The 115,343-nt window shown below is 47.4% G+C and carries 108 protein-coding genes and 1 pseudogene (1 of these 109 running past the window's edge); 48 read left to right on the forward strand and 61 right to left on the reverse strand.

The features are described 5' to 3' along the window. Positions 1-81 precede the first annotated feature (81 nt). On the reverse strand, positions 82-561 hold the full coding sequence (locus tag ABD744_RS22005; RefSeq protein WP_095500538.1) for a PIN domain-containing protein: 480 nt from the start codon (positions 559-561) through the stop codon (positions 82-84). Then, entirely contained in the window at positions 562-1,614 is a 1,053-nt protein-coding gene (locus ABD744_RS22010; protein ID WP_036188605.1) for a helix-turn-helix domain-containing protein, read from the reverse strand. It abuts the gene before it with no gap. A 555-nt stretch (positions 1,615-2,169) separates the two neighbouring features. On the opposite strand from ABD744_RS22010, the gene ABD744_RS22015 reads away from it, so the two are divergent. From ABD744_RS22015 to ABD744_RS22055, 9 genes are all read left to right on the forward strand, one after another. Beyond that, positions 2,170-2,856 (forward strand): hypothetical protein, encoded by a 687-nt coding sequence (locus ABD744_RS22015; RefSeq protein WP_344800769.1) that lies wholly within the window; start codon positions 2,170-2,172, stop codon positions 2,854-2,856. A 467-nt stretch (positions 2,857-3,323) separates the two neighbouring features. Then, on the forward strand, positions 3,324-3,902 hold the full coding sequence (locus ABD744_RS22020) for a restriction endonuclease subunit S (protein ID WP_344800770.1): 579 nt from the start codon (positions 3,324-3,326) through the stop codon (positions 3,900-3,902). A 94-nt stretch (positions 3,903-3,996) separates the two neighbouring features. Continuing rightward, complete coding sequence (locus ABD744_RS22025) at positions 3,997-4,242, forward strand: DUF2188 domain-containing protein (protein WP_005085359.1); 246 nt, start codon at positions 3,997-3,999, stop codon at positions 4,240-4,242. 8 nt (positions 4,243-4,250) lie between these two features. Next, entirely contained in the window at positions 4,251-4,481 is a 231-nt protein-coding gene (locus ABD744_RS22030; protein ID WP_005085357.1) for a hypothetical protein, read from the forward strand. Positions 4,482-4,561: 80 nt separating this feature from the next. After that, on the forward strand, positions 4,562-6,196 hold the full coding sequence (locus ABD744_RS22035; protein WP_344800771.1) for a type I restriction-modification system subunit M: 1,635 nt from the start codon (positions 4,562-4,564) through the stop codon (positions 6,194-6,196). 109 nt (positions 6,197-6,305) lie between these two features. Next, positions 6,306-7,148: a DNA damage-inducible protein D gene (gene dinD / locus ABD744_RS22040; RefSeq protein WP_344800772.1), complete on the forward strand. Its 843-nt coding sequence runs from the start codon at positions 6,306-6,308 to the stop codon at positions 7,146-7,148. Continuing rightward, complete coding sequence (locus ABD744_RS22045; RefSeq protein ID WP_344800773.1) at positions 7,145-8,365, forward strand: restriction endonuclease subunit S; 1,221 nt, start codon at positions 7,145-7,147, stop codon at positions 8,363-8,365. The genes dinD and ABD744_RS22045 overlap by 4 nt, the downstream gene beginning before the upstream one ends. Next, positions 8,362-11,625 carry a type I restriction endonuclease subunit R gene (locus ABD744_RS22050; protein WP_344800774.1) on the forward strand — a complete coding sequence of 1,088 codons (3,264 nt, stop codon included), beginning with the start codon at positions 8,362-8,364 and terminating at the stop codon, positions 11,623-11,625. Before ABD744_RS22045 ends, ABD744_RS22050 begins: the two co-directional genes overlap by 4 nt. Continuing rightward, the gene (locus ABD744_RS22055; protein WP_276415035.1) at positions 11,625-12,371 is read left to right on the forward strand and encodes a M48 family metallopeptidase; all 747 of its coding nucleotides are present in this window, start codon (positions 11,625-11,627) and stop codon (positions 12,369-12,371) included. Before ABD744_RS22050 ends, ABD744_RS22055 begins: the two co-directional genes overlap by 1 nt. Positions 12,372-12,513: 142 nt before the next feature. On the opposite strand, the gene ABD744_RS22060 is transcribed toward ABD744_RS22055, so the two are convergent. Further along, on the reverse strand, positions 12,514-14,256 hold the full coding sequence (locus ABD744_RS22060; RefSeq protein WP_344800775.1) for a DUF927 domain-containing protein: 1,743 nt from the start codon (positions 14,254-14,256) through the stop codon (positions 12,514-12,516). Further along, entirely contained in the window at positions 14,243-14,485 is a 243-nt protein-coding gene (locus ABD744_RS22065; protein ID WP_017043889.1) for a helix-turn-helix transcriptional regulator, read from the reverse strand. The genes ABD744_RS22060 and ABD744_RS22065 overlap by 14 nt, the downstream gene beginning before the upstream one ends. Before the next feature lie 393 nt (positions 14,486-14,878). On the opposite strand from ABD744_RS22065, the gene ABD744_RS22070 reads away from it, so the two are divergent. Then, a complete protein-coding gene (locus ABD744_RS22070) occupies positions 14,879-16,192 on the forward strand; it encodes an ATP-binding protein (protein WP_344800776.1) in 1,314 nt (437 codons plus the stop codon). A 798-nt stretch (positions 16,193-16,990) separates the two neighbouring features. Here the strand turns inward: ABD744_RS22070 and ABD744_RS22075 are convergent. The 4 genes from ABD744_RS22075 to ABD744_RS22090 form a co-directional block, all read right to left on the reverse strand. Beyond that, positions 16,991-19,528 (reverse strand): S8 family peptidase, encoded by a 2,538-nt coding sequence (locus tag ABD744_RS22075; RefSeq protein WP_344800778.1) that lies wholly within the window; start codon positions 19,526-19,528, stop codon positions 16,991-16,993. A 9-nt stretch (positions 19,529-19,537) separates the two neighbouring features. Further along, positions 19,538-20,518, reverse strand: coding sequence for an AAA family ATPase (locus tag ABD744_RS22080; protein WP_344800779.1), 981 nt, complete (start codon positions 20,516-20,518; stop codon positions 19,538-19,540). Positions 20,519-20,666: 148 nt separating this feature from the next. Beyond that, positions 20,667-20,915: a DUF927 domain-containing protein gene (locus tag ABD744_RS22085; protein WP_344800780.1), complete on the reverse strand. Its 249-nt coding sequence runs from the start codon at positions 20,913-20,915 to the stop codon at positions 20,667-20,669. Between the two features lie 15 nt (positions 20,916-20,930). Beyond that, positions 20,931-21,095, reverse strand: a complete 165-nt coding sequence (locus tag ABD744_RS22090; protein ID WP_344800781.1) for an AlpA family phage regulatory protein — start codon at positions 21,093-21,095, stop codon at positions 20,931-20,933. 354 nt (positions 21,096-21,449) lie between these two features. Here ABD744_RS22090 and ABD744_RS22095 point away from each other — a divergent pair. Next, positions 21,450-22,778, forward strand: a pseudogene (locus ABD744_RS22095) (ATP-binding protein). A 71-nt stretch (positions 22,779-22,849) separates the two neighbouring features. On the opposite strand, the gene ABD744_RS22100 reads toward ABD744_RS22095, so the two are convergent. From ABD744_RS22100 to ABD744_RS22115, 4 genes are all read right to left on the reverse strand, one after another. After that, positions 22,850-23,089, reverse strand: coding sequence for a hypothetical protein (locus tag ABD744_RS22100; RefSeq protein ID WP_344800782.1), 240 nt, complete (start codon positions 23,087-23,089; stop codon positions 22,850-22,852). Between the two features lie 146 nt (positions 23,090-23,235). Then, positions 23,236-23,418, reverse strand: a complete 183-nt coding sequence (locus ABD744_RS22105; RefSeq protein WP_344800783.1) for a hypothetical protein — start codon at positions 23,416-23,418, stop codon at positions 23,236-23,238. A gap of 1 nt (position 23,419) precedes the next feature. Beyond that, entirely contained in the window at positions 23,420-23,734 is a 315-nt protein-coding gene (locus ABD744_RS22110; RefSeq protein WP_344800784.1) for a Fic/DOC family N-terminal domain-containing protein, read from the reverse strand. A gap of 320 nt (positions 23,735-24,054) precedes the next feature. Beyond that, a complete protein-coding gene (locus ABD744_RS22115; RefSeq protein WP_344800785.1) occupies positions 24,055-25,053 on the reverse strand; it encodes a YecA family protein in 999 nt (332 codons plus the stop codon). Between the two features lie 233 nt (positions 25,054-25,286). Between ABD744_RS22115 and gmk the strand changes: the two genes are divergently transcribed. The 6 genes from gmk (at position 25,287) to rrtA (ending at position 30,962) form a co-directional block, all read left to right on the forward strand. Continuing rightward, on the forward strand, positions 25,287-25,904 hold the full coding sequence (gene gmk / locus ABD744_RS22120; protein WP_425562201.1) for a guanylate kinase: 618 nt from the start codon (positions 25,287-25,289) through the stop codon (positions 25,902-25,904). Between the two features lie 99 nt (positions 25,905-26,003). After that, entirely contained in the window at positions 26,004-26,222 is a 219-nt protein-coding gene (gene rpoZ / locus ABD744_RS22125; RefSeq protein ID WP_344800786.1) for a DNA-directed RNA polymerase subunit omega, read from the forward strand. 149 nt (positions 26,223-26,371) lie between these two features. Further along, a complete protein-coding gene (gene spoT / locus ABD744_RS22130; protein ID WP_344800787.1) occupies positions 26,372-28,513 on the forward strand; it encodes a bifunctional GTP diphosphokinase/guanosine-3',5'-bis pyrophosphate 3'-pyrophosphohydrolase in 2,142 nt (713 codons plus the stop codon). Between the two features lie 65 nt (positions 28,514-28,578). Further along, complete coding sequence (locus ABD744_RS22135; protein WP_344800788.1) at positions 28,579-28,992, forward strand: RidA family protein; 414 nt, start codon at positions 28,579-28,581, stop codon at positions 28,990-28,992. 224 nt (positions 28,993-29,216) lie between these two features. Next, positions 29,217-30,272, forward strand: a complete 1,056-nt coding sequence (locus ABD744_RS22140) for a PLP-dependent cysteine synthase family protein (protein WP_344800789.1) — start codon at positions 29,217-29,219, stop codon at positions 30,270-30,272. Positions 30,273-30,332: 60 nt separating this feature from the next. Beyond that, entirely contained in the window at positions 30,333-30,962 is a 630-nt protein-coding gene (gene rrtA / locus ABD744_RS22145) for a rhombosortase (protein ID WP_344800790.1), read from the forward strand. A 58-nt stretch (positions 30,963-31,020) separates the two neighbouring features. Here rrtA and ABD744_RS22150 read toward each other — a convergent pair whose 3' ends face one another. Beyond that, positions 31,021-31,905 carry an SDR family oxidoreductase gene (locus ABD744_RS22150; protein ID WP_344800791.1) on the reverse strand — a complete coding sequence of 295 codons (885 nt, stop codon included), beginning with the start codon at positions 31,903-31,905 and terminating at the stop codon, positions 31,021-31,023. Positions 31,906-32,164: 259 nt separating this feature from the next. Between ABD744_RS22150 and ABD744_RS22155 the strand changes: the two genes are divergently transcribed. From ABD744_RS22155 to ABD744_RS22165, 3 genes are all read left to right on the forward strand, one after another. Continuing rightward, positions 32,165-33,070 (forward strand): hydrogen peroxide-inducible genes activator, encoded by a 906-nt coding sequence (locus ABD744_RS22155; protein WP_344800792.1) that lies wholly within the window; start codon positions 32,165-32,167, stop codon positions 33,068-33,070. A 28-nt stretch (positions 33,071-33,098) separates the two neighbouring features. Then, the gene (recG, locus tag ABD744_RS22160; RefSeq protein WP_344800793.1) at positions 33,099-35,195 is read left to right on the forward strand and encodes an ATP-dependent DNA helicase RecG; all 2,097 of its coding nucleotides are present in this window, start codon (positions 33,099-33,101) and stop codon (positions 35,193-35,195) included. Positions 35,196-35,270: 75 nt separating this feature from the next. Next, a complete protein-coding gene (locus ABD744_RS22165) occupies positions 35,271-35,771 on the forward strand; it encodes a hypothetical protein (protein WP_344800794.1) in 501 nt (166 codons plus the stop codon). Positions 35,772-35,846: 75 nt separating this feature from the next. On the opposite strand, the gene ABD744_RS22170 is transcribed toward ABD744_RS22165, so the two are convergent. Further along, the gene (locus tag ABD744_RS22170) at positions 35,847-37,148 is read right to left on the reverse strand and encodes an NAD(P)/FAD-dependent oxidoreductase (protein ID WP_344800795.1); all 1,302 of its coding nucleotides are present in this window, start codon (positions 37,146-37,148) and stop codon (positions 35,847-35,849) included. Between the two features lie 146 nt (positions 37,149-37,294). On the opposite strand from ABD744_RS22170, the gene ABD744_RS22175 reads away from it, so the two are divergent. Continuing rightward, complete coding sequence (locus tag ABD744_RS22175) at positions 37,295-38,257, forward strand: 2Fe-2S iron-sulfur cluster-binding protein (RefSeq protein ID WP_344800796.1); 963 nt, start codon at positions 37,295-37,297, stop codon at positions 38,255-38,257. 23 nt (positions 38,258-38,280) lie between these two features. Here ABD744_RS22175 and ABD744_RS22180 read toward each other — a convergent pair whose 3' ends face one another. Continuing rightward, positions 38,281-38,547: a hypothetical protein gene (locus tag ABD744_RS22180; RefSeq protein WP_344800797.1), complete on the reverse strand. Its 267-nt coding sequence runs from the start codon at positions 38,545-38,547 to the stop codon at positions 38,281-38,283. A 179-nt stretch (positions 38,548-38,726) separates the two neighbouring features. Then, on the reverse strand, positions 38,727-39,527 hold the full coding sequence (locus tag ABD744_RS22185) for an exodeoxyribonuclease III (protein ID WP_344800798.1): 801 nt from the start codon (positions 39,525-39,527) through the stop codon (positions 38,727-38,729). A gap of 178 nt (positions 39,528-39,705) precedes the next feature. On the opposite strand from ABD744_RS22185, the gene pyrE reads away from it, so the two are divergent. After that, a complete protein-coding gene (gene pyrE / locus ABD744_RS22190; RefSeq protein ID WP_344800799.1) occupies positions 39,706-40,347 on the forward strand; it encodes an orotate phosphoribosyltransferase in 642 nt (213 codons plus the stop codon). A 104-nt stretch (positions 40,348-40,451) separates the two neighbouring features. Here the strand turns inward: pyrE and ABD744_RS22195 are convergent, their stop codons facing one another. Beyond that, positions 40,452-41,222 carry a sulfite exporter TauE/SafE family protein gene (locus ABD744_RS22195; protein WP_344800801.1) on the reverse strand — a complete coding sequence of 257 codons (771 nt, stop codon included), beginning with the start codon at positions 41,220-41,222 and terminating at the stop codon, positions 40,452-40,454. Positions 41,223-41,314: 92 nt separating this feature from the next. Here ABD744_RS22195 and ABD744_RS22200 point away from each other — a divergent pair, with 92 nt between their 5' ends. Next, on the forward strand, positions 41,315-41,965 hold the full coding sequence (locus tag ABD744_RS22200; protein ID WP_344800802.1) for an ABC transporter ATPase: 651 nt from the start codon (positions 41,315-41,317) through the stop codon (positions 41,963-41,965). Between the two features lie 51 nt (positions 41,966-42,016). Here ABD744_RS22200 and slmA read toward each other — a convergent pair whose 3' ends face one another. The 5 genes from slmA to coaBC all read right to left on the reverse strand — a co-directional run bounded on the left by slmA (position 42,017) and on the right by coaBC (position 48,129). Continuing rightward, positions 42,017-42,619, reverse strand: a complete 603-nt coding sequence (gene slmA / locus ABD744_RS22205) for a nucleoid occlusion factor SlmA (protein ID WP_344800803.1) — start codon at positions 42,617-42,619, stop codon at positions 42,017-42,019. 26 nt (positions 42,620-42,645) lie between these two features. After that, on the reverse strand, positions 42,646-43,551 hold the full coding sequence (gene argB / locus ABD744_RS22210) for an acetylglutamate kinase (RefSeq protein ID WP_344800804.1): 906 nt from the start codon (positions 43,549-43,551) through the stop codon (positions 42,646-42,648). A gap of 57 nt (positions 43,552-43,608) precedes the next feature. Beyond that, positions 43,609-46,164 carry a phosphomannomutase/phosphoglucomutase gene (locus tag ABD744_RS22215; protein WP_344800805.1) on the reverse strand — a complete coding sequence of 852 codons (2,556 nt, stop codon included), beginning with the start codon at positions 46,162-46,164 and terminating at the stop codon, positions 43,609-43,611. A 153-nt stretch (positions 46,165-46,317) separates the two neighbouring features. Beyond that, positions 46,318-46,776 (reverse strand): dUTP diphosphatase, encoded by a 459-nt coding sequence (gene dut / locus ABD744_RS22220; RefSeq protein WP_344800806.1) that lies wholly within the window; start codon positions 46,774-46,776, stop codon positions 46,318-46,320. A gap of 108 nt (positions 46,777-46,884) precedes the next feature. Then, positions 46,885-48,129: a bifunctional phosphopantothenoylcysteine decarboxylase/phosphopantothenate--cysteine ligase CoaBC gene (coaBC, locus tag ABD744_RS22225; protein WP_344800992.1), complete on the reverse strand. Its 1,245-nt coding sequence runs from the start codon at positions 48,127-48,129 to the stop codon at positions 46,885-46,887. 167 nt (positions 48,130-48,296) lie between these two features. On the opposite strand from coaBC, the gene radC reads away from it, so the two are divergent. The 4 genes from radC to ABD744_RS22245 all read left to right on the forward strand — a co-directional run bounded on the left by radC (position 48,297) and on the right by ABD744_RS22245 (position 50,292). Beyond that, positions 48,297-48,971, forward strand: coding sequence for a RadC family protein (gene radC, locus ABD744_RS22230; RefSeq protein ID WP_344800807.1), 675 nt, complete (start codon positions 48,297-48,299; stop codon positions 48,969-48,971). A 224-nt stretch (positions 48,972-49,195) separates the two neighbouring features. Continuing rightward, on the forward strand, positions 49,196-49,432 hold the full coding sequence (gene rpmB / locus ABD744_RS22235; RefSeq protein WP_344800808.1) for a 50S ribosomal protein L28: 237 nt from the start codon (positions 49,196-49,198) through the stop codon (positions 49,430-49,432). A 12-nt stretch (positions 49,433-49,444) separates the two neighbouring features. Beyond that, positions 49,445-49,600: a 50S ribosomal protein L33 gene (gene rpmG, locus ABD744_RS22240; RefSeq protein WP_344800809.1), complete on the forward strand. Its 156-nt coding sequence runs from the start codon at positions 49,445-49,447 to the stop codon at positions 49,598-49,600. Positions 49,601-49,701: 101 nt separating this feature from the next. Next, positions 49,702-50,292, forward strand: a complete 591-nt coding sequence (locus tag ABD744_RS22245) for a YhgN family NAAT transporter (protein WP_344800810.1) — start codon at positions 49,702-49,704, stop codon at positions 50,290-50,292. A 24-nt stretch (positions 50,293-50,316) separates the two neighbouring features. Here the strand turns inward: ABD744_RS22245 and ABD744_RS22250 are convergent, their stop codons facing one another. The 4 genes from ABD744_RS22250 to ABD744_RS22265 form a co-directional block, all read right to left on the reverse strand. Next, on the reverse strand, positions 50,317-50,928 hold the full coding sequence (locus ABD744_RS22250) for a trimeric intracellular cation channel family protein (protein ID WP_344800811.1): 612 nt from the start codon (positions 50,926-50,928) through the stop codon (positions 50,317-50,319). Between the two features lie 6 nt (positions 50,929-50,934). Then, the gene (locus tag ABD744_RS22255) at positions 50,935-52,920 is read right to left on the reverse strand and encodes a hydantoinase/oxoprolinase family protein (protein ID WP_344800812.1); all 1,986 of its coding nucleotides are present in this window, start codon (positions 52,918-52,920) and stop codon (positions 50,935-50,937) included. A 127-nt stretch (positions 52,921-53,047) separates the two neighbouring features. Beyond that, positions 53,048-54,025: an HDOD domain-containing protein gene (locus tag ABD744_RS22260; RefSeq protein ID WP_344800813.1), complete on the reverse strand. Its 978-nt coding sequence runs from the start codon at positions 54,023-54,025 to the stop codon at positions 53,048-53,050. Positions 54,026-54,151: 126 nt separating this feature from the next. Further along, on the reverse strand, positions 54,152-55,096 hold the full coding sequence (locus ABD744_RS22265) for an HDOD domain-containing protein (RefSeq protein ID WP_344800814.1): 945 nt from the start codon (positions 55,094-55,096) through the stop codon (positions 54,152-54,154). Between the two features lie 267 nt (positions 55,097-55,363). On the opposite strand from ABD744_RS22265, the gene ung reads away from it, so the two are divergent. From ung to ABD744_RS22285, 4 genes are all read left to right on the forward strand, one after another. After that, positions 55,364-56,098 carry a uracil-DNA glycosylase gene (gene ung, locus ABD744_RS22270; protein WP_344800815.1) on the forward strand — a complete coding sequence of 245 codons (735 nt, stop codon included), beginning with the start codon at positions 55,364-55,366 and terminating at the stop codon, positions 56,096-56,098. A 19-nt stretch (positions 56,099-56,117) separates the two neighbouring features. Beyond that, positions 56,118-56,945 (forward strand): bifunctional DNA-formamidopyrimidine glycosylase/DNA-(apurinic or apyrimidinic site) lyase, encoded by an 828-nt coding sequence (gene mutM / locus ABD744_RS22275; RefSeq protein ID WP_344800816.1) that lies wholly within the window; start codon positions 56,118-56,120, stop codon positions 56,943-56,945. A 77-nt stretch (positions 56,946-57,022) separates the two neighbouring features. After that, positions 57,023-57,382: a hypothetical protein gene (locus ABD744_RS22280; RefSeq protein WP_344800817.1), complete on the forward strand. Its 360-nt coding sequence runs from the start codon at positions 57,023-57,025 to the stop codon at positions 57,380-57,382. Positions 57,383-57,474: 92 nt separating this feature from the next. Further along, positions 57,475-58,143 carry an outer membrane beta-barrel protein gene (locus ABD744_RS22285; protein WP_344800818.1) on the forward strand — a complete coding sequence of 223 codons (669 nt, stop codon included), beginning with the start codon at positions 57,475-57,477 and terminating at the stop codon, positions 58,141-58,143. Positions 58,144-58,197: 54 nt separating this feature from the next. Here ABD744_RS22285 and ABD744_RS22290 read toward each other — a convergent pair whose 3' ends face one another. The 3 genes from ABD744_RS22290 to ABD744_RS22300 all read right to left on the reverse strand — a co-directional run bounded on the left by ABD744_RS22290 (position 58,198) and on the right by ABD744_RS22300 (position 60,667). Beyond that, a complete protein-coding gene (locus ABD744_RS22290; RefSeq protein WP_344800819.1) occupies positions 58,198-58,446 on the reverse strand; it encodes a YfhL family 4Fe-4S dicluster ferredoxin in 249 nt (82 codons plus the stop codon). Positions 58,447-58,470: 24 nt separating this feature from the next. Then, the gene (gene coaD, locus ABD744_RS22295; protein ID WP_344800820.1) at positions 58,471-58,959 is read right to left on the reverse strand and encodes a pantetheine-phosphate adenylyltransferase; all 489 of its coding nucleotides are present in this window, start codon (positions 58,957-58,959) and stop codon (positions 58,471-58,473) included. Between the two features lie 214 nt (positions 58,960-59,173). Continuing rightward, positions 59,174-60,667, reverse strand: a complete 1,494-nt coding sequence (locus tag ABD744_RS22300; protein ID WP_344800821.1) for a coniferyl aldehyde dehydrogenase — start codon at positions 60,665-60,667, stop codon at positions 59,174-59,176. A 160-nt stretch (positions 60,668-60,827) separates the two neighbouring features. Here ABD744_RS22300 and ABD744_RS22305 point away from each other — a divergent pair, with 160 nt between their 5' ends. From ABD744_RS22305 to ABD744_RS22320, 4 genes are all read left to right on the forward strand, one after another. Continuing rightward, positions 60,828-61,469, forward strand: a complete 642-nt coding sequence (locus ABD744_RS22305; protein ID WP_344800822.1) for a TetR/AcrR family transcriptional regulator — start codon at positions 60,828-60,830, stop codon at positions 61,467-61,469. Between the two features lie 257 nt (positions 61,470-61,726). Then, positions 61,727-62,317 (forward strand): chalcone isomerase family protein, encoded by a 591-nt coding sequence (locus tag ABD744_RS22310; RefSeq protein WP_344800823.1) that lies wholly within the window; start codon positions 61,727-61,729, stop codon positions 62,315-62,317. 118 nt (positions 62,318-62,435) lie between these two features. After that, entirely contained in the window at positions 62,436-62,642 is a 207-nt protein-coding gene (locus ABD744_RS22315) for a hypothetical protein (RefSeq protein WP_344800824.1), read from the forward strand. A 40-nt stretch (positions 62,643-62,682) separates the two neighbouring features. Then, positions 62,683-63,744 (forward strand): lipase secretion chaperone, encoded by a 1,062-nt coding sequence (locus ABD744_RS22320; protein WP_344800825.1) that lies wholly within the window; start codon positions 62,683-62,685, stop codon positions 63,742-63,744. A 10-nt stretch (positions 63,745-63,754) separates the two neighbouring features. Here ABD744_RS22320 and ABD744_RS22325 read toward each other — a convergent pair whose 3' ends face one another. The 10 genes from ABD744_RS22325 to argH form a co-directional block, all read right to left on the reverse strand. Next, positions 63,755-64,459: an HAD family hydrolase gene (locus ABD744_RS22325; RefSeq protein ID WP_344800826.1), complete on the reverse strand. Its 705-nt coding sequence runs from the start codon at positions 64,457-64,459 to the stop codon at positions 63,755-63,757. A 16-nt stretch (positions 64,460-64,475) separates the two neighbouring features. Beyond that, entirely contained in the window at positions 64,476-65,381 is a 906-nt protein-coding gene (gene xerC / locus ABD744_RS22330) for a tyrosine recombinase XerC (protein ID WP_344800827.1), read from the reverse strand. Continuing rightward, positions 65,378-66,088: a DUF484 family protein gene (locus ABD744_RS22335; protein WP_344800828.1), complete on the reverse strand. Its 711-nt coding sequence runs from the start codon at positions 66,086-66,088 to the stop codon at positions 65,378-65,380. The genes xerC and ABD744_RS22335 overlap by 4 nt, the downstream gene beginning before the upstream one ends. A 140-nt stretch (positions 66,089-66,228) precedes the next feature. Continuing rightward, complete coding sequence (gene dapF / locus ABD744_RS22340; protein WP_344800829.1) at positions 66,229-67,059, reverse strand: diaminopimelate epimerase; 831 nt, start codon at positions 67,057-67,059, stop codon at positions 66,229-66,231. 42 nt (positions 67,060-67,101) lie between these two features. Further along, positions 67,102-68,361: a diaminopimelate decarboxylase gene (gene lysA, locus ABD744_RS22345; protein ID WP_344800830.1), complete on the reverse strand. Its 1,260-nt coding sequence runs from the start codon at positions 68,359-68,361 to the stop codon at positions 67,102-67,104. A gap of 84 nt (positions 68,362-68,445) precedes the next feature. After that, complete coding sequence (gene lptM, locus ABD744_RS23205; protein ID WP_425562202.1) at positions 68,446-68,595, reverse strand: LPS translocon maturation chaperone LptM; 150 nt, start codon at positions 68,593-68,595, stop codon at positions 68,446-68,448. Between the two features lie 92 nt (positions 68,596-68,687). After that, positions 68,688-69,455: a glutathione S-transferase family protein gene (locus ABD744_RS22350; protein WP_344800831.1), complete on the reverse strand. Its 768-nt coding sequence runs from the start codon at positions 69,453-69,455 to the stop codon at positions 68,688-68,690. Between the two features lie 203 nt (positions 69,456-69,658). Next, positions 69,659-70,657, reverse strand: coding sequence for a 3-oxoacyl-ACP synthase III family protein (locus ABD744_RS22355; RefSeq protein WP_344800832.1), 999 nt, complete (start codon positions 70,655-70,657; stop codon positions 69,659-69,661). 170 nt (positions 70,658-70,827) lie between these two features. Beyond that, positions 70,828-73,650: a class I adenylate cyclase domain-containing protein gene (locus ABD744_RS22360; RefSeq protein ID WP_344800833.1), complete on the reverse strand. Its 2,823-nt coding sequence runs from the start codon at positions 73,648-73,650 to the stop codon at positions 70,828-70,830. Positions 73,651-74,056: 406 nt separating this feature from the next. Continuing rightward, positions 74,057-75,463: an argininosuccinate lyase gene (gene argH / locus ABD744_RS22365; protein ID WP_344800834.1), complete on the reverse strand. Its 1,407-nt coding sequence runs from the start codon at positions 75,461-75,463 to the stop codon at positions 74,057-74,059. Between the two features lie 113 nt (positions 75,464-75,576). On the opposite strand from argH, the gene ABD744_RS22370 reads away from it, so the two are divergent. After that, positions 75,577-75,855: a TMEM165/GDT1 family protein gene (locus ABD744_RS22370; RefSeq protein WP_344800836.1), complete on the forward strand. Its 279-nt coding sequence runs from the start codon at positions 75,577-75,579 to the stop codon at positions 75,853-75,855. A gap of 45 nt (positions 75,856-75,900) precedes the next feature. Here the strand turns inward: ABD744_RS22370 and ABD744_RS22375 are convergent, their stop codons facing one another. Then, the gene (locus ABD744_RS22375; protein ID WP_344800837.1) at positions 75,901-76,899 is read right to left on the reverse strand and encodes a M15 family metallopeptidase; all 999 of its coding nucleotides are present in this window, start codon (positions 76,897-76,899) and stop codon (positions 75,901-75,903) included. 211 nt (positions 76,900-77,110) lie between these two features. Then, positions 77,111-77,920 (reverse strand): substrate-binding periplasmic protein, encoded by an 810-nt coding sequence (locus ABD744_RS22380; RefSeq protein WP_344800838.1) that lies wholly within the window; start codon positions 77,918-77,920, stop codon positions 77,111-77,113. Positions 77,921-78,130: 210 nt separating this feature from the next. On the opposite strand from ABD744_RS22380, the gene ABD744_RS22385 reads away from it, so the two are divergent. From ABD744_RS22385 to ABD744_RS22410, 6 genes are all read left to right on the forward strand, one after another. Beyond that, on the forward strand, positions 78,131-79,144 hold the full coding sequence (locus ABD744_RS22385; RefSeq protein WP_344800839.1) for a sensor histidine kinase: 1,014 nt from the start codon (positions 78,131-78,133) through the stop codon (positions 79,142-79,144). A gap of 242 nt (positions 79,145-79,386) precedes the next feature. Beyond that, on the forward strand, positions 79,387-80,130 hold the full coding sequence (locus ABD744_RS22390; protein WP_344800840.1) for a LytR/AlgR family response regulator transcription factor: 744 nt from the start codon (positions 79,387-79,389) through the stop codon (positions 80,128-80,130). A gap of 81 nt (positions 80,131-80,211) precedes the next feature. Beyond that, positions 80,212-81,144 (forward strand): hydroxymethylbilane synthase, encoded by a 933-nt coding sequence (gene hemC / locus ABD744_RS22395; RefSeq protein ID WP_344800841.1) that lies wholly within the window; start codon positions 80,212-80,214, stop codon positions 81,142-81,144. Positions 81,145-81,153: 9 nt separating this feature from the next. Next, positions 81,154-81,930, forward strand: a complete 777-nt coding sequence (locus ABD744_RS22400; RefSeq protein ID WP_344800842.1) for a uroporphyrinogen-III synthase — start codon at positions 81,154-81,156, stop codon at positions 81,928-81,930. A 126-nt stretch (positions 81,931-82,056) separates the two neighbouring features. Next, positions 82,057-83,496 carry a uroporphyrinogen-III C-methyltransferase gene (locus ABD744_RS22405; protein WP_344800844.1) on the forward strand — a complete coding sequence of 480 codons (1,440 nt, stop codon included), beginning with the start codon at positions 82,057-82,059 and terminating at the stop codon, positions 83,494-83,496. After that, a complete protein-coding gene (locus ABD744_RS22410; protein WP_344800846.1) occupies positions 83,496-84,773 on the forward strand; it encodes a heme biosynthesis HemY N-terminal domain-containing protein in 1,278 nt (425 codons plus the stop codon). The genes ABD744_RS22405 and ABD744_RS22410 overlap by 1 nt, the downstream gene beginning before the upstream one ends. Positions 84,774-84,929: 156 nt before the next feature. Here the strand turns inward: ABD744_RS22410 and ABD744_RS22415 are convergent, their stop codons facing one another. The 12 genes from ABD744_RS22415 to trxA form a co-directional block, all read right to left on the reverse strand. Continuing rightward, entirely contained in the window at positions 84,930-86,513 is a 1,584-nt protein-coding gene (locus ABD744_RS22415) for an inorganic phosphate transporter (RefSeq protein ID WP_344800847.1), read from the reverse strand. A 236-nt stretch (positions 86,514-86,749) separates the two neighbouring features. Further along, positions 86,750-87,769 (reverse strand): 2Fe-2S iron-sulfur cluster-binding protein, encoded by a 1,020-nt coding sequence (locus ABD744_RS22420; RefSeq protein ID WP_344800848.1) that lies wholly within the window; start codon positions 87,767-87,769, stop codon positions 86,750-86,752. 2 nt (positions 87,770-87,771) lie between these two features. Further along, complete coding sequence (gene ubiD / locus ABD744_RS22425; protein ID WP_344800849.1) at positions 87,772-89,259, reverse strand: 4-hydroxy-3-polyprenylbenzoate decarboxylase; 1,488 nt, start codon at positions 89,257-89,259, stop codon at positions 87,772-87,774. A gap of 142 nt (positions 89,260-89,401) precedes the next feature. Continuing rightward, complete coding sequence (locus ABD744_RS22430; protein ID WP_344800850.1) at positions 89,402-90,457, reverse strand: hypothetical protein; 1,056 nt, start codon at positions 90,455-90,457, stop codon at positions 89,402-89,404. An 84-nt stretch (positions 90,458-90,541) separates the two neighbouring features. After that, positions 90,542-91,600 carry a hypothetical protein gene (locus ABD744_RS22435; RefSeq protein ID WP_344800851.1) on the reverse strand — a complete coding sequence of 353 codons (1,059 nt, stop codon included), beginning with the start codon at positions 91,598-91,600 and terminating at the stop codon, positions 90,542-90,544. Between the two features lie 23 nt (positions 91,601-91,623). Next, positions 91,624-92,088, reverse strand: a complete 465-nt coding sequence (locus ABD744_RS22440) for a hypothetical protein (protein WP_344800852.1) — start codon at positions 92,086-92,088, stop codon at positions 91,624-91,626. 225 nt (positions 92,089-92,313) lie between these two features. Continuing rightward, on the reverse strand, positions 92,314-92,670 hold the full coding sequence (gene csgH / locus ABD744_RS22445) for a curli-like amyloid fiber formation chaperone CsgH (protein WP_344800853.1): 357 nt from the start codon (positions 92,668-92,670) through the stop codon (positions 92,314-92,316). A gap of 147 nt (positions 92,671-92,817) precedes the next feature. Next, positions 92,818-93,663, reverse strand: a complete 846-nt coding sequence (locus ABD744_RS22450; RefSeq protein ID WP_344800854.1) for a CsgG/HfaB family protein — start codon at positions 93,661-93,663, stop codon at positions 92,818-92,820. 16 nt (positions 93,664-93,679) lie between these two features. Further along, positions 93,680-94,102 carry a curli assembly protein CsgF gene (locus ABD744_RS22455; RefSeq protein WP_344800855.1) on the reverse strand — a complete coding sequence of 141 codons (423 nt, stop codon included), beginning with the start codon at positions 94,100-94,102 and terminating at the stop codon, positions 93,680-93,682. A gap of 52 nt (positions 94,103-94,154) precedes the next feature. Next, positions 94,155-94,565, reverse strand: coding sequence for a CsgE family curli-type amyloid fiber assembly protein (locus tag ABD744_RS22460; protein ID WP_344800856.1), 411 nt, complete (start codon positions 94,563-94,565; stop codon positions 94,155-94,157). A gap of 260 nt (positions 94,566-94,825) precedes the next feature. Beyond that, complete coding sequence (rho, locus tag ABD744_RS22465) at positions 94,826-96,085, reverse strand: transcription termination factor Rho (protein WP_344800857.1); 1,260 nt, start codon at positions 96,083-96,085, stop codon at positions 94,826-94,828. A gap of 253 nt (positions 96,086-96,338) precedes the next feature. After that, on the reverse strand, positions 96,339-96,665 hold the full coding sequence (gene trxA, locus ABD744_RS22470) for a thioredoxin TrxA (RefSeq protein ID WP_344800858.1): 327 nt from the start codon (positions 96,663-96,665) through the stop codon (positions 96,339-96,341). 228 nt (positions 96,666-96,893) lie between these two features. Between trxA and ppx the strand changes: the two genes are divergently transcribed. Continuing rightward, positions 96,894-98,390 carry an exopolyphosphatase gene (gene ppx, locus ABD744_RS22475; protein ID WP_344800859.1) on the forward strand — a complete coding sequence of 499 codons (1,497 nt, stop codon included), beginning with the start codon at positions 96,894-96,896 and terminating at the stop codon, positions 98,388-98,390. Positions 98,391-98,580: 190 nt separating this feature from the next. Here ppx and ppk1 read toward each other — a convergent pair whose 3' ends face one another. Together ppk1 and hemB are read right to left on the reverse strand one after the other, a co-directional pair. After that, on the reverse strand, positions 98,581-100,704 hold the full coding sequence (gene ppk1 / locus ABD744_RS22480; RefSeq protein WP_344800860.1) for a polyphosphate kinase 1: 2,124 nt from the start codon (positions 100,702-100,704) through the stop codon (positions 98,581-98,583). A gap of 71 nt (positions 100,705-100,775) precedes the next feature. Continuing rightward, entirely contained in the window at positions 100,776-101,783 is a 1,008-nt protein-coding gene (gene hemB, locus ABD744_RS22485) for a porphobilinogen synthase (protein ID WP_344800861.1), read from the reverse strand. Between the two features lie 257 nt (positions 101,784-102,040). Between hemB and elbB the strand changes: the two genes are divergently transcribed. Next, the gene (gene elbB, locus ABD744_RS22490) at positions 102,041-102,700 is read left to right on the forward strand and encodes an isoprenoid biosynthesis glyoxalase ElbB (protein WP_344800862.1); all 660 of its coding nucleotides are present in this window, start codon (positions 102,041-102,043) and stop codon (positions 102,698-102,700) included. A gap of 48 nt (positions 102,701-102,748) precedes the next feature. On the opposite strand, the gene ABD744_RS22495 is transcribed toward elbB, so the two are convergent. Together ABD744_RS22495 and abc-f are read right to left on the reverse strand one after the other, a co-directional pair. After that, on the reverse strand, positions 102,749-103,159 hold the full coding sequence (locus tag ABD744_RS22495) for a hypothetical protein (RefSeq protein WP_344800863.1): 411 nt from the start codon (positions 103,157-103,159) through the stop codon (positions 102,749-102,751). 143 nt (positions 103,160-103,302) lie between these two features. Beyond that, a complete protein-coding gene (gene abc-f, locus ABD744_RS22500) occupies positions 103,303-105,225 on the reverse strand; it encodes a ribosomal protection-like ABC-F family protein (RefSeq protein WP_344800864.1) in 1,923 nt (640 codons plus the stop codon). Positions 105,226-106,556: 1,331 nt separating this feature from the next. Here abc-f and ABD744_RS22505 point away from each other — a divergent pair. Together ABD744_RS22505 and ABD744_RS22510 are read left to right on the forward strand one after the other, a co-directional pair. After that, on the forward strand, positions 106,557-108,494 hold the full coding sequence (locus tag ABD744_RS22505; protein ID WP_344800865.1) for a putative bifunctional diguanylate cyclase/phosphodiesterase: 1,938 nt from the start codon (positions 106,557-106,559) through the stop codon (positions 108,492-108,494). A gap of 40 nt (positions 108,495-108,534) precedes the next feature. Next, positions 108,535-109,317 carry an ElyC/SanA/YdcF family protein gene (locus tag ABD744_RS22510; RefSeq protein ID WP_344800866.1) on the forward strand — a complete coding sequence of 261 codons (783 nt, stop codon included), beginning with the start codon at positions 108,535-108,537 and terminating at the stop codon, positions 109,315-109,317. A 444-nt stretch (positions 109,318-109,761) separates the two neighbouring features. On the opposite strand, the gene ABD744_RS22515 is transcribed toward ABD744_RS22510, so the two are convergent. The 4 genes from ABD744_RS22515 to ABD744_RS22530 form a co-directional block, all read right to left on the reverse strand. Next, positions 109,762-110,187, reverse strand: coding sequence for a hypothetical protein (locus ABD744_RS22515; RefSeq protein WP_344800867.1), 426 nt, complete (start codon positions 110,185-110,187; stop codon positions 109,762-109,764). A gap of 9 nt (positions 110,188-110,196) precedes the next feature. Next, positions 110,197-110,733 carry a hypothetical protein gene (locus tag ABD744_RS22520; RefSeq protein WP_344800868.1) on the reverse strand — a complete coding sequence of 179 codons (537 nt, stop codon included), beginning with the start codon at positions 110,731-110,733 and terminating at the stop codon, positions 110,197-110,199. A 444-nt stretch (positions 110,734-111,177) separates the two neighbouring features. Further along, entirely contained in the window at positions 111,178-112,401 is a 1,224-nt protein-coding gene (locus ABD744_RS22525) for an alanine racemase (protein WP_344800869.1), read from the reverse strand. Next, a complete protein-coding gene (locus tag ABD744_RS22530) occupies positions 112,398-113,732 on the reverse strand; it encodes a D-arabinono-1,4-lactone oxidase (RefSeq protein ID WP_344800870.1) in 1,335 nt (444 codons plus the stop codon). The genes ABD744_RS22525 and ABD744_RS22530 overlap by 4 nt, the downstream gene beginning before the upstream one ends. A gap of 641 nt (positions 113,733-114,373) precedes the next feature. Between ABD744_RS22530 and ABD744_RS22535 the strand changes: the two genes are divergently transcribed. After that, entirely contained in the window at positions 114,374-114,967 is a 594-nt protein-coding gene (locus ABD744_RS22535; RefSeq protein WP_344800871.1) for a TetR/AcrR family transcriptional regulator, read from the forward strand. A gap of 97 nt (positions 114,968-115,064) precedes the next feature. Beyond that, positions 115,065-115,343, forward strand: partial view of an NADH:flavin oxidoreductase/NADH oxidase family protein gene (locus tag ABD744_RS22540; protein WP_344800872.1) — the beginning only. Its footprint extends 948 nt past the window's final position; 279 of the gene's 1,227 nt are visible here — the first part of the coding sequence; it begins with the start codon at positions 115,065-115,067; its stop codon lies off the right edge, out of view.

Consider the following 115,343-nt stretch of genomic DNA (forward strand, 5'->3'; position numbering starts at 1 on the left):
TTGATATGCCGAGCTTTAGAGGGTGAATAAGAGGAAATTAAACTGCCCCAAGGAGTGGGGCAATCGGGGGCTATGCAAAGTTTATAATTGGGTTAAACGCTGCTTTGCAAGCGCCCAAGGTAAGCGACGACCAGCTTTTGCCATTTTATCGTAGGCAGCTTGAGCTTCTTCAACTGACAATACACCATGGGTGACGAGCTGCTCAACAACCCATAGCGTACCTTGAACTAATATCGCTTCTTTTTCAGCCGCCTTCCTAAGCGCCATATCCCCAGTTAGCAATGGACACTGTTCTTGTTTCGCCAACGCAAGTGCAAAGCAATCGTTCATGCTAGGGCCAGCATACTTTTGCCTCAGTTCAAATGAGTACATCATAGACTCAGGGCTTAACTCCCCCAACAACAACCCTAACTCGAGTAAATAGCCATGTTGATCGCTTAACTCCTCGTGGAATAACACATCTGGAACTTTGAACTGGTAAGGCAAATTGAAAAAGACGCCTAATAATTGGCCTTCTTCGAGATCAATGAGGATATTGGCATCACTGATCAACAAATACATTTAAACAGCCTCAGCCAACATTTGGCGCTGCTTATGCAATGCCATCACTGACATCTGTAACAGCTCAGCGGCTTTCGATTCACTAACAATTCCCTCTGCCAATGCACGATAAACCAACTGCTCAAACAATAATGTTTGTTCTTGTGGATAAGGGTTCCCAGGCTCTTGCTTTCGCCAACCGTTTTTTGAGAACTGTATAAATATTTGGCGTTTTTTCTCTTCGGTGATCACACCAAGGTCGGCACTGCGATACAAACAAGCTGCCATGCTTAAGCCATATTCGTGTTTCAGGAAATATAGCTCTTTGGGGTCTACGTTCGAACGTCGCTCTCCTAGATGCTGAAAAAGGCCAACTTCGGGCAGTAAAAACGCAGAAGCAAAGCGGTTGCAGGCCATCTCTTCGTCAAGGGATTCATCGAGTAAGCCATGTAAAACAAGGTGGCCAAGCTCATGCGCCAATGTGAACCGCTGGCGGCAACCAGGCCAATGAGAAGACACAACAACAATTGGCTGCCCTGATATTTTGGCTTGTAACCCATCAAATTTATCGGCTTGGGGTACGTTACTGACAATCACCAGAATACCTTTAGACTCAAGCAAGTCGATTAAGTCTGGCAATGGATTCATACCTAACTGCCAATCAGTACGGACTTTGGCGGCAACCTGCTCTACTGCGTCTAAAGTGCTTACAACAGGAACGTCGGGCTGGTAGTTAAAACTCGCTATCGGGAAGTTTGGCCATACATTTTTAAGTGATAACCAGCGTTCGGCTTGGTCAACCACATCAGACTCAATCTTCTTTAGCAACTTAGCTGAAGCTGAGGCTTTTTTACGATACTCCACCTCCCCCAAAGTCACCTGTGCTGGGCGAAAGAAGTATTCAGTACGAACCGACAAAGCCGTCGCCAATTTAAGTAAGACCCCCGACGAAGGCATACTCTGGTCGTGCTCGTATTTCTTAACCATGTTGGCACTAATACCAACTTGCTCACCCAAGGCCTGCATCGACAGGCCAGCGGCTGCACGGGCTCGTTTTATGCGCTCTCCAATCATACAGACCTCTGGTTTATAAAAACTAAAATTATTTTAAAAATATAAACCAAGTTGGCGTTTTTGTCGATTGGTTTTACAGAGCAATCATTCGCGTGTTCGCGCACACACTTCCCCATGCCTTTACCCCCATACGCCAAAACCACTATCCGTTTGGCTTTTGGATCGAAACGCCAAACAGGGAAATTAGCCCATTTACTGTTTGGCTTCTCGATTGAAATCCAACGCTGCTAAGCCTTGCCTGTACTGGCTCAAAGCAAGATTTGGCACTTTTTTCCCCCTAAACCAACCTCGGCATCAAAGTACAAACCGTTTGATTTTTTAAACCCAGAATGCAAACGATCGTTTGGCGTCTCGATTTTTTTGCACTAGTTGAATGCCGCCAAACAGAGCCGCATTGGACGATATATTTCAATCAGTTAGCCGCGCACAGGTCATCATAAAAAACCGATTTGACAGGTGAGTTTGATGGCCATTTCTTTCATCTAATTCACCACCGCGTCTGCACCCGACGACTGAAAATAGACGGCATGACGAACCAACAAGGTGATAAGTGACGTGTTATGGGCAAGTGCTAACGATTTGGATAGAGAATGGATACAGCAGGTGGTCGCTTTACTGGTTGGGCATGGCGCGTTTACCCTCTACCCCGCATTAAGCCAGTGCGAGAATGCTGCCGAACGCTTAACCCGTTGGTTGACCTATCAGTTACCGCGCATTAAAAAAGCGCATCCAGGCTGCCCCATTCACCAATGGCTGAACAGCATTGGCGCGCAAGAGATCGTAGAAAAATGGCAGCACCCCGAACAATGGCCAAACCTGTATTGGCTACCTTTACCTGAGGTTGAAGGCCACGCGCAAGGCGGGTTGGTTGTGTTACCGGCACATTTGTTACCTACATATAGTGATGGCACGATTCAAACCAACACATTGCACGCAAACACACCGGCCAACGCCCGTATTTTTTGGTGCATTACGCCTTTATCTAAAACAGGAAAGCGCGCTACCTTGCACCCCAAACAGCAAAACCGCGCCTTTTGCCTGCCCAGTACGCCAGAACAAATAGGAAAATCGTGCACGGGGTTATTAGTGAGCGGTTTAAGAAAAGAAAGCCAAAAACAAAACTGCAACGTGATCAGTCACCAGTTAAACTTAGCGCTGCTGCACCACCTTTGTGGGCCGGAGAATGATGTGTGGATGAAAGCGAGTTTGGGTACCGTAACTCATTACGGTACCAAAAATTAGAAGCCTGAAAAAAGAGTAACCCCTCACAGGGCGCTGATCTAAAGGGTAGCGGGAGGGGTGTTGTTGGTGCGATTTTAAGATCAAAAGTATCAAATAGCTCGATGTTTTTGGCTAGAGCGTTCTCTGTTAGGTTTTTACTTGGGCTTCACCTTTAAATTATTCGGAATTTCCAGATGGTTGCGTTTTGTACAGCTCTACCAGCTTGATTATATGTCTCTTAATATTTAACTCTTTTTTATCAGCAAGATACCTGGTGCCGACATAAATGTCGGTACCAGACAACGACCACTCTTCCCTCTCAATACAGCCAGGTATCTGGTCAATTCAAGCATTTCCAAACGCCACTCAAAAAACGTAAATTTACAGTAACGACGTTTTTGCAAAATATATAGTTGACAGCTTATGAATCTCAGCTTAAGCTTATTCACAAGTTGCAGAAACGCCATTACAACGCATTTGAGGTGACAATGAAAGTTAATTTGAAAAAAATTGCCTCTGTACAGATGGGACACTCTTTTAGGTCAAAGCTTGAGCCTGACGCTAATGGAAATATCTCTGTTATTCAGATGAAGGATCTTACTGAAGATAACCGAGTTAATGCCCAAGAGCTAGTGCAGATTGCAATGCAGGACTTAAAGGATCATCACAGAGTTAAACATAACGACTTAGCATTTCGCTCTAGAGGTCAAACTAATACGGCAGCATTGATTGACCAAGAGTTGAGCGATGCTGTTATCGCTGCGCCACTGTTGCGAATTCGGGTTGAAAGTGATTCGGTTATGCCAGCGTATCTATGCTGGTTTATTAATCAACCTACTTCACAAGCAGTATTGCAAAGTAAGGCAACAGGCACGGCGGTAAGAATGATTGGTAAACCTGCACTTGAGGATCTGGAGATAGTAGTCCCTAGTCTCGATGTGCAGAAAAAGATCATTGAGATTTACCAATTATCCATTAACGAACAGAAGCTAATGAATGCATTAGCAAAGAAAAAGGAGGTGTTAACTGACGCAATATTAATGAATTTAGCAATGAATACCCAGTAATGACAGTTACTGGGTTTAGACAAGCCGAAAGTGTGACAGCACTTTTAGCAAAACTTTAATCCACGTTTCATTTCAAAAAACAGGAGCCGAAATTATGGCAAAGAATACATCATCAAGCAAGGGCAATACCCGACATGTCGTACCACATCCTGATGGATGGGCAAACAAAAAAGGCGGTGCCGAACGCGCTTCAAGTGTACACAGCACCAAACGAGAGGCCGAGGCTGCGGCGCGCGAGCAAAGTAAGCGCGAAGGTTCTGAGCTTGTTGTACATGGCAAAGACGGCCAGATACAACGCAAAGATAGCCACGGTAACGACCCAAAAGACATTAAAGGATAGGAGCCCTTATGAGTGATGAATACAAAAAGAAAATAGGTGTACCCGAGTCGCATACCCTCAACATCGTAAGTAGTCAGTGGTCGCAACGAAAAGGCCAAGACACTGATACCTATGAATGTGAAGAGCTAAACGAGCAAGGTGAAGTCATTGCACGGTACACCATAAAGGACAGTACATCGATTTACCCTCCATTTGGGCGGTCGATTACCTGGACTCAATCAGCCGTACTCGATTCTTAACCTTTTAACTTACAGCTAGCGGGGCGCTATCGGTATAGCCTGCCCCGCTTTATGACACTGACCAGATTTGAGGAATTTATATGACTAAAGATATGAACGACAAGATTCAACAAAAAGACATCAACAATGCAGCATGGGCTGCATGCGATACTTTCCGTGGCGCGGTAGACCCTGCGCAATACAAAGACTACATCCTAGTAATGCTGTTCGTAAAATACATCTCCGATGTATGGAATGACCACTACGCAGAATATAAAAAGCAGTACGGTGACGACGACGTCCGTATCAGACGTAAGCTTGAGCGCGAGCGTTTTGTACTGCCAATAGTAGAACTCACAGAAGAAGTAGAAGACAAAGCAACCAAAGAGAAGAAAACCGTTGTTACCGACACTTTTTTGGCCAACTACTATTCATTGTTAGAGCGTAAAAACGAACCCAACATTGGCGAGCTGATCAACATTGTTTTAGAGCATATTGAAACCGCGAACAAAGCCAAGTTAGAAGGCGTATTCCGTAACATCGACTTCAACAGCGAAGCCAACTTGGGCAAAACCAAAGACCGCAACCGCCGCCTAAAAACCTTGCTGGATGACTTCAACAAGCCCGCACTCGACATGAGCCCGTCGCGCGTGTCTGAAGATGTGATTGGTAATACCTACATCTACCTTATTGAGCGCTTTGGCTCCGATGCAGGTAAAAAAGCCGGTGAATTCTATACCCCTCATAAAGTCTCTGAGCTGGTTGCGCGTCTGTCTGCACCAAAATCGGGGGCGCGTATTTGTGACCCTGCCTGTGGTTCAGCCGGTTTATTGATTGAAGCTGCGCGCCAAGTGGGCGACCGCAATTACTCACTCTATGGCATGGAAGTCAACGGCAGTACTTGGGCGCTGGCGCGTATGAATATGTTCTTGCACGGCTCTGACTCTGCCCGTATCGAATGGTGTAACACTCTCACCTCTCCAGCGTTGGTCGAAAATGACAGACTGATGAAGTTTGATAACGTGGTTGCCAACCCACCGTTTTCACTCGACAAATGGGGTTCAGAAGACGTTGAATCTGACAGATACAACCGCTACTGGCGCGGGCTACCACCTAAATCAAAGGCCGACTTTGCCTTTATCAGCCACATGGTTGAAGCCGCCGTTGAAAAAGAAGGTCGTATTGCCGTAGTAGTCCCTCATGGCGTGCTGTTTAGAGGCGCAGCCGAAGGTCGTATTCGTCAACAACTGATTGAAGAAAACCTACTGGATGCCGTCATCGGTTTACCAGGTAACTTGTTCCCAAGTACCGGCATTCCCGTGGCAATCCTGATATTTGACCGCTCCCGTGAAAAAGGCGGTGCCAATGAAAACCGCAAAGACGTGCTGTTTGTTGATGCCAGCGGTAAAGATCATTACCAAGCAGGGAAAAACCAAAACATCCTGCTGGATGAACACCTAGACAAAATTGTTGCAGCGGTAACGGCCCGTGAAGAGGTAGAAAAATACGCCCATTTAGCCACCTTTGACGAGATCAAAGAGAACGACTTTAACCTGAATATCCCGCGCTACGTCGACACCTTCGAAGAGGAAGTTGAGGTCGATATTGTCGCCGTGCAAGCTGAGATCACCACCCTTGAAAGCGAACTTGCTGATGTTCGCAGCAAAATGGCAGCACTGTTAAAGGATATCGTGCCTAACGAGGCGCAAAGCAACACAACGGAGGTGGCTGAATGAGTATGACAAACAACAACCATTTTGTTGACGCCAACAAAATGGTGTCTAAGTGTGAGTACGGCACTACAGACCAATTGCGTGACGTCACGAAAATGGTGGGAGGTGTGCGATGAGTGACAAGCAGCTTACCCAACCAGAACACACCAGCTTTGAAAGCTTAAAGCATGAATCTGAAGGTAACGAGTTCTGGTATGCCAGAGAGTTACAGACTGTTCTTGACTACAGCACTTGGGACAAGTTTGAGCGTGTTATCAAAAAAGCGATCATCGCTTGTGAGGGCTCCGGCCAGTCGAGTGAAGACCATTTTTCCCAGGTGGGAAAAATGGTCGATATTGGCTCGGGGGCTAAGCGAACTACCCGTGATTATCAGCTTTCCCGTTACGCCTGTTACCTCATTGTGCAAAACGGTGATGCCAGCAAGCCGGTGATCGCCAATGGGCAGACCTATTTTGCCATTCAGACTCGTCGCCAAGAGCTACAAGATGACACTGGCTTTCAGCAGTTAAATGAAGACCAAAAACGCCTAATGCTGCGCAATGAATTGGCCGACCACAACAAGCAACTGGCTGCGGCGGCCCGTGATGCAGGTGTTGAATCGGGTTTGGACTACGCCATTTTCCAAAACCATGGCTACAAAGGCTTGTATGGTGGGTTAGACAACAAAGCCATTCACCGGCACAAAGGCTTAAAAAAGAGCCAAAAAATCCTCGACCATATGGGCAGTACCGAGCTTGCCGCTAACCTGTTCCGCGCCACGCAAACGGAAGAGAAACTAAAGCGCGATCAGGTCAGCAATAAAGCCCATGCTAACCAAACTCATTTTGAGGTAGGTGCCAAAGTGCGTGCCACCATTGAAGAACTGGGCGGCACCATGCCTGAGGATTTGCCAACGCCCGAAAAAGGCATTCCCCAGTTGGCACGTGCGCAGAAAAAGTTGGAGGGTGATCAATGAGTAAATTAGATAAGTCCACTATCGCCTGGAAGAAAAAACGATTCGATGAAGTAGCGGTTATTGCAAATGGTCAAGTAGATCCAAGAATAGAGCCATATTGCCGAGAAATACACATTGGCCCAGAAAACATCGAAAGTCATACAGGAAGAATTATTAATCTACAGAAAGCAGAGGAACTGGGGCTCATTTCTGGAAAATACGTATTTGATGAAAATTCTATTATTTACTCAAAAATTAGGCCCAACCTGAATAAATTATGCCAACCGAGCTTTCGTGGCATTTGCAGTGCGGATATGTACCCAATATGGGCTAAAGAAGAGATTAATAAGAGTTATCTTTATTATTTTATGCAAAGCCCTGCATTTTACAATCAGGCTATTAAATCTTCGATGCGAACAGGTATCCCTAAGATTAATAGACAAGACTTAAATCGCATAAAAATAACTTATCCTGTTGATCATGCAGTTCAAAACAGAATTGTAAACACTATATCAGTATGGGACAACGCCATCGAAAAAACGGAAGCGTTAATTTCGGCCAAGGAAAAGCAGTTTGAGTGGTTAACCTCTAACTTGATCAACCGAGCTGGTCATAAACGTACGGCAGCTTCAGGTTTGATGATAGAGGTTTCTAAACGCAATAAAAACAGCACGATTGAACGTGTTTTAAGCGTAACAAATCACAGTGGCTTTGTGTTGCCAGAAGAGCAATTTGAGCGACGCGTTGCCAGCGCAAACGTGTCGAACTACAAAGTTGTTGAACAAGGCCAATACGCTTATAACCCGTCTCGAATCAATGTGGGCTCTATTGCTCGTCTTGATGACTGGGAAAATGGCATTTTAAGCCCAATGTACGTCGTGTTTAAACTAGATACAAAAAAGGTATGTAGCGACTACTTTTTGCACTGGCTCAATTCAAGTGAAGCACGCCAACGTATTAAGAACAGCGCTCAGGGTAGCGTGCGTGAGACAGTCAGTTTTAAAGATCTTGGCGCAATTGATATCCCATTGCCAGCAATGGACGTGCAAAAAGACGTAACCTACAAGCTCAACCTTGCTCAAAAGGAAATCAGATTACTCAAAAAGACCTTAGAACAATACCGCAGCCAAAAACGCGGTCTGATGCAAAAACTGCTTACTGGTGAGTGGCAAGTTGGTAGTTCTCAGCACCTCTCTGAGGAGACTTGTCAGGAGCTTTCTAGGGAGGGCGTCGCATGAGCACACCGCCAGTCAATTACGCAGCAAACTCGGAGCCTTCGGGCTTTGAGTTTAACGAAAAGTACTTGTCGCAAATTCCTGCCCTGCAACAGTTAATCAATTTGGGTTATCAGTACCTCACCCCAGAGCAGGCCTTGGCCGAACGGGGTGGGCGCAGTGCAAATGTGATTTTGGAAGGGGTGCTACGTCAGCAGCTAAAAAAGATTAACCGCATTAACTATAAAGGTGGCGAGTATCTGTTTAGCGAAGAGAACATTCAAACTGCGATCCAAAAGCTTAAAAATATTAAGTTTGATGGCCTGCAAAAAACCAATGAGTCGATTTACGATTTAATCACCTTAGGCTCAGCCATGGAGCAAACCATTGAGGGGGACTCAAAAAGCTTTACCCTCAATTACATTGATTGGAAAAATCCAAGCAACAATAGCTTTCATGTAGTCGCTGAGTTCTCGGTTGAGCGTGCACGCAGCACCGATACCGTGCGCCCCGATATCGTCCTGTTTGTCAATGGTATTCCCTTTAGCGTGATTGAATGTAAATCACCCAAAGTGGATGTAGAGCAAGCCGTATCGCAAAATATTCGTAACCAGGGTGATGACTATATTCCGCGCCTGTTTACTTATGTGCAGCAAGTGTTGGCGGTGAATAAAAACGCCGCCCAATACGCCACAGCTGGCACACCTAAGAAGTTTTGGGGCGTGTGGAAGGAGCAGGAAGATAAGCCCGCCGATGTCGATAAAGGCGTAAATACCGTTTTAGACGAAGACACTAAAGCACAGCTATTCAGTGGCGAGTTTGCCGCCGCACGGCCATTTTTTGATGCACTAGAGGCGGAAGGTAAACGCTTGGTGACGGAACAAGACAATGCCATTCACAGCCTGTGCCGCCCAGAGCGTTTATTAGATTTGGTGTATCGCTTTACTCTGTTTGATGGTGGCATTAAGAAAGTAGCCCGCTATCAACAATATTTTGTGATTAAAGCGACTATCGCCCGAATTAAGCGTTTGACCAATAAAGGCAATGGTGCAAAAGAAAACCGCCAAGGTGGTGTTATTTGGCATACCCAAGGTTCGGGTAAATCGCTCACCATGGTGATGCTCACCCGCGCTATGGCTCTAGAGCCGCAGCTTATCAACCCCAGGATCATTTTGGTTACCGACCGGGATGATCTTGATAAACAACTAGGTAATACCTTTGCGGCCTGTGGTTTAAGCCGCGAACGTGCCACGTCTGGCCGAAACTTAGTTAAGCACCTGAAAAACAAAGTGGGTTTGATCACCACACTGATCCACAAATTTGATAAAGGCTGGGTGGCCGAGAAGTTTGTGGATGAATCGCACGATATTTTTGTATTGGTCGATGAAAGTCACCGCACCAACTTTGGCTCATTGGCAGCCCGAATGCGCCAAATGTTGCCCAATGCCTGTTTTCTTGGCTTTACTGGCACACCGCTACTGAAAAAAGAAAAGAATAACTTTGCCAAGTTTGGTGGCCTGATTGAGCCGCACTATACCATTAAACAAGCGGTTACCGACGAAGCAGTATTGCCATTGCTGTACGAAGGCCGACATATTGAGATGGAGCAGAATCAGTCGGCTATCGACCTCTGGTTTGAGCGCCACACCGCCGATTTAAGCAAAGAGCAAAAGGCCGACCTTAAAAAGAAATACGCCCGCGCTGAAATGCTAAACAAAGCCGATCAGGTGATATATATGCGCGCCTTTGATATCAGCGAGCATTTTCGTGCGAACTGGCAAGGCACCGGCTTTAAGGCTCAGCTGGTTGCCCCAGGTAAACAGGCCGCATTAAAGTACCAGCAGTTTTTGCATGAAATTGGCACCGTCACCACTGAAGTAGTGATTTCTGGCCCTGATACCCGCGAAGGCCACGACGAAGTGGACGAAGGACCAACCGATGAGGTAGGTAAATTCTGGGACAAAATGATGAAGCGCTTTGGCTCTGAAGAAGAGTACACCAAGCAAATCATCAATCAGTTTAAATACGGTGATGACCCTGAAATACTCATTGTGGTAGATAAGCTATTAACCGGTTTTGATGCACCGCGTAACACCGTGCTGTATCTATGCCGAACCCTGCGAGAGCACACGCTATTACAGGCCATCGCTCGGGTTAACCGCCTGTACGAAGGCAAAGAGTTTGGCTATATCATCGACTATGCCAGCGTATTGGGCGAGCTGGATAAAGCCCTAACCATGTACGAAGCCTTTGAAGGGTTTGACGAAGATGACTTAGCAGGCACGCTCACCTCCATCAACGAAGAAGTGTTTAAACTGCCACAGCGTTACTCTGACTTATGGGATTTGTTTAAAGCCGTTAAAAACTCAAAAGACGAAGAAGCCTATGAGGTGTTGTTGGCCGATGACGAGTTGCGTGAAGAGTTTTACGAATGTTTATCGGCATACAGTAAATCTTTAGCCATCGCTTTATCGTCTGAGCAGTTCATCATGAGCTCTGATGAGAAGAAGCTACAAACCTATAAAAACGATTTAAAGCGTTTTCAGAACTTAAAGGCGGCGGTTAAGTTGCGTTACGCCGAGGCGATTGATTATCGCGACTACGAGCCGAAAATTAAAAAGCTGCTGGATACCCATATTCAGGCTAATGAGGTGACTCAGCTTAACGAGCCCGTGAATATTTTTGATGAAAAAATGTTTACCGCCGTGAAAGAAGAGCAAGGGGTTTATCAAACCAAAACCACGGCATCAAAAGCGGACACCATCGCCCACGCCACGAAGCGCAGCATTTCGGAGAATATGGATGAAGACCCTGCGTTTTATGAGAAGTTTTCGAAGCTGATCCAAGCCGCCATTGATGACTTTAAGGCTAAGCGTATCTCAGACTTAGAATATCTCAACCGAGTGATTGATATTCGTAACAAAGTGGCCACTAAGCAGCATGATGATATGCCTGATTGCATTCGTGAGAACGACGAAGCGTGTGCCTACTTTGGTTTGATTAAGCCGCAGTTTCAGCAAGTGGCAACACTCAACGAGTTAGATGATGCTCAGCTTGATGCTATTGCGGCACAAACATCGTTAGCAATACAAAAGATCATTGATGATCATTGGAAAGTTGATTTTTGGGACGATACTGACGTTCAAAAAACGGCGATGAATGATATTGACGATTTTCTTTATGACGAAGTCAAAGAGCAGTACGGCGTGACGCTGAGCTTAGAGCAAATGGACGAAATCATTGAGAAAACTATGCAAGTTGCGAAGTACCGGAGGCACTCTTGATGTCGTCAACCATCAAGCAGGCTGAGATACCAACGGCAAGCGCTGAAAGACTAGCGGTTGTATACGGAGGGGGAGAAATCCCCTTCCAGCTGGTTTTTTCTAAACGTAAGTCGCTGGAAATATCAGTTCATCCTGATAAATCAGTTTTTGTGAAAGCACCTGAAGGCACCGATCGTGAGGCCATTGAAGCCAAGGTGAAAAAGCGCGCTCGGTGGATCAAACGTCAAATTCGCTACTTTGACCAGTTTGACCCAAGAACCCCTTCTCGCAAATATGTATGTGGTGAAAGCCATTTGTATCTAGGCAAGAAGTATCGGCTAAAAATTGAAGTAGGCACTGACAACGGTGTGGCGCTGAAAGCGGGCTTTTTTTGGGTAAAGTCTGCCAATGGTAAACCAGACCATGTGGAGTCGCTACTCAGTGATTGGTATCGAGAAAAGGCTGATTTCCATTTAAATAAAGTATTTTCGGATTGTTGGAAGAAATTCAAACATTCAGATGCTAACAAGCCAACCATTAAAATCATGCAACTCAAAAAGCGCTGGGGTAGTCTATCAAAAAGCGGAACGCTGACCTTAAACCGTGATCTGATTAAGGCACCGAAAGAATGTATTGAGTATGTGATCGTTCATGAACTGTGTCACCTAGAGCACCACAACCACGGCCCAGAGTTTTATCGCTTACTCGAACGCTCTTTACCAGATTGGGTGAAGCGCAAACATAAACTGGAAATGGCACTGATATAGTCAGCACGCTGTATCGAATAGCTAAGTACACAACCAGTACACTAGCGGTATTGTCCGCGTTAGACTTTGAACCTCGCCCAGCCCTTGTGTTGACTGGCGGTTTACTGCAAGGCGACAAGCCTACACAGGATTCATCGCCTTTTTAGTCATCCAAGATACTGCCTTTAACACAATACATGCGCGGGCGGGTGTTGTCAGGTAGGCTGACTTTGCGCTGTGGTCGGTTGCCATCGGGGATTAGGTAACCTGCGGCCATCAGTGCTTTGGCGGCACGTTCTGGGCTTAGGCCTTCGGTGGCTTCACGCCAGCCGGTTGGGTAAAACAGGTAGAGGGTTTGTGGGCCGCTGGTGTCTATCCAACCGGCGCGTTGGCGTACTTGGCTGCTGTAACCGTTTTGTTTGGGCGTAAAGCGGCTTTCGCCATGTTGCTCAATAAAGCTGCGCACTTGGCGAATGGCTTGTTGGTCTTCATTGGCGGCCACACCACCGCGGGCGAGTATCCATTGGTTAAGCTGATTTAAGCAGGCGGCTTCGACACTTTGGGCTGACCAATCGAGTACTTTGGCTTGAATGGCTAACAACCCAGCACTAGCCAGTAAGGCAAACTTTTCGGCGACCCGGCGCACTTGGCCGTCAGCCTCGATTGGTAAGCTAGCTAAAAAACGTTGGCGTACGTTTTGGAAAACGGGTCGCACCTGCGCGCTGTGCTGCGTTAAATACCGTAACCAGTCCAAAGCCAAGCAGCCGTAGTGTTGGCGACTTTGCTGTTTTAGATGATCGGCTAAATCGGCGGCGTTCATACCATGACTCTGGTTAAACACGCCCATTTGCGCTCCGGCATCGGCACTGAGATCAATCACGCGCACTTGCTGGCCGGCTTTTACGCGTTTGCCGATACTGGCAAGATGGCTTTCGAGCGTCACTTCGCCAGTAGATAAAAACACCAAACGCCAACGGGCGGGTAAGCGCATTTCACCGTATTTGCCTGCTCGTGTTTTACCCTGACCATTGGCAAGCATATAAGCGACATCGCCCGCCTCTTTTGGGTCAACTTCGCCCATTTCATCGAGCGCCAACAAGGCATCGTTATGCGCTAATGCTGTACCTTCTAAACCGTTAGCCGTGGCACGCCAACTGTGGCGCAGCTGATTAGGCTCGCCCCACACCGATAATGCCGGATACAGCGCCGCGGTTTTACCTGTACTGCTGGCACCGTAGAGGTGTAAACCAAAACCATCCACCCCACACAAGTGCAACAATGGCGCAGCCAGTGCAGCGCAGACACCAACAATCAATAGCGGGTTATCCAGACAATAACGGCCAACGTGCTGCCGCCAACTGTCACTACTACCTTGTTGAATAAAGCCTTCTATCGGGTGCATGGTTTGCAGCACCATGCGCGGGTTATTGCTGTGTTCGCTTGGGTAAAAGGTGAGGCGCGGATGTACATAAGCGTGGCGATGCCAGCCAATGCAGTTCACGCTGATGGCCTTTTGCGTGGCCAGTTCGCCCATTTGTTGAATAAACAGCGAGAGCAACTGCCGCGCTTTGACACTGTTACTTAGCCGCATGCCTCGGCTGAGTAATATCCGGCGGTACTCGCTGCCGTCTCCGGCCAATAGTTCTGCTGGCATGGCCCAATAGCGATGGCGATTGTCATCGTCTAACCAGTGCAATAAATAGCCGTAGTTGTCCCCTTGCGGATCGCGGGTGCGGGCAGCCACTTGCAACCAAGAGCAGATTTTAACTGGGCTATCTTGCCCCGTTGGTTGCATCACCAGCCAGTTTTGCGCGTTATAAGCAAAACCAGCTGGTAATTTTGGCTCGTTGCTAGGCATATCAATGGCAGATAATTGGTTTAATGCTGATGGTTTATCCACGGCCATAAGCAGCACCGATACGGCGGGTTTCAATCCACTGGTCGATATCGCTTTCTAACCAGCCCACAGCACGCGCACCAATACGAATGGATCGCGGAAATTCACCATTGGCCATTAGGGCATAAATGGTACTGCGGCCAAAGCCTGTTTTTGCCTTTACCTCGGGCAAGCGCAAAATCCGCTGCTGACGCGCTGGGTGTACTGAGTTTGTGGGTGATTGTGTAGTTGGGTTCATCGTTTGCTTCCTCACTGATCTGTTAAGTTCAGTTAGGAGTTTGCCAGCACTAAACGGACGCAGTAGGCAGATAAATGCTCAGATCGTGCAGCTTTCTGAGGGTGCAGGTAGCTAGCTGCCCCAGTATTTACATAATGCCCACAATAATAATTGTTCTGTGGGCAGGGTTGGTGTGTAGCTAAATGGCGTGAATTAAGGCTTTGCCCAAACTGCCCCAAAAGCCCAAGGGATGAGTGCCAAAAGCTTTCTCAAAAAGGGAAAGTCTTGCTCAATTAGAACGCCACAACACTTTTACGCGCATAAAAATGTAAAATTCCGCACTTTTCTGCGCGTAAAAGTGTAGACTGAGTTATACTACAGGCAGTTAACAGTCTTAATTGGCGGGAAATGACAATGCAGCGCAACTTACTCAACGCCCTAATAGCATGGAAAAGTCAACCTGTGCGCAAGCCATTATTGATCGATGGCGCAAGACAAACAGGTAAAACCTATCTACTGCAAGAGTTGTTTGGGAATACCTTTGCCAACATCCTTCGTATCGACTTCCTTGAAAACCCAGCTTACAAAGAAGCGTTCGATGGCTCGTTGTCACCTGACGAGCTAGTAATGAACATTGAGTTGTTAACCAACCAAGCGTTCAATCCAGACACCGACTTGCTGATATTAGATGAAATTGGCGAATGTGAACGAGCCGTAACTTCGCTGAAGTATTTTGCCGAAAAAGCACCGTCCTATTTTGTCGCAGCCAGCGGTTCAAATATTGGTTTGCTCAACACCTTCCCTGTGGGCAAGGTAGAACAATACAATTTACGACCACTGACCTTCCAAGAATTTATTTACGCATCCAACGAGCAAGCACTGATCAAAGCATTTGATAGTCAAGCAAGCACACCGGCGGTGCACACTAAATTGATGGATAAACTAACCGACTATTTTTTTACCGGTGGTATGCCGGAAGCCGTTTCTGCTTGGTATCAGTTTAAGGATTCAAGCATTCTAGAGCGTGTTGAAAAAGTCACAAAAATTCATGCCGATTTAGTTGAAGGTTATCGCCGCGATTTCGGTAAGTACGCGGGCAAGGTCGATGCCACACTGATTGAATCGGTGTTTAATAGCATTCCAGCCCAGCTATCACTTGTCAGCGATGAGTCAGTTAAACGCTTTAAATTTAAGCATGTGCATGAGCGTAAATCTCGTTATAGCGATTTTGAAACCGCGATCCATTGGCTTAACTGCTGCCGCTTAGCTTTGCCAAACTACCCTATTGAAGGATTACCTAAATCTCCGTTGGCGGCCTATAAAAAAGACAATATGGTTAAACTATTTCTGTTTGATGTGGGCCTGCTCAATCACATGCTGGGCAGCAGTTATAAAGAGATTAAGCAACAAAACTATGAATACAAAGGCTATGTGGCTGAAAACTTTGTGCAACAAGAGCTCACAGCTATTGGCGTTGACCCAAGCTATTCATGGAATGACGCCCGCGCCGAAATCGAATTTATTTTGGCGACCGATAAAGGCGATATCATCCCTGTGGAAGTCAAAAGTGGTAAACGTACAAGAGCAAAATCGTTGGCATCCTACGTTGAAAAATGTACTCCAAATAAAACCTTTAAGTTAACGGGTACACAAGGCTCTTCAGCGTTAGAACAAACCAATATCGTGATGCCTTTGTATTTCACGCAGTATTTACCAGAGAGATGGTAAAGGCACGTTGCCTAGCCCCGAAGGTCTACACAAAGTTACCTTAGGGATAACAATTTGTAGACCTGATGCTTACCATTCGACACTCAGTCTTATCTCTCTTGGATACCATATTATCCATATTGAGCTTATTTCTATTAAAATGGACACCATAATGCCCATTTCAGGCTAAGTGAGCTTTCTGCTGACTCATTACTATCGTGTAGAACCAGTGAAAAAATGGCAAAGCTATGTTGACGGAAATCATGCTCGATAAAGCCCTTCAAAACTGCTATGTTTTAGCTCTAACAGCAGCATAAAAACGGCACTGTTTTTCCATTGCTAACCACTAAGATTTAGTAAAAGCCATAGGCAAGTGGTGGGCAGTTTGGTGGGCAAACAGGCATTTTTGAACGATTTCTTTTCGGTAAATCATTGAGTTTGTTAGGTTCTAGGCCGCTACTCAATGAGCAGATTCAGAATATTGAGTGATATTTTAATTTCATCAACAATTAGCTGAAGTAAGGTTAGAAAGAAGATGCAGCCTAAAGAGGGCTTTGCACCTCGACCAACGCTTACATGGACTCCGAGGCCTTTAATTGAGCTATCACTAAACTGTCTAGGCATAAAGCTGGAAGGAAAAAACAGTCACCTAACAAGGCGGATGATATAGAGAACTTGGCAGTTCATGATATTCTTCGTACTTACCGAACCTTACTTGCGGCACAAAGAACGCAGTGCTTGGAGCATTACAAAGCCTGATTGAGTAAAGTGCTTTAGCCCTATGGAGTGATCCACATAGAATGTTGCTGTGGATAGCTCTTAAACCTCAACGACGGATTGTGCAGTGACGTTAGTATCGATCTTAGTTTTCACTTCGCTGTATAAATCAACTTCAACTTCTGGAACTGATAGCGAAGCAATTAATGCGTATCTAGCTTTAGAGTTGAAACGCTCATGTGCTGTTCTAGTTTTCCACCAGCCGTTGGATGGATAAATGGCAATTTGTCCTTTTGCTGCAAGATCTGCTGCACTACCTCGCCATACATCTTTATGAATTGATCCTCTATGGCGCTGCTGTGTACCAAGAAGCCAATTGCTACTATTGTCTAAAGAATCAGACTTTTCGCCCTCTGCTTTGGCATTGATGCGTTTCATAAATTCTTTGTCTGATTCCCCGTGATGCTTAACATCAAATCTCAGTTGATGGCTGGCATAGGTGTATTTATTTAACGTGTTTTTGCTAGAAGGATTTGGTTCAACAAAATACGACAGGGTTATTGTTAACTCAACATCAGCCTCTCCGATTTTCAATAGCTCTTCAATAGGCCAAGGAAGATCATGTAAATGCATATCTTTGGTTATAATTCTCCCCCCTTGAGCCTTTAGGTAAGGCTGCATCTCATCCTGAATTACAAGTGAAAGCGAATTATTTGCACTATTTAAAGCCTTTTCCAAGTTCGGCACACCAAAGCCGACTTTGCGAACTAGCTTAGCCATATCAGACTTCTTAATATTATCGTCATTATGAGAGGCAGAAATAAGAGAATACATTTCATCAGTCCAATTAGCTGAATGAACTGTTAATGCTCTTACTGTTTCTGGCCATAACTCAGGATATTTGGACTTTATTTGAGCAGTAAACCTAGCTGCTAATGCTGTGGCTGCGCTTGTTGCATGTGAGCACTGAAAATACCGTTGAGAGAACTCATGGTTGGTTGTGAGTAGATGAAGGTCAGGCATACCAAACCAACCAACGTGATCTTGCCCTACATTTCCTCCTTCAAATACCACTTCTGGTTTGATAGGAGCATTTTTTCTGTCCCATTCAAGAGAAGTTGTTGAGTAGGGAGAAATTCCTCCTCTTGGTGCTACGGACTGGTAATCACACTCTTCTGTAATTACATCTTTTTCCGTATATGCTCCAACGGTAAGTACATTCCAAGCTTGAGCAGGGTCATGAACATCGCTTGAGTAATTTATTTCAGGGTATGGAACATCGCCTACAGGGGATGTATTACCAGCACAAACTGTAAATAGTCTTGGATATTCCCCTTCGCCTAGAAAATCTACAGCAAGTATATCCAAGGCACTCGACCAAGATGACGGTCTTCCTCTGTCAGTGCCTTTACCAGATGAAAGTGACATTGAGTAAACTCTAGACCGCTCAGGTTTATAGTTTTCAATTTCAGATATTGCGTATTCAGTAACCAAACCTAAAGGTTTTCCTTGGTTATCACCGTCAAACCTTAATGTCTTCACTGATTCTAAGCTATGTGTGACGGTTGTTATATCTGTTGAACTTAAAGAATCAGTTAAATCTCCCCACATTGCTAGTCCAGCCATCTCTGTACCATGCCCCATTGTGTCTGTAGGGTCGTTATCTTCGGTAATGGTTCTCTGGTCGCTTAAGCTAGCAAATGGCGCAAGTAATGGGTGTTCAACATTAACCCCGGAATCAATAATGCACACATACGGTGAATTTTCTGAGATAGAGTGATTTAGCCGTTGAAGTAATTCATCTGACCACTCTATTTGTTCTTTAGGCTCCATAGCATCAAAGAATTCAGCAGTAACTTTTGGAAAGCGAATTTCAGAGACACGGAAAAGTAAATCGGTGTTTTCTTCAAGTTGCTTTTGACTCGCTTTTACCTGTATGACTGTATGCTCAGGGAATCGTAGCTTGTGATCTGATACTTCTATCTCTGCAATCTGAGCTAATTGCTTAAAATCTGAAATGATCTCATTGTAGTAATTGTGGGTCTGTCGGCTTTTTCTCGGAGTGGCTATCCATACTTCCCACCAAATTTTAGATTCTTTATCTTTAGGAAGGTAGGTGTCGTCATCTGCCCAAATGGCATAAAAGGTTGCACTGCGAATTGAAGTAATAGAGTCTATCAGTTTCCTGTGATCAGCAGCATCGCCATTGGGCTTCCTCTTAAAATTTAAGTAGTCAGTTAACTTATTTTGATAAAAGTTCAATTTTTCATCTGGAACAAAGGCTGTCGCAATTGTTGCTTGCTGCCCATCTTTATCAACAGTTTTTATATTGTGCAATATGATCCCTTGAGGATCATTTGCAAGGCTTTGTGCTGCCATTTCAACATCAGGAAAGCTTTCAAATTCAACTTGAATTCCAGTGCCCATTTTAAGGTCTTTTGAATGAACACGTTGTTTTAGGGAGGCTAAATGGCCTGCAACGCGCTGGATGTCTTGGCGGAGTTTATTGCTGTGTGTGGCTCTGTCTCTTGCTGGAACTTCTGTAGGAGTACCACCACCTCCGTTAGGTGATGTGAATTCATGGGCGCTGGCGTATGAGTTGAAGAAGAAATGGGGTTTGTTGTATTTATTTTCAGCCATTCAGAATATTTACTCCGTAAAATGTTGGCTAATGTCTTTTCTTTCTTCAATAGCCTGCTGAAGCATCCCGATAGTGATTGACCTGCGATCGTGTATTAGCATCTCTTTAATTGAGTCATTGGCCGCTAGTGTGATTTCAGCGTTGCTGAGCCCTTTAGCTATACTCGGAAGCTTTTTCCATGAAAAATTCTTTGCTACATAAGGATGCAGTCGAGTTCTAAAGAGTCGAATAATTTCGTCTTCAGAAGGAAGCTGATACCTAATTACGTCATCAAAACGTCTGAATAAGGCATGATCGAGAGCTTCTATATGGTTGGTAGCACAAACTATAACGCTATTAGAATCGTCTTGCTCTATCATTTGTAAAAAGCTATTCAGGATACGTCTAGCTTCGCCTACATCATTACTAGATCCTCTATGCGAACCAAGGGCATCAAACTCATCGAAGAAGTAGACTCCTCTAACTTCCCGGATGGTATCAAATATCTGTCGTAGCTTCGCTGAAGATTCGCCAAGATATTTGGTAATTACCGCATCAAGTCTTACTTCAAATAATGGAAAATTAAGTTCGCCTGCTAAGACTGAAGCTGTAAAGGTTTTCCCTGTTCCCGGTTTCCCTGCCAGTAATAGTTTCCTGCGAGGTGATAACCCGTGATTTTTTAAGGTGGTAAGGTGTTTCTGTTCTTTAACTAAGCGTTCAAGCTGTTCTATCACAGCTGGAGCAACAATCAAGTCAGTGAATCTTAATTTGGGATGGCTTGTACTTAACAAGCCTGAAGAGTCTTTTACGCTATTAGCAATCGAAACAGGTAGATTATTTGTACTATTTTTCTTGGCTTTTTCTACTAGCTTTTTTAGTTCTTGAGCTAGTTTTCCATGACCATTTCTGGCTTCATGAGCTGCAACCTGAAGGGCAACAGATAAAAACCTATCGTCATCCTTGTCGATATGAGATTGCATAAGTGCTTTGATATGGGTAGAGCTAGCCATGACTATATTCACTAGAAGTTGATAATAAAAGAATACATGAGATAGCTTTTTAATTCTATCTGCCAAAGTGATGGGTGCAACTGGTTTAAATCTCTATAAATGGGTTTAAACCCATTTAATCTTTTCATATTTCCTTTTGTCTCTTTTTCTAAAACGCAGCGCAGACGCCCACCATTTGCAGCGGGTTATTTAGACAATAACGGCCAATTTGCTCTCGCCAACTGTCGCTGCTGTCTTGTTGGGTAAGCCCTTCGAAGAGGTGCTTGGTTTGTAGCACCATGCGCGGGCTATTTGGGTCAAAGGTGGTACGCGGATGTACATAGGCGCTGTGGTGCCAGCCGATGCCGTTCACGCTAAAAGCTTTTTGAGTGGCCAGCTCGCTCATTTGTTGAATCAATAGCGAGAGTAACTGCTACGCTTTGATGTTGTTGGAGCTCGGAAATTCACCGTTAGCCATCAAGGCATAAATGTTACTGAGACTAAAGCCTGTTTTCACTTTAACTTCGGGCAAACGCAAAATGCGCTGCTGACGAGCTGGGTTTGTTGGTGTTGCGGGTGATTGTTTGGTTGGGTTCATCGTTTGTTTCCTCACTAATCTGTTAAGTTCAGTTAGGAGTTTGCCAGTACTAAACGGACACAGTAGGCAGATACATGCCCATATCTTGCAGCTTTCTGAGGGTATCAGTAATCACCTGCCCCAAATACCCAAGGGGTAAGTGTCAAAAGCCACCTAAAAATGGGAAAGCCTTGTCCAACAAGCAGGTATCCGCAAAGAAGAAAGAGAGTTGTTGAGGGACTGTTTTATACTCGATCAGAACGTCATTACACTTTTATGCGCATAAAAATGTAAAATCATACACTTTTCTGCGCGTAAAAGTGTAAAGTTGGTTGTAGTATAGGCCGTTAACAATCTTAATTGCGGGAAATGACAATGCAGCGCAACTTACTCAACGCCCTAATTGCATGGAAAAACCAACCTGTGCGCTAGCCATTATTGATTGATGGTGCAAGGCAAACGGGTAAAACCTATCTGCTGCAGGAGTTGTTTGGTAAAACCTTTGCCAATATCCTTCGTATCGACTTTCTTGAAAATCCCGCCTACAAAGAAGCATTCGATGGCGCACTGTCACCCGACGAACTATTAATGAACATTGAGCTTTTGACCAATCAGGCGTTCAACCCAGAAACCGATCTGCTGATATTAGATGAAATTGGCGAATGTGAACGTGCCGTGACTTCGCTTAAGTATTTTGCCGAAAAAGCAGCGTCCTATTTTGTCGCGGCCAGCGGTTCGAATATTGGTTTACTCAACACCTTCCCTGTGGGCAAGGTAGAACAATACAATTTACGACCTCTGTCCTTTCAAGAATTTATTTACGCATCAAACGAGCAAGCACTGATCAAAGCATTTGATAGTCAGGCAAGCACACCGGCAGTGCACACTAAATTGATGGATAAACTAACAGACTACTTTTTTACCGGTGGTATGCCGGAAGCCGTTTCTGCTTGGTATCAGTTCAAAGATTCAAGCATTTTAGAGCGTGTTGAAAGAGTCACTAAAATTCATGCTGATTTAGTTGAAGGTTATCGCCGCGACTTTGGCAAGTACGCAGGCAAGGTCGATGCAACACTGATTGAGTCGGTGTTTAATAGCATTCCAGCACAGCTATCACTTGTCAGCGATGAGTCCGTTAAACGCTTTAAATTTAAACATGTGCATGAGCGTAAATCTCGTTATAGCGATTTTGAGACCGCTATCCATTGGCTTAACTGTTGCCGCTTAGCCTTGCCAAACTACCCTATTAAAGGGATGCCGAAATCGCCTCTGGCGGCCAATAAAAAAGATAACATGGTTAAGCTGTTTATGTTTGATGTGGGCCTGCTCAATCATATGCTAGGCAGTAGTTATAAAGAGATTAAGCAACAAAACTATGATCTATCTGTTTATAACTACAAAGGCTATGTGGCAGAAAACTTTGTGCAGCAAGAACTCACCGCCATTGGCGTTGACCCAAGTTATTCGTGGAATGACGCACGGGCCGAAATCGAATTTATTTTGGCAACAGATGAAGGAAATATCGTTCCTGTTGAAGTCAAAAGTGGCAAGCGTACAAGAGCAAAATCGCTGGCATCCTACGTTGAAAAATGTGCCCCAAGTAAAACCTTTAAGTTAACTGGCACACAAGGCTCATCAGCGTTAGAACAAACCAATATCGTGATGCCTTTGTATTTCACTCGGTATTTGCCTTCAAAGTGGTAGCCAGCGCTTTCAGAAAAAGCGTTCGAGCCGATAGTGCTGAGTGAGCAGATGAGTGATAACTTAACCTATCTCTACAAATCAGAATTTACAGCAGAGCTGGCAGCCAACGCCGTGTGGTCATATTCCCCCATGGCGTTTTTCAATAGTTGAAAAGATGTCTGAATCTCAGATAACCGGGTTGCTATGTTCATTCGGTAGAAGTTTTCGTTAGGTTCCCCAAACCAGGTGCCAGGCGTAAGCCCCACTTTTGCCTGATCAACCAGTAACGTTTTCAGGTTGTCTTGTGATAGCTCCGGTTCTGTGAAATCCACCCAGACCTGATTGGTATCTTCGGGTTTATACGCTTTACTTTGCGGGATGCTTTCTTCGAGGAACTCGATGATCCAGGGCCATGGAGCTGACGGTTGCTTTGATTGGGTTGAATGATTCGTTGTTAACCTGTTTCATTCTAATGAGCTTAGTCGTTGGTAATCAGCAGCTTGCATAATGGTTCGTTAATGTAATAGTTGGCTCGTCCCACTTTTTGTTTCGCTAAAAAACCATTTTCGACCAGTTGTTCTAAATACTTAGTAGCAGTAATGCGCGTCACACCTAATTCTTCCACTAAGAAGTCAATTTTGGTGTAGGGATGGTTAAACAAGTTATTGAGTAAATCCTTGCTTTAAAGCAAACGCGTAATTTTGTACTTCTTTGGTGGCTGGGTTGGTTATGGCTTCTTCAAATGAGCTGGCTCTGTAGAGTTCATCGTGCGTGGTGACAATGTTTTCAACTTCTGAACTGTCTTTTGCTTCTTGTAATGCCAGCGTATTGATTAAAATCGCCTCGTTGGGAATACTCGCAGCTACACCTTTGAGTTCGGCTAAATAACGATGCGCTTCGGCGGTTTTTTTTAGTACCGATCGGGTTTCCCACTGTTCAATATTGGGAAGAGGAAGTGGTGCAAGAGAGTCTGGCATAGATAGATTTCACTCTTTTTTATACTTATGGGGTTTTATATGTATAAATTATTCGAAAAACTATACATGTTCCAGAGGGGATGTATAGTTTTTCCGTTTTTCTATATATTAAGCCTTTAAGCTACCCACAATTTTTAGACTTACAGCTTCAGTGTGCTCAGATTTCAACAGTTGTGACTCTTGGAGAAGCACTAGTAGCAGACGTGAAGGAGCAGGAAAGAGCCCCTTCTAAGGTTCCAATTATTTCATTTCGGCTTTAAAAACCGACTTTCGGGATACACTAATATCCAGAGGTCGGGCTTCTTAGGCGTGTTTACGCATTAATTTTCGAACTGAAAGGTCTGTGTCAGTAACGGCTGTATGTCTGCCTTTGCCGGTAGACGTTCTTTGTTGAAAATACGTTTAGGATTAACAGTAACGAAACCCCAGAATTGCAAAAATCGCTCAACAAAGCGGGATCTAATAAGCGTTTTGAGCGTCTCCTGTGGTGTGAAGTAGTCATTTATGTCAAGTTGGCCAATGAGATCAGGGAAGGCAATGTTGACTTCCTCTGCTAACTGATCAATAGAGCTATGGCTTTGCAGGCGCCAGAGCATAAACAGCCAGAAAGTTCGCAGGTCAACATTGTCATCCATACTGTCCAGGTAGCTCCAGTTGTATCTGGAAACTGCCGCCTCAAGCATGGGTAAGAAGAAGGCTTTTAAACCATGGGTTTGGTATTGCTTCTGAGCGGCCTTTTTCACGTGAAAACGCCCGCTTTTGTGGTAAATAATACCGGCTATTTCAGCCAGGATTCGTGTGTAGTGCAGTGCGTTAAATTTATCTTCATTACTGCCGGCAAACTCGTTGAAACCGATGTGGATGCAGTATTGGCTCACGGCAAATTCAGAGAGCAGATCACTGGCTTGTCTTACTACTTTAGTCGGAAGGTTACCTTTCGCGGTGGCTTTGAAAGAACCTTCTTGTTCTATGGCTTCATCAAGAATGATCGCCAGGTAGCGCATTACCGGGCTGGCGGATAAGTCCTCTGGTGTACTAATACTTACGTGGTTTAATTCTTGGAACGGAGCATACAACCAATTGGCCATTTGCGTAGGCGAAAGGCCAAAAAAATCCGGGTTAGGCCGGTCATTACGTTCACGCATCCGTTGTTCAGCCACCACATTGAGTTCATCAAGGGTCAGGTTGGGGTTCATGGCCACCGTTTGCTCAATGTCATCGAAGATTTCTGCATGTTGTTTTGATATTGAATCCATGCAACAGCGTTTGTACTTTTTACCGCTGCCGCATGGGCACGGATCATTTCGACCTGGTTTCATTCTGAGCTGCCCAGCCATATTTGAGAATTGTTCTGAACGATATTATATTTTTCAGGTTGTTTGTGCCAAAGTTTTGGTGTCTTGCTTGCTGGATTGAATATGGGCGCGAAGTCCGCTTCAAACTTATCCACAACCTGTTTTTTCTGTATCATGTCGCCCTTCAATAAAGTCTCAGCAAAGCCTGGGGCTGTCATCTATGCTTTTGTAAAACGATTTTAGAGAGTCTGATAGTTATGAGTCAGGGTTCATTGTTTATTATTTCGGCTCCGTCCGGTGCGGGTAAAACCAGTTTGGTTGGTAAGCTGGTGGCCCAGCGCGCGCAGTTGGAGGTGTCTGTTTCCCATACCACTCGACCGATGCGTAATGGCGAGGAAAACGGGGTGCATTATCACTTTGTGTCGAAAGAGATGTTTGAAGCAGAGATAGGCGAGGCCAATTTTCTTGAGCACGCGGAAGTGTTCGGGAACTACTACGGTACGTCGCAGAAGGTCGTGGAAGATAAGTTGGCGGAAGGCATTGATATTATTCTTGAGATTGACTGGCAAGGTGCGGAGCAGGTCCGAAAGTTAGTACCGGCTGCCATCAGTATTTTCATTGTACCGCCGTCACTGGGGGAATTGCGCAATCGCTTGACCGGACGAGGTCAGGATTCGGAAGAGGTGATTGCTCGTCGCTTGTCTGAAGCGCAATTAGAAATGAGCCACTATTGTGAGTTCGATTATCTGGTGGTGAACGACGACTTCGATACGGCGTTAAGCCAGTTGGACGCCATTTTTGAGGCCAATCGCCTGAAGATTGATTATCAAAAAGAAGCCCAGCAAACGTTGTTGACGGATTTATTGAATAAATAATCGCCAGATCCGGCGTTAAACGCTGGTATTCAGTAATCTGGTTAGCTAAAATGTCCGGTCATTTTTTGTATTTTGCTTATTGTTGGAGATTAACACGACATGGCTCGAGTAACTGTTGAAGATTGTTTGGATCACGTAGATAACCGTTTTGAATTGGTCATGGTGGCGTCCAAGCGTGCTCGCCAGATTTCAACGGGCGGTAAAGAAGCTACTGTGCCTTGGGATAACGATAAGCCAACGGTTGTTGCTTTGCGTGAAATTGCTGAAGGAACAATGACGCCGGCGATGATCGAAGCGTCTGGCATGCGTTCAGAATAATTTCGTTAAAAACGCCGACTCATTGAGTCGGCGTTTTTTTATGCGTTCATCTTCTCTTTTGGTTGACGTGCTCAGTTAATCCAAGCATTCTCTTACTCTAGGAAACAACTCAATACGTTAACGAATCATATCGCTTAAAGGTCTTAAGATTGCTTACAATAGATGTGCTTGCTGAACAATTAGCCAGTTATTTGCCTTCAGAAAAAATTGATCTGGTACGCAGAGCATATTATTACGCCGAACAAGCCCACGAAGGTCAAAAGCGCCGCAGTGGCGAACCTTACGTTATTCACCCTCTTGAAGTTGCTCAAATCCTGTCTGAAATCCGAATGGACCATCAAAGCCTGATGGCGGCCATGCTTCATGATGTGATTGAAGATACCGAAGTCCCTAAAGTGGCACTGCTGGAACAGTTTGGTGAAGAAGTCACTGAAATTGTGGACGGCGTTTCTAAGCTGACTCAGATCCATTTTGAGAGTAAGGAACAGGCTCAGGCCGAGAACTTCCAGAAGATGGCGCTGGCCATGTCCCGCGATATTCGGGTTATTTTGGTCAAGCTGGCGGACCGAATGCATAACATGCGGACGCTGGGTGCGCTTCGGCCGGATAAACGCCGCCGTATTGCCCGTGAAACGCTGGATATTTATTCGCCCATTGCCCACCGCCTGGGCATTAATGATTTCCGGATTGAACTGGAAGACCTTTGCTTTCAGGCCATGTACCCGATGCGTGCCCGGATGATTCAAAAGGCGGTGAATAAGATTTCCGGACACCGCAAGGAAATCGTCGAAGACATAAAACACGACATCGAAGAGCGCTTGTCTCATGAAGGCTTGACTGGCCGTGTGGAAGGCCGCCAGAAGCATTTGTTCAGTATTTATCAGAAGATGGATCGTCACGAAAAGTCCTTCCATGAAATCATGGATGTGTTTGCATTCCGGATCGTGACTGACACCGTCGACAGTTGTTATCGAATTTTAGGGGTGGTGCATAACTTATTTAAACCGGTTCCTGACCGTTTTAAAGATTATGTGGCCATTCCCAAGGCCAATGGTTATCAATCGTTACACACTACTCTGTTTGGGGTTTATCGTATTCCGATTGAAGTTCAGATTCGTACTGAAGAAATGGACGCAGTGGCCAACATGGGGATTGCTTCTCATTGGCTGTATAAGAACGACGCCGAACAGGATGAGTCCAACAGCCTGCTCCATAACCATCATGCCCGTGCCCGCCAATGGGTGAAAGGTTTGCTGGAGATCCAGAAGAACGCCGGTAACCCGCTTGAGTTCATTGAAAATGTGAAGCTGGATTTGTTCCCGGACGAAGTTTACGTGTTTACTCCAAAAGGCGATATTTTAGAAATGCCGAACGGGGTGACGGCCGTCGACTTTGCTTATAACGTGCACACTGACATCGGCAACAGCTGCGTGGCGTGCCGAATTGACCGCCACTTGGCGCCGTTGAGTCAGCCGCTGCAGAGTGGCCAGACGGTTGAAATCATTACCTCGCCGGGGGCTCAACCGAATCCGGCGTGGCTGGATTTTGTGGTAACGGCCAAGGCGCGCAGTGCCATTCGTCACTTCCTGAAGAATCAGAAACGTTCTGAGTCGGTGGAGTTGGGTCGACGATTACTGAACAAGTCATTGTACAACTTTGAGCTGAATCTGGATGAACTGAGTACCTCAGTGACTGACCGCTGGCTTGAACAAGCGGGTCTGAAAGTGCTGGATGATTTGCTGGAAGAGATTGGTCTTGGCAATCGTATGGCGTACTTGGTCGCGCGTCAGTTGATGGAATTAAGTGAAACCGAACTGAGCGAGTCTTCGGGCGAGTCGGACGATGCGATGCCGCTTCAGATTACCGGCACCGAAGGGCTGATCATCAAGTTTGCCAAGTGCTGTCGTCCGATTCCGGGTGACCCGATTGTGGGTCATATGAGTTCCGGCCGGGGCTTGGTGATTCATAATGACGGTTGTCGGAATCTCAATGAATTCCGAGGCCACTCCGAGAAGTTGGTGACGCTTACCTGGCAGAAGAAGCTGGAGCAGGAGTTCTCCGTTGAACTGAAGGTCGGAGTTGAGAACGTTCGTGGCGTGGTTGCCAGCATTGCAACGTCCGTGACGGAAGCCGATGCCAACATTGAATCCATCTCAATGGAAGATCATGATGCGCGTATTCGGGTGATTGCGCTGGTGATCAATGTTCAGGGCCGTGAACACCTGGCTCGCGTCATGAAGCGACTCAAAGTGAATAAGTCGGTGGTCAGTATTTCGCGTGAACGCGCTTAAACAAACAACAATCAAGCCTGTTAAAGGTTTGGAAAGAGTGGCCGGATATATTTTAAGGGACAGTTATGACAAACAAAGCAATCATTAGTACAGACAAAGCACCGAAGGCGATTGGAACCTATTCGCAAGCGGTAAAGGTTGGCACCACCTTGTATTTGTCCGGTCAGATTCCTCTGATTCCTGAAACCATGGAGTTGGTGGATACGGGCATAGAAGATCAGATTGAACAGGTATTTTCGAACCTGAAAGCCGTGATTGATGAAGCGGGTGGCACCATTCAGGATATGGTGAAACTGAACATCTTCTTGACCAATTTGGATAACTTCGCGTTGGTGAATGAAGTGATGGCGCGTCATTTCGTCGAGCCTTACCCGGCGCGTGCTGCCATTGGTGTGGCGGCACTGCCGAAAGGTGCTGAAGTCGAAATGGACGGCATTCTGGAAGTGGGCAGTTCTTCTTCGGATCATTACTCCCTGTAATGATTTCTGACAGCGCTCGGTGCCCTTTTGGTGTGCTGAGTGCTTTTGCTTGTGTTGATGAGCCACTTCTTTGGGGCGCACTTCTCTGTTCAAATTTATTTACCTTGATGCTTGTCTATACTCGGTACGAAGGTACTCGGTATCGTACGAAGGTATTCGGTACTAAGTACTCGTTATACGCCAACCAATACTCAATTTGACCGGTAAACCGCCAGAGGCTTGTTATGGATTTATGGACGAATAATGCCATTCGCGCTATTAATGCCGATTTTAATCGTTCTGCTGATACCCATCTGATTAAGCTCGACCTCCCCGCCTTGACCAATGTTGATCTGTACCTGAAAGATGAGTCGACGCACCCGACCGGCAGCCTGAAGCATCGCCTGGCGCGCTCGTTGTTCTTGTACGGTTTGTGCAATGGCTGGATTCGGTCAGACACCACCATCATTGAGTCGTCATCTGGCAGTACCGCTGTCTCCGAAGCTTACTTTGCCCGGCTTTTGAATTTGCCGTTCATTGCGGTCATTCCGAAAACGACCTCGAAAGAAAAAATCGACAGCATTAAGTTTTACGGTGGTCGATGCCATCTGGTGGAAGCGAAAGACATTTACACCGAATCTCATCGTTTGGCCAAAGAGCTGAACGGCCACTACATGGATCAGTTCACTTATGCAGAGCGGGCAACGGATTGGCGAGGGAACAATAATATTGCTCAGTCGATCTTCAGCCAGATGCAGGAAGAACCCCATCCGGTGCCTGAATGGGTGGTGATGAGCGCAGGTACGGGGGGAACCACAGCCACCATCGGGCGCTACATCCGTTATGGATGTCTGAATACCCGGTTGTGTTTGGCAGATCCGGAAAATTCGGTCTTTCTTGATCACCTTCATTCCGGAGATGATCAATTAACTCTGGAAAGCTGCTCCCGGATCGAGGGTATTGGCCGGCCGAGGGTTGAGCCTTCTTTTATACCTTCGGTGATTGACCGGGGTCTTAGGGTTCAGGATGTGGACAGTCTGGCCACCATTCGGGTGCTGGAAAAAATGATCAACCGAAAGTGTGGTGGTTCCACCGGCACGAATTTGTATGCTACGTTTCAATTGGTCGCAGAGATGGTTCAACGAGAAGAAGCCGGCAGTGTGGTGACCTTGATTTGTGATTCGGGTGAGCGTTATCTTGATACTTACTACAATGACGATTGGCTTGCACAACAGGGGTTGGATTTGTCTGACAGCATGACCAAGGTAGAGCACTTTGTGAACACGGGCCAATGGCCCTGAGCATGGTCGTGGTTCTGAATATTTTCCACAATAAGAAACGGATTTCGAGGTAAAAGCAACATGGCTGTGGCCCCCAGAGCGTTAACCGAACACACCAAAAACTGGCTGATGGTGGTGCCGTTGGTGGTGTTGGTTAATTTATTGATTATGGTTGGATCTTCGTCGAACTGGTGGGATATTTCCTGGTATCGTGCGGATATCATGCAAGGTCAGGTTTGGCGTGTGATGACCGGCCATTTTCAGCATCTGGGCTGGAATCACTGGTTGATGAATCAGTTGGGGTTCGCGTTGATTCTGTGGTTATTACCGATGTTGGTGCTGAAGTTCCGCTGGCTGCTGGCGTGTGCTGTGGGTGCGGTGTCGATCGGCAGTGCTCTATTGCTGACGGACATTGAAGGGTATGTCGGTTTGTCGGGCATCCTTTATTTGTTGCTGTGTTATGGCACCCTGATCGATAAAACCATTCCGATCAAAATTAAAACGCTGTTGTTGTCGGTTGTATTACTGAAAGTGGCGGTAGAGCAATTCTGGCCAGAGCTGAACAGCTCAACTGAAGCGTATATTGGTGGCTTTGTGGCGATTGATGCCCACTTATTTGGCAGTTTTATCGGGATTGGAATGGCATTGGCTGAGCGAGGGTTGTCACGGCTTCGTTCGAAAGGCTTGCCTGCGGAAGAAGGGCTCTCGTAGCCACTTCATCAGCTCTTTATAGCCCAGGCACTTCATTCAAAGTGCCTTAGCGGTTTTTTTAATGGTTCAGTGCTGCATCCAGTTGTGCAGGCATTCCCTGTTGGTAACTGGGATACAATAACTGAAAGCCAGTGGCTTTCATCCTTTGGTTACTGATTCGTTTGCTGCCCGTGCGGCCTGCTGGAACCAGCTCCTTAACCTCGATCCTCATGTAGTTGGCCATCCAGCTTTGAACTTCGTGCATGGTCACGGGTTCATCGTCGCAGGCCAAATACAAATCACTTAATGCCACGCCTTGAAGGTCTTGTTCTATCAGATAAGCGTAAAATCTGGCCAGATCGTCGGCGTGAATGCGGTTACTGTAATGGACCGGCTGCTCACTGGACACTTTGCCTTGCAGGACTTGCTGAATCATTCGGCTGCGACCCGGCCCATAAATGCCTGTGGCCCGAACAATGGTGACCGGGCAAAGTGTGGTGTTGGCGACCAATTCTTCGGCTTCGAGCATTTTTACGCCAGTGAACCGGGTGGGTTGGGTGAGGCTGGTTTCGTTCACCCATTCGTGGTCGGTTTGACCATAAACGCTGGAACTGGAACAAAAGAAATAGCGTTTGATGGGGGTGGGTTGTTGGCTTAACGCCGTCAGCAGGTTTTGTTGTGCGTCCAGATAAGTCGTTTGATAACCGGCTTCGCTGTGGTCATCAGCGGAGGCACAAAATACGACGTAATCAAAAGCAGGCAACGGCTGGTTAAACGGCTGGCTCATGTCCCAGTGAATGGCGGTGACGGTCTGCTGAAACGGGTCTGGCAGAGGTGAACGCTTAATGGCTGATATGTCAAAGGGAGTGGCTGAGTGTTGTGGCATGTTCAGCAGTTGTTCCGCGATGCGTTGGCCAACATCGCCAAAACCCGCAATTAAAACCTTGGTGCTTGCTGTGTTCATTGATCTGTCCGTTGGTGATGGGTTGCGCTGAACATATCTTAGCTTAAAGGTTTAGACAAGCGTCCTTGTGCGGCTCAGATGGGTTACTATAGGTTTGCAGTTATCAATACTTAAAAACTGATAGACTTTATTTATTAAAAAAGATTGCTGATTGCATTAAAACTGGTTATATATACAGTTTTAGTGGATCTGTTTATTTATTTTACCAAGACTTTATGGCTGCATTGCAGCTTCATAAGGTGTACCAAAGGCGCCAGTAATGACTCTGACAGAATTTAAGTATTTAGTGACCTTGGCTCAAGAGCTGCACTTCGGCAAAGCCGCCAGTAAGTGTTTTGTCAGCCAGCCCACGTTAAGTGTCGCCATTAAAAAGCTGGAAGATGAATTGGGCGTGGCTTTGTTTGAGCGCAGTTCCGGTTCGATACGATTGACTGAGGTGGGCAATAAAGTGGTGAGTCAGGCCGAAAAGGTACTGGCGGAAACCCAGCGCGTGCAGGAATTGGCCCACGCCGGTAAAGATCAGCTCAGCGGTGCACTCCGGGTCGGGGCCATTTATACGGTCGGCCCTTATTTATTTCCGCACTTGGTCCCGGAAGTCCGCCGGGCGGCACCGAATATGCCTTTGTACATTGAAGAAAACTACACCGCAGTTCTGCGGGAAAAACTACGTCGTGGCGAGTTGGATGCGATTTTCATTGCGTTGCCGTTTCATGAACCTGAGGTGGTCACCCAAACGTTATACGATGAACCTTTTGAGGTACTGATGCCTTCCCAGCATAAACTGGCCAAGAAGAAGTCGTTGAACATTCAGGATCTGACCAGTGAAGATGTCATGTTGTTGGGTGAAGGCCACTGTATGCGGGATCAGATTCTGGAATTTTGCCCGAAACTGATTGAACGAAACCGGGATACCAATACCCGCATTGCCGAAGGCAGTTCGATTGAAACGTTACGTCATATGGTGGCGTCCGGCATTGGCATTACCCTGCTGCCTTATACCGCAACCGGTATTAATAGTTATTCGGATGACGTGGTCACAACCCGGCCTTTGTCGAATCCCCAACCGTTTCGTACCATAGCCCTTGCTTGGCGAGTGAGCTTTGCCAGACCGAAAGCCATTGATGTATTAACTCAGGCCACGCGGTTGTGTCAGGTGGTTTCTTAAGATCATAAGGAATGTGAGCAGCTAAACTATGAGCCAGCCATTATCTTCCATGCCGGTTAGCCAGTTAAAAGGTGTTGGGCCTCAGTTGGCTCAGAAGCTGTCGGATTATGGTTTATCCAATTATGAGGATCTGCTGTTTCACTTGCCACTGAGGTATCAGGATCGTACGCGGATTCACCCGATTGGCAGCTTGTCACCGGGGATGGACGTGGTGATTGAAGCGGAAGTGGTGTTGGCGGATGTGGTGATGCGTCGCCGTCGCAGTTTGTTGTGTAAAGTGCGTGATGGTTCGGGGTTTATGACGCTCCGCTTCTTTCATTTTTCTGGTGCTCAAAAAAATCAAATGACGCCCGGTGCCAAATTGCGCTGTTATGGCAGTGTTCGGCCCGGACCGAACGGTTTGGAGATGGTGCACCCGGAATATCAGGTGGTTAAGTCGGATCAGACGACCGAAACAGAGCAGCACCTAACCCCCATTTACCCTCTGACGGAAGGCATTCAGCAACCGCGAATGCGCAGCTTTTGTGAGCAAGCGCTGAAGCGGCTCAACCCCTACTCTATTTTGGATTACTTACCGCCGGAGCTGCTTGAGCACTGGGGGCTGCCGACGCTGCACGACAGCCTTCGTTTGCTGCATGCGCCTTTGCCGGATGTGGATCAAACCGCAATTCAGGAAGGCATGCACCCCAGTCAACGACGGTTGGCCTTTGAAGAGCTGCTGGCTCAGCATTTAAGCTTATTGCGACTTCGTCATAAAACCCAGCAAGACCGGGCGCAGCTGTTAACCATTAATCCGGAACTGCAGAGTCAATTCATGACGCAGTTGGGATTTCAGCTGACCCATGCCCAAGCTCGGGTGATTTCAGAAGTGGCGGCCGATTTGTCCAAAGGTCATCCTATGTTGCGTTTGGTGCAGGGGGATGTGGGCAGTGGTAAAACGGCCGTGGCGGCCTTGGCGATGCTGTATGCCATCAGCTCGGGCCAGCAAGCGGCGATTATGGCGCCGACCGAAATTTTGGCGGAGCAGCATTACCAGCAGTTTTGTCAGTGGTTTGAGCCGTTGGGTCTGAAGGTCGGCTGGCTGGCCGGCAAGGTCAAGGGCAAGAAGCGGGATAAGATCCTGGAGTCTCTGCTGGCGGGTGACATTGATATCATGGTGGGCACCCATGCTTTGTTTCAGCCGGATGTGATTTTTGATCGCTTGGCGCTGGTGGTGATTGACGAACAACACCGGTTTGGTGTCGATCAGCGCATGGCATTGCGGGACAAAGGCATGGTGGAAGGTTCTGAACAGGCCACTTTACGACCGCATCAATTAGTGATGACGGCGACGCCGATTCCAAGAACGTTGGCAATGGCCGCTTACGCTGACCTGGATGTGTCTGTGATTGATGAGTTACCGCCGGGCAGGACGCCGGTGGAAACGGTGGCCATTTCGGATCAACGACGGGATCAGGTGATTGAGCGCTTACGGCAAAGCTGCCGGGAAGGACGGCAGGCTTATTGGGTGTGTACCTTGATTGAAGAGAACGAAGAGATGGACGCTCAGGCCGCTCAGGATGCCGCCGAGTTACTGCAAAACAGCTTGCCCGATACCAAGGTGGCGTTGGTGCATGGAAAAATGAAACCGAAAGAAAAAGCGGCGGTAATGGCCGCTTTTAAAGGCGGTGACATTCAGGTGCTGGTTGCGACGACGGTGATCGAAGTGGGCGTTAACGTGCCCAACGCCAGTGTGATGGTCATTGAAAACCCTGAACGTTTGGGGTTAGCACAACTGCATCAATTGCGCGGTCGGGTGGGCCGGGGTGCGACCGAATCGTTTTGTGTGTTGTTGTATCACGCGCCTTTGTCCAGGTTTGGTAAAGCCCGTTTGCAGGTGATGCGCGAAACCAATGACGGTTTTGTGATTGCAGAAAAAGATCTTGAAATCCGGGGGCCGGGTGAAGTCATGGGGACTCGCCAAACCGGTTTGGTCAGTATGCGGGTGGCTGACTTACTGAGAGACAAAGATATGCTTGGCGATGTGAAGCAAGCGGCAGAATGGATCATTCGTCACCGCCCGGATCGCATCGAGTTGTTGATTCGCCGATGGTTGGGTCATGGTGAGAAATACGCTGAGGTTTAAGAGGTAGGCTAAGAGCGTTGTTCGCTGTGAGTGGATTTGTGCCATGCTTAAAAGCAGAGCGTCATGGAGCACGGGATGGAAGAAAAAGAGTATCTGGAAGTCACGGCTGCCAATGCATTTTGTCAGGCGTATTCAAAACTGTATCGGGTAAACGCTGCGTTTGATCATATCAACCTGCCAAGGAAACCGGATGTCACCGTTTGCATTGATGGCACTCCTCAGGACATCGAAATTGCCCACCTGTATCACGATCAACAAGAAGCCATGCGACTAAAAAACCTGTGCCTACAGTCTCCTTCCGGCGTCATCATGGCCGCTCAGTCTCATCACTCCAATGTTCCGTTGCTGACCGATCTGGTTCAGGCTTTGAATGAACTACTGACCAAGAAATCGACCAAATCTTACCAGAGTCATCACCCATGGCTGGTGATCCGTAACGGTTCGCCGAAGTGGGATAAACGGGATTTTGAGATTGCGCTAAGATCGATTGCCGTGCCTAAGCATCACCCGTTTCGGGAAATCTGGGTGGTGCCTGATTTAACCGCCAGACAGGGGTTGATCCGGGTGTATCCTTAAAGCTGTTTTTAAGCGAGGTTAAAAAAGCCGCCAGGCGCAAAAGCGCTGGCGGCTGATGGGTCCGAAGTAACTCGGTTAATGGAGTTTCAGACGCGGTCGGATGACGCGATTAATCCGGCCTGAAAGTCCGATCAACAGGGTTTTGAAGTAGCCGTGCAAGGCTATTTGATGCAACCGATACAGCGAAATATACACAATGCGGGCAATGCGCCCTTCCACCATCATCGAGCCGCTGGTCAGGTTACCCATTAAGCTGCCAACGGTGGAGTAACGGCTTAATGACACCAAAGACCCGTGGTCGTGATAGGTGTAGTTTTGCTGTTCCTTGCCTTTGTAGCGATTCATGATGTTTTTATACACATGAGACGCTTGCTGGTGTGCTGCCTGAGCGCGGGGTGGTACCGGCTTGCCGTTGTCCTGTAGCAGAAACGAACAATCGCCAATGGCGTAGATGTTCTCGTCGTTGGTGGTCTGCAAGGTTTCCCGGACATTCAGCTGATTGGTGCGGGTGGTTTCCAGCCCTTCAATGTCTTTCAGGAACGCCGGTGCTTTTACGCCGGCGGCCCAGACTCTGAGGTCGGCCTCAATCAGGTTTCCGTCTTTGGTTTCAAAGCCTTGTTCGGTCACTCGAGTAATCATGGTTTGAGTGGCGACCGTGACCCCAAGCTTTTCAAGCTCTTTATGGGCGGCGGCAGAAATTCTGGGCGGCAGCGCCGGCAGGATGCGTTCACCGGCTTCAATTACACTGACATTCAGTTGTTCATGTTGAAGGTTATCCAGCCCGTAAGCGGATAGCTCTTCCGCCGTGTTGTGCAGCTCTGCAGCAAGTTCAACGCCTGTCGCCCCTGCGCCAACAATGGCAATATTGAGCTTGAAGTCATCGCGGCCCTGCGCTTCGGCGTTGGCCTTCAGGTAGGTGTTTAATAGCTTCTTATGGAAGCGCTCTGCCTGATGGCGGCTGTCCAGAAAATAGCAGTTCTGCTCGGCGCCGGGTGTACCAAAGTCATTGGTGACACTGCCGATGGCAATGACCAGAATGTCATAGCTGAGCCGACGCTCCGGCAAAACGAGGGTGTCTCCGTCGCTGATGGCTTCAAGAACAATTTGTTTATTGTCCCTGTCCACTCCGGACATACGGCCCAGATGAAAGGTAAATCCGTGATTGTGCGCATGCGCGCGATAACTCAGTTCATCTATGCCCGAATCCATGGAACCCGTTGCCACTTCGTGTAGCAAAGGTTTCCACAGATGGGTGTTGCTGGCGTCAATGAGCTTGACGGTGGCCCGATCCTTTTTGCCTAACTTGTTGCCAAGTTTGGTTGCGAGTTCTAAGCCTCCTGCACCACCGCCGACAATTACGATTTTTTGTTTTATCATGGCGATATCCCAATAAGTGTTTGTCCGGGCATTATAGCTGAGACGTGGCGTAATCAGAATTAAAATGCACTTCTTTAGTGCTTGTTGTTCTTAGGCGCCTTAGAATGTCGGATATTGTTACCTAGAACTGAATCGGAGCAGAGATCTTGCAGCCAACCATTACATTTCAGAATACGGTGATTGAGGCCGACCCGGATAAAAGTGTGTTGGAGAACTTATTGGCTTACGGTTTTGCGGTACCGAACAGCTGTCGGGCGGGCATTTGTCAGGCTTGTAAGCTGCTGGCGATTGACGGCGAAGTCGCTGCGGAAGCTCAAAATGGTTTGTCGGATGCTCAAAAGCAGCTTGGGATCTTTCTGGCGTGTTGTTGTCGAGCCAGTTCTAGCTTAACGGTGGGTTTGCCCGATGCGGCACAAATCAGCCAGCAGGCACGGGTGTTGGAGAAAGCGCTGATTGCTGAGAACGTGCTGCGTTTGAGACTAAAGGTGGACTTTAAATGGCAGCCAGGGCAAGTCATCAACTGCTTAAAAGACGATACCTTAATTCGGAGTTATTCCATTGCCAGCACCATGGCGGAGGGGTTTGTGGAGCTGCACATTCGTTTATACCCGAACGGTCGCTTTGGTCAATGGGCAAAACAGGCGCTTCATGAAGGCGATTTGCTGCGGGTGGAATTGCCCTTTGGTGAGTGTGTCTATGATCCGGCCAGTTATCAGCAGGATTTACTGCTGGTGGCGACCGGAACAGGATTAGCGCCGTTAATCGGCATTATAAAAGAAGCAATTGCCAATCATCATCAAGGTCATCTGATTTTGTATGTGGGGGCTGGTGAGCCTAGCCACTTTTATTATGCTCAGGAACTCTCCGCGCTGGCGGCCGGGTTCAGCGGGCTGAAGGTGCACTATGTGGCGCGACGAAATCCGGAAGACACCATGTTTGCCGGTAACGTTGAAGATGTGGTGTTAGCGCAACACACGCAGATGAAAGGGTTGCGGGCTTATTTGTGTGGTGCTCCCGAAATGACCTCGGCACTGATGAAGAAATGTTTTATGCGAGGCATTAAAAAGGCCGATTTGCTGGTGGATGCTTTCGAACCGGCCCGGCAATAAATGGTACATGACACGGCGCGTCGTCAGTTGGTTTTCATCACGTACTCACCCTTCGAGTTTTTGATCAGAATATAATATTTCTTACCGTCGCATTGCACTTTTGTGCCTGAGCCATGAGGCTTCATACTGGTAATTTCATTGCACTTGACGCCGCCGTCCTGAAGAACCTGAAGTGCCGTCATGGCATTTTGAACGTCGTTGCCGACTTTCAGGTCGACCCCGGGAACACCAAATGCCAGTGCGAGTGAGGAAGTGCAGCCCATGAGGGTGACGAAGAATAGTTTGTTCATTCGCGGCTCCTTTGAGTTAATACCGATCTCTTTACACACCCTAGCAGTAAATGACGTGCTTATCTGAAAAAGCGATGGGCTGTCGTTTTTAGTCAATGCTCAGAGTTTGTTGGGTGTTGCAGAGCTAAAAAAGGCCCGGATGGGCCTTTTTGGGGAGCGGATGAGTTGTGGTGGAAGGGTCAGAAAAAGTCGAAATCTTCTTCGCCGTTCAGCTCATAGTCATAATCGATGATGACTGGAGCGTGATCACTGAATCGTTTGTTTTTATACACTTTTGCATGGGCAGCACGACGCTTTAAGCCCGGCGTTCCTAAGTGGTAATCAATCCGCCAGCCTTCGTTGCGTTCCCAGGTGCCTGCCTGATCCGGCCACCAGGTAAACTCATCGTTGTCATAATTGGCTTCGCGGAAGCAGTCCACGTAACCCATTGGCCCGAGAATGTGATCCATCCAGGCGCGCTCTTCATCCATAAACCCGGATTTGCCTTGCTGATTTTTCCAGTCGTAGACGTCTCCCGTTTTATGGCCGACGTAAACCGTGCCGCAGAACAAGAAATCACGGCGCTTGCGTAATGTCTTCTTCAGGTGGCCCATGAAGGCTTTCATGAACTGGAATTTGTGATCTTGCAACGGTGTTCCGGCGACACCGGAAGGAAAGAGCACGGAGGCGATACTTAATTTTTCAAAATCGGCCTGGATAAAGCGGCCTTCCATATCGAACTCTGGGTTACCTAACCCAAACATAATGGCTTTCGGAGGCTCTTTGCAGTAAACAGCAACGCCTGAAAACCCATCTTCGTCAGCATCAAAGAAGTACCCGGAGTACTCTCCTGGGTTGATCATATCTTCGCTTAACTGATATTCCTTGGCTTGTAGATCCTGAACGCAAACCACATCTGCGTCTTGCTCTATCATCCATTCAAAAAAGCCACGTTCTGCAGCTTGTTTAATGCCATTTACGTTGAGACTGATAATTCTCATTGACTGCTCCCAAGTTCGAGAGTGCGTATGATACCCGACAAGTGGCTCAAGATTAATAATACCATGCTAAAAAACGTTATTTTTATTGTTACTAATTTGTATCACAACCCTTTCAGTACTTGCTTACGGAGCTGGAATTCCCATAATGAGCGCAAAGAAATTATGAGGCCTACATTCCATGCAAGACTATCAACACGATTTTATCAAGTTTGCGATCAATCAAGGTGTACTAAAATTTGGCGAATTTACCCTGAAATCGGGTCGAGTCAGTCCGTATTTCTTTAATGCCGGATTATTTAACTCCGGCGCTTCACTAGCAGCGTTGGGTAAATTTTATGCGCAAACCATCGTGGACTCCGGTATCGAGTTTGATGTTATTTTTGGTCCTGCATACAAAGGCATTCCGCTGGCGGCGGTGACGGCTTTTGCGTTATCCGAATTCCACGGAATCGATGTGCCTTACGTTTTTAACCGCAAAGAAGCCAAGGCTCATGGTGAGGGTGGTACTTTGGTCGGGGCTGAGCTGAAAGGTAAAGTGCTGATCATTGATGATGTGATCACGGCGGGTACTGCGATTCGTGAAGTCATGTCGATCATTCAGGACAACGGTGCCGAACCTGCCGGTGTCGTGATTGCTCTGAATCGTCAGGAGCGCGGAAAGGGTGAGTTGTCTGCCATTCAGGAAGTGGAACGGGATTACAACATGCCGGTGGCCAGCATTGTCGACCTGAAGCAAGTGCTTGAGTTCGTTAAAAACGAAGCGGAACTGGCAGAGCACGTGACGGCGGTAAGTCAATACCGCGATACTTACGGCGTTTAATGCCCGTTGTATTGGTCAGTGATTGAATGAAGATAAGGGGCTTTGTTGAGAAGCCCCTTTTTTGTGCTCTATCCGGGATTAAGTGTTTCGTTGAATCAGTAGATTCACCAAAACGCTTTCACCACCAGGCTCAGACCGGTGGCAATGGTCATCACTTCAAACGTGCGCTTAATCAGGGTATTGCCTTTGGCGATTGAAATATGGGCTCCGGCATAACCGCCGAGCAGCGACCCTAATAACAGGCTTGGCAACCATGCCCATTCAACCGGCGCTTGCAGAGCCAGCGTCATTGCGCCGGTTGCGTTCCAGAACAGCCCCACCAAAATTAAGGTGTAGGTCACAGCCCTGAGGTAGTCCAGACCAAACCAGCGCACCAGCCAGATGGTGACAAACAAGCCTGTGCCGGAGGTTAATGAACCGTTGAGGAATCCGATGAAAAAAATGACGCCCCCGCCGATCAGATAACCACGGATGCTGAACGGCCGTAAGTTGGCTTCGTTGCCGAGGTTCGGTTTAAAGGCAGAATAAAAACCTAAGCCTATAGTTAAGAGACCCAGTGCCAGTTGTGCGTAAAAGTCAGGAATGTGAATAATGACACTGGCACCGACGATGACACCGGGTAATCCGCAACCTAAGATGAATAATGAAAAGGGCCAGTGTATGGAGCCTTCGCGGAAATGACGAATGGATGCGCCGAGGCCCAGAGCGACGCTGGCAATTTTATGCGTTGCCAGTGCCGGGGTAAAAGCCAAGCCTAAAAACAATAAGGCGGGTAATTGCAACAGTCCGGCACCGCCACCTGCCATGGCAGAAAATGCGTTGGCAACAAAAGCAATCAAAAAGAGTCCAAGGATGAGAGTTAGGTCAATAGGCATAAAGTACTGATCTTGCTATAGTTAACGGCAACAAAGAATGCAAGTGTATCACGCAATTCCTTAAACCTTTTTTGAAATATTCGATGTGGGTAATGATTAAATTTTTCAAGCTTAAACGTTGCGCTGTGTTAATTATCTTTGGTCTGGGCAGTTTGTCCGTTCAGGCGGTGGAATATTTCCGCTATAAAGATAAAAACGGTATGCAGGTGATCAATACTTACATTCCGCCTGAATACGTAGCCAACGGTTATGAAGTGATTACGTCTCAGGGGCAGGTGCTTGAGGTAATTGATCCGGCACCGACGTTGGAAGAGTTAGCGGAACGCAACGAGCAAAAGCGGTTGGCCAAAGAGGAAGCACAAAGAGCTGCCGCGCAGCAGGAAGTGGATGAGCGTTTACAGAAACTCTACAGTCACCCGGATGATGCTCGCCGGGCGCTGGAACGAAAACTCAATGAGCTGGATTACCAGATCAGCCAGAAGCGCGGTCAGTTATTGGTGCTGAAGGGTAAAAAAGAGAAAAACGAAGAATACGCAGCCTCTCGGGAGCGCTCAGGAAGGAAGGTGTCAGAAGAAACCATTTTGGACATCGAACGCTTGAGTCGTCAGATTGAAGACCTCAATAAACAGATTGAACTCATTAAGGAAAATAAAGCCATCGCCCGTCTTAAATTCAAGAAAGACATTGACCGGATGGTGATTTTATTTAATGAGAAGCGTCGTAAAAATATCAACAGCAAGTAACGTCGTCCCTGACGTTACGGGGAAAGGGTTGTTGGGTATTACTAGCGATGACTAACTAACCGGCACCAACAAGCTGTCCTTCAGAATCAACCACTGGGTTTTAAAATGGCTGGTGGGTTTCTTTTTGAAATTACTTCGGACGTATTGGCTGATCTGGCCGTCTGCATAAGCCAGCAACATTTGGGCGGTTTCAGTTGTACCGCCTCGGGTGGTCATCTGGTCGCGCAGTTCAGCTTCGCGCATTACCTGTTTAAGCTGCGTTTCCAGGCGCTCATAAAGCTGCTCTAAGCGATCTCTCAGGCGTTGCTTCTCGCCTGCCAATACGTCACCGTTCAGAATACGGCACATACCTGGATTACGCTCAGAGAACATCAGGATTAACCCCAGTATTTTCTCACAACGAATCAGGGTTTCTGATTCGTTCTGCATGATTAAGGTGATGTTGGAGAACAAGGTTTCTTCGATGAACTCGATTAATCCTTCAAACATCTTGGCCTTGCTTGGAAAATGACGGTACAACGCGGCCTCGGATACTCCGACTTCTTTTGCCAGTGCGGCAGTGGTAATTCGTTGGCCCGGACTGCTTTCCAACATTGCAGCCAGGGCTTCCAGAATCTGGAGTTTACGAGACGGTTTTTTCTCTTTATCTGTCATTACTGCTGTATTCCAATAACATGTTATTAATCGAGCTTTTCATTGGTGATCAGGGTGCCGACTCCTTGATCCGTGAAAATTTCCAACAAGATCGAGTGCGATACCCGGCCATCAATAATGTGAGCGCGATGCACGCCTGCTCTTACGGCGTCCAAAGCACATTGAATTTTAGGTAGCATACCGCCATAGATGGTACCGTCGGCAATCAGGTCGTCTACCTGTTTGGCGTTTAAACCGGTCAGTACTTCCCCTTCTTTGTCCAGCAAACCCGCTGTGTTAGTCAGTAGCATCAGCTTTTCGGCTTTTAACATTTCAGCCACTTTACCTGCCACTAAGTCGGCGTTGATATTGTAAGACTGACCGTCTTTACCCACACCAATGGGGGCAATGACCGGAATAAAATCGCTGTTGACCAACATATTGATTAAATCGGTGTTGATGCTTTTGACCTGACCTACGTGACCGATGTCGATGATTTCTGGCTGTTGCATCTCCGGTGCCTGGCGGCTCACCTGCAGTTTATCGGCGGTGATTAATTTGCCGTCTTTACCGGTGAGGCCAATGGCGCTGCCACCTTGATTGTTGATCAGGTTGACGATGTCTTTGTTAACCTGACCGCCGAGTACCATTTCAACGACGTCCATGGTGGCGCTGTCCGTGACACGCATGCCATCAATGAAACGGGATTCAATTTTGAGTTTTTCCAACAGATCCCCAATCTGAGGACCCCCACCATGCACAACGACCGGGTTAATGCCGACGGTTTTAAGCAGAACGATGTCCCGGGCAAATTGGTCTTTCAGTTTTTCATCAACCATGGCGTTGCCGCCGTATTTGATGACCAGTGTTTTACCTGAAAAACGCTGAATGTAGGGTAATGCCGTACTGAGTACTTGTGCGGTGTTAAGCGCTTGTTCTCTGTCGAGGGTCATGAGTCGACTCCGCAGTAGGATGAAAGTTTGATGGAAAAGGTGGGGGATTAAACCCCCTTAGAACGGAATTTGCAATGATGGATCAGCCGAAAGAATGGCTTCCCGGAACTGGCCCTGAATCAACGCCAGTGAATCCTCATCGACACCTTCAAAGCGCAGCGTCAGTGTTGGCGTGGTATTCGACGCTCTGACCAGACCCCAGCCATTATCGAAGTCCACCCGAATGCCGTCAATTTCGGTGATGGTTGCCGCAGGGGTGCACAGCGACTCTTTGATTTTAACAATCAGTTCAAACTTGGACTGATCTTCCGCATCGATGTGATACTCCGGAGACAGCACGCCGACCGGGTAGCCCTTGAAGACTTCAGAAACGGGTCTGTGGTCGGTGCTGAGTAATTCCAGTAAGCGGGCGCCTGCGTACAAGCCGTCGTCAAAGCCGTACCAGCGTTCATTAAAGATAATGTGGCCGGACATTTCGCCGCCAAAAGTGGAGCCCAGCTCCAGCATTTTGGTTTTAAGCAGCGAGTGGCCCGATTTCCACATTACAGGTCTGCCGCCCTGATGGCTGATGTACTCGCCTACCTTGCTTGAACATTTGACGTCATAAACGATGTCGGTCCCCGGACACCGGCTTAATACATCGCGGGCAAACATCATGATCAACTGATCGGAATAGATGGTATTGCCTTGATCATCGACGACCACAATCCGATCGCCGTCGCCGTCGAACGCAATCCCCAGATCCGCCTGCTCTTCTTTGATCCGTGCTTTTAGGTCGGTCAGGTTCACTTCTTCAATGGGGTCCGGGTGATGATTCGGGAAGTTACCGTCCACTTCGCAGTACATAGGGATGACATCGCAGCCGATGCTTTCGTATAAATGCGGTGCGTATTTTCCGGCAACACCATTGCCCGCATCGATGACCACTTTGAGTGGCTGGGCAATGGCAATGTCGGAGGCGATGCGCTCCATGTATTCCTGATCCAGGTTCATACTGTGATAACTGCCTTCGCCCGACAGCAGGTCGTTTTCGGTGATGCGTTCGTATAAACGTTTGATGCCTTCCTCATGAAGGGTTTCACCGTCGATCATGATCTTGATGCCGTTGTATTCCGGCGGGTTATGAGAGCCGGTGATCATAATGCCTGAATTGGATTCCTGAGTGAATGCCGCGTAGTAAACCACAGGCGTTGCCACTTCACCGATGTCGATGACGTCCCGGCCTGTGGATTTTAGTCCTTGAATGAGTGCGTCTGCTAAGTCCGGGCTGGACAACCGACCATCGTGTCCGACATAGATGGTTTGCTGACCGCGCTCATAAGCTTCGCTGCCGAGTGCCTGACCGATGATTTCAGCGACTTCCGGAGTCAGCTGATCACCCACCCGGCCACGAATGTCGTAGGCGCGAAAAATCTGACGGCTGACCAAGTGTGCGTCATGGTCTTCTACGACCTCCATGCTTGCTTCATCAAGTTCCAGATCCAAATGCAGATCATCTGCGTCGGAAGACGGTGCTGTTTTAATGGCATTTTCGAAGGTATCCGGTGCTGACGGAATCAACTTGTTGATCATTTCCGGGCCGTTGCGTTTGGTTTGCTGATAGAGCGCTTGCGCTAATGTTTCAAATTGACCCAGAGTAAACTCCGGCTGCTTGGGCTTTCTGCCTCCGGCCAGGGACAGGGTGAACTCTGACAGCATGTGCATGTTCTTATTCATTTTACTGTTCAGAATGTAATAGAAAGCGGCAATGCCAATGAGTGCCAACACGGCAGCGATGAGACCGGCAATCAGGGTTTGAGCCTGATTAAGCAACGGCTGATTTATTAATTGATCGGCTATTTGGTAACTGACCGTCAAATGACGTATATCGGACACTTGGGAATAGGCGTAGCCTTGTTGGTTGCCGTTGCCCATTTGAAAGACCAATTGTGCGGAATCGTCCAAAAAGCTTTGTTCGATCTTCAGCTCGCCGATATTGGTATCGAGCTGATAAAACTCGCCAAACAGGGCCTGAGCGTGATAGGTCACCAGCAGAGTCGCAACAATTTGGCCCGAACTGTTGTTAATGGTACTGACGGTTTGAACGTAGTTGGTTTTGTTCAGCTTATGAATTTCAATTGGTGGCGACTGTTTCTTTTCGGCACGTTTAATCATATCCAGACCGGCAAAGGTCAGTGGAATTTCAGATTGGGTGTCTAATTGGGCCTGGCCTTGGGGAATGATCCGAACGGCTGCGGCATCCGTCAGCAAACTTTTAATGCGCGCTTCGGTGGAAGCCAGGATGGATTTGTCCGTCACCTGAATCATTAACAGCAGGTCTTCCTGAGCGGCTACCTGATCTGTGGCGCTTTGCAGTTGTTTTAACCGATGGTTAAATGCCTTAAGGTAAGTTCGTCCCAGGTTGCTTTGTAAGGTTTCAAGGTGCTGTTGATTGGCGCCGCTCGAGTTCATAAGCTGAACGCCGGTACTGATGACAATGGCCAGCAAAATGGCAACCAGCAGCATCAAGATAAGACCGATCAAACCACCTTTGGGCGCTTTCGGTATGCTGGCTGCGGTTTTCGTGCTCTCTTCGGGTGTTTGTTCAGTAGGCTTTTTTTTCAGCAATGCCACGGTACAGTCCTTATTGGAAATTTACTGAATCCATGTAAAGGGTAAGCATAGACGAAAAAATTCATCTGTAAGGTCTTACCCTCAATAAAGTGGTCAGTCGTGAACCTTTGATTTTGTTAGCTTTGTTTTTCGGGTTCGCAGAATCTTTGGCTCTTAATGTTTGCCTGTGCTGCCAAACCCGCCGGCACCACGGTCAGATTCGTCAAAGTCCGTCACGATTTTGTATTCGGGTTGAATGACAGGAACAATGACCATTTGGGCAATACGTTCGCCAATTTCGATGGTGAAACTGGTATTGCCCCGGTTCCAGACAGAAACCATTAACTGGCCCTGATAGTCTGAATCGATGAGCCCAACCAGATTACCCAATACGATGCCATGTTTGTGACCTAACCCGGAGCGCGGCAGTAACATCGCTGCCAGTCCCGGATCGGCGAGATGGATGGCCATCCCGGTCGGAATTAATTGGGTTTCACCGGGTGCTATGGTTAATGCTTCATCAAGACAAGCCCGTAGATCGAGTCCCGCTGAGCCTTCTGTTGCAAAGGCAGGCATAGGAATGGATTGCCCCAGGCGCTCGTCGAGAATTTTTAAATCTACTGTTACTGACATGGTGAAGTCCTTAATGTGTTCAATGTTTTGATAAACCAAAGCGTTAAATCATGAGCCAGGTCGATGATTTAACGGCTATTTTATGATGATTTTTACGCCAGGTTTGTTCTATTTTGTAGCGGATATGCCAGCGCTTTCTTTTTCCACCCACCGGGTATGAACGCAAAGTAAAATATCTTGCGCCATTTGAGCTTTGGACATTAAAGGTAAGTCTTGACTGCCATTGGGCCAAAACACGGTGGCGGCGTTATCGTCGCTGTTGAAGCCAATCTGGGTGTTGGAAACGTCATTAGCAACGATCATGTCTAATTGTTTGCGGGTTAGCTTGGCATTCGCGTAGTTGGCTACGTCACGGGTCTCCGCCGCAAACCCTACGGTGAATGGTCGTTCTGGGTGTTGTGCAACGGTCGCGACGATGTCCGGATTTTTGACCAGTTTAATGATCATCTGATCTTCACCGTCCACTTTTTTGATCTTGTGTTCGGCGATTTCCGAAGGACGATAGTCGGCGACGGCAGCGGAAGCAATAAAAATGTCGGTGGATGAAATCAACTGCAAGCTGGCTTCCAGCATTTGCTCGGCGCTTTTCACATTAATGCGCTCTACCCGCTCCGGAACGGGCAAATTGGTCGGGCCGGAAATCAGCGTTACCTTGGCACCCTGATCAATGGCGGCCTGAGCAATGGCGTAACCCATCTTGCCTGAGCTGTGGTTGGAGATATAACGTACTGGATCAATCGCTTCCTGTGTGGGGCCGGCGGTGATTACTACGTGTTTGCCGGTGAGTTTGCCTTTCTGGAAATAGCTGGCACAGAGTTCGGTGATCTCTGAAGGCTCCAGCATGCGTCCCGGGCCGATGTCGCCACAAGCCTGCTCTCCCTCGGCCGGGCCCATCCAGTGCAGGCGGCTTTCAGGGAAGAGTGCTTTTAATGTTTCGATGTTGTTTTGGGTGGCTGGGCTGGCCCACATTTGCTGGTTCATCGCGGGTGCTAAAGCGATGGGTGCTTTGGTTGCCAGGCATATGGTATTGAGCAGATCGTCGCCTTTGCCTTGGCTTAAATTAGAAAGAAAGTTGGCGGTGGCTGGCGCGATCACCAACAGATCAGCCCAGCGTGCCAGTTCGATGTGCCCCATTCCCGCTTCGGCTTCCGGATCAAGCAAACTGGTGTGCACCGGATTACCGGACAGGGCCTGTAGGGTCAGTGGTGTGACAAATTCCTGTGACGATTTGGTCATCACCACGTGGACTTCTGCACCTGCTTTTTTGAAGAGGCGAACCAGTTCAGCGCATTTGTATGCGGCTATTCCGCCTGTGATGCCTAAAAGGATACGTTTGTTTTGCAAACGGGACAGAAGATTGTCTGAGGCCATGTCATCGTAACTCTAATCAATGAAATAAAAATCAAGAATATACCATGGTTGTGAATAAATTCAGACCATGGGCTGATTATATAAAGTGGCTGGGTTTGTTAGTAAAGAAGGCTTAACTCAATTGCGCGGTATCAAACAGGTGGATGTGGATGGCAATATCAGAGTGGCCCCTAGCGGAGCGACCCAGGGAAAAATTGATGCTCCAGGGGGCTGGGGCGTTATCAGACGCGGAGTTGTTGGCTATTTTTCTGCGCACCGGGGTCAAAGGTAAAAGTGCGTTGGACTTGTCCCGGGAGTTGATTGATGTGTTTGGCGATTTAAGGGCGATGATTCGGGCGCCCAAGCAACAGTTTTGTCAGGCCCATGGTTTGGGCGAAGCCAAATACGTGCAATTGCAGGCGGTGGTTGAAATGAGTAAACGGGTGTTGTCCATTGAGTTGCAACGTGGCGATGCCCTTAACAGCCCGGAGCAGACTCGGAATTTTCTGAGATATGAATTACGAGACGAACCCAGGGAGGTGTTTGCCTGTTTATTCTTGGACAATCAGAATCGGGTCATCAGTTTTGAACGGTTATTTTGGGGAACGATCAATGCGGCCAGTGTTTATCCCAGAGAAGTCGTGCGCCGAAGCCTTGAGTTAGCATCATCGGCGGTGATTTTTGCTCATAATCATCCAAGTGGCATTGCAGAGCCCAGTCAAGCGGACCAACAGATTACTCAGCATTTAATAAAAGCGTTGGAATTGGTTGATATTCGGGTGCTGGATCATATCGTGGTGGGCGACCCTGACGTTGTGTCTTTTGCCGAGCGAGGTTTAATTTAAGCCCCAAAACAGCGACCGTTTGTATATAATTAAGCGAATAGTGCCGTTTTTATTGAATAAAACTTGCTATTGGGTAGGTGCTCTGGTATAAATTCCCGCTCGATTTAAGACGGTGCCAAAAACGTTACTTAAGAGCGCATATTTAAGCATGCATTCTTTTCGATAGTTAGGCATCACAGTTAACAGAATTTAAGACGACGAAATTATTCGTTGGAGGCGAGACGATGTCTAGGGTTTGTCAAGTAACTGGTAAGCGTCCAGTAACTGGTAATAACGTTTCACACGCAAAGAATAAAACCAAGCGCCGTTTCTTACCAAACCTGCAAACACATCGTTTCTGGGTTGAAGGCGAGAAGCGCTTTGTTAAGCTTCGTGTATCTACTAAAGGTATGCGTATCATTGATAAGAAGGGCATTGATGCAGTCATCGCTGACCTTCGTTCTCGTGGCGAAAAAATTTAAGGAGCCTGAACCATGCGTGATAAAATCAAGCTAGTTTCATCTGCTGGTACTGGTCACTTCTACACTACGGACAAGAACAAGCGTAACACTCCAGATAAGTTGGAGTTTAAAAAGTACGATCCTGTTGTTCGTAAGCACGTGATCTATAAAGAATCTAAAATCAAATAAGATTTTATGTTCTTAGAAAACCCGGCTTCGGCCGGGTTTTTTCGTTTCTGAAGAAAAATAATCTAAGCTCATTGCACTGATAATGACTTTCTGGAGGGATTGTGGATTTTTTGAATGCGTCGCTGATGTTGTTCCTGATTATGGACCCTCTGGGTAACCTGCCGGTGTTCATGTCGATATTAAAATCGGTGCCGGAAGAGCGCAGAATGGCGGTGCTTCGTCGTGAGTTGCTGATCGCTCTGGCGATCATGATGCTGTTTTTGTTTGCCGGTCAGTCGATTCTGAATGCGCTGAATCTGAAACAGGAAGCGGTGAGTATTTCCGGCGGCATCATTTTGTTCATCATTGCGATACGGATGATTTTTCCCGGCCGTGGCGGTGTTATGGGCGCTCAGCCGGAAGGTGAACCTTTCATTGTTCCGTTGGCAACGCCGATGATTGCCGGTCCGTCCATTCTGGCCATGCTGATCTTGCTGGTCAATCAGTCTCCGGACCGTCAAATGGAGTGGGCCCTGGCGCTCTTTATGGCCTGGTTGATCAGTTCCTGTATTTTGTTGGCGTCGAAGCCCTTGTTTAAACTGTTAAAACAGCGCGGTTTGATTGCTATCGAACGGCTGATGGGGATGATTCTGGTGATGATGGCCGTTCAGATGTTTTTGGACGGTATCGTTCATTACGTTCAGGCGCAGTAACGCGCCTGGATCAGCGGTAAGGTTTTAGTTCTTTAAGGCAAAGGTCGGTAAGCTCAGATGCCAGCGAATGGCAATGACCCGAAAGAGAAAGGTGATGGCCATGGTGGCCGGGATGACGACCTCATGCGAAAACCAATGGCTGAGCAAAAAATACCCCAGGCCGCCGGAAATGGCTGTGATGGCGTAAAGGTCTTCACGTAAGATCAAAGGAATGTCATTGGTCAGCACGTCTCGGATCATCCCGCCGACCGTTCCCGTCATTACCCCCATCATAATGCAAATCGTCGGACTGGCGCCGGTGCCTTGCGCAACCTGTATGCCGATGAGATTGAATGTGGCCAGCCCCAGTGCATCCATGTACAACAGCCACTGTCGTTTTCGTTGGATGTGATTGGCAAACACCACGGTCATTGAACTTAACGCCAGGACAATAAAGATATAAACGGTATCTTTTACCCAAAAGACGGGCGTATTGCCCAGCACAAGATCCCTGAAGGTGCCACCACCGACCGCAGTGACAAAAGCCAGTACAATCACGCCGAACAGGTCAATGCCTTTACCACGGGCCGCTAACGAGCCAGAAATGGCGAGTACAGCAACACCAAATAAGTCCAGCGCGTAGATAATTTCATTCATAAAGGTTTATACCTTATCCAGCAATAAGTGACCATGCTGACTCACTTTGGCCTGCCATCCGGGTTTGATCAAGGTGGTGGAAACCTGCTCGCTGATCAGTGCCGGGCCTGTAATGATGGTTCCGGCGTTTAGCGCTTCACGTTGATAACACGGGGTTTGGTTCGAGATTTCAAACAGCGCAGCATGGTTTTCCGGGATGGCTTGATTGCAACCTGAAGCGATTTCCGGCATCGAAATTGTGTGTGTATAAGCAAACACCCGAACCCGTATCGTCACCAGTTCAATATTCAGATCCATTTGGTGGCCAAAACGTGCTTTATGCGCTTCATGAAAGCGGTCGAATAATGTACCCATCGGTTCGATGGCTAAGTCCTCAATGGCTAAGTTGATGGAAAATGACTGGCCCTGATATCGGAGGTCGGCGGAAAACTGGCTGTTCAGAGCGTCTGCTTTGGCCCCTTCGTTGATCAGCTGTTGACTGCCTTCTTGTTTCAGCTCGGAGATAATGTCCTGAATGGTTTGTTCATTGAACTGGTTGGAACGTTGATTGATGGTTTTAGAGAGTTGCCGTTCGTGCGGGGCGACTAACATGCCATAGGCGGACAGAACTCCGCCCAGCCGAGGGACCAGGGCACGAGTGATGTTCAGTGACTCAGCGAGGTCGCAGACGTGTAGGCCGCCAGCGCCGCCAAAGCAAGCCAGCCGATAGCCCCTTGGGTCTTCTCCGCGTTTGACCGAAATGGTGCGTAAGGCACGAGTCATGTGTTCATTGGCGATGGTGATGATACCGAGCGCGGTTTGTTCGATGTTTAACGCCAATGATTCCGCCAATGGCTGAATCGCTTGTCTGGCTTTTTTCAAATCCAGCGTCATTTGTTTGCCTAAAAACGCTTCAGGGCGTAATCGGCCTAATACGGTGTTGGCATCTGTCACGGTGGCTTTCTGCCCGCCCCGGCCGTAACAGGCAGGGCCAGGAAATGCTCCGGCGGATTCAGGCCCGACCTGCAACAGCCCGCCTTGATCGATGAAGGCTATGGAGCCACCGCCAGCGCCAATGGTGTGCATGTCGACCATGGGCACGGCCACCGGATAGTCGCCGATGCGGCCGTCGTTGGTCAGCCGGATTTCACCGTCAATCAAGGCAACATCGGTGGAGGTTCCGCCCATATCAAAGGTTAACAGGCGTTCTTCATTAATGTCATGCGTAATGGAGCGGATGGCGGCCAAGCCTCCGGCCGGGCCGGAGAGCAATAAATTGACCGCCCGGTTGGCTGCCTGATGGGTATCAATGGTGCCACCGGAGGATTGCATGATGGAGAGCGGCGCCGGGTGGACATTGTCACTCAGGCGTTTCAGGTAATTGGAAACCAAAGGCCCTAACCAGGCGTTTAGCCATGTGGCCATACCACGCTCGTATTCGCGGTATTCAGGCAGTACATAGGATGACCGGCTGATGTAGATGGTATCGGGGAGCGCTTGTTCAATGGCACGTTCAAAGCGGTCGTCTATGTATGAAAACAGCAGGTTGATGGCCACTGAATCCGGATTTAATTGCTTCACCTCTGAGACGAGTTGTTCGAGGTCGGCCTGCGTCAGGGCTTCATGCTCTTCTCCGTTGGCATCCAGTCTTCCGCCGGTTTCCAGGCACAGAGCGCCGGGAACCGGAGGCTGTTGTACCCTGGGTGTCAGGTTGTAGAGCTCTTTTCGTGTCTGGCGGCCAATGGTTAAGGTGTCTTTGAAGCCCCGGTTGGTGATATAGGCTGTTTTCACTCCCTTCCCTTCTAAGGCTGCATTGGTTGCAACGGTACTGCCGTGAACAATGACAATGTCTCCGGACTCCACCAATGCGGTCAGTTGCAATTCGGCGATGCCTTGTAAAATGGCTTTTTCCGGGGCGTCCGGGGTTGAGAGTACTTTGTGGACTTTTATTTGCTGGCCATCGAATAACACGAAGTCTGTGAATGTACCGCCAGTATCAACACCAAGAAACATGGAATAACCTTTTTAACGACAGAAATGGGAACGGTCTTACGATCAGGTGTTTGAATTCTACGGTGCTTGGCCGGTGACAAACAAGCGTTAAAGACGCAGCTTGAAGTGCGGTGCTAATAACCGAAAGCTAAGCGCAATATCGAGAAGAAGACTTTATGTGGCTGGCAGCGGTTTTCTTGCGGTTGTCTTTTTCCAGGCCATAGCGATGAGCGTTCTGTTGCGATGGTTGGCCGGTATTTTTGATCGGTTGACCAGAAAGACTCTCCAGCAAGACATTCGCCTGGGCATCCACCATGCAGACAAAGTGATCCAGTGACTCGCCAAGAAGACCATGCAGTGCCGCCTTTTTCACCGGAACGGTTTTTTCTAATGACGGCAAGCTCAGGTCGTTTTTATCATGAATGCGGTGAATCAGAGTGGCAAACTGAAAAACATCTATCAGGTTAAAAGGGCCTGGTGTCAGTTCTTCGAACTGCTCGCGTGAGCGAATGCACTCCACGATTTGCTCGTCCAGTTGCCAATGTTTGGCGAGCACAACAGCAATGTTGGACGCAATTTGGGCCGGTATGGTTTCGATGTCTTCAGCGGTTGGCATCGTCAGGTTGTGGTTTTGAAGATACGATAACAGCATTAATGTGCCAACGTGGTACATGGAGCCAGCCAATAGTGCTTGGTCTGCATCGACCCGAACCCCGAACTCCGATATTTTTCGGGCAATGGCAGAGCTTAATGCGCCGATTCTCAGGTTATTTTTCCACAAGCTTCGAATGGAATGGCGTGAAGGCAAGCTTCTTTTTACTAAGGTGCTTTCCAGCGAATGGGTCAATACGATGGAGGTGATCGAATTGGCGCCTAATTTAACCACCGCTGAGTTGAGGTCACTTGACGCTCTGGTGCCGTAAAATACACTGGCATTGGCTGCGCGCATGATGATGGCTGCGATTTCAGGGTTGGCGTGCAGCGGTGGCAGTAATTCTTTAATTCGGAAATTTGGATTTGCTAACGTGTGCCTTAATTTCATGGTGTTATCCGGGAGGTTAGGCAGTTTGATCTTACCTGTCAGTATGTCCTGATAAACCTTGAATTGAATTCCTGAGCGCCACATCTGTTTGTCCCTGTCTTTATTGTTATTATGGATGTCTCAACATAATGTCTTAGGAAAGTATCGGCATATTAAAGCAATAATTTAAAAACAAAAAGGGATTTGTTGATCTTGATCTCAGTATCGTAATTAACCCAGCTTTTGGTAGGGAAGGTAGGTAGTCCGGTAGTGGTGAGGGTTGTGATTGGGGAATTTGGTGATCAGAGGGGTGAGCCCCTGAAAGATCAGTAAGGAATGGCCTTTGATCATCTGCGAGAAGTGATCGGCCTCCTCTTGTATCAGCCGGTTTTTTACCGCTTTTATGAACGGAAAACTGTTTTTGAGTTCTACTTCTTTTGAGCCGTCTGATGAGGTATTCCGATGCACAATGATGGCCATGTGGAGCACATCAATGATGGAAAAGGCATCGAAGTTAACCTCGTGATATTGATTTCTTCTTAACGCGCATTCGTGAATCACCGGGCTTAACTGCCACTGAATGGCGGCCAGCGAAGACACATTGGCCACAATATTGCCGGGAATATTAAGAATGTGATCCCGATTGGGTATGCTTAACCCTTTGTTTCGATAGGTATTCAGGAGCATTATGGTGCCCACTTGATACACTAGCCCGGCTAATAAACCGTGTTTGATTGGCGTGTGGTTATGTCGGGCCAAACGGGCGCAAATAGCGGCACAAATGGATGAGACATGCAGTGTTTCTTCCCAAAGATCCCGAATGATGTGGTTGGCGGGTAAGTTGTCGGGGATGATTAAATCCCTGATGGCGAATAGTGTGATTAAGTCGGACAGCTCCTGGCAGTCAAGACGAGCAACTGCCGGCTCTAATTGAGAAACAGAGGGTGTACCATAATATCGGCCTTGATTGGCGCCGTTGATGATTAATCTGGACAGATCGGAATTGGCCGACAACGCAATGAGCAGTTGCTGATTGAGGATCGGCAGAGACCGGTCGTAGGGTTGCGTTTCGGTTCGGTTTTTTAGATTCACATAGTGTTTGCCAAGATTAGGCAGCGTGATCGCTCCGTCCAATAACTCTTTATAGACCTGATAATGGCTGCCTTGGCTCCACATAGTTAACCGAATCCTTGTTTGCTTGAGGACATGACCCATCCTGGTCACATCTGCCAAGGTGACAACAAACACCTTGCTTTGCTTTTGTTGAGTGCTTAGTAATTGATAAATTACTTATTTATATATTTTCAGAAAGAGTCTAATTCTATGGCTTCTTATATACTGTGGGTATGTTTGGTGTTCGAATGTGAGATTTAATCCATATTCTGGCGTTAATAAGATCCGATTTTGATTTAAATTAATACATAATTATTACAAGGTCAGGCAATGAACAGGTTCGGTTTGGAAGGTAAGTGGTCAGAGCTTTTGAAAAGCGAGTTTGAAATGCCTTACATGAAACAGCTGGATAGCTATCTGGAGTCACAAAAGAAACAAGGCGTGGCCATTTATCCGCCGGAGCAAGATCGCTTTAATGCATTTCGGTACACCCCTTTTGAACGTGTTAAGGTTGTGATTCTGGGCCAAGATCCCTATCACGGGCCAGGTCAGGCGCACGGTTTGAGCTTTTCGGTAAAAGACGATATTAAGATTCCCCCTTCGTTAAGAAATATCTATAAAGAGCTGGAACAAGATTTAGGCATTCCACCTGCCGCCCATGGCAACTTAACGGCATGGGCTGAGCAGGGGGTGTTGTTACTGAATAATGTGCTGACAGTGGCGGCCGGGTCGGCCGGATCGCATCAGAACCAAGGCTGGGAGCTGTTTACCGATAAGGTGGTTGATCTGTTGAACACACAGGCGTCGGGGTTGGTGTTTTTGTTGTGGGGCAGTCACGCTCAGAAAAAAGGCAATAAGATTGACCGAACGCGGCATCTGGTGCTTGAGAGTTCACATCCCTCGCCTTTATCTGCCTATCGAGGTTTTTTAGGGAGCGGTCAGTTTTCCGAAATTAACCGATATTTAAGTGATCAGGGGAAGTGCCCGATTGAATGGGCGTTACCGGTCGCTGATGAACTTAAAGCGCCTGGCGCTTCTTTTGAACAATTGGATTTGATTCGTTAGTAATAAAAAGGGTCTGAATTTGCCTGAATTACCTGAAGTAGAAACCACCCGAAGAGGCATTGAACCTCATATTGTTAATAAGGCTGTGACCGGACTGGATGTTCGGCAAAGCAAATTACGTTGGCCTGTGCCCGACGATCTGGAGTTTAACTTGGTGGGCCGCACTTTGCTTGCGGTGAAGCGTCGAGCCAAATACTTGCTGCTTGAATTTGAACATGGCCATTTGCTGATACATCTGGGGATGTCGGGTAGCCTGAGAGTGGTGGATGGTCACGCTACGGTCGGCAAGCATGATCATGTGGACATTCGGTTTCAGAGCGACTCCGGCGCTGAGGTCATCATCCGATATAACGATCCGAGGAGGTTTGGGGCGATACTTTGGATTGATGACATTGCCAATTCTTCTCACCTCAATCATTTGGGTCCGGAACCTTTGTCTGAGGCATTTTCAGGTGGATTATTGCATCGTAAGGCTCAACGCCGTTCTGTGGCGGTGAAACAGTTCATTATGGATAACAAAGTGGTGGTGGGCGTCGGTAATATTTACGCCAATGAGGCGTTATTTCTGTCTGGTATTCACCCGACAGTGAGTGTGGCTAAGTTAGGTAAGGTCCGTTTTAATCGTTTGGCCGAAAACATCAAACGGGTGCTTGCCAAAGCGATTGAACAAGGCGGGACAACTCTGAAGGATTTCGTGGGTGGTGATGGGAAGCCTGGGTACTTTCAGCAACAGCTGATGGTCTATGGACGAGCCAATCAGGCATGCTATCAGTGCGGAAGTTGTCTCAAAGAACTCAAAATGCAGGGCAGAACTACGGTCTACTGCTCAAAATGCCAAAAAAACTGACATTTTACTTAAAACCAGCCTATTATTGGTTCAATATAAAAGTAGATTTTGTTACTGCACGATGAAGGGAAAGTACCATGCGAACAATTTGGGTGAAGTTGAGTAAATTTGCAGCGATGACGTTGCTGATTATGCAGTTGGTTGTACCAACTCAGGGTATGGCAGAGTCCCTTTCCGACCCAGCTAAGTTAAATCAGCCGAGTGCGGCTGCAATGGTTCTGGATGGCCTGGTGGTAAGGCCTGTGATGTTGGGTGTTACGGTCTTAGGAACGGCACTGTTCATTGTAACCTCTCCTTTTTCTTTGCTTGGAGGCAATGCCGAAGACGCCGCAGATGAGTTGATGATCAAACCGGCTAAGATGACATTTATTCGTTGCCTGGGTTGTTCAACCCTTGAAAGAAAGTATGAAGTGGTGGAACAAAAAACCGAAGAATAATGATTAATAAAGAAAAAATTGTGGAAAAGGCCTCGTAAGAGGCCTTTTTTATGTGTGACAATAGCCAGCGTTCGAACATAAGGAGAAAAATAATGATAATAAAACGAACGCTAGCCTGCTTATCAGCCGTTTCAGCTCTGTTCATTGCTAATGTAAGTCATGCCGAGATGGGCCCTTATGTTGGTATCGGAGGCGGTTTTACTCAATTTGACGACGATGGCTTTGTTAAAGAAAGCACAGGCGACAGTGACTGGGATGACTCAGGTACGGCTTATCGCTTTATCGCCGGTTATAAGTTCTCAGAAAATTTTTCAATCGAATGGACATTTCAGGACTACGACTACAACGAGTACGGTGTCGACTCGGTCAGTGAAGTGGATATGCAAGCCTGGCATGTCTCGGGTGTGTTGTCATACCCCATTCCGGAAAGCCCGTTTGGCCCTATGGAAGTGTTTGGTAAACTGGGTTTGGGCGAATCTGACTACCTATTTTCAGGACGGGTTAATTTGGGATTAGGTGATCAAAACAACGACGGTAATGTTGATACCATTCCTTATAAAGAACAGCAAACGAACGAGTCTATCTTGTTGGGTGGCGGCGCTCAGTTCCACATCAACGAAGATTTTCGAATTCGTACCGAGCTGGATATCACTACCTTCGGGCTGGATGTTGCTTACGGAATTAATTCGGACAGTTTTACTTCGAAGGATTATCAGTTTTACGCAGTAACGGCTTCAGCTTCACTGGTGTATTTGTTCTAGCGAACGGTAAGTAAAACTAACAGGACTTAACTTACTGTTAGTTTTACAGCGTTTTTATTGACCGGTAATTTGCTTGAATTTTTCCGTCAGTTGCTCTTTGGTTTCGTTGTTGTCCGGATCAATCAAGATACAGTCAATGGGACAAACTTCGATGCACTGTGGTTCGTCATAGTGGCCGACACACTCTGTGCACAAGCTGGAGTCGATTTCATAAACGACTTCACCTGGATAAATAGCCGCGTTCGGACATTCTGGTTCGCAAACATCACAGTTAATACATTCATCAGTAATAAGTAACGACATACTGATTTCTCCTGTGGTGTGATTTTAATTCGTTGTTTGGCGAACGTGATCAAGAAGAACGCTTTGAACTCGCGGATCGACAAACTTAGAAATATCGCCACCTAAAGCGGCAATCTCTCTTACCAGTGTAGATGAAATATACGAGTTCTTTTCATCCGGTGTCAGGAACATGCTTTCAACATTAGGCGCTAATACGCGGTTCATGTTGGCCAGCTGGAATTCATATTCAAAGTCTGAAACGGCGCGTAAGCCACGTAGGATAATGTTTGCGTTTACCTCGCAGACGAAATCGGCAAGCAAGCTGCTGAAACCGACTATCTCAACGTTGTCCAGGTGGCTTGTGATTTCCTGAGCCAGCTTAACGCGGGTCTCAAGGGTCAGCGTTGGTCGTTTTTTCGGGCTTTCAGCGACAGCAACAATAACTTTATCAAACAAACGAGCAGCACGCTCAATCAGGTCTGCGTGTCCATTTGTGATTGGGTCAAAAGTACCAGGGTAAACAACAATATTCATACCGATTCCGGATATTCACTGTGTATTGTTCGCGCATGTTACCGAAAAATAACGCGCTTGATAAGGGTGTAAGTTTTGATACAGCTCAGAAATTAAAGAATGGTGTCAGAGATGCTATTGGCTTTGGCTGAAAGTCGGTTCTTTCGCTTGCGTCTGTCTGGGTGTGGAAAAATGCCAACCCCGTGCCGGATACGGGGTCAGCAAGAAAAAACCGTTATCGGATAAAGAACTTGTAAATCATTTTATGAATGGTTTTACCGTAAGGTGCGTAAGCCAATTTACCGCTGTTGAATCTTGGTTTGCTTAACACCGACTTGGCATGAGAAAAAGTCAGGAAGCCTTCGTGGCCGTGGTAGGCGCCCATTCCTGATGGACCAATACCTCCAAACGGCAGGTCATCCAAAGCCACATGCATGATGGCATCGTTCAGGCATACTCCTCCGGCGTGTGTTTTTGCTAAAACATGTTCTTGTTCCTGAACGTTATAGCCGAAGTAATAAAGCGCTAATGGACGTGGGCGATCATTAATGTGATTGATTGCTTCGTTCATGCTGTTGTAGGTGATGACCGGTAAAATTGGCCCGAAAATTTCTTCTTGCATGATGGTCATGTCGTCTGTGGGGTTCAGAACGATATGCAAGGGTAATTTACGTGTACCGGACTGCAAGTTTTCGTTGGCAGGGTTGATTTCAATGACTTCCGCCCCTTTGGCGCGGGCATCTTCAATCCAGCTCCGCAGACGTTGATACTGACGATCATCCACGATCGCGGTGTAATCTGTATTGTCTTTGATGGTCGGGTACAGACGCGCAAAGGTATCCCGGTAGCTGTCGACAAACGCATCCACCTGATCCGAAGGACAAAGCACGTAATCCGGAGCAACGCAGGTCTGGCCTGCATTGAACGACTTACCAAAGCAGACGCGGTCTACGGCATCGTGCATCGGTGCATCCGGCGCTATGATCGCTGGGGATTTGCCACCTAATTCAAGGGTGACCGGTGTTAAATTGTCGGCTGCGGCTCGCATCACGTGGGAACCAACGGTGGTTGATCCGGTAAACAGCAAATGATCAAACGGCTTTTTAGTGAATTCCTGAGCCACATCGGCTTCGCCAGTGACCACATTTATCATGTTGTCATCAAAGGTTTCGCTGATGATTTTCTTGAGGAATTCGGATGTCTTAGGCGTGAATTCAGACATCTTAATCATGGCGCGATTACCCGCCGCCATGGCGAAACACAAAGGCCCTAACGATAAGAAAACAGGGTAATTCCACGGCACTACAATGCCGACCACCCCTTTTGGTTGATATACCACTTTGGCTGATGCTGGCTGAAAGAGCAGGTTTACGTGTCGTTTTTCAGGGCGCATCCATTTGCGTAGATTCTTGATGCAGTAATTAATACCGGATACCACTGACATGATTTCTGCGATCAGTGTTTCATCTTTTGAACGACTGCTGAAGTCAGTGTTGATGGCTTCACAAATTTCATCTTCGTATTTCAGAATCATCTTTTTTAATCGATTCAGATTTTCAATCCGTTCATTAGCCGTCGGCATCGGGTTTTGACGAAATGCTTGTTTTTGAGCACTAAGAACTTGATTTAAATGCTGGATTTCACGTTTTGATTCCGTTAATTCAACAACGTTTGCGACCATGATGGTGGCTCCTACATCGGATTTACGAGCGAAAATTTGTCGTTGCAAAGGTATTAATCTTTGCTGATTTCTATTTAGAGTAATTGCTCTAAATGAGAAATGCAACTTTTTTGACTAAGGAATAGCCAAAATTGATATCTTTTGACCCAAAGCTAAAGATGGGTGAAGATAGTGTGCTGACAGTAATACACTGATGAAACGAACCTGGATGAATACCAAAGAACGAATTCTTGAAGCCGCACTTGTTCTGTTTAACGATCGTGGCGAACGTAATGTGACCACCAACCATATCGCCTCCCATTTAGGCATTTCACCAGGTAATTTGTATTACCATTTTCGCAACAAGTCCGAAATTGTGTTTGAAATTTATCAGGAATATGAACGGCTGGTGGATCAAACCTTACAGGTTCCTAAAGATCATGAATTAACCATTGAGGACAAAGCCCATTACCTTGAAGCCATATTCGAAGGTATGTGGGTATTTCGTTTTTTACATCGGGATCTGGCCTATTTCCTTGAAAGTGATGAGCGACTGCGTGACCGGTATGCCGAGTTCAGTCGTCGTTGTTTGGAAAATGTTGGGGCGATTTACCAAGGGCTTAGAAAAGCAGATCTAATTGCCATCACCGATGAAGAGATTACAGCCTTGGCCATTAACAGTTGGCTGGTGGCGACGTCCTGGGCGACATACCTCAGAACAGCGGTTTATGATTCCAATCTGGAAGATCAAATTACCAGAGACCGGTTAAGAAAAGGCATATATCAGGTATTTGCACTTGAAAGGCCTTATCTTAAGGAGCATATAAAAGACGAAGTTGAACGTGTTCAGCTGAGTTTTTTGGAGCAATAAATATTGTTACAAACTGTAATCTAAAATAAGAAGGTCGTATTTTTCTGGCTGAAAAAGGCCCCGGTAGTCCATTTAAAGCGGTCGGTTTGTGATCGTATTCACATTTTATGCGTTAAATGTGTCTTTTAATCGATGATCACTGCACAATGGCCCCGTTTACAATCTGAAATATTTCAGACGGTATGCATAAGAAAAATAAGTTTTGACGCAGGATGCGGCTAAATAATAAAAATAAGCTTCACTTAAGGTTTAGAACTATGCTTTGGATTCGCCTACTGTTACTCAATGTCTTTGTTTTAGCTTCGGTTCATGCAAAGGCACTGGTCATTTCCGATGTGGAAGTGGCAGATAAAGTGTCTTTTGCAGACAATAAAGCACAGCTGGAACTTAACGGTGCTGCATTACGCAAAAAATACTTGATTGTTGACGTTTATATTGGCGGTTTATATTTGGAAAATATAAGCCAGGACCCTGAGCAGATTATTGCATCAGACAGCCACAAGCGCATGATGTTCCACGTGTTGTTGAAGCGGGTCAGCGCCCGTAAGGTTGCGAATGCCTTAAACGAAGCTCTGGTCATCAATATTACCAAAGACGAGCACGAATCGCTCAAGCCTGTGATTGATCAGTTTTTATCTCTGTTTGATGATATTCGCCTGCATCGCGGTGATGAAGTGACCATTGATTATCTGCCTGGCGAAGGGACCTTAGTTCATATTCCGGGCAAAGAAGATGCCTTGTTAGAAGGAAAAGCTTTTTATGACGCTTTGTTGAAAGTCTGGATTGGACTGCAGCCTGTCAGTAAAGACTTTAAAGCCCAAATGTTAGGCACTTTAGACCCAGAGTAGATGGACTAATTTGTGGATTTGATTAAAAATTGTTCATTAAATCGAGGATATAATTTAGTAAAAGTGTAATTTTTTGTCTATAACTATTACTTGCTTACAGGTAATAAGCGAGGTAATTATGGCAAACTACAATGATAAAGATTTTTTCTCGAACGATACAAATAATAATAAATCAAGATCCAATCATGTTGAGCTCAGAGTACAGTTGGAGTCCGATATAGAAGAGTTTTTAAGCGGAGGAGGTACCGTCAAGGTTATTGAACCGAATGTGATGGCCGATCCGCCGAAAAAACCCGAATCTAAATACGGCAGCCGACCTATCTAGTTTTTACTGCATCGCATTGGACAGAGGAGCTGTAGTCCATATGCGTACTTCGTTAATTTTAGCATCCCTTTTTATTTTGTTATTGGCTTCGGCCAGTGTCTGGTTCGCGAACAACCCCACTTCATTTGATTCTTTGTCCTCTGTTTCTGTCCCACAAGCGGATGTCGCCTCTGAAACGCTAAACTTCGTTCACTCTGACCCTGCTTCGCCTGAAATAACCTCACCACCCTCCACGAAACAGCAAGAGATCAAAGCTCTGATGTCGCTGCCTGCGTCCTTGCGAGGGACGGATATCAATGGTGGTTTTAAGGTGGATGAAGATGGTCACCTGATTTTGTCTCGTGATAACCGTGACTTATTTGAGTACTTTCTGTCATCGATGGGCGAAGAGACGCTGGAGCAGATATTAGAACGCATATCTAACCTGATCGAAGTCAGCCTGGCTTCACCTGCCCGTGAAGAAGCGCAGGTACTGTTGAATAACTACATTGATTTAAAACGCGCGTTAGCGGATCTGGAACAACAAGTCGGTACAGGCCTGGCTCAATACGGAAGCAACTCGCTGGACGCGCACCGGGCCAGGTTGGATATGATGAGTGACTTGAGGCGGCAGTATCTTGGTGATGAAGCCGCGATCGCTTTTTATGGTGAAAGCGAAGACTTCGACCGTTATATGTTGCAGAAAATGCAGATAGCCACCAATCAAACGTTAAGTTCGCATGAGAAAACTAAAGCGTATGTGGCGTTGATGGAACAGGCCCCAGATAGTGTTAAACCGCGTTTACAAGACGACTATAAAATGCAAAGTCTGGAACTGACGGTGGCGGATTTAAAAGCGACCGGAGCCAGCGAGCACGAGATTTATACCGCCAGGGCAGACGTGTTGGGTGAAGAGGCGGCGTCCAGGTTGCAGCAAGTGGAGCAGGCTCAAAGCGTCTGGCAAGGGCGCTACGATCAATACGCGGAACAAAGACAAGCCATCCAGCAATCCAGTATGGACACCGACAGCCAGCAAGAAGCCATCAACCAATTGCAGCAGTCGTTGTTTGAAGATCACGAAGTCAGACGGGTACAAGCATTGGATCGAATTTCAACGCAGTAATGAGGTTTGGTCAGAACTGGCGGTTGTAACTTGCAATGCACTCAGGGAGCTCTTCCAGCTTGGTCACTACCAGGTCAGGAGTGCAATCCGATCGTTGCCATGCTTCACCATGCTGGTTAAACCACAGGGTGTGCATGCCAACCTGATGTGCACCGTAAACATCGTGTTCGGGGTGGTCTCCGACGTGCAGCACTTGCTTGGCCGTTAAGCCGGTTTTGGCTAACGCCGCATCAAAAATGTAGGACGCTGGTTTCGGCGCGTCGAAGTGTTCGGCATTTAAGCCGAACTCGAACATGGATAAGTTTAAGCACGCCAGATTGGCGTTACCATTGGTCAGGGCCGCCAATTGATACTTTTGTGACAGTCGGGTTAACACGTCCAGCGCGTTGGGGTAATAAGTGACGTTTTGTCTTTCGTTGATGAACGCGTTGAAGGCGTCCAGGCTGCCCTGCTCGGCATTCGTCTCGTCATAACCGCATCGTAATAGCGCTTGTTTTAAGCAATAAATCCGGATGTCGCTGACTTTATGGGCTAAAGCAGGCAACTCATCGGCCAGCTCAAACTTGAGTTTCCGAAGTGAGATTTTATCGAAATGATTCAGAACCTTGGGGTAATGCTGTGCGAGATAGTCCCAGCAGGCTTGCTCTGCAGATAAAATCACCGGGTCTGAATCCCAGAGGGTGTTGTCTAAGTCGAAGGTTATCAGTTTAATCATAGCGCTCACTGCTGGTTTATTTGGGCGGTTTGCTGCGTTTAGCTCGCGGATGGGCGTTATCATAGACCTGAGCTAAATGCTGAAAATCCAGATGGGTGTAAATCTGCGTTGTTGAGATGTCCTCGTGACCAAGCAACTCCTGTACGGCCCTTAAATCGCTGCTGGATTCCAGCATATGGCTGGCGAAGGAATGTCGCAATTTGTGAGGGTAAAGGTTGCCTGTCACCCCTTGGCGCACCATCCAGTACTTCAATCGTTGTTGAATGCTGCGTGGTTGAAGGCGGTTGCCTTGTTCTGTGGTAAACAGTGCCTGGTCGGTGTTCTGAGGCCGTTTTTCGAGCCACTCATTGAGCGCTTTGATCGCCATGCGACCGATGGGAAGGTCTCTGGTTTTGTTGCCTTTACCGGTCACTCTCAGCTGACCTGAGATCAGGTCAATGCTGGACCGGTTCAGGCTGACCAATTCAGACAGTCGCAAACCGGACGAGTAGAACAACTCCATGATGGCTTTGTCCCGGTACTCAATCCAAGTTTGGGGTGTAAACCCGAGCAAGGCGTTGAGTTGGTCGGTATCAAATGTGCCGGGCAGCTTCCGGTCTGCTTTGGGGGCTGAGACGGCTTGCGCGGGGTTGGTTTTACAAACGCCTTCTTTGTTTAAAAAGCGGAACAGGCTACGACAGGCAGAAAGGTTGCGTTGAATGCTTTTACTGGCCAACTGCTGGTGTTTGAGATATGCGCTGAAAAAGCGGATGTGGCCGGAATCCACTTGTGACCAGCGTTTAATGTTCTTACTTTCTAAAAAGTGGCAAAAGCGCAAAAGATCCCGGCGATAATTGCTGACGGTGTGTTCGGAGACCTGTCGGACGTCCGTCAGGTAGCGTATGAATTCATCGACCGATGAAACGAATACGCGTTGGGTCATAATTCGTCCAGGGCATTATTTACGAATCGGGGTAATACCTGGGCCAATACGTCGCTGATGTAGTTCAGAAACATGGTACCCATACCGGCACTGAAGCGGTCTTCGCTTTCGCTGCCCAGGGCAAAAATGCCGAGATCATGGCCACGACGAATCGGCGTGACTGCTGCAGACTTTATTTTATCTGCGCCGTGCGGAAATAAATATTGAGCCAGGTCGCCATCCAGAGCACCACAATACGGTTGTCCGGTGGCAATCCAGCGGGCCAGGGTTTCAGGCAATTCAGACTGAAGCACAATCCGCATGTAGCTGTTTTGATTGTGTTCACGCGGTTGGTCATCACTGATGCCAAACGCCAGCAAAGAACAGGCACTTAATTCAAAATCGTACAGGATGCTGTTTTCCAGCGATAGAAATACGTCGTCCAGAGACTGAACGTCCAGCAGATCCAGCACCAGACGACGGGTTTTCTCAAACAAGCGGTCATTTTCACGAGCGATGGTCAGCATGTCGTGAATGTGTTGATCGAGTTGGTTGTGCTTTTCCCGATAGATGTTCAGTTGACGTTCAACCAGCGACACGGCGCTGCCTGTGACATGGGGAATACGCATTTTGGAAAGAAGTTTGTCTTTGCCCACAAAAAAATTTCTGTGTTTATTCAGATATTCTTCAATCTGCTGTTCGCTCAATTCAACTGCTTGTTCGGTCATTGCTTAGAGTCTCTGTCGTTTTTATTCATCAGTGCTTGTATCGCAGTATGGTTCAATGCGTGCTGTGTATTGGATTCAGCAAGTGTGGCCCAGCCCGAGGTCAGCTGAGCCCCTGCTATCAAGCAATGGTATCTTGCTGCTTAGAGGTAGATCTGACCTTCAAACACACGCGCTGCAGGCCCGGTCATTTTGACGGTTGTACCTTCTCCGCCCCATTCTATGAATAAGCTGCCCCCAGGTAAGTTTACTTTAACCCCGGGATCTAACAAGCCTCTTAACTGGCCGGATGTTACGGCGGCACATGCCCCGGTACCACAAGCCAAGGTTTCACCTGCGCCACGCTCATACACCCGGAGGTTAACTTCGTTGCGGTTGACGACTTCCATAAAACCGACATTCACTCGCTGAGGAAAGCGGGGGTGGCTTTCCAGCAAAGGCCCTAATCGCTCGACGTCTGCGGTATCGACTGAGTCAACCACCAACACACAGTGAGGGTTCCCCATGCTGACGGCACCGACCTGAAGTGTCTGACCGTCCACATCGATGCTGTACTCAGTGGCAAAATTATCCGCGACAAAAGGAATGTCTGCCGGGGTAAGCACCGGCTCGCCCATGTCCACGGTCACTTCTTTATTTTGTTGCAGCTGTAACGTGATGTTGCCGCTTGAGGTGCTGACCTGGATTTCAGACTTATTCGTTAATCGTTTGTCATAAACAAAGCGAGCAAAACAGCGGGCGCCATTACCGCACTGCTCAACTTCACTGCCATCGGCATTAAAGATTCGGTAAGTGAAGTCAACGTCCGGCGATGTGGGCGGTTCCACAATCAGTAATTGATCAAAACCGATGCCAAAGTTGCGATCGGCCAGTTTTTTAACCGTGGCTTCGTCCAGGTGGTAGCTTTGGGTGACCAGGTCAACCACCATAAAGTCGTTGCCCAGGCCATGCATTTTAGTGAACTTCAGTCGCATAGTGCTTAATCCGTACTTTTCAATCCGATCATCGTCAAGGTATTAAGCAGGGAGGCACTGCTCGCCTGCAAGTTGATGCTCAATGGTTTCACGCTTGCGGATTAGGTGTACCTGATCTCCGTCCACCATCACTTCCGCAGCGCGGTTGCGGCTGTTGTAGTTTGAGCTCATGGTGAAGCCGTAGGCACCGGCAGATTTTACTGCCAACAAGTCGCCAGGTTGTAAGTCCAGGGCTCGTTCTTTGCCCAGGAAGTCGCCCGTTTCACAGACCGGGCCGACCAAGTCCCAAACCTTGGTATTTTGCTCGGCTTCCGGGCGAACGGTTACCGGTACAATGTTCTGCCATGCGCCGTAAAGTGACGGACGAAGCAAGTCGTTCATCGCGCCATCAATGATGGCGAAGTTTTTGTGTTCGGTAGGCTTCAGAAATTCCACTTGAGTGGTCATGATGCCTGCATTTGCGGCAATGGAACGGCCCGGTTCAAAGATCAGTTTCAGTTTTCTGTCACCAAGATGAGTCTTGATTGACTGGATGAAGTCCGAAACTTCCGGTGGCTGTTCGTCATTGTAAACGACGCCCAAGCCGCCGCCTAAATCGAGGTGTTCAATGGTGATGCCGTTGTCTGCCAGGTTATCGACTAACAGCAACAGACGATCCAGTGCATCAATGAAGGGTTGGATCTCGGTCAACTGAGAGCCAATGTGGCAATCCATACCGATCACGTTCAGATTGGATAAACTGTCAGCACGCAGATAAGTTGCTTGTGCCTGATCGACATTGATGCCGAACTTGTTGTCTTTTAAACCGGTAGAAATGTAAGGATGGGTTTTCGCATCCACATCCGGGTTAACGCGCAAAGAAATATCCGCAACCACGCCCATTTCCTGTGCAACCTGGTTGATACGATCCAGTTCAGCGTCGGATTCTGCATTGAAGCAGTGAATGTTCAGCTCAAGCGCGCGTTTGATTTCAGCGGCGGTTTTCGCCACACCGGAAAATACCACTTTGGAGGTGTCGCCACCGGCGGCAACCACACGTTCTAGTTCGCCAATGGAGACAATATCAAAGCCTGCTCCTAACTTTGCCAGAACGTTCAGCACCGCGATGTTGGAATTGGCTTTTACCGCATAACATACCAAATGAGGTACATCCTGAAGCGCGTTTTCATAGGCTAAAAAGTGGTTTTCAAACGCCGCGCGCGAGTAAATATAACAAGGGCTGCCGTAGGTTTGATGAATGTCTTGTACGGAAACGTTTTCGGCAAAAAGTTGGTTTTGTCTGTATTCAAAAGCTTGAGTCATAATGTGCTAATTCTTGTGTGTGTTGGCCAATATACGGTGGTCTTGATCGAATGACTACGGAGGTTATTCGATGTCTTTGGGTGTTTAGTTTGATTTGTGTTTTGAGTCCGGCTGTTTTTGTTTTTCTTCAGACGTTTTCTTGGTCTGAGTGGTCTCTTCAGGGAGGTATAAGCCCCCTTTCTGACCACAACCACTGATGAGTAATGAGCTGCTCAAAATCGTTACGCTAAACATCAAAAAGAATTTATTCGGTCGCACCTTGGTTGCCCTACCAATATTTGAGGTTATTTTGCGACCGATTATAACAGCAATCTGAGTCAAATGGATTAGGGATTATAGCGATCCGATGGTTTAACTTCCCAGCGATGTTTTTGATAGATCCCCTGAACCCAATGGAAGAAAGGCCGGTCCCGCAGTTTGTTTTGAAAATCGGCGAGTTCTTTCGGCAGACTCAGAAACTCGCAGTGGTAAGGATGGTTATCAGGTTGGCAAATTGGACTGAGCAGCGCCGCTGCGGTGAGGTCGACCCGAGTGAAAGTATCACCGATTAAATACTCGCGGTTTTCCAGTTTTTTATCCAGCTGCTGCAACATGTTGTTGATGATCAACCTGGAGCGTTCAGCTTCCAACGCATTCAGCTTCATTTCCTTAACAAGGTTACGTTTGATCATGGGCAGCATCAGACGATAAAAGTTGTTGCTGTACCAAGGGCCGTAGTGAGTAATTAAACGACGCAGCTGGCGGGAATCCTGCAACATATGTGCGTAGAAAAAACGACGCAAATGCAGCCCGATGTCTTTGTCCAGGCGGTGTTCCAGTTCAAGGGCATTTTGACGTTGTTTAGGATCTTCCGGGGTCAACAGCCGGGTTTGGTATTGTTCGTCCAGGTAGTCGATGATCTTGCCTGAGCCCTGAATGTGTTGCAGGCCGTGACGAAGTATCGGAAGTTGGGTGGACGGACTGACTTTTAAGGCTGTCTTACGGTGTGTGCCTGGCAGCAAATTTTCGGTTTGATAGATCAGCCCTTTGTGATCGATGGCCCAACGGGCTTTTTCACAAAATTGCGAAATAGTGAATTGATACAAAGTTATCATAAGGTCGCAGGCTTCACTGTAGTGTTGTATTTATCGAACATACCGTTCAATTTAATGAAGATTATAGCGTCAGTCGTATCAAGTTTCTAAGTAAATAGCGTCTGGCAGGATGAAATAAAGGGCGAAATCAGAGGGGAATGAAAGAGCGGCGTGAGCACCGGATATCAGTGCTCACGGGCAGTTTAATGGATACTAAGCCAAACTTAGTAACGCATTAACACGGAGCCCCAAGTTAAACCAGCGCCAAAGGCGGCACAGCAAACCAGATCGCCTCGCTTGATTTTGCCTTGTTCAACGGCTTCGCTGAAACACAGAGGAATGGTTGCCGCTGTGGTGTTGCCGTATTTCTGGATGTTGTTATGAACGCGGGTTCCGTCGAGCTTAAGCTTTTTGGCAACGAATTCGTTGATTCTTAAGTTTGCCTGATGCGGAATCAGCATGTTCAGGTCATCAATGCTGTAGTTGTTTGCTTCCAGAGATTCCAGGATCACCTGTGGCAAACGGGTTACGGCGTTTTTAAATACTTTTTGTCCCTGCATTTTTGGGTAGTGCAAGCCCAAGTCAATGTCTTCATGAGATATACGCGGGAAGTATTTGCTGCCCGGTTTTTCAAGCCACAGACATTCTGCATCTGTGCCGTCGGCGTAGATGTGTGATGATAAAATGCCCATCTCCGGGTCGTCACTGACGCCCACGATCGCAACGCCGGCGCCATCTCCGAACAGAGAGGTTACATCCCGGCCCTGAGTTGACATGTCCAGGCCGGTGGAGTGAATTTCAGAGCCAACGACCATGATTTTCTTGTTCATGCCGGTTTTGATGAAGTTATCCGCAATGGACAGGCCGTAAATGAAGCCGGAACATTGCTGGCGGATGTCCAGCACAGGAATAGGACGCAAGCCCAGTTCTCTTTGTAGGAAAACGCCAGAGCCCGGAAAGTCAACATCCGGGGACAAGGTGGCGTAGATGATCATATCAATTTCGTCGGCTTCGATTTGAGCTTCCGCCAGTGCTTGTTTAGCCGCTTTGGCTGCCATGCCTGCGCCAGATTCGCCTTCATCGGCCCAATGGCGTTGTTCAATCCCTGTACGTTCTACAATCCATTCATGGCTGGTATCCATGAATTTTGTAAGATCCTGGTTAGTGACAATGCGTGGTGGAACATAGGTCCCCCAACCAAGAACACGGCTTCTTATAGTCATATTTTTATGATCCTGTTTGTGTTGAATCGATGCGTACTTATTCAGTCGCGATACAAACAATATGTGTGTTTTAACATTGTAAAATAACACATTATTCAGCATAGACGAGTTAGATAATTCGATGAATTTTATCAGCTAAAGTTCGAACGATTTTATCCGCTCATCTAAGGCTACAGTTGTACTGATTGAAGTGCCTGGTTGAGCCTTTTTTCAAGCCTGCATTTTTGACGCAGATAATGAATGGTCTGTAAGCTGCCCGGCGGAAATGGGGTGCTGTCGGACTTGGCCAATTCCAAGTCGGTTAAATAACATGGATAACGGTGCTTTTCTTTACGATGAGACAGTACATATTTGGCGACTTCAGTGTACAAGTGATCTCCGTATTCCAATTCAGAAAATTCTTCCTGATTGCAATAAATTGTAAACTTTAGTCTGGCTTCGGTGGAGCCATCGCCAATGGCTTGTACGGTAAAGTATTTGTCGTTAGGGGACGGGGGTTCAATATCGACGGCTTTGAGTAAAAAACCTTGGCTTAAATCTCGGCTGACTTGCCAGAAATGAATGTTCCGGCTTAAAAGCTGACTTTCGGTTAAGGTCAGCTGGGTTTGTTGACGGAACAGGACAGACCGTAAGAAGCGCACCAAAGGGTTCAGAAGCGATGATGTTGAGTTGTAGGGCGTGGTATAAAACAACAGCGAACCATTTTCGTCCACGATATACACTTTGGCTCTGCTGATCGCAGGTTCCGCTTCGAAGAATACCTGTATGTGATCTTTTTGCAGGACGCTGGCAATGGCACTGATGGGTGTGGCTTTTAGAGTGTGGCTGTCAATGGAAATCGGACTGAAGTTGGGTTGCGGAGCGCCCAGCGCTGTGAATAATTCGGGGATTGTATCGTAAGTGGAAACGACCCCTTCACTCTCTTCGGCATGCAGGATTAGATGCTTTTTACCGCATTCTAAGATGAGGCGGCTATTTTCATAGCTGCTTTTGTGACCGTATATCAGAGACATTTGCTCAGTGAGGGTGACGATTTTCTTGCGTATTAATGCGTTGAATTGTGATCCCAGGCAGCGGGTAATGAAGTTTGGCTGCAGTTCTTTTTGTTTGGCGATGATGTTGATTAATAAGTACAGGCACTGCTCAAGTGCTTCTGGCCCGCTGTAATGCTTGGTGATGACTTCATTCCATGAATTGGTCAGCACTAAGTCCAGCGATTGCACCAGGTTGGCCCTGGACTTGCCATAACTCAACGGGTTCACATTATCGGCTAAAGGCAGGTTTTTCGGTAGTTGTTGACCGGTGTTGGCGATGATAATGATTTGTGAGAAATGCGCGGGTTTTGAAAATACGTCCTGTTTCAGCTTTGGCAGAGGAAATGGGATGTTGTCGAGTACGATGTCCACCAGTTGGTGCAGGTCGGTTAAGCTGATGTTGGTGGTGTGCTGATCGAGATAAGTGTAGCTGTTCTTCGTTAAGATGCCGTTCACCCTGCACCAGCTGAGTAACTTGATTAAGGTTTTTGCCCGATAGATGGGGCGTTCAATCTGGCTGACCGAACGGCCGGGGTAAACCTCCCAGACGTGCTGGTGGCTTTCCTGATGCTTACGATAACAAAACGCCAGATCCTGATGTTCCAGGGACGCGGTAATGTTGGGGTTAATGAATTCAATTTTACCCGGTTTGCGCTCAAAGGCGGCGTACAGTTTGCGGCCGAGAATGCTGATTTCTTTGGCGCTCATGTTGGATGTTGTATCGTATTGCCGGGCAAACTCGGTCAGTGACGAATAGCATTTAATCAGCTCTGAAACCACCGACTTGCGTTCAGCCGCAACCTGGTTGACGGTCCAGTGATCCACATTATCCAATTGTTCTAACTTGTCCTGAGACCAGCCCCACTCTTCCAGTAGCTGAATTAATAAGTTCTCTCGCCAGGTCAGGTGCGGTTGGTCAATGAACTTAGAGGCTTTAATACCGACTTTGAAATAAAAGCAGCGTCTTACCATTTCCAGTCGGGTGAAATCACTTTTCCGGGTTAAAAAGGCATCGATGACCCGGTAAGCCAGTATGTACGGGTCTAATTCATTCAACTCGGTGTTGCTGTTGTGCAGGGCTTCTTTGAATCGTTGACTCAGTGGAATGGTGTTCGGGTATTCCGCCGCATACACATCGGCAATCATCAGTTTAATCGCCGACTTGTGGGGAGAGTCAATCGCCTTGTAGAGTTGCCACATCCCTGCCCCGAGGAATTCACTGATGGGAAACTCGTTGACCGGGCCAAAATCGAGGTATTCATTGCGCTCCACCATGCGACGCTCGAAGATGTCGTTGATATAACCTTCGTAGATGTGGTGTTGCGACAGGGGCACCAACCACCAGGCCGGTTTTCGGCCCGCGACCAGGATGGCCGTTCGATAGAACTCATCGAGCAATAAGTAATGCTGAGTGCTACCGCAGCTTTCTTCGGACAGTTCGCCAACTTTTCCGGACTTAAACTTGTCGGGGTCCATCAGGAAAAAATAGGCTTCGACGCCCAGCTTCTGAGCCCATTCGGTGATTTTTTCGCATTTCCGGCTTAATAATTCAGACTCTTCCAGTGACATGTCCTGATGTGTGCAAATCCAAACATCGAAGTCGCTGCGTCTTGAGTGAGCAATGGTACCCGTACTGCCCATTAAATAGATGCCCTGAATGGCTCGGTTGCCTTTTTGCTGCTGTTGTCGTTTTAGCGACATGGTTACTGAGCGTGGCAAAGATAACGACTCTCGGCCGGGGCGATAATTGTTAATGCCGCATGGGGTTTCCTTGTGGCAGTAACCCGGTAAAGAAGGATTATTGAAATGGAACAGCAAAGGCAACAGGTCGATAAAGCCCTGTTGTCGAATGGTAAGAGAGTCTCGGGTACGTTGTAAGCGTAATGCGTTTACCTGCAAGAATCGCTTTTCAATGTCTTGTATGGCCCGAATATCAGGAAGGTCTACAAGTTCTTGCACATGTACCTCAAGTGTTGCATTCAATCATCTGAGGCCCGAGTTTGTCCGGAACAAGGTTGGGCCGCTGCTTAAGTTAATTTTGAGTATAGTTGCAGAAACGGCTTTATGTGCAATCACATACGCCGCTGACCGTATATTTCTTGGCTTGTTTTCCACAACGCTTACATTACTAATCGGCCATGGATGAATTATTTTGAGTTTTAACCGCTATTTCTCATTAAGCGACCGAGGTCTCAATAATAATGGTCTTCAATGGTTGAATGTGCTCAGAAATTTTGATGAACAGACTTGCGGACTGGATGAATGGCCTTTTCTGGGAGCCGCCATATAAACAGAGGCAAAAAAATGGGCCGCCGGATTGGCGGCCCATGGCAGGTTTGACTGCGGGTCTTGGGTTTTTCCGTGATTAGCGCTCAGCAAGCCGTTGTTTGCCTCGAGCCACTGCAGCTATGACCTGCTTCGGCGCAGTGCCGCCGATGTGATCACGGGCGTTGACGGAACCTTCCAGAGTGAGCACATCAAACACGTCTTCGGAGATCATGTCCGAGAACTGCTGCAACTCTTCCAGGTTCATGTCGCTCAGATCCTTATCTTGGTCGATGCCGTAACCCACCGACTTACCCACCACCTCATGGGCGTCGCGGAACGGCATGCCTTTGCGAACCAGGTAATCTGCTAAGTCCGTTGCGGTTGAGAAACCTCGGCGTGCAGCTTCGCGCATGGAGGCTTCTTTGACCTGTATTGCCGGAATCATATCGGCATAAGCCCGTAAGCAGCCTTTGACGTTGTCGATGACGTCAAACAAAGGCTCTTTATCTTCCTGATTGTCTTTGTTGTACGCTAAAGGTTGCGCTTTCATCAACATTAACAAGCTCATTAAGTGGCCGGTAACACGGCCGGCTTTACCCCGAACCAGTTCAGGCACATCCGGGTTTTTCTTTTGAGGCATGATGGATGAGCCGGTGCAGAAACGATCCGGCAGGTCGATGAAGTTGAATTGAGCGGAGGTCCAGAGAATCAGCTCTTCGGAGGCGCGGGATAAGTGAGTCATTAACAAAGACGACGCCGCACAAAGTTCAATGGCGAAGTCACGATCACTGACCGAGTCCAGTGAGTTTTCAGTGGGTGCGTCAAAGCCAAGAAGTTTGGCCGTCATGGCGCGGTCGATTGGGTAAGTGGTGCCTGCCAACGCAGCGGCGCCAAGTGGTGAGCGATTAACACGCTTACGACAATCCTGGAAGCGCTCAAAATCTCGGGACAACATTTCAAACCAGGCCATCATGTGGTGGCCAAACGTTACGGGTTGGGCCGTTTGAAGGTGCGTGAAACCCGGCATGATGGTTGCGGCTTCCCGTTCGGCGAGCATTAACAAACCTTCTTGCAGGCGAGTGATTTCTTCACAGATGAAATCAATTTCGTCTCGTACGTACAAACGGATGTCAGTGGCCACCTGGTCGTTGCGCGAACGTCCTGTGTGTAGTTTTTTACCGGTGATACCGATTTTATCGGTTAAACGTGCTTCGATGTTCATGTGTACATCTTCCAGCGCAATGGACCACTCCATGTTGCCGTTTTCGATGTCCTGCTGAACTTCCTGTAAGCCGTTGATGATCTGGTTTAATTCATCGGAAGTGAGGACACCGACTTTCTCGAGCATGGTTGCGTGAGCGATTGAACCGGCTATGTCTTGTCGATACATCCGTTGATCAAATTCAATGGACGCGGTGAATTTTTCCACGAAGGTGTCGACGGCTTCAGAGAAGCGACCGCCCCATTGGCTGTTGGTTGATTTTTGATTATTCGACTCAGACATGCTTTTTATTCTCACTGTGTGCAGATAAATTGCGCGGATTATAGCATGAGCAAACTCATCTTGTTAAAAATGGGTATAATCCGCCCTCTTTATGTTTATGAAGAGAATTATGAATGGACATTAAAATTTTTCTGACGATTTGTGTGACTGTGTTTTTGGCTGAGTTGGGTGATAAGACCCAGTTGGCGACCATGCTGTTTGCTGCTGATAAAGAAGTGAGTAAGTGGACGGTGTTTTTTGCTGCATCGGCTGCGTTGGTGGCTGCGTCCGCCATCGGCGTGCTGGCTGGCAGTTTGCTGTCTAATTATTTAAATCCTAAGCACTTGTCGATCATGGCGGGCATAGGGTTCATTCTGATTGGCAGTTGGACGTTGTTCTCGGCCGCCCGATAAGTTGAGCCGGTGGGTACAAACGGGTGTGGTTTAGGCTGGTAGGGCTTAAACCATACGAATGTGCCAAGGCTCATAACGAACACCCAGCAGGTTATCAGCAGTGTAACGAATACGAATGACACCTTCATCCGCCAGGCGTTTATAAACTTCTGACTTTTCAAACTGTGCGGTAAAGTTGAGCTTGCCGTAATCGCGCTGACCAACGTCAAAATCACCGGAGGCGTGGAAAGAATAGCCGGGTGGCGCCAGAGAGCGGGATGCTCGTGATAAGTTTCCTTTGCGGTCTATCACTTTCTGGAAGTAAAGTTGATATTGCTTCACCACGCTGCGAACGCCTGACGTTAAAATCAGGTCGTCGCCGATCTTCTTTTGCAGTGCCTTCAGGTACTCTTCGGATTCGCCTTTAAATAAATAATGGCCGGAACCTGGAATTTTGCTGACGTTGGTTTTCTTGACTTGGTTTGTCAGGTTATCGACGACCTTCTGACCCATGAAACCTAAGTCGGCGGCATCCCGATAAAAGTTAGCTTCAAGCAATACCAATTCTTGCTTATCGAAAGCGCCAATCGAAGTGACGGATTTTGCGTACTTCAACATTTCATCAAACGACAGAATGTTGAAATGGCCATAGCCGACGTAGTTTTTTACGCGCTCGATTTTTGAATGCGCACTTTGCAGCAACAGCCACTCTTGTTCGCTGAGCCAGAGATCGCCTTCGAGATCTTCATCAAACCGCTGGACTTTTTCTAACATCCGCTGCCGTTCTGCTTTTTCTATGGCTTCCGTCACATCCACGACTTCCGGAACTTGCTCATCAGATTGGCGAATGATAGTTTCCGGGGCATTCGTTTCAAGCGTGATGGTTTTGGGTGTCAGAATGGCTGGGGACGGCGGTACTTCAGTACCTGCGATGTGGTTCATCGGTGAGTGAGATGAGTTGTTATTGAACATCGAATAGGAGCTGCCCAGCGCTACGGCCGACAAGGTAGTCGCGTATTCCAGGAACCTCCTTCTGGAGAGTGTAATTTCCGTATCTTTTTTCACACAACGCTCGATGTTTGGTCAGTAATAAAAGTTGCCATCTTGGCCAACTAAATTGATCATTAATAATCAATTTAACTGGTTTTTTTAGGGAATTCAAAAAAAGATTTTGACTGTGTACTTGTGTATATCGGACGTTAATTAATTGACATTAATCTTTTTTTTGTTGTTTTGATTATTGACGTTTCTTTCTTTTCGTGTGACAGATTGTTGGTCAGCAGTCGGTTCCACACTCGGGTAAATACTGTCTGAAAATCTTATCAGCTTGGCCACTATTCTTTAAGTACTGGATGGATCGGTTGATCTGAGAAACTAATTTCTCGGCTCTCGGTGATTGACGAGAGATAAAAATATGAAATTGCTGGTGTGGTAATTCATCAAATATTCTGGCTTTTATGGTGTCGTCGATCATTGGTTTGTCGGTGAATTTTGAACCAAAAGGGACGGAATAGGCGTTCAGAATGATTTCACAGCGGTTGTTTTTCAGTAAGCGAAAGGCGGCATGTAAATCCCCGGCAGAGATCGCAATGTGATCCGCTGTTATGTTGAACATTTCATAGCTGTAGCCATGCACACCGCAAATTGTGTAATCCTTAGCATCCGCCAGACGTTTGATATCAGGCCCGTTCGGGAATGTCTTTTGTGAATAAAAATACGCCGCACCAGAACTGTAAACACGATCAGATACCAAAAACTTGGCCGCACGCTCTTCGCTGAATGATCCGTTAATAAAAACTTCGTAGGCAGGCGCTCCGCTGTAATGCTCTACTTGATAAAGACAACGCTTCCAAGGCGTCAGGGACAATGAATACGTTAACTGACTGTGTTTGAAAATGGCGTCGACTAACTCAATCATGGCTCCGGTAACTTCCGGCTGGGATGCGCTTTCTCGAATGAAGGTATAAGGTGGCCATAGGTTTTCATCATCACAGATGGTTACGGTGGTGTTGTCATCGGCCAGAATTTTGGGGGCTGTGAGTACCAGGAAAAGCAAAAATAGCAGCCTGAGCAGGGGTGTGTTCATTGTATCGTCCTGAAAAAGAGTCCTTATTTGACAACATTGGCGGAGTTACGGCTGCCTTTGTATTCAAGTTTAATCACAATTCTCCGCTTTTCGAGTGATTAGATTCATAATTTTTTGAGTTACTTCCGATTTTTTTCAGACGTAAGTGTTAGTTTGTTGATTAAGCTACACTTTTAAAAATTGACCTGGTCACCCACCGAGAGATGAATCATGGCAACGGCTTCGTTAGATCGTACTTATTTCTTACCTAATTTGTGCAGTAGTGCGTCTTTGATGGTGTTGGTGATTACTGCTGAAGTGCTGGCCTTCGTTTTGGTGTTACTGAAGCCGTGGGATGAAATCAGTCTTGAACTGTTTGGTTGGTTGTCACTGTTTTTACAATGGGTCACTTTACTGAGTGCGGCCATCTTGTGTGGCATTCGAGCGCGGCTGATGACATTGCCCGACCCGGTGGCTGCGCTGATCAGTTATTGCATCATTATCTTTAATGTTGTGGCGATGACGGCCTTGATTGACGTGTTACAGATGGATCAAATTTCACTGCCTAAACTGGTTAAGAACGGCTTGGTTGCCGGATTAGTCGGTGGGCTGTTGGTGCGTTATTTGTATGTTCGGGCAGAGCTGAACCGTCGCTCAGAAGCCGAACTGGAAGCGCGCATTGAAGCACTGCAATCGCGAATTCGGCCACACTTCTTATTTAACAGCATGAACACTATTGCCAGTTTAATCATGATTGATCCGGTGAAGGCTGAGCAGGCGGTTGAAGATTTGTCGGCATTGTTCCGGGCCACGCTAGGTGAACATCGGGAGCGGGGTTTGTTTTCCGAAGAAGTGGCGTTGTGTAAAAAATACCTGTCGATGGAGTCCTTGCGTTTGGGTGACCGGTTGGACGTTGCCTGGGATATTGAGCGTTTGTCAGGTGATACGCCGATACCGCTTTTAACGTTGCAACCGATATTAGAAAATGCAATTTATCATGGCATCCAGCCGTCTTCGGCCAAGGGCGTTATTCGGGTAGAAGCCTACCAAGAGGCAGACCAGCGAGTGTGCATTCGTGTGTCCAACACGGTGCCTGTGAATCAATCCGTAAATCATCGTGGTCAGAAAATGGCGCTGGACAATATACGGGCTAGACTAAAAGCAATATACGGCGAGAGCGCAACGGTGAATGGCGAAATACAGAATGATTGTTATGTTTCGACAATCATCTATGCTTTTCAGTAAGTAATGAGTTCGTCGTAAACATTCAATCAAAATATACAGAGAAACTCTTGAAGGAATAGCAACACAATTCAGAATAAGGAAAAGGTCAGTTGCAAGATGTAGCCGTGGTATTCTTTTGTTAGTGACAGGAGCCAAAGGCTGTATGGAGATGATTTTTTCCGGATGCCCAAAACGGGTAAACGCGGTATTAATTGTTGTTGTTTCGCGCAATGGTTTCGAAGAGTTTGGTGCAGCGGTATTCTATGCGAGTTCTGATAGTTGATGATGAGCCTTTAGCTCGTGAACGTCTTAAAAGATTAGTCGAAGAGACCCCCGATGGTCAGGTGATCGGTCTTGCTCAGAATGGTGTGGAAGCCGTGGAGCAGGTAGAGTCGGTTCGCCCGGATGTGGTGTTGATGGACATCAGAATGCCCGAAATGGATGGCCTTCAGGCGGCGGCGAAACTGGTGGAGCTGAAACACCCACCGGCGGTTATTTTTTGCACGGCTTACGATGAATACGCGGTGGAAGCGTTTGATGTTCAGGCGCTTGGTTATTTGGTGAAACCGGTAAACAAAGACGACCTGGCCGTCGCATTAAAGCGTGCCAGCCGTTTGAACAAAGCGCAGCTGTCGGCACTGGGAAAGCGAAACGGTGAAGACGAAGAACCGGTTGCCCGTTCACACATCAGTGCCCGGACCCACCGGGGGCTGGAGCTGATTCCAATTGAAGAAATTTACTACTTTCGGGCCGATCAGAAATACGTCACTGTGTTGCATCGCCATGGCGAAGTGTTGATTGATGAAACACTGAAAGAACTCGAAAAAGAGTTGGGTGAACGGTTTTATCGCATTCACCGAAACTGCCTGGTTTCAGTGGCTCAGCTGGAATCCATGGAGCGCAGCGGTCAGGGTCAACATAAGGTTAAGGTGCGCGGATTGGAAGAAAGTTTGGATGTCAGTCGTCGCCACGTGTCCGGTTTGCGGAAATTGATGCAAAGTCTTTGATTTCTGTCATTATTTGGATTTCTACTGACCAGTGCTCTCTGGTAGCATAGCGTTATCTTTGATTATTTTATTGAGAACGCTATGACCTCTAATATTCTTCGCATTGCTACCCGCAAAAGCCCCTTGGCCTTATGGCAGGCTGAATACGTTAAAGCCAGGCTTCAGGACATCCATCCCGAGCTAGAGGTTGAGTTGGTGGCTATGTCGACCCGTGGCGACAAAATTTTGGATGCGCCTTTGGCCAAAGTCGGCGGCAAAGGTTTATTTGTAAAAGAACTGGAGCGTTGCCTGTTGGATGGCGAGGCAGACATTGCGGTGCACTCCATGAAAGATGTACCTATGGAGTTTCCGGAAGGCTTAGGTTTATCGGTGATATGCGAACGAGAAGATCCGAGAGACGCATTTGTATCGAATTCGTTTGCATCATTAAATGACCTGCCGAATGGCGCTGTTGTGGGCACCTCCAGTCTGCGTCGTCAGTGTCAATTAATGAAAAGTCGTCCGGATCTGGAGATTAGATGGTTGCGTGGGAACGTACAGACGCGTCTGTCCAAGTTGGATGACGGTCAATACGATGCCATTATTTTAGCGACGGCCGGTTTGTTGCGTTTGGAAATGAAAGATCGTATTGCTGAGCGCATCAGTCCGGAAAAGAGCCTGCCTGCGGGCGGACAGGGTGCCGTTGGTATTGAATGCCGGGTGGACGATGAAAAAACCATCGAGCTGATCAAAGCGCTTCATCATGAAGCCACAGCCACTCGGGTTTTGGCTGAACGAGCCATGAACCGTCGTCTTGAAGGCGGGTGTCAGGTGCCTATCGCATGTTATGCCGAGTTGCAGGAAGATCAGATTTGGTTGCGAGGTTTGGTGGGCAGCCCGGATGGTAAAACCATGCTGCGTCATGAAGTTCGTGGTAACAGCTCAGACGCCGAAGCGTTAGGCATTGAAGTGGCTGAAGCGTTGTTGGCCCAAGGTGCTCAGGCCATTCTTGATGATGTTTATGACGCAGAATAATCTCATTCCATGATGAAGTTATTGATTACCCGGGCGGAACCGCACGCATCTGCGTTGGCTGAGCAGCTAACCCAGATAGGTGTTGAAAGTTGTTCCGTACCGGTCATGAACATAGAGCCCATTGCGTTAACGGGAGTGACCCGCAACCAGGTGTTGGATCTGGACGGGTTTTCCACTGTGATTGTCGTCAGCGCCAATGCGGCGGCATTGCTGGCGGAGCATATCGATCACTATTGGCCTCAGCTGCCGGTGAACTTGAATTGGGTCGCAATCGGTGAGGCGACCGCCAATAAATTAGCGGCCTGTCTACCTGAGTTGCCTCGCGAGGCTATTTACATTCCCGATGGCACAGACAGTGAAGCCTTATTGGCTTTATCGGTATTGGCGTCTGTTGAAACGCAAAAACTGTTGATCGTAAAAGGCGAAGGTGGACGACAACTCATTCAGCAAGGATTGGCCGAGCGTGGTGCTCGGGTGGTTGAGTTACCTTTGTATCGGAGACAGCCGAATCTGGCGGAAAGTAAGGCGCTGAAGCAGGCCTTATCAAGTCACTGTGACTGGATTCAGGTGGCCAGTGCAGAAAGCTTCTTATTTATGCTTGAAATGCTTGGCGTAAAGGGGGCAAATTCAAATACCGCTGCGTTGCCTCATACGGCAAAGTGGCTGGTGCCCAGCCTTCGGGTGGCGGATGTTCTAATCGCTCATGGCGTGTCGTCTGAGCATATTCTTTGCTGTAAAAGTGCATCCAACGATGCGATTGTCTCTGAAGTGCTTGGTGCACTTTAAAATTCCATGCCGAAACCGGAACAAATCGGTTTAAACATCGCATATTTGAGACAGTCGGGGTTATACTCTTATTAATGAAAGAAGAGTTTAATTTTATAACCTTGATTAGATAAGAGAGATGCTTGGATGCAGGATTCGGATAACCCAGAAAAGCCAATCAATAAACTATCTGAAACAGAGGATAATGCATCGAACACTACATCAGGCGCTGAATCCAATGTGCCTCAGCAAGAGACGGCGGCATCGGATGAAGCTCTGAACTCCGATGCACAGCAAGAAACCTCTCCAACGAAAGACGCGCCAACGAGCACAGGATCTGATGACAGTACGTCATCGGCCGGCGCGCCTTCGGACAATACTGCTGCTAGCGACACTTCTTCTGACAACACGCTTTCTGAAACGTCAGCGGCGCAGGAAAAATCCAGTAACACCGTGTCTGATTCGCAGCGAGTTAAAGCCGCTACAGCGTCACCGTCTGTGACCAAGGCCACCGGCCAACCCTCTCCGACTAAGCCCAAAAGTACCACTCGAAGTAATTCCATATTGATGGCGATGCTATGGTTGATGGTGATTGGACTTTGTGGGTTAAGTTATTGGTTTTACCTGCAAACAGTCACTTTAACTGAGGCCGTGGATGACCTTACTTTGGGTCAAAAAACCTTGTTAAACACAAGCCAGCAAAGTGCGCAGGTGGTTTCTTCATTAGATCAGAACCAGCAGTCTTCGGTGAGCACTTTGGTTCAGCTGGAAAAACAGCTTTCTACTCAAAAACAGCAATTGGGCTATGTGTCTGATCAGCTGTCCAGCCTGACCGGCATCCGTCGTCAGGACTGGGAAATAGCCCGTTTGGAATACTTGTTGAAACTGGCCTCGCAACGCTTGCAATTGGACGGTGATCTGGCCGGTGCCAGAGCCACTTTGGTTGTGGCAGATGAATACTTAAGGTTACTGGACGATCCGAATTTATTGCCTGTGCGTCGTCAGGTGAGTAAAGACTTACTGCTACTGAATGCAAGTCAAGTGACCGACCGCACTAAACTGTATTTGGATCTGGACAGCCTGATTCAAAAAATCCCTGAATTGCAGAAAAACAAACCTGAATTTGAAATTGTACAAACAGAGCAACAACCGCCGCAGGATAACTTTCTGGACTGGGTTCAGTTTAAGTTGAATGGATTGGTACGCTTAACCTCTTCCGATGTAAAACCTGCCGCTGGCTGGTTGGATGAGGAAACCCGGGGGCAATTCAACAGTATGTTGATCATGCGCCTGATGCATGCACAACAAGCGTTGATGTCAGAAAACCAAACGGTGTATAACGCGTCTTTGCAGCAGGCCAAAACATTGGTAGAGCAGGTTTATCATGGTCGTCCGAATACAGCGGTTTTCTTGCAGGAAATCTCTCGGTTAGAGACTGCCCAGGTGATGATGGAAGAAGTGGATATTTCTGGTTCCCATCAGGTGCTTAAAACGTACTTAGAAAATGTACAGCAAAATATGAAAGACGCGGTGTTAAGGAATTTGATGAAAATCGAAACATCGTCTAAGCAGCAAGGAAACAAGTAATGAGAGGCATTGTTTTAATTGCTTTGGCGGCGTTGTTACTGGGTGGTGGCTTTGCGTACCTGGCCAGTAAAGATACTGGTTATGTGTTAATTACTTACTGGGGCTATACCTTAGAGACCAGCTTTTGGTTTGCTGCCTTGATTTCTTTGATTGCTCTGAGTTTATTTTATTTCTTCGTTCGAATTTTCAACTCGTTGGTCGCAGCCCCTAAGAACTTTAGCTTCTGGCAGAAAGAACGTGTTCGGAAAAGAGCACTGTTTAATGCGATGGAAGGGCTGGTGGAATTTACTCAGGGGAACTGGGTACAAACCGATAAACTGCTGAAAGGCAGTCTGAAAGATTCCAAACACCGGATTATCCATTATTTGGCGATGGCGCGATCCGCTCAGGAGCAGGGTCGGCAGGAAGAGTCGGACTCTTTACTGGCTACGGCGTTGACCGAGTGCCCTAAGCACGAGTTGGCCATCTACTTAACCCAGGCCCAGTTGCAGCTGGATCGAGGCATGAATGAACAGGCGCTGGCGACGCTGGTACGTGCTCGTGAATTAGCGCCGACACACAGATATTTATTAAAGCTGCAAAGCATGGCTTACATGAGACTAAAAGACTGGGTTCACCTTAAGAACCTGTTGCCGGAGCTGAAAAAGCGTAAAGCATTGTCTGAGAAAGAAATTGCCACGCTGGAGCGTAAGATCACCAAATCTTTTCTAAGCAGCAAAATGGCGGCGTTGAATGAGCACACCGACAAAGAAGAAGCATATCAAGAGCTGTTAAAGTTCTGGAAATCTTTGCCTTACTCAATGCAGTCTGACCCAAGAATGGTCATTCGTTACGTCAGCTTCCTTCGTCAGGTGGATCAGGATGCACAGGCGGAACGTGTGATTCGCCACTTTTTGCATGATGAATGGGTGGATCGTCTGGTGTACTTGTATGGCATCATCAAAGGCGATGACATTGCCCGTCAGTTGCTGGAAGCCGAGCGCTGGTTGCAGGATCGACCGCACAGTGCGGTGTTGATGCTTACTTTGGGACGTTTATGCCTGGCCAATCAGCTTTGGGGTAAGGCTCGCGAATATTTTGAAATCAGTTTGCGGCTGGATCAGAACGCTGAGATCTATGGCGAGATGTGTCGTTTATTAGGTCACTTGGGTGAGTATGAGAAATCCAATGAGTACTTCACTCAGGCGGTCTCTATGATGACTGATGGCTTGCCGGATTTACCTATGCCTAAGCCTCGCAGCGGTGTGGGTGAGTTTGAATTTGATCCTGAACTCTAGAGTTCTTTCTGAGCTTTAGTTGGTAGAACGGCTATCAACAGCGCTCTTGGAGGGCGAGCAGGACAGGCTTCCGATAGGAGGCAAAATCAACCCAATGGAACATTAAAAAAGGCCAACATCATGTTGGCCTTTTTTGGTGGAATCAGAGGTGAGGGGTTAACCTACCATGATGCCTCGAATGGTAAAGAACAAGATGGCTGCCAGTAAGCCGGATGCCGGTACTGTGATGATCCATGCTGCAATAATCTTAGTCAGTGCCGAACGTTTCACCAGCTCTTCTTTATACACTTTCTTCAGACGCTTGCGTTCTCCTTTGCTCAGGAACACATCCGCTTCACGTTTCTTCAGTTGCTTCAGCATACGCGCCATTTCTTCCACGGATGCATTTTTGAAGTTCGCCAGGTACTGTTCAATTTGCTCGCGCTCACTGCCTTCGTGTTGATCGACAATGGTATGCAGCTGGCTGGCGTAGCTGGTTTTCAAATACTCACGTAAGAAACCTACGCCAAATACGCCACCCACGGCAATGTGCGTGGAACTTACTGGCAGGCCAAGCTGAGACGCAATAATCACGGTGATGGCTGCGGCCATAGCAATACAGAAGGCGCGTGTTTTATCCAGCTCGGTGATTTCAGTGCCCACTGTTTTAATCAGTTTCGGGCCGAACAGAATCAAACCGATGGCAATACCAATGGCGCCAACCATCATTACCCAAAGTGGGATAGAGGCTTTAGATACAATGCCGTTACTCAAGATGGCTTCGTTGATCGCAGCCAGTGGGCCAATTGCGTTAGCAACGTCGTTGGCGCCGTGAGCAAAACTTAACAAGGCTGCGGCGATGATCAGAGGGACTGTGAACAGGCTGTTCACCCCTTCTTTTTCTTCCAGTACGTTGTTGGTTTGAATTTTGTTGGCTTTACGGGCGATCAGTGGTTGGCTCAAGAACCAGGTGGCTACAGCAATACCCAGGCCGGTCAGAGCAGCAATCTCAATGCCTGGTTTCCAGATTTTCTTCAATCCCTTCATGATCAGGTACGTTGAAAACGCCCAGACCATTAACATGATTAGAATAGGAACTATGCGTTTGGCGGAATTAAGCATGTTGTGGTTGGTTAAGACGGTGCGCTTAATGAAGTATAAAAATAACGCTGCAATGATACCGCCCAGTACCGGAGAGATTACCCAGCTTGCTGCAATGGCGCCCATTTTTGACCAGTTAGCAATACCAAAACCACCGGCGGCGATGCCTGCGCCTAATACCCCACCCACGATGGAGTGCGTGGTGGAAACGGGAGCGCCCAAATAGGTGGCCAGGTTGAGCCAGATGGCCCCAGCCAACAGTGCCGCCATCATTAACCAGATAAAGACGTCGGTATCCGAAATTGCACCTGGGTCGATGATGCCTTTTTTAATGGTTCCAACCACATCACCGCCAGCTATAATGGCTCCGGCCGCTTCAAATATGGCAGCAATTAACAGGGCACCAGTCAGTGTTAGGGCTTTTGAGCCAACGGCAGGGCCAACGTTGTTGGCAACGTCGTTTGCACCGATGTTGATGGCCATGTAGCCGCCGATCATCGCTGCAATGATGAGCATATAACCTTGCTCGATGCCTTGCATTTGAACGGATGTGTAAATAATGATGCCCGCTATAAATAGCAAAGCGATGCCCATACGAACCAATTCGGTCTGATAAGAGCTGGTTGCTTGTTCGAGTTGGTTTAGGTTTTTAAATTCCATAAAAGAACTCTCGTGGTTGATTTGAGTATTGCTGCAAGTTTTAATTCGCGCGCAGTGTAAAATAAATACAACAAAAATGTCACATAAATCTGGTTGGGCTACGATGAAGCGTAGATCAGAAGAAGGAATAAGAACGAAATGTTTGTTCTGGCTCAATCAGCAAACGGGATTGAGCCAGGCATCAAGAAGGTATGAACAGGTCGATAATCGGGTGCCTGGAGGCGCGTTGATGTTGTTTAGTTGCGAGGGGCGTAATCGAAAACGTCGGAGTAACAGTTCTCCATAGTCAGCCCGTCTTCCTGCAACGCATCAAAGATGCCATACACAAAATTCGGAGAACCGCAGAAGAATGCAGAACACTGGCTGAGGTCTTTGAAGTTGGCAAGAATCAGATCTTCGATCAGACCACTGTAACCGTCCCAGCCCTGGTTTGTGTCGCGAACGATGGGAAAGTATTGAATGACGCCTTGCTCGTGCAGTGCCTGTGCTTGTTGACTCAAGTACAGGTCTTCCGGTTTTTTACCTACCCAGAATAAATGCAATTTTGGTTTGTTTTCATCGGTGACAGTGTCGTCATTGGCGCAAGCTTCAATGATGCTTTTCATCTGAGCGTAACCCGTCCCTGCAGCAATTAACAGGACATCCTGCTTTAGTTCATGCCGTTCAATGGGCAAGAAGCAGTTGCCCATTGGCATTTTTACGCGCATTAACGTTTGCGAGGTCAGCTGTTCCAATATGTATTGTGCACTGAGGTTGTCTTCATGCACCTGAATATGAAGCTCGATCGAGCGGCCTTGCGGAGCACAGGCAATTGTAAACGGATAACTTTTACCGTCTTCAGGAAGCAGTTCCAGATATTGACCCGCATGGAACTCGGGGGACTTACCGGCCGGCGCCAGTAACTGAACCTGGTAGGTATCATGATTGAGCGGTTGTAAGAGTTCGATCTGGCAAGCAATGGTTTGCAATTTATATTCTCCAGGGCCCCGAAAGGCTTTAATGCCTATGTGTAAGTCAGTCAAAGGCTTTGCTATACAGTATAAAACGTTTTTTTGGGTTGGTGGTGCGCTTATTTCCAAGCCACTGTTGAGTGCGACGGTGCCTTGTAATAAGTCGCCGTAACACACTTCGCACACCCCGTTGATGCAGCCTTTGGGTATGAAACAATGTTGTTCTAAGGCTGCATCCAGAACGACCTGGTCTTCACGGCACAAAAACGTGTGGCCGTTGGTCGTGGTAATCTTCAGCCGATCCATAGTCAGAAAGGCTTTTTATCTTGTAATTTTATGCCCAGACTGTCCCACATCTCGTCGATTCGAGAGACGATTTGAGGGTCTTTTTCAATGGGCCTGCCCCACTCCCTTGTTGTTTCTTCAGACCACTTGTTGGTGGCATCAAACCCAATTTTCGACCCCAGGCCGGATACCGGTGAGGCAAAATCCAGATAATCAATGGGCGTATTTTCAATCATGACGGTATCGCGGGCCGGGTCCATGCGGGTGGTCATGGCCCAAATCACGTCGTTCCAGTCACGCGCGTTGACGTCGTCATCGCAGACAATCACAAACTTGGTGTACATGAATTGGCGTAGGAATGACCAAACCCCAAGCATGATGCGTTTGGCGTGCCCTGCGTATTGCTTTTTAATGGTAACAACCGCCAGCCGGTATGAGCAGCCTTCCGGCGGCAGGTAAAAGTCAACCACTTCGGGGAATTGTTTTTGAAAGATCGGAACGAATACTTCGTTCAGCGCGACGCCAAGTACGGCGGGCTCATCGGGTGGGCGACCGGTATAGGTGCTGTGATAAATCGGATTTTTACGGTGGGTAATGCGCTCCACCGTGAATACCGGGAACTGATCCACTTCATTATAGTAACCGGTGTGGTCGCCATAGGGGCCTTCATCGGCCATTTCATTCGGGTAGATGAACCCTTCCAGAACAATCTCTGCGCTGGCGGGTACTTGCAGTTCGTTGCCGATGCTTTTGATCAGCTCGGTTTTACTGCCGCGAAGCAGCCCGGCAAAGGCGTATTCGGATAGTGTGTCCGGTACCGGCGTTACTGCACCTAGAATGGTGGCCGGGTCTGCACCTAATGCGACGGATACAGGAAAAGGCTCGCCCGGATGGGCTTCCTGCCATTCTTTAAAATCGAGAGCGCCACCACGGTGGGACAACCAGCGCATGATCAGTTTGTTTTTGCCAATCAGCTGTTGGCGATAAATGCCCAGATTTTGCCGTTCTTTGTGTGGCCCTTTGGTGATGACCAATGGCCAGGTGATCAATGGCGCGGCATCGCCGGGCCAGCAGGTCTGGATGGGGATTTTGTTCAGATCGACCTGATCGCCTTCCAGCACGACTTCCTGACAGGGGGCTTTGGATACGACCTTCGGCCCCATTTTGAGCACTTGTTTAAACAGTGGTAACTTGGACCAGGCATCTTTGAGGCCTTTGGGAGGTTCAGGTTCTTTCAGAAATGCGAGTAATTGACCCACTTCCCGCAACGCAGTGACATCCGACTGACCCATGCCTTGCGCCACCCGTTCCGGTGTACCGAACAGGTTAGCCAATACAGGCATGTCATAACCTTTTGGGTTTTCGAACAGGATGGCCGGGCCGCCAGCTCTTAGGGTGCGGTCACAAATTTCAGTCATTTCGAGGTGCGGGTCGACTTCGGCAGACACCCGAACCAAATCACCGGATTTTTCTAACGCTTTAATGAAGTCACGCAAGTCATTGTATTTCATAGCTTGTCCAAGAGACTGTTTTGCGCTGAATTATCGCGGATTCGGGGGGTGAAGAAAAGCCTAGTGTTTTAATAAGATATTTAAAAAGCCCACCCGACGTGCTTGGTATGAGCACGTCGGGTGGGGTAAGAGTTATGAAGTTTCAGAATTGACTGATCGTGATCGAGTTACCTCCTGAGCCGGTTTGAGTCGCAGTGGCGGTGTTCAGTAGCCCGGATTGGGTGATGGTCACATAATTTTCTGTGCCTACTGCGCCGAAACCACTTTGATGGACGGTGGCCATGTGGGAAATACCCGTTTGGCTCACGTCGGTATGGTTATAAGCGCCCGATTGGGTTACCTCTGCATCATTCAGCTCATCATCCTGGGTGACGGTGACAGAACTGTTGTTGCTGTTCTGGCTGACGGTCGCGGTATTTTCAATACCGGATTGAGTAATCAACACATCGGAGGCAAACGAGAAGTTTTGGTCGGAGGTTGCGATCAGTAAATCCCCGTCCTGGTTGATGTGGTTGGTTGATCCGTCGGTCACAAACGTCTGGGTTAAATCCGCCGAACTGTTTGATCCTGATTGAGTGATGCTGGCACTTGAGAACCAGGAATCATCTTGCAGAAGCGTTGCTCGTTGGTTTAAACCGGATTGGGTGATAGAAGCGGAATCTCCTTGGGTGTTGTTTTGGGTTATTACAGCAGAAGACAAAAACACGCCGTTTTGAATGATATCCGCTGTATTCAGGTTACCAAAGTTATCAGTCTGATTGATCGTCGCGGTGGAACCCACGGCAAGTACCTGTGAAATGTAGCCATCGTCATTGAGGGTACTTTCAATTTGGTAAATGGACGCGCTAGTCACCGCTGAAATCTGCTCCTGATCAATTTCAGCGCCGTTATCAGAACCATTTTGTTCGATGTAGGACGTCGAAAACCAGGATTGGCTTTGGTAAATATCCGCACTGTTATTATTGCCTGTGGTGTCAATGGTGGAGTACATCGGAAACAAACTGCTTTCCTGCAACACGGTTGCCGTGTTGGACTCCCCGTTTTGGCTGACATTGGCATCCGCAAAATGGACACCGGACTGGGTGACATCAGCGGTATTACCATCGCCGTTCTGATCGACGGTGGACGTGCTGTTGTCTGCCAGTGCCACAGAGCTGGCCAAGGCAATGGACAGTGGAATCAGTGAGATCTTGTTCATAGGTAAGATCCTCGTGTCTGGGTGAACAGTGAGTCAGTTGAGTCAGCCGGTACGGGCTTCGAGACAGGTTGACCCGGGACTCAGTTAAAATTGATTCACTGTCACACTGTTACCGCCGCCACCGGTCTGCGAAACGAACGACGTATTCATGAAGCCGGATTGCATGACGGTCACATAGTTATCGTTCCCTGCTGTGCCAAGGCCGTTTTGGTTAACGGTCGCCATGTGTTCCGAACCGGATTGGTCGATGTTTGTGTGGTTGTAGGTACCGTCTTGATTTACTAACAGCGTATTGAATGAATCTACCTGATTGGTGTATACGCTACTGAAATCAGCTGTCTGATTAACGGTTGCAATATGTCCCATTCCAAATTGATGGACTTCCACACTGGAGGATATCGCATTGGTTTGATTGACGTCAGCCATTAACCAATCACCAGTTTGGTTGATTAAACCTGAGGTTAAATCGCTGATATTGGTTTGATTTAGGTGAGCTACGTTGTCTACACCCATTTGATTTACAGTAGCAGTGGATGTCCAGGAGTCGTTTTGAACAACGTCTGCGAACTGGTTTGTGCCACTCTGGGTGATGAGCGCAGTATCATTTTGCGTGTTTTCCTGAGTAATCGTTGCGCTGGAATCTAAGGTATCATTCTGGAAGATCTGGGCGGTATTTAATCCGGTTAGGTTGGCTACCTGATTAATAGTTGCCGTGGACGAAACCGCCTGGAGCTGTGAAATATAGCCGTTATCATTTTCAGTATTACTGACCTGATGGATGCTGGCTAAGGTATTGTCTGAGATAGATAACTGATCGATTTCAGCTACGTTGTCCATGCCATCCTGAACGATTTCTGACGTGGAAAACCAGGAGTCGCTTTGATGGATGTCTGCGCTGTTGTTGGTCCCCGTTGTATTGACGGTGGCATACATCGCATTCAGACTGTCTTCCTGTAAAACGACCGCTGAGTTCAGGTCACCGTTTTGGTCAACGGTTGCCTCTGCGTCATTCACATTGGTTTGTGTCACAGTGGCGGTGTTGGTGCCACCTGTTTGGTTTACCGTGGCGGTACTGCCTGCGCCATAGGAAAGCGTGCTGGTTGCCATGGATATTGATAGTGCGAGTAGGGTTACCCTTTTCATGATACTACCCTCGTTTTATCTCTTCAGTTAGTTTGTTTTATTTGTGCATGCCGGAAGGCACCGAACTGCCTTACGGATACATTTAAATTACTTCCTGATTGGTAGATATCGACTGAATTCCCTACGCCGACTTGTAATACTTTGGCGTCATTGGCGTACCCGAACTGTTGAACATGCGCGGAATTCGAAACGCCTATTTGCATCAGCAGTATTTCATGCTCGATGCCTTGTTGGTTTACGTTTGCATAATGGCGCGCGCCGAGTTGCCAGATTTTTGTGCTATTAAGGTCCCCTGTTTGGGAAATGTCTGCCCGGTGGCGAGAGCCAACCTGATAACTGACTAATTCATTGTTGTTGCCATCTTGAGCCACTGAAATGTCGTGGTTGGAGGCTCCTCGTGGGATGCCATAATGGCCGAGCTCCAAAGAACGGTATCGAGGATCTGAGAGCAAGTCATCAGCCTGGCCCAGCGCTGCATGGCTTAACAAAATTAGCCCAAAGACCCTCTTCACAAGGTGCATACTGCGTGCCCCGTTTCATTCTCTGCGTTATCTGCTCGTAATGAATTATGTCGTTATGTGACGAACAGTAAGTAAAGTATATGGGAGTTTCTGTGGGATGAAGGCCCGTTCAGCGAGAGGTGATCGGGAAGGTTTGTTGTTGTTAATGGGATACTATTAGGTACGATATTTGACAAGATAGAGTAGGATATTTCACTTTGGATGTGTAAGAGATTTAACCGTGATGATATGACCCTGATCGTCGGTGATGGAGAGGGTGATCTGGAAATGAATGCCTTCGGTGAGATTAAAAGATGCGGTAGCCAACCGCGTTTCTTGGTGGGACACGGCTCGGAAATGGCCCGTTTGACGGGCCTCACTGGAACCTGAATCACTGATTTTTTTGGAAATGAGCTGATAGTGGTACAGGCCTTCACAGTGACAGAAAGCGGTGGGGCTGACTGTGAATCGATCTTGGTCAGTGACTGGGTTGAAGTGTATGTCCATGGCCAAGCCCTCTTTGCAAATTAAGGTGGTGAATAACAGCATGATTAAAGGTACGGTTTTCATATGAGTTACTTGAGTCGCTGTTTCGGGTTAGACGTTGATCTTGATTGGAAAGGAAAAGAGGCAATAGCAATAAACGAACCGTTGGCTGAGAAACTGCGTTAAACCCGTGGCGGGATTAAAGCATCCTCAATCAGACAGCAAAGGCGTTTAACTCTCGATGAGAGGTGACTTAGCTGCGAAATATTGCTGGAGCACTTTATTGTTTAATTCGTCGGGATTGGCCAGTTGCCAGTTCTTGTTTTTCAGGCCGTTGGCAATCAAATGAATCAACGCCGATTCAATGGCGGACATGACACATACCTGCACGGGTTCATTGGTGGTCATGCCCGCTTCAATTTCCAATAACTCTTTGAATTTGATGAACTTGAATACACCGGACTGAATTTCCTGGGAATACACCGTTTTGGTGGTCATGATGCTGTCGAGTACTTCGCCTGAGCGAGTGTTGATCATTCGCAGGTTGATGGTGACCTGATCTTGCCGGTATTGCTCTGCAGCGCCAATGCCTAAATAGCGAGCGCCGGTTCCGCCGGTGCGGGTATTCGTATCGTAGCCGACAATACCGCCTTCGACGACTACGGTGGCAGGCATCAGCGGCGGCAATTCGAAGTTTTCATTGGCATTTTTTTCGGTTGCGCGAATGATTTTTCGTTCCGTTAGCAGATTTTGCAAGCCTTCCCTTTCCACCGGAATAAACCAACCGGAATCACGGAGTGCAGTGACTAAATATGAGGTCGCTCCCTGAGTCACAGCAGTAGAGAAGTTACTGGAGGGAATGGGCTTATATTGACCCGTTTGATCACGGAAGTTATACACCGCTGTGACAATTTTACCTTTGGGTTTTGGCAAAGAAATCAGCTCAGAATAGGTATGTGAGCGCGGAGTTAAGCCCGCTGATTTGATCCCAAGTTGATCTTGAACCGCGCAGCCAGCAAGTAGGGTTACTAGGCATCCGGTAAGCAAAACTTTCATGATGGATAGCACTTTCATCATCTCATTCTTCAGGAAATTAAGGATTGGTTGGGTTCAGGCCATTGACTTGAATTTCGGTGGTTTCACCGGTTTCCCTGTCCTCCACCCGCACAAATAAGTTGCCGCTGTCATCGATGATGTCGACCACAAAGTCGTCGGTGATGAGTGTCCCTTCATTGCCTGAGCCAACGTCAGTCAGTAATTGATTAAGCAATCTGGATTCGAGAGAGTCGGTAAAGCGATCCAAGGCCGAGCGTTGCGAGAATGCTGATCCGGCTGCGTCGGGGTCTTTATAACTGTTTTGCGCTTGAGCACTGTTCAAGAGGTAAGAGCCGTTTAACGGATTGCCCCCAAAGCTTGGGTTGACGGGTTGGTAAACCAGCTCACCGCCGTAGCCGGAGACAGTAACGAATAAGCCGGTAAGTAGTTGGAGAGAGCGGCTCAAGGCTTTACGTTTCATTGCTTTGTCCTCTGGGTTGGGTGCCATTGGGTCGTGATTCAGTGTGTGTTGATTACAGGGTGATTTCGTCTTCTGCCAGATCGTCACTTTTTTGAAACAGCTTTTCGATTTCCAGTTGCTTTAACCGCCTGTTGATGTGAGTGGATGCGGCTTCGGCAATGGCTTTGATGTCGTTGCCACCTGCACCAATCCGGTTGTAGTAAACTTGCGTGCTGTAGGATTCGACCCAAATGATGCTGCCCCAGCGGGCAGAAGGTCGTTCTTTGATGGTGAGATTTTCTTTGGCGTTGGGGTAATACGTCCGGCGGTGATCGGCCAGATAGCGGTAAAACTCGTGGCCAAAGCGGCTGACGGTATGGTCTATGGTCATGCCTGTCATTAAGTCACCGTCCGGATTGTCCGTATAAGCGTACCCACAGAAGGTAAGCATTCCGGCGAGCGATAAAACTTTAATCTGGATCATGACTGCCACCTATGAAAGCAACTTGTTTTTGTTGAACTGAATGGCTGTGGCATTCGGATACGTGACAAAAGCAAGCAGCAGAATCGTTATAAACAGGAACTCTGACTCATAGGTGAAGAGTATAGATGGGAAATTGGTTTTTATTTGATCAATTTAAGCCGAAAGGTTGAAAGGCAGGCAATAAAAAAGCCGCTGAACTCAGTTCAAGCGGCTTTTTAACAAGGCGGTAATTCGCTGCAATGGTTTGTTTGCAGAGGAAATTAACGACCTTTCATGGATAAGAAAAATTCTTCGTTGGTTCTGAAGCCTTTTAGCTTATCGAGCAAGAATTCACTGGCAGCAATGTCTTCCATTTCGTGAAGTAATTTACGAAGAATCCACATGCGCTGCAGTTCGTCTTCGGTGGTCAGAATGTCTTCACGACGCGTGCCGGACTTGCGAACGTTGATGGCTGGGAATACACGTTTTTCTGCGATCTTACGATCCAGGTGCGTTTCCATGTTACCCGTGCCTTTAAATTCTTCAAAGATCACTTCGTCCATTTTGGAGCCGGTATCGACCAACGCTGTTGCGATGATGGTCAGGCTACCGCCCTCTTCGACGTTACGAGCCGCACCAAAGAAACGCTTAGGACGTTCCAGGGCATGAGCGTCGACACCACCGGTAAGGACTTTACCGGAAGAAGGCACAATGGTGTTGTAAGCACGTGCCAAACGGGTGATCGAATCCAGCAAAATCACCACGTCTTGTTTGTGTTCAACCAAACGCTTGGCTTTTTCCAAAACCATTTCAGCCACTTGTACGTGACGTGCCGGTGGCTCATCAAACGTACTGGCGACCACTTCGCCGCGAACTGTACGCTGCATCTCGGTCACTTCTTCCGGGCGTTCGTCGATCAGAAGTACGATCAGGTGACATTCCGGGTTGTTACGCGTGATGGACTGAGCGATGTTTTGAAGCATCACTGTTTTACCCGCTTTCGGCGGAGAAACAATCAAACCACGCTGACCTTTACCGATGGGCGAAGTCAGATCGATGATACGAGCAGACAGGTCTTCGGTCGAGCCGTTTCCTGCTTCTAGTTTCAATCGTTCGTCGGGGAAAAGTGGAGTGAGGTTTTCAAAAAGGATCTTGTTCTTTGCGTGTTCTGGTTTGCCGTAGTTGATTTTATCAACTTTGAGCATTGCAAAATATCGTTCGCCGTCTTTCGGAGGACGTATCTTGCCAGAAATGCTGTCGCCTTTTCTTAGGTTAAATCGGCGGATCTGACTAGGTGAAACATAGATATCGTCAGGGCCCGCTAAGTAGGAACTATCGGATGATCTCAAGAAGCCAAAGCCATCTTGCAATATTTCTAGTACGCCGTCACCGTAGATGTCTTCACCGCTTTTTGCGTGTCTCTTAAGAATTGTGAAGATTACGTCCTGTTTGCGGGATCTTGCTAAGTTGTCGAGTCCCATTTCAGAAGCGATTTCTAAGAGCTCAGGCATGCTCTTTTGCTTGAGATCGGTAAGATTCATGTAGTTCCTGTGAATAGTATTTTTTTGATTTGTTGAGATTTAACTGAGATAGGTTTCAGATGTTTGTTTCGGGAAAGGAGGATGCTAAGAAGTCCTCAGATCATCTGTCACTCAATATAGAAGTATATTCGGCGTCAGTCCAGAGAAATTTACCAAAAATTGATCAATTTAACTTGGATTTACGCATTTTTCTGAGTTTTTGATGAAAAAACAGGCAAAAATGGCCTTGCCTGTTTTTACTGACGGACGACGATTATACCGTGCTGTCGATGAATGCAGTCAGTTGAGATTTAGACAACGCGCCTACTTTAGTGGCTTCCACATCGCCGTTTTTGAAAATCATCAGCGTAGGAATACCACGGATGTTGTACTTAGGTGGCGTTTCTTCGTTCTCGTCAATGTTCAGCTTACAGATTTTCAATTTGTCGCCGTATTCGTTGGCAATGTCTTCCAGGATCGGTGCGATCATTTTACATGGGCCACACCAAGGTGCCCAATAATCTACGATGACAGGCACTTCACTTTTCAGCACTTCATCCTCAAAAGTTTTATCTGTTACGCTTACGATCAAATCGCTCATGGTTCAGTCCTAATTTTAGTTTTTAAGGTTGGTATAGAATTCGTTGTTACTATTGGTACCGTAATCCACCATTAAGTTCCTTGCGCTGGCTCAATGGCTGGGTAGGCTGGACGGCTGCAGATTGTTGTAAAAAATGGCATGATAACGTCCACAAAGTGTTCATTGGATTCTCAGTACTATATGGGCACAGAGCTGAAATACAAGTCTTTTAATGATGAAAGAGATCATATGACCTGCGATATTAATGCATTAGCTGCCATTGATTTGGGATCAAACAGTTTTCACCTGGTGGTCGCTCGTGAAGAGCAAGGTGAGATCCGTGTGGTGGAAACTTTGGGCGAAAAAGTCCAGTTAGCAGCCGGGATCGGGCCGGATAAGATTTTAGATGAAGAAGCGATTATGAGAGGCTTGTCTTGCCTCGAACGTTTCTCGGAACGGCTCACCAACGTCCCAAAAGACCGAATTCGAATTGTTGGTACTAATGCATTGCGTGTGGCCAGGAACCGGAAAGAGTTCATTGATCGTGCCGAAGCCGTTCTTGGGGTGCCGGTGGAAGTGATTGCCGGTCGGGAAGAAGCGCGTCTTATTTATCTCGGTGTGTCCCATACCTTGTCGGACGACGGCGATTCTCGACTGATTGTCGACATTGGTGGTGGCAGTACCGAATTCATCATTGGTCAACAATTTGAACCGCAGGAAATGGAAAGCCTTCATATGGGTTGCGTTTCCTATCGCAGCCGATTCTTTGCCTCCGGAAAAATCAAACGTAAGTATTTTGATCGGGCTGTGTTATTGGCTCAGATGGAGCTTCAGAGCATTCGCGATCAGTATCTGGCACAAGGCTGGCATGAGGTGGTGGGTTCTTCGGGCTCGATTCGTAATATTGAGCGGGTATTGGTGGCTCGGGGCTGGACGGAGTCCGGGATTACCCGTGAAGCCTTGCAGCGCCTGAAAAGTCTGATTTTGTCTTATGATCACGTGGATGAACTGGATATCGAAGGGCTGAAGCCGGAACGTAAAAGCGTGTTCCCTTCAGGTGTGGCGATCTTAATCGCGATTTTTGATTCTTTGGGTATTGAAGAAATGGCGTACTCGGACGGTGCTTTGCGTGAAGGCGTGCTTTATGACGTGCTGGGTCGGTTGAGTCATGAAGATGTACGAGAGCGTACCGTGTTGGCATTAATGGAGCGTTTTCATGTGCCGCAAGAACAGGCGGTGGTATGTGAACAAACGGCGATGAGCCTGTTTGATCAGTTACAGCAAGACTGGAACTTATTGCCACAGGATAGGGAACTGCTCAATTGGGCGGCTTGTCTGTGCGAAGTTGGCCGATGCATTGCCCACAGTCAGTTTCATAAGCACGGCGCCTATCTGATTGAACAGTCGGACCTGGCTGGGTTTTCGACCAATGAGCAACGGGAACTGGCGGTGCTGGTGCGTTTACACCGACGTAAAATTGCCTTACAGGAGTTGGAAAATTTCGCTCCCGGCCGGACATTACAATTAAAGAAGTTGATGTTTTTATTACGTTTGTCCGTGACCTTGTGCGCGCCCCGGTTTATGCCGGCACCGCCTAAAGTGTCAGTGACTTATAATGAGGGGCTGTTGCAACTCAGGTTTGCCGATGCCTGGCCGGACAACTACCCGTTGGCGTTGGAGATGCTGAAAGAAGAAGTTGCTATGTGGCCAAAGGTGGGTTTTCAGGGCGAAATACTGTTTGATTAAATGCCTCTGTTGATTAGAGGCTTTGTTGGATTAGACGTTTTGTTGGACTAGAAGAGCTGTTGAATTAAAGGTACTGTTGAATTAAAGGTACAGTCTGCCCAAAAAGTCAGTGTGCATTGATCGGCGGATAAGAGCTTCAACAAAAATGGAATGACGTACCCGTCCGGGACGTCATTCCAGATTGATCAGATTAAGAACTCAACGCCAGATTGGCCAGCAGGTTGGTCTGGGCAGAGATCTCTTCTTGATCCTCGCCCGGGGTGTTAAGCACGTAAACGCCTTCATTGGTTAACTCCCAGCTTTGGCAGTTATCTTCCAGATACCAGTTCAGTTCTTCAATGATTCGCTTTTTCAGCTTGGTGGGTTCAATGGGGAAGCAGGTTTCAACGCGGTTGATCAGATTGCGCTCCATCCAGTCGGCACTGGCACCGTAAAGTTTGGGTTGCCCATTGTTTTCAAAATAGAAAATACGAGTGTGTTCCAGAAAACGGCCGATCACAGAACGAACCGTGATGTTCTCGGAGACGCCCGGTATTCCAGGTCGTAACGAACACATGCTGCGAATGATTAACTGGATTTTAACCCCGGCCTGGGATGCTCGGTACAGCGCTTTAATGACTTTCGGTTCGGTTAAACCGTTGCACTTCACAATGATTCGGGCAGGCAGTCCCTGTTCGGCATTTTTGACTTCTTGGTTTATCAGTTCCATCAGACCCTTGTGCAGAGTAAACGGTGCGTGCAAGAGTTTCTTGGTTTTCTGAATTTTACCCATGCCGGTCAGTTGCTGGAAAATTCGATGGGCATCGTAGGTGATTTCATCGTTGGACGTCAGATAGCCATAATCGGTATATAACTTGGCGGTACCTGAGTGATAGTTCCCCGTACCCAGATGGGCATAGCGCCTCAGCTGTTGGTTTTCTCGACGTAAAATCAACATCATTTTGGCGTGGGTTTTATGCCCGACGACGCCATAAGTCACCAATGCACCGGCTTCCTGTAACAGGCTGGCGAGGTTGATGTTGTCTTCCTCGTCGAAACGCGCTCGTAATTCAATAACGGCGGTCACTTCTTTACCGTTTCGGGCGGCTTCACACAGAGCCTTTACAATGTCTGAATTTTCACCGGTGCGATACAGCGTTTGCTTAATCGCAATGACGTTCGGGTCTCGGGCGGCGGCCATCAATAAGTTGACCACGGGCGTGAACGACTCAAACGGGTGATGAAGGATGCGATCAGCTTTCCGAATCTCATCAAAAATGTTGTTTTTGACCGACTGCTTGAGCGTTTTGGGCAAACTGGGTGTGAAGTTTTCGTAATTGAGATCCGGCCTTTTCACCAGGCTCAGGGTTTGCATCAATCGGGATAAATTCACCGGGCCGTCGACCCGGTAGAGATCGTCTTCTTCCAGGTTGAAACGTTTCAGCAGCACTTCCACCAATTCGTCCGGGCAGTTGGTGGCCACTTCCAAGCGAACCGCATCGCCATAACGACGGGACAGTAACTCGCTGCGCAACGCATTGGCCAGATCTTCTTCGTTTTCATCAATTTCCAAATCGGCGTTTCGGGTGATTCGGAACTGGTAACAACCGTCGATGGTCATACCAGGAAACAGGTCGGCCGCGTGGTCGTGAATGATGGAGGAAAGGAACACCAGGTTGTCGCCCCCGTTTTCACACAGCTCATCCGGCAAACGTACCACTCTTGGCAGGGATCTGGGCGCCGGCAGAATGGCCAGGCCGGTTTCACGGCCAAACGCATCTTTGCCATCCAGCTCGACGATGAAGTTTAAGGTTTTGTTGACCAATCTCGGAAATGGGTGTGAAGGGTCCAGCCCAATCGGGCTCATCACCGGCATGACACTTTCGTTGAAGAACTCTTCGATCCAGGCAACCTGTCGTTCATTCCACTCTTCACGGCGCAAAAAGCGAATATTTTCTTTACGCAATTCGGGCAGGATGACGTCGTTCAGGATCTGATATTGACGTTCAACCAATGGGTGGTATTGCTCGCTGATGGATTGCAGCACTTTCTCGGGTGACATGCCGTCAGAGAGAATCTTTTCTTGGCCGAACTCTATTTGTCGTTTTAGCTCAGCAACGCGAATTTCGAAGAACTCGTCGGTATTTGAGCTGAATATGCAGGTAAATAACAATCTCTGAAGCAGCGGGTGACGCTCATCCAACGCTTGGTGTAACACGCGTTCATTAAATTTGATTTGGCTTAATTCCCGGTTGATATAAAATTCGGGATTATCTAAATCAATGGCCTCAGGCGCGTCTGGTTCGTTTAGTGTGTCCAGTTCAGTGTTTTCCATCGTTTGTTACCTGCTATTACTTACTGCTTGGTGTTCCTTAAAAGCGTTAGCTCATCCGTCAATGATGGCAACTACTCATTTAACAGCTTTGCTGCCCTGACGGCGAAGTAGGTCAGGATGCCATCGGCGCCGGCACGCTTGAATGAAATCAAGGATTCCATCATGACTGAGTTCAGATCAAGCCAGCCATTTTGTGCTGCCGCGACGTGCATGGCGTATTCACCACTGACCTGATACACAAAAGTGGGGGCTTTGAACTCATCTTTCACTCGGCGAACAATGTCGAGATAAGGCATGCCGGGCTTAACCATGACCATATCTGCACCTTCTTCCAGGTCCGTGGCAATTTCATGCAGGGCTTCATCGCTGTTCGCCGGGTCCATTTGGTAGCTGTATTTGTTGCCTCCGGCCAGATTGCTGGCGGAACCGACGGCATCACGGAAAGGGCCGTAATAGGCGGAAGCGTACTTGGCGGAATACGCCATGATGCGGGTATTAATGTGCCCTTCACTTTCCAGGCATAAGCGGATGGCTCCCACCCGGCCGTCCATCATGTCGGAAGGCGCAACAATGTCTGCGCCAGCTTCGGCGTGGGAAAGTGCCTGTTTGACCAAAATATTGCTGGTGACGTCGTTTAATACGTAGCCATTTGCATCGATGATGCCGTCCTGTCCGTGGGTCGTAAACGGGTCTAGTGCTACGTCGGTCATGACCCCCAGCTCAGGACAGGCTTCTTTCAGTGCTTTGACGGCGCGTTGGGCAAGTCCATCCGGGTTGTAGGCCTCTTCCGCCATTTCAGTCTTAGCGCTTTGAGGCGTGACCGGAAAAATAGCGATCATCGGAATGCCTAATGAAAACCAGCTCTTGGCTTCTTTGACCAGCAGGTCGATGGACAGTCGCTCAACACCGGGCATGGACGCCACTTCTTCTCGTTGGTTGGTGCCTTCCAGTACGAACACTGGATAAATCAGGTCGTTGGTGGTGAGAACGGATTCGCGCATCAGGCGACGGGAGAAATCATCTTTTCTCATTCGACGCATTCTGATGAGCGGAAATCTGCGGGTATCGAGTGTTGACATGGTAACTCCGTATTCGGTGGTGGCCACCTGACGTACCTAAATTCGGGGGAAATGTGCTTAGCATTAAGAAACAATACTTAAACCGCCGGAATTTTGGGTGAAAAATTAAAAGTAACTGATGTATGTTTAACTATTATGAAACTTTACCATGAAAGTGGCTTGTTTTAACTCAATAGTATTCATGTCTGCGGAAGATTTTATTATCTTGAATGGTGTGACGTTATTTTCGTGGATGAACTGAAAGGAAATTATCTTCAATGGCTAAAAAAGTTGCTGTTTTACTCTCCGGGTGCGGTGTTTACGATGGGTCTGAAATTTATGAGGCGGTATTGACGTTGTTGCGTCTTGATCAGAGTGGTGCTGAATATCAGTGCATCGCACCCAACGATGAAATGATGCATGTGATTAATCACGCGACCGGTGAAGAAATGTCGGAAAGCCGTAATATGTTGGTGGAAGCTGCCCGGCTGGCCCGGGGCAATGTGCAGGACTTGGCGGAAGCTAAGCAGGAGAGCTTCGATGCTCTGATTCTTCCGGGGGGTTTTGGTGCGGCTAAGAACTTATGCGACTTTGCTGTGAAAGGTTCTGAAATGAGTGTCCGGCCGGATGTGCTGTCTTTTGTTCGCAGCTTTCATCAGGCTGAAAAGCCGGTGGGGTTAATGTGCATTGCGCCGGTAATGATGCCTGTCATCTTTGGCAAAGGCGTGAAATGTACGATCGGTACGGACCCCGATGTGGCTGATGAGATTCGAACGATGGGGGGAGATCATCAGGATCGAGGAGTGGACGATGTTTGTATTGATCCGGTGAATAAACTGGTGTCAACGCCTGCTTATATGCTGGCAACCGGAATGCATGAAGCCTCCAAAGGCATCTTCACTTTGGTGGATGAAATTCTGTCAATGATCAAGAAATAGGTTGTCTGTCAGGCCAAAACGTAAGGTGCTTCATCGGTGTTTTGGCCGTCAGTTAAACGGGACTTCAATGACTATGGCCTTGCGGTCGAGCGGATCGCCTTCAAACGGCTTGATGATTTGTTGCTTCTCATCGTCACTGAGCGCCGGATGTGTTTCATCCATATGCTGGATGGAAATAGAAATGGACGGGTCTTTATCCGGATCACCGCTGCCAAAAAAATTGGGTAAGGTGGTTTCGTAAAACTTAGCGAACGACCCTGGTAATGATGCCTCGGAAACGGACGATGCCCAGCGAGATTGGGTTAGGTGGTCATCATCAATGACGTAGTGCTCATCGGAATCGGCAAAGGTGATGGGCGCAAAAAGGCCACACAGTACCCATGACATTACTTTGAGCACTTGAGATTTTGTTTGTTGGGGTCGACGCTGATTCGCCAAACGAGTTAAATCTGATTTCATGTTCATCTGCACTTTTGTTGTGGTGCCGTGTTAATGGATTTGCCCCAGAGTTCGTGGGGCAATACATTATCGATTCATTGCGTCAGTCCAATGACTTTTGCGCTTCAATCCGGCCGCTTAATTATTAGTGCTGCAGATGCTACTTATTCACTCTGCCGCAATTCTTGTTCCTGCTGTTCCAACCATTCCTGTTGCTCCAGCCAATCCGCTTCCAATTGCTCGAACTTTTGTTTTGACTCTGCCTGGATTTGTAATAACTCTGTGAGCTTAGTCTTACACGAGTCTGTGTAAAGTTCTGTATCATTAAGTTGATCATTTATTGAACTGAGACGCAATTCATATTTTTCCATCTCTTGTTCTAATTTTGTGATCTTTTTCCGTATCGGTTGAAGCGAAGCGCGTATCTCTGCCTCTCTTTTTCTTAGAGCCTTTTTATCGACAGAAGGTTTCACTTCGTTGCCAGAACGTTGGGTTTCAGTGCTGACGCCCTGAGTCATTTTCTTTTGATCTTTGAGCCATTGGTGGTAATCGTCGAGATCACCCTTAAAGGCATCGACTTTTTTATCGTGCACCAGCCAAAATTCATCGACGGTGTTTTTCAGCAGGTGTCGGTCATGCGATACGATGATGATGGCGCCCTCAAAATCCTGTAACGCCACGGTGAGTGCAAAGCGGGACTCCATGTCCAGGTGGTTGGTGGGCTCATCCATGATCAGTAAATTAGGTTTTTTCCAGGCGATGAGGGCCAGTGCCAGACGGGCTTTTTCTCCGCCGGAGAACAGTTTGACGGTCTCATTGGCGCGGTCACCATTAAAGCCGAAACTGCCCAGGAAGTTTCTGATGCTTTGCTCGCTTGCCGTGGGCGATAACCTTTGTATGTGGATCAGAGGCGTGGAGCTAACATCCAAAGCCTCCAATTGGTGTTGTGCAAAGTACCCAATATGCAAATGCGCCCCTTCGGTCATCTTCCCTGACAGCAGGGCAAGGTCGCCGACCAGTGATTTGATTAAGGTGGATTTACCGGCGCCGTTGGCACCCAATAAACCGATCCGCATTTCAGGCAGAATGGTACAGTTTGCAGAGAGAATTCGGTTGCCCTGATAGCCCATGTCTGCGTCTTCAATGGTCAGCAACGGTGATGACACATTGTCTGCTTTCGGGAAGGTGAAGCTGAACTGGGTATCCACATGGGCGGGCGCAATCTTGGTCATCCGCTCCATGGCTTTCACCCGGCTTTGTGCCTGCTTGGCTTTGGTGGCTTTGGCTTTGAAGCGGTCGATGAACGACTGCATGTGGGCAATTTCCCGCTGTTGCTTCTCATGCTGGGCTTGTTGTTGTGCCAGCTGTTCCGCTCTGGCAACTTCAAAGGTGCTGTAGTTGCCCCGGTAATAATTAATTTGCTGTTGTTCCACATGGGCAATGTAACCCACGATGCTGTCGAGAAAATCCCGGTCGTGAGAAATAATGATTAAGGTGCCCGGATAATTTTTCAGCCATTGTTCGAGCCAAAATACTGCGTCCAAATCCAAGTGGTTGGTGGGTTCGTCGAGCAGTAACAGGTCGGACGGGCTCATCAAGGCCTGAGCCAGATTCAGCCGCAGACGCCAACCACCGGAAAAATCACTGACCTGACGATGGACGTCGGCCTGTTGAAAGCCGAGACCGGCCAATAGTTGTTCGGCACGGCTCTTGGCGGTGTAACCGTCTGCCTGTGCGAACAGGTCGTGAGCGTGGGCCAGTTCGTTATCCTGCTGCTGTTCTTCTGCGTGCCGGATGGCGGCTTCAGCTTCTCTTAACGGTACGTCTCCGTCCAGTATGTAATCCAGCGCCGACTTGTCCGTGGAGGATACCTCTTGCGCCATGTGGGCAATGTTCCAGCTGGCGGGGATTTGTAAGTCACCTTGATCCTGATGCAATTCGCCCAACAGCAGTTTGAATAAGCTGGATTTGCCGGTGCCATTGGCTCCGACCAGACCCAGCTTTTGACCGGGATTGATCGCCAGATTGGCATTTTCAAAAAGGACTTTAATTCCGCGCTGGAGTGAAACATTAGATAGTTGAATCATGATAAACCAAGGGTGTTGATGGCAGACTTTGACGAACTTTGTCGTATTCGATTATGTGCAGGCACAGTAACAGGAGTTGGATTTGTTTAGAAGTTCTGTTTAAACGTTTATTGGGAAGTACAGATGAAAGCATGTTGAGAAAGAAGGTGGTGAGCCCGAATGGGCTCATAATGTCTTTGCTGCTCGCTTTTTATTTTTATTGTTGAGCGTCAATCTCGGCTTCTGTTGTTATTTTTATTGGTGAAGCTGAATTGAATCTGTTTTTTTGTTGTTCTTGATTAAATAGAAAGCGATAGCTGTGCCAGTTTTGTAATATTTAATAAAAACAATGAGTTGTGATTTTTTTAATGAATTCTTGAGGCGGCTGGTGGCAAAAGTGTTACTTATGTTCCGTAAAGTGAACAGATTGTTGAGGTAACAAGTAACGCAAAGTTGTTACCTTGTGCTAAAAGCCGAGGTGACAGCGGTCACTGACAGGCAAATTTTAAGAGAAAGGTGTGGCGGCAAGAACTCAGAGCATGATGCCGGGTGTCGACATCTACGGCAGCGAGCTGTAGTGGGCGATTAAATGCATTGCGATGTATTTTTATGTGAGTGTTTTGTGTGAATGTACTGGTAAAGCCGTGAAGCCTTGAAAGAGAAGGTGGAGAGCCCATAAGGGCTCATAATGTTTTCCGGCTCATTTTTATTGTTATTGTCGAGCGTTGATTCTTGGCTTCGATTGTTATTTTTATTAATGAAGCAGAATCCATCATTTTTGTTTTGCTTAGTAAACCCAATGACCTGTCTGGTGCCATTTAAAAAAATTTTCCCCCCTGCGAGTTGGGAAGGCCTCGCAGGGGATAACCGCTTTTGCTGTCAGAATGCCCTTATTATTTTTATTAAGGTGGGTATCTGCTCATCGTACTGGCTGTTGTTATTGTTATTAATGCCAGCGCGATTTTGGTACTGAAAGATAATGCGTTATACAGGCCAAGTTTTAGATAATTTATTTTTTTCATTGGGTTAGCGTAAATTCGTCAGTAGGCACTTGAATAAGAGCGGTTTAAGATTGTTACTATTGTTCGAATAACGAAACACTCTATGTCTGATTCGGTAACAGTCTTGGTGGTGATCATCTGATACTGGTGAATCTGATTCGCTCAAAAACATACTTAAAATGCCTGAAGCTCAAAGGCAGCAGTCAATTTAAAGGTATTTACCGGATAAGAACTGATTCGGCGTTACTTTTGCTAGACTAAAGCTGATGTTGTGACTTTTAAGTGGGTCGTTTTTGATTCCGGCCTTATTGGCGTCGCTCATTCTTCCTTTAGGCAAAGTAGTTTTGATGTATGCATCCGTATCTTAAAAAATTGGTTCAGGAGTACGATTTAACAAAACCGGACGGATTGAGTGTTCAGCAATTGTTAGGACAGGTGTCTACCTATCTGGAGCAACTTGAGTCACGGGTCAGCTCAGACGCTGTCAGCCAGGCTGACTCTTCTTGTGCCGATTACAAAGACATGTCTCCAGAGGAATTATCAAAAGCCCTGACCGTTCAGGCGGCGCAGTTTGAGCGACAGCTGACTCAGCTGGCGGCAGTGAAGCTTGGGCTGGATGATTCTTTATCGCTTTTGAATACCACGTTGGATGCAACCAATGATGGCCTGATTGTGTTCGATAATAATCACCAGGTGGTGGCGCATAATCAACTGTTGACCGATTTTTTTGGTTTGAAGTCAGACGAAGTGGAAGACGCCTTTGTTGGCCATGACCTCAAAGACTTATTAAAAAACACCATTCACAACAGCGAAAAGCTGCTGGAGCTGGTTCGGTTCACTAATATTCACCCGTCAGAAAAAGTACAAGGGTTGCTGCACTTTAAAGACGGTCGTTATGTCGAGTGCGTGTCCAAGCCGCGCTTCTTGGATCACCAAATTGTTGGTCGGGTCTGGAGTCTTCGCGACATTTCTGATTTAAAACAATCGGAAGAGCAAGCCAAGCATCAGGCATACCACGACAACTTGACCGGCCTGCCCAATCGCGCTTTGCTGCAGGAGCAAATGGAACGCGCTTTGACCAGTGCTCATCATCATGATCATCGCATTGCGATTTTATTTATGGACTTAGACGGTTTCAAATATGTGAACGACACTCTGGGTCATGATGTTGGTGATATTCTGTTGTGTCTTGCCGCAAATCGGCTGAAAGAGTGTATTCGGGACATTGATTTGTTGGCGCGATACGGCGGCGATGAATTTATTGTGATGATGGACGAAGTTCACTCGATGAAAGATGTAACGAAACTGGCCGATAAAATCATTATTGCGCTGGAGCAGCCGTTTTTTATTCACAGCGAAACGTTATACATCACCACCAGTGTTGGAATTTCTGTGTATCCAAACGACGGTGCGGCCGCCGATGGCCTGATTCGGGATGCCGATATGGCCATGTATCACGCCAAAGCCAAAGGCCGAAATAACTATCAGTTTTTTGCTAAAGAATTAGCGGTGTTATCGTCTCATCGGTTATCACTGAGAAATAAACTCAAAACGGCCATTGAAGAGCAGCAATTTTCATTGGTGTATCAACCTAAAGTTACCACCAAAGATTCAAGAATGGTGGGTGTTGAAGCATTAATTCGTTGGAATTTGCCTGACGGTAGCACGATTCCTCCGGATGAGTTCATCAGTGCCGCTGAAGACAATGGTCTGATTTTACCGATCAGTGAATGGGTTTTTGAGGAAGCCATTAAACAGGCCCGCAGCTGGATGACGTGTGCGCCCTCGGACTTTACCGTAGCCATTAATATGTCAGCCCGGCAGTTTCAGAAACCGGATCTGGTCGAGAACCTGGTCGCGCTCTTGGCCAAGTTTCAATTGCCTGCAAGATGTATAGAGATTGAGATCACTGAAAGTATGGTGATGGAAGATGTGGAGGCAGCAATACGGGTGCTCTCCCAATTAAGAAGCCTGGGCATTAAAATCGCGATTGATGATTTTGGCACCGGTTATTCTTCTTTGGGATATCTGAAATCATTGCCTATCGATTGCTTAAAAATTGATAAAAGTTTTGTTGATGAAATACATGGCAGCAAAGCCGATCGCGCGTTGGTCAGTACCATCATTTACCTGTCGCATGTGATGGGCGTTCAGGTGGTGGCGGAAGGGGTGGAAACGCAAGAGGCTTTAATGTTGCTGGATGAGATGACCTGCGATCTAATTCAGGGCTATTATTTCAGTAAACCCGTGTCCGCAGATGCAATCACTGAGATGTTGCGAGACCGTTAATTAACCTCTATGTTGAATTTATTTTCGTTAGGAATCCAGGATGGAACCTCTATTTATTGTTAAGAAACTGACGGTGGCATTGGTTGCGCCGTTATCCATTGCGCTAATCATCGGGATTGCCGGGCTGATTAATTTGATCAGGGGTCGTAAGAAGTCCGGTGTGTTTTGGGTATGTCTGTCGTTAATTGTGGTCTGGGTCAGCTCATTTAATCCCATTGCTAATCGCCTGTTATTACCTTTGGAGTCCAAATATACGCCGTATCAATATCAGGCCGAGTTGGCGGTTGGCTATGTTCATGTACTAGGCGGTGGCCACATGGAAGGCGCCAGATTACCGGGCGAAGTGCAATTGAGTTCAACTTCCTTAGCGCGTTTGGTGGAGGGTCTGCGGATCGCCAATCTTCACCCGGAATCTGTTCTGGTGCTGTCGGGTTACGCAGGCATAGGCAGCCGTAATCAATTATCAAACGCCGAAGCGGCAAAGAAGATTGCATTATCACTTGGCTTCCCTGAGCACCGAATACAACTCTTTCCGGAAGCCAAAGATACGCGCGAAGAAGCCCGCAGTGTTGCGAAGCTGGTGGGCGAGCTGTCGGACGACGCTTCGCTGGTGGTGGTTACCTCTGCGTCTCACCTGCCCAGGGCGATGAATATTTTCGAGCAGGAAGGTTTATCTCCGATCCCGGCACCGACTTACTTTTTAGCGTCCGAAGGCAGTGGCGGTTTGTATCCAAGCGCAGATGCCGTTAATAAAACCCAACGCTGGCTTTACGAGCAAGTTGGGTTGTTGTGGGTTGAACTGAAAGCGTTATTGAGTGAGTAGGCTTTGTTCCCACGCGTCTGGATGCTGATCTAAAATCAGTTCCAATAAACGCTTATTGTTAAGCCTGATAATTGGTTTTCCGTCAGTACTGCTTCGGGTTCTTACTTTTAAATCTGAGGTTGGGTACACGGACAGTTCAACAGGAAAAGCTAAATCAAGGTATATGTGATCGAAACTGAGCCATCGTCCATTCTTATTGATGGTTATTTCTTGATGTTCGTAGTCCCAACCCTGCAGATGAATCTGTTCTGTAATCGGCTCCAGGTGATCGGCGAACAGGTGGAGGTCTATGTCACTGCCTTTTCTGATATTTTAAAGGGAGAATTGAATTTTCGAGAATAAATATAATTCTCAGATGCCAGATCTTATAATTCATCGTATTTGCTTTCATCGGGAGCGACCAATTATAAGCGTGGCATCTATATTTATTTATAACTTATTTACTTACAAGATAGGTACTGTTCTTTTTCTGTATGAGAAATCAGCATTCTCCATGGTGGTGACGTTCAGATGATCTAGCTCTTCCTTCAGGTTGCTATCTGCAGTTTTATTTTTAATTGATATGCTCATTAATGCCTCCATTGTAGGGCATTCCCAGTCAGATCCTCCGTCCGTTTCTACTGCTGCTCGTTGAAATATTTCATACTGCTCATCAGCAGCAGCGGTACCAAGCACGCTCCAAATAGCTTTTGCATTGCTATCGTCTAAATCATCCACTTTTTTTGAAATTAAGTTGTATCTTTCTTTAGGACTGAGACTATCAATTGATGGATGCTTGGATAACTCATCATAATAAGTACAGATTGTATTAAAGTCGTTTGAACAGCCAGATAATATTAATACGAATATTAATAGAGTAAGTTTCATCATTATATTTACCTAATACGAACTATAGTTGAATTTACCGTCGGAAGATTTAACAAGGGGGAAATCTGGCCTGTAGACTTTAACTGCATCTAAAGGATTAAAATCTAATACTAGGTTTCCTTTTGCATCCACAATATATACCCATTGACCATTTTTTCCTTGCCAAGTAGTGCCGCCGTGCGAGGCTATAGTAATAGCTTCAATGAAAGGAGGATTAACGCCGTAGTTTTGGACAGGTAGAATGAAAGGTTGAAATTTTGGCTCTTGCTGCTGACTTATAGCATATACTTTTTTGTTAATATCATCATCCATGTATGCTTTTAAAGTGCTGACAGCGGCTCCAGCAAAAGCACTTAAAAAACCGCTAGCATAGATTCCTACATCTACAGCACTTGGAGTATTACCTTGAACCTTATAATTTAACAACCATGTGGCCGGCGTGATGAGGTTGCCCAGTGTTCCTCTTCCTACCTTATCTAGGCCTATAGCGGCAATTATACCACTAGTGTTTTGAATTATATTGACATTGTTACGGATTTTTTTTGACATACATAATTTCCTTTTATATATGGAATGTTAAAGTAGAGAACCCCTGTTATCATCGAGTATTTCCATAAAAGATACCTTTAATGGAAAACTAAAAATCACCTGAATCCTAATCACGGAAATAGGCAGCTACAAGCAATAGACTGTTAAATTGAGAAACCATGCTGGTTTTTTCTTAGTAGTCATATACTCGAATACTAATCCTAAGAATATTGGCTGATAGCTAATTTGCTTGTGTTTAATGGTAAATGCCACTTCGGTAAAATAAAGAACAAATAGTAATACAGCGCATTCCCTTTCGGGTGGGCTTTCGGTGACTACGGAATACTGACACGTGCCACCAACAGTTGGTGCAGATAATTTAGAATGGGTTGTTTTGGGGTTGAATTGATTAACGGGCTGGCCGAAGTCAAGTTGAATATTTGATTTATGATGCGTGTGTATCGCTTATGGTTGTTGCAACACTGGCCAGTCAGCTTCTTTCCTGCCCTTTCGAACGGCCAAAATACGGCCAAACTGAAGAAACACTGCTTCGCTTTCTTTGGGACGGAAAAAGATGTGGTCGTCCGGAGCCAGGTTGATGGATTTGGCACCGTTTACGATCGCCTGATTGGCACTGGAACCGTAGATGGGGTTTTCATACAGGCCTTTGGGGGATGTCAGGCGGGCTTTCCAGTCTCCGCCATAGATGAAAAAGGTTTGCCCGAATCGCTGATGAATACGTTGCAGTGGCTTGCTGATGATTTCAGGGCCGGGGAGTGCAAAACCTGGCAACGTTTTAATGACTGGGGCCGCAATGAAACAGGCGGGTTGGTAGTCTTGGAGTGTGGCCAAGTCGAAGTTCGCTGGTTTTACCAAGCAGCTGCCGGCAGACAAGTCATTGCATTGGCTTTGTTGTTTGTGAATTTCAATGGTCGGGCTGCCTGCGCCGTTAATGGTCAGCCCTTCGGATGGCACCAGCTGTGGATAGTTTTGCTGAACGTATTCCAGGTAGCCTTTGAGCCGGGCCTGACTTTTGCGATAACTGGTGTTCCTGCTTTCAATGAAGCCGGGTAATTTTCCAACGTGGGCGTCGTAACCCATAAGGCCGGTCAGTTTCAGGTGTTCGGGGTGGCGCTGAATGGTCGTCAGCAGGCTATCGAGTGTCGAGTTGGCGTTGACCCCGCCCCGCTGCAATCCAATGTTTACTTCAATGTTAATCTGAAACCGGCGTTGTTGCTGTTGGGCAAGCGTGAGGTATTGTTGCAGCCGTTCGGAGGTATCGATCAGCCACTGCAGTTGGCTGTCCGGATTAAAGGCTGTTGGGTTCGATTGATGAAGCTGATAAAACTCCGAGACTGCGGCTAACGGTAGGGGCTTGCCTAACAACAGGTTGCCTTTCGGGAATACTTGCACAATCTGATTCAAAAAGGGTTGGTGAAATGCCATGAAGTTCATCGACCCCATTTGATGGGCAATGTACTGCAATAGCTCAATGCAGGGTAAAGATTTTATGACCAGCCGAAACTGGGTGTTTGCTGGCCAGTTTTTTTTCATTTGGCTGAGATTGTGATCGAGCGCGTCCAGATCCAGAACGAGCCTTGGCCGTCCTCCGCCTACGAGTTTCAGTTCATTGTTTAATTGGCCAAAATAGGGTGCATACGAAGGGTTCAGTGATGGCTTGGTCGTCATGTGGATTTCTCGGCTCCAAAAATACTTGCCAAGGACGGGTTCAGTAGCTGTGCTTTGGGGTCAAATTCTTTGCGAATTTCCTCAAAGTCGTTCCACTGAGGGTAGAGCGTTGCTAACTGCTCGCCGGTTTTGGTGTGTAATTTCCCCCAATGTGGCCGCCCTTGGTATTCATCAAAAATAGGTTCGAGTGCATTAAATAATGGCCAATGCGGTTGTTGATGGTATTGATGAACGGAGATGGAAGCGGAATCCCGTTGATAAAACGGGCTTAGCCAGATTTCATCACTCGCCACGTAACGATATTCAATAGGAAACAGTGCCGGTAGCCGGTTCTTACGAATTTGGTGAATGACTTTGTCTAAACACTCAGGCCCGTGTTCCGCCGGTACCTGATATTCCATTTCTGTGAAGCGTACTGTTCTTGGGGTGGCGAATACCTTGTAGGAGGTATCCACCCGTTGACTGCTTTTTACAAAACGGGCTATTTGCTTATGAACCAGCGGCGTCAGCTTTGGCAGCTTTTGAGTAGCTTTGCAAAAAAACTCCAGCAAGGCATCGTCTGATATCCACGGTGCCTTAGGCTGTCGGGGGGCCTCGTCGGTAATCTCAAGCGTTTTCAGAATCACCTGATCACTGTATCCGAAAGCAAATAACTCGACGTGACGATAGTCGTGCTTCCATTGTTCGATATTCGCGAGAGCGTCTTTTAGTGGAATGACCTTGATGGATTCTTTCAATTGATAACATGGCCGGTTTTTCAGTTCGATCTCTGACACTATGCCTAATAAACCTAAGTTGACTCGGGCGGCATTAAACAGCGATTTGTTGTGCGCAGACGAACATTCAATGACGGAGCCGTCCAGGGTAATCAGCGTCATGGATTTCACCAGATCGGACAGGCAAGGCAACGAAGCGCCTGTCCCGTGAGTGCCGGTGGCAGTGGCTCCGGCAATGGACTGATGGTCTATGTCCCCCAGGTTGATCATTCCCTGGTCAATGGATTCCAGCAGTGGCCCCAGTTTATGCAGTGGGGTTCCGGCCATGACTCTGGCGGTTTGCAAATCATTATCCTGGCCAATCAAGCCTGTCATCTGATTCAGACTGACTAACGTATCACAGGTATTTACTAACGGGCTGAAAGAGTGCCCAGAGCCAACCACCCGTAATTTGCCTGTGTAATTTTTCAGAAATGAAGCCAGCTCACTGGTGGAGACAGGCTGAAAAACTTCGTTCGGCAGGCTTTTTTGGTTAGCAGACCAGTTTTGCCATTGCCCTTTGGGGCTGTCGGGTAAATCCGATGTTATGTGCTCGATGCTATCAAAGTGGGACATTCTTATTATCATTTGTTATCCGGGGATGCCTTTTTATAGTAGTTAATGGTCAGCGATTTCGGTACCGCCATAGAGTAACTTTTTTCAGTGCTGTTTTTATGTGTTCTATTTGGCCAAATAACCCTGAAAAGATCACCGGAAGTGAATGGTTCTGTGGATAACTCTGTTGGCAACTTATGAATACAGAAACCAGAGGCTTGTATTTTCTGGTGTTTCTGTGGTTGTGGTTAATTATTGATGTTTTTGTATGGTATTGATTTGTATATTAAAATTTAATTATTGTCATTCGGGGGCAGTCCTTACTGATCTCGATTTGTGAATAACTTAAGTGGTAAAAAATTGTGTTAATAATGAACAAATTGCATTGGCTTCTTTAAGCGTATTATCAAAATAAAAGTGCAAGAGCTCGGTTCGGTTAGATATTTTCATCCACAAAAGGTGTGGATAAGTCTCCGGATAAGTTATTGCTAACCTCCTTGGAGCCTTATACGGTAAGGCTTTCAGGAAGTTGGTAGTTTTTTGTGCAGTGCCTGGATTCAGGCTGGAAGAAGGTTGAAATGAGTGGTTTGCTAGTGGGTTGTTACAGGTGCAGAAATAGTCAGTACTTGAGTTTATAGACGATCGGTCGTAAACTTCCCGGCATGGCGAGACCAAGAAAAAATGAACACATTAAAGAACAACTTCTCGAAGTAGGTTTGGAAGCACTTTTAGCGAAGGGTTATCACGGCACCGGTATTAAAGAGGTGTTAGACAAACTCGGCGTTCCTAAAGGTTCTTTTTATCACTATTTTCCGAGTAAGGAGCAGTTTGCTGCAGAAGTCATTCGGTTTTATGCCGACGACTTGAATCAGCGTTTGGCTGAGGCGGTGGCGAATCAGGGCGAAACTGGTTTACCTGCGTTGAAGCGGGCGTTTCGTATCCTGCTGGATGAACATCAAGCCGGTTCCCGAGGTTGTATTCTAGGGGCGTTGGCCAGTGAAATTGCCGAGACTAGCGAAGTTTGTCGTTTGGCCTTGCTGAAGGAAGTTGAAAACTGGCATGGCATGATGACCGCGATTATTCTGCAAGGGCAAGCGTCTGGTGAAATACGAACGGACGTTAAGGCAGATACTCTGGCACGTATGGCCTGGAATTGCTGGGAAGGCAGTGTATTGAGAATGAAGATCGAAGACAAAGCGGAGCCCACAGTAGAAGTGGTTGAAGTGTTGTTTGATGTGATGTTAAAAACGAAATAGCAGTAATCCAGTAAAACACTCGAGATGAGTGTTTTTTTATAATGACTTACTAGACGACCGGTCTAATATTTTAAATGCAATTGAATAGAGGTAGATAATGACGGATACAAGTGTACTTGGGCAATCCTTGGATTTGCCTTGTGGAAAAAGCGTTAAAAACCGATTTTTTAAATCAGCCATGAGTGAAATTTTAGGCACGGTGGATCACCAGGTCAGTAAAGGGTTGGTGACTCTGTATCGTAAATGGGCTGAAGGCGAATGCGGTGTGTTGGTGACCGGTAATGTCATGATCGATCGCAATGCGTTGGGTGAGCCCAGAAACGTGGTGTTTGATAAAGACACCGATGTTGCCAAAGTTGCCGATTGGGCAAAAGCA

Origin of the sequence: Litoribacillus peritrichatus, assembly GCF_039537985.1 — a bacterium.
In the GTDB taxonomy this organism is placed as follows: Bacteria; Pseudomonadota; Gammaproteobacteria; order Pseudomonadales; family Litoribrevibacteraceae; genus Litoribacillus; species Litoribacillus peritrichatus.

Excerpts from the sequence above, each read along its gene's own strand:
- hemC (WP_344800841.1), top strand. The coding sequence starts at position 80,212 with ATGACCTCTAATATTCTTCGCATTGCTACCCGCAAAAGCCCCTTGGCC.
- ABD744_RS22510 (WP_344800866.1), top strand. The coding sequence starts at position 108,535 with ATGGAACCTCTATTTATTGTTAAGAAACTGACGGTGGCATTGGTTGCG.
- ABD744_RS22460 (WP_344800856.1), bottom strand. The coding sequence starts at position 94,565 with ATGATCCAGATTAAAGTTTTATCGCTCGCCGGAATGCTTACCTTCTGT.
- ABD744_RS22030 (WP_005085357.1), top strand. The coding sequence starts at position 4,251 with ATGAGTGATGAATACAAAAAGAAAATAGGTGTACCCGAGTCGCATACC.
- ABD744_RS22265 (WP_344800814.1), bottom strand. The coding sequence starts at position 55,096 with ATGTGGAGCCAAGGCAGCCATTATCAGGTCTATAAAGAGTTATTGGAC.
- ABD744_RS22045 (WP_344800773.1), top strand. The coding sequence starts at position 7,145 with ATGAGTAAATTAGATAAGTCCACTATCGCCTGGAAGAAAAAACGATTC.
- radC (WP_344800807.1), top strand. The coding sequence starts at position 48,297 with ATGGCAATATCAGAGTGGCCCCTAGCGGAGCGACCCAGGGAAAAATTG.
- ABD744_RS22400 (WP_344800842.1), top strand. The coding sequence starts at position 81,154 with ATGATGAAGTTATTGATTACCCGGGCGGAACCGCACGCATCTGCGTTG.
- ABD744_RS22055 (WP_276415035.1), top strand. The coding sequence starts at position 11,625 with ATGTCGTCAACCATCAAGCAGGCTGAGATACCAACGGCAAGCGCTGAA.
- rrtA (WP_344800790.1), top strand. The coding sequence starts at position 30,333 with ATGGCTGTGGCCCCCAGAGCGTTAACCGAACACACCAAAAACTGGCTG.
- dapF (WP_344800829.1), bottom strand. The coding sequence starts at position 67,059 with ATGCGACTGAAGTTCACTAAAATGCATGGCCTGGGCAACGACTTTATG.
- ABD744_RS22390 (WP_344800840.1), top strand. The coding sequence starts at position 79,387 with ATGCGAGTTCTGATAGTTGATGATGAGCCTTTAGCTCGTGAACGTCTT.
- ABD744_RS22115 (WP_344800785.1), bottom strand. The coding sequence starts at position 25,053 with ATGAAACCAGGTCGAAATGATCCGTGCCCATGCGGCAGCGGTAAAAAG.
- ABD744_RS22140 (WP_344800789.1), top strand. The coding sequence starts at position 29,217 with ATGGATTTATGGACGAATAATGCCATTCGCGCTATTAATGCCGATTTT.
- ABD744_RS22325 (WP_344800826.1), bottom strand. The coding sequence starts at position 64,459 with ATGATTAAACTGATAACCTTCGACTTAGACAACACCCTCTGGGATTCA.
- rpmG (WP_344800809.1), top strand. The coding sequence starts at position 49,445 with ATGCGTGATAAAATCAAGCTAGTTTCATCTGCTGGTACTGGTCACTTC.
- abc-f (WP_344800864.1), bottom strand. The coding sequence starts at position 105,225 with ATGATTCAACTATCTAATGTTTCACTCCAGCGCGGAATTAAAGTCCTT.
- ABD744_RS22380 (WP_344800838.1), bottom strand. The coding sequence starts at position 77,920 with ATGAACACACCCCTGCTCAGGCTGCTATTTTTGCTTTTCCTGGTACTC.
- ABD744_RS22350 (WP_344800831.1), bottom strand. The coding sequence starts at position 69,455 with ATGATAACTTTGTATCAATTCACTATTTCGCAATTTTGTGAAAAAGCC.
- hemB (WP_344800861.1), bottom strand. The coding sequence starts at position 101,783 with ATGTCAACACTCGATACCCGCAGATTTCCGCTCATCAGAATGCGTCGA.
- recG (WP_344800793.1), top strand. The coding sequence starts at position 33,099 with ATGAGCCAGCCATTATCTTCCATGCCGGTTAGCCAGTTAAAAGGTGTT.
- rpmB (WP_344800808.1), top strand. The coding sequence starts at position 49,196 with ATGTCTAGGGTTTGTCAAGTAACTGGTAAGCGTCCAGTAACTGGTAAT.
- rpoZ (WP_344800786.1), top strand. The coding sequence starts at position 26,004 with ATGGCTCGAGTAACTGTTGAAGATTGTTTGGATCACGTAGATAACCGT.
- ABD744_RS22290 (WP_344800819.1), bottom strand. The coding sequence starts at position 58,446 with ATGTCGTTACTTATTACTGATGAATGTATTAACTGTGATGTTTGCGAA.
- ABD744_RS22305 (WP_344800822.1), top strand. The coding sequence starts at position 60,828 with ATGAATACCAAAGAACGAATTCTTGAAGCCGCACTTGTTCTGTTTAAC.
- ABD744_RS22165 (WP_344800794.1), top strand. The coding sequence starts at position 35,271 with ATGGAAGAAAAAGAGTATCTGGAAGTCACGGCTGCCAATGCATTTTGT.
- ABD744_RS22050 (WP_344800774.1), top strand. The coding sequence starts at position 8,362 with ATGAGCACACCGCCAGTCAATTACGCAGCAAACTCGGAGCCTTCGGGC.
- ABD744_RS22410 (WP_344800846.1), top strand. The coding sequence starts at position 83,496 with ATGAGAGGCATTGTTTTAATTGCTTTGGCGGCGTTGTTACTGGGTGGT.
- csgH (WP_344800853.1), bottom strand. The coding sequence starts at position 92,670 with ATGAAAACCGTACCTTTAATCATGCTGTTATTCACCACCTTAATTTGC.
- coaD (WP_344800820.1), bottom strand. The coding sequence starts at position 58,959 with ATGAATATTGTTGTTTACCCTGGTACTTTTGACCCAATCACAAATGGA.
- ABD744_RS22195 (WP_344800801.1), bottom strand. The coding sequence starts at position 41,222 with ATGCCTATTGACCTAACTCTCATCCTTGGACTCTTTTTGATTGCTTTT.
- ABD744_RS22280 (WP_344800817.1), top strand. The coding sequence starts at position 57,023 with ATGCGAACAATTTGGGTGAAGTTGAGTAAATTTGCAGCGATGACGTTG.
- ABD744_RS22180 (WP_344800797.1), bottom strand. The coding sequence starts at position 38,547 with ATGAACAAACTATTCTTCGTCACCCTCATGGGCTGCACTTCCTCACTC.
- ABD744_RS22450 (WP_344800854.1), bottom strand. The coding sequence starts at position 93,663 with ATGATGAAAGTGCTATCCATCATGAAAGTTTTGCTTACCGGATGCCTA.
- ABD744_RS22025 (WP_005085359.1), top strand. The coding sequence starts at position 3,997 with ATGGCAAAGAATACATCATCAAGCAAGGGCAATACCCGACATGTCGTA.
- ABD744_RS22515 (WP_344800867.1), bottom strand. The coding sequence starts at position 110,187 with ATGATGAAACTTACTCTATTAATATTCGTATTAATATTATCTGGCTGT.
- ABD744_RS22455 (WP_344800855.1), bottom strand. The coding sequence starts at position 94,102 with ATGAAACGTAAAGCCTTGAGCCGCTCTCTCCAACTACTTACCGGCTTA.
- lysA (WP_344800830.1), bottom strand. The coding sequence starts at position 68,361 with ATGACTCAAGCTTTTGAATACAGACAAAACCAACTTTTTGCCGAAAAC.
- gmk (WP_425562201.1), top strand. The coding sequence starts at position 25,287 with ATGAGTCAGGGTTCATTGTTTATTATTTCGGCTCCGTCCGGTGCGGGT.
- ABD744_RS22010 (WP_036188605.1), bottom strand. The coding sequence starts at position 1,614 with ATGATTGGAGAGCGCATAAAACGAGCCCGTGCAGCCGCTGGCCTGTCG.
- rho (WP_344800857.1), bottom strand. The coding sequence starts at position 96,085 with ATGAATCTTACCGATCTCAAGCAAAAGAGCATGCCTGAGCTCTTAGAA.
- ABD744_RS22430 (WP_344800850.1), bottom strand. The coding sequence starts at position 90,457 with ATGAACAAGATCTCACTGATTCCACTGTCCATTGCCTTGGCCAGCTCT.
- ABD744_RS22370 (WP_344800836.1), top strand. The coding sequence starts at position 75,577 with ATGGACATTAAAATTTTTCTGACGATTTGTGTGACTGTGTTTTTGGCT.
- ABD744_RS22060 (WP_344800775.1), bottom strand. The coding sequence starts at position 14,256 with ATGGCCGTGGATAAACCATCAGCATTAAACCAATTATCTGCCATTGAT.
- elbB (WP_344800862.1), top strand. The coding sequence starts at position 102,041 with ATGGCTAAAAAAGTTGCTGTTTTACTCTCCGGGTGCGGTGTTTACGAT.
- ABD744_RS22385 (WP_344800839.1), top strand. The coding sequence starts at position 78,131 with ATGGCAACGGCTTCGTTAGATCGTACTTATTTCTTACCTAATTTGTGC.
- slmA (WP_344800803.1), bottom strand. The coding sequence starts at position 42,619 with ATGACAGATAAAGAGAAAAAACCGTCTCGTAAACTCCAGATTCTGGAA.
- ubiD (WP_344800849.1), bottom strand. The coding sequence starts at position 89,259 with ATGAAATACAATGACTTGCGTGACTTCATTAAAGCGTTAGAAAAATCC.
- dut (WP_344800806.1), bottom strand. The coding sequence starts at position 46,776 with ATGTCAGTAACAGTAGATTTAAAAATTCTCGACGAGCGCCTGGGGCAA.
- ABD744_RS22285 (WP_344800818.1), top strand. The coding sequence starts at position 57,475 with ATGATAATAAAACGAACGCTAGCCTGCTTATCAGCCGTTTCAGCTCTG.
- ABD744_RS22405 (WP_344800844.1), top strand. The coding sequence starts at position 82,057 with ATGCAGGATTCGGATAACCCAGAAAAGCCAATCAATAAACTATCTGAA.
- ABD744_RS22170 (WP_344800795.1), bottom strand. The coding sequence starts at position 37,148 with ATGATAAAACAAAAAATCGTAATTGTCGGCGGTGGTGCAGGAGGCTTA.
- dinD (WP_344800772.1), top strand. The coding sequence starts at position 6,306 with ATGAGTGACAAGCAGCTTACCCAACCAGAACACACCAGCTTTGAAAGC.
- ABD744_RS22535 (WP_344800871.1), top strand. The coding sequence starts at position 114,374 with ATGGCGAGACCAAGAAAAAATGAACACATTAAAGAACAACTTCTCGAA.
- ABD744_RS22020 (WP_344800770.1), top strand. The coding sequence starts at position 3,324 with ATGAAAGTTAATTTGAAAAAAATTGCCTCTGTACAGATGGGACACTCT.
- ABD744_RS22155 (WP_344800792.1), top strand. The coding sequence starts at position 32,165 with ATGACTCTGACAGAATTTAAGTATTTAGTGACCTTGGCTCAAGAGCTG.
- ABD744_RS22310 (WP_344800823.1), top strand. The coding sequence starts at position 61,727 with ATGCTTTGGATTCGCCTACTGTTACTCAATGTCTTTGTTTTAGCTTCG.
- ABD744_RS22185 (WP_344800798.1), bottom strand. The coding sequence starts at position 39,527 with ATGAGAATTATCAGTCTCAACGTAAATGGCATTAAACAAGCTGCAGAA.
- ABD744_RS22495 (WP_344800863.1), bottom strand. The coding sequence starts at position 103,159 with ATGAAATCAGATTTAACTCGTTTGGCGAATCAGCGTCGACCCCAACAA.
- ABD744_RS22355 (WP_344800832.1), bottom strand. The coding sequence starts at position 70,657 with ATGACTATAAGAAGCCGTGTTCTTGGTTGGGGGACCTATGTTCCACCA.
- ABD744_RS22530 (WP_344800870.1), bottom strand. The coding sequence starts at position 113,732 with ATGTCCCACTTTGATAGCATCGAGCACATAACATCGGATTTACCCGAC.
- ABD744_RS22065 (WP_017043889.1), bottom strand. The coding sequence starts at position 14,485 with ATGAACCCAACTACACAATCACCCACAAACTCAGTACACCCAGCGCGT.
- ABD744_RS22110 (WP_344800784.1), bottom strand. The coding sequence starts at position 23,734 with ATGCCAGACTCTCTTGCACCACTTCCTCTTCCCAATATTGAACAGTGG.
- ABD744_RS22520 (WP_344800868.1), bottom strand. The coding sequence starts at position 110,733 with ATGTCAAAAAAAATCCGTAACAATGTCAATATAATTCAAAACACTAGT.
- ABD744_RS22035 (WP_344800771.1), top strand. The coding sequence starts at position 4,562 with ATGACTAAAGATATGAACGACAAGATTCAACAAAAAGACATCAACAAT.
- ABD744_RS22435 (WP_344800851.1), bottom strand. The coding sequence starts at position 91,600 with ATGAAAAGGGTAACCCTACTCGCACTATCAATATCCATGGCAACCAGC.
- ABD744_RS22335 (WP_344800828.1), bottom strand. The coding sequence starts at position 66,088 with ATGACCGAACAAGCAGTTGAATTGAGCGAACAGCAGATTGAAGAATAT.
- ABD744_RS22505 (WP_344800865.1), top strand. The coding sequence starts at position 106,557 with ATGCATCCGTATCTTAAAAAATTGGTTCAGGAGTACGATTTAACAAAA.
- pyrE (WP_344800799.1), top strand. The coding sequence starts at position 39,706 with ATGCAAGACTATCAACACGATTTTATCAAGTTTGCGATCAATCAAGGT.
- ABD744_RS22150 (WP_344800791.1), bottom strand. The coding sequence starts at position 31,905 with ATGAACACAGCAAGCACCAAGGTTTTAATTGCGGGTTTTGGCGATGTT.
- trxA (WP_344800858.1), bottom strand. The coding sequence starts at position 96,665 with ATGAGCGATTTGATCGTAAGCGTAACAGATAAAACTTTTGAGGATGAA.
- ABD744_RS22250 (WP_344800811.1), bottom strand. The coding sequence starts at position 50,928 with ATGAATGAAATTATCTACGCGCTGGACTTATTTGGTGTTGCTGTACTC.
- ABD744_RS22005 (WP_095500538.1), bottom strand. The coding sequence starts at position 561 with ATGTATTTGTTGATCAGTGATGCCAATATCCTCATTGATCTCGAAGAA.
- ppk1 (WP_344800860.1), bottom strand. The coding sequence starts at position 100,704 with ATGGAAAACACTGAACTGGACACACTAAACGAACCAGACGCGCCTGAG.
- ABD744_RS22080 (WP_344800779.1), bottom strand. The coding sequence starts at position 20,518 with ATGGCTAGCTCTACCCATATCAAAGCACTTATGCAATCTCATATCGAC.
- argB (WP_344800804.1), bottom strand. The coding sequence starts at position 43,551 with ATGACCCTCGACAGAGAACAAGCGCTTAACACCGCACAAGTACTCAGT.
- ABD744_RS22070 (WP_344800776.1), top strand. The coding sequence starts at position 14,879 with ATGCAGCGCAACTTACTCAACGCCCTAATAGCATGGAAAAGTCAACCT.
- ABD744_RS22420 (WP_344800848.1), bottom strand. The coding sequence starts at position 87,769 with ATGGATCGGCTGAAGATTACCACGACCAACGGCCACACGTTTTTGTGC.
- ABD744_RS22415 (WP_344800847.1), bottom strand. The coding sequence starts at position 86,513 with ATGGAATTTAAAAACCTAAACCAACTCGAACAAGCAACCAGCTCTTAT.
- ABD744_RS22260 (WP_344800813.1), bottom strand. The coding sequence starts at position 54,025 with ATGTGGCGCTCAGGAATTCAATTCAAGGTTTATCAGGACATACTGACA.
- lptM (WP_425562202.1), bottom strand. The coding sequence starts at position 68,595 with ATGTTTAGCGTAACGATTTTGAGCAGCTCATTACTCATCAGTGGTTGT.
- ABD744_RS22315 (WP_344800824.1), top strand. The coding sequence starts at position 62,436 with ATGGCAAACTACAATGATAAAGATTTTTTCTCGAACGATACAAATAAT.
- ung (WP_344800815.1), top strand. The coding sequence starts at position 55,364 with ATGAACAGGTTCGGTTTGGAAGGTAAGTGGTCAGAGCTTTTGAAAAGC.
- ABD744_RS22075 (WP_344800778.1), bottom strand. The coding sequence starts at position 19,528 with ATGGCTGAAAATAAATACAACAAACCCCATTTCTTCTTCAACTCATAC.
- argH (WP_344800834.1), bottom strand. The coding sequence starts at position 75,463 with ATGTCTGAGTCGAATAATCAAAAATCAACCAACAGCCAATGGGGCGGT.
- ABD744_RS22090 (WP_344800781.1), bottom strand. The coding sequence starts at position 21,095 with ATGAACCCAACCAAACAATCACCCGCAACACCAACAAACCCAGCTCGT.
- ABD744_RS22200 (WP_344800802.1), top strand. The coding sequence starts at position 41,315 with ATGATTAAATTTTTCAAGCTTAAACGTTGCGCTGTGTTAATTATCTTT.
- ABD744_RS22320 (WP_344800825.1), top strand. The coding sequence starts at position 62,683 with ATGCGTACTTCGTTAATTTTAGCATCCCTTTTTATTTTGTTATTGGCT.
- xerC (WP_344800827.1), bottom strand. The coding sequence starts at position 65,381 with ATGACCCAACGCGTATTCGTTTCATCGGTCGATGAATTCATACGCTAC.
- ABD744_RS22135 (WP_344800788.1), top strand. The coding sequence starts at position 28,579 with ATGACAAACAAAGCAATCATTAGTACAGACAAAGCACCGAAGGCGATT.
- ABD744_RS22255 (WP_344800812.1), bottom strand. The coding sequence starts at position 52,920 with ATGTTTCTTGGTGTTGATACTGGCGGTACATTCACAGACTTCGTGTTA.
- ABD744_RS22525 (WP_344800869.1), bottom strand. The coding sequence starts at position 112,401 with ATGACGACCAAGCCATCACTGAACCCTTCGTATGCACCCTATTTTGGC.
- ppx (WP_344800859.1), top strand. The coding sequence starts at position 96,894 with ATGACCTGCGATATTAATGCATTAGCTGCCATTGATTTGGGATCAAAC.